Source organism: Mycobacterium sp. TKK-01-0059, from assembly GCF_000709305.1.
In the GTDB taxonomy this organism is placed as follows: Bacteria; Actinomycetota; Actinomycetes; order Mycobacteriales; family Mycobacteriaceae; genus Mycobacterium; species Mycobacterium intracellulare.
Genome location: NZ_KL446993.1, coordinates 3,369,321 through 3,484,663 on the forward strand (window position 1 = coordinate 3,369,321; position 115,343 = coordinate 3,484,663).

A 115,343-nucleotide genomic window follows, 5' to 3' on the forward strand; every position below is an offset into this window, starting at 1 on the left:
TCTGCATCGTCGCCGGCGGTCACCTGCGCCGCTCCTCCTCATCGCTTCGCTCTGCATCGTCGCCGGCGGTCACCTGCGCCGCTCCTCCTCATCGCGCTGCTCTGTTTATCGTCGCCAGCGGTCACCTGCGCCACTCCTTCTCAATGTCCGTGCCGCTCAGGCGGATACCGGCTCGCTGAACAGCGTCTCCAGCGACCCGTCCGACACGCTGGGGATCAGGCGCAGGGCGAGTTCGTCGGTGCCCAGCGGCAACCGGATCAGCGGCTGGGTGTGCCGGTCGAGCACGCTGACGTCGGACTCGTCGCAGAAACCCAGGGCCCCGAGTAACTGGTGCGACGTGCGCATCACCTGGCGCGCGGTGTCGGCGGCTTTGAGCCGAAGCACCAGGGCGTCGGCCGAATGGATCGGCGCCGGCAGCGATTCGGGTCGGCAGATCGTGTACTTCGCGAGTTCGTGCAGCCCGCGCACCGCGACAGCGGCGTCCGCGACGGCAAACCTGACGGCCTGAAAGTCCGCGAGCGGCTTACCGAACTGGATCCGGGCGCGCACGTGCTCGGTGACGATCTGCAGCGACTGCTGCACCGCTCCCAGAATCCGCCATGATCCGAGCACGAGATGAAGGTTAACGTCGGCGGCTCCGACGCTTCCCTCGGGTGCGCCCAAGGTCGCCGGAACCAGGAACGGCCCCAGCTTGGCGCCGGTGCGCGCGGCCGGCCGCGGCCGGTACCGGTTGCCGTCCAGGTCCGCGGCGATCCAGTCGCCGGCCAAATCGCCGTGGTCGATGCGCGGGGCTTTCGGATTCACCAGGGCCAGCCGCGCGCCATCGATCGACAACAGCTCCTCCACCAGTGGATAGGGCAGCACCGTGGCGCCGGCGGCCTGGCACAGCACCGCGGCGGCCAGCAGATCGTCCGGGGACGAGCGCACGTCCAGGTCGAACGCGCCCACCTCGTTCAACGCGGCGCGGGCCGCGTCCCGGACGGAGTCGTCGGCCTCGGCGCGCAGCGCGGCCGGCGGTCCGCCCAATCGGGTGAGCCGCTTGACGGCGACGGCGGCGAAATCGCTGATGTCTTGTGGCAGATCGGTTTTCACCGGCTTCCTCCCAACACGTCTCGTGCCACCAGCATCTTCTGCACTTCGATGGTGCCCGATGCGACGGTGGCCGCCTGTGCGTAACGCCAATGGTCTTCGATCGCCCCGTGCAGCGGCGCGGAACTGCCGCTGTCCAGCGCCGTGGGGCCCAGCACGTCGAACAGCAGCTCGGCCACCTGCTGATCGAGGGTCGTCGTGACGATGCGCGCGGCGCTGGCGGCCGCGCCCGCCGCCGGATCGTCCTGCAGTGACACGGCGCGATAGGCCAGCAGCCGGGCGACCCGCAGGTCGACCAGTGCCCGCACCCACCGCGTCCGAATCGTCTCGGGCAGCTCGTCCCACTCGTCGCCGAGCTGGCTGCGCATGCGTTCGAGCAGCGACTCACACCGCGCGTAGCGGGCGATGCCCACCCGCTCGAAGGCCAGCGCCTCGCGCATCACCCGCCATCCGTCGCCGACCTCGCCGAGCACGTCGCCGCGAAACGCCTGCACGTCGTCCAGGAACATCTCGTTGAGGTGGTGCGGCCCCAGCATCGACGGGATCGGCCGGACGGTGAAACCGGGGCGGTCCATCGGGATCAGAAACAGAGTGAGCCGCTTGTGTTTTGGGGCGTCGGGGTCGGTGCACGCCGCCAGCACGCACCACGACGCCATCAGCGCGTACGAGGTCCACACCTTCTGCCCGGTGATGCGCCATCCATCACCGTCGGCGACGGCGCGGGTACGCAACGACACCAGGTCGGTTCCGGCCTCGGGCTCCGAAAAGCCTTGGCACCAGATGACATCCCCGGCGGCGATGGCCGCCAGGTGCTTGGCCTTCTGTTCCTCAGTCCCGTACCGCATCAGCGCCGGTCCAACCCAGTTGATCCCCATGTACTGCGGACCGCGCGGCTCGTGTTGCGCCCACATCTCCTCGCGCAGCACCGTCTGCTGCCAGACCGAACCCCCACCGCCGCCATGCTCTTTCGGCCACGCCAGCGCGAGCAGCCCCTCGGTGGCCAGCAGTTTGCAGAACGTCTCGGTGGTGGCGAGGTCCTGCGGGTTTTCGGTGCAGGCGCCGAGGAAGTCGGCGGGGATGTGGTTGGCGACCAGCTCGCGCAGGTGGCTTCGCAGTTGTCCGGCGTCGTCGCCGAGGTCGTAGTCCATCGTGGTCATCCCTTCGGCAGTCCGAGCAGCCGCTCGGCGATGATGTTGCGCTGCACCTCCGACGTTCCGCCGTAGATGGTCGCGGCCAGCGCGTCCTGACGTTCGAACAGCAGGTCCGGATCGGCGGCCGACTCCGGGCCCGCAGCGGCGGCGCCGAGTTCCCAAACACGCTGCAACGTAAGCGATCCGAGCAACTTCATGGTGTCGGCTTCCGGGCTGGGCCGCCCCGCCAGCTCGTTGCCCAGCGCGCGATATCCGGTGGCCCGCAGGGCTTCGGCGTCGGCGATCAGGGAGCCGAGCTCGGTGTAGACGTCGTCGCCCGAGACCCCGGCGCCGGCGGTGCGCACCGCCTCGAGCCCGCGTTTGATCTCGACCCAGTTCATGATCCAGATCATCTGGCGTTCATGCTGCAGCGACGACAGGGCGACATTCCAGCCGCCGTTGAGCGGACCCAGCAGGTTGTCGGCCGGCACTTCGACGTCGTCGAGGAAGACCTCGCAGAACGTCTCGTCGGAGATCGACGCCATGCGGATCGGCTCGATCCTGACCCCGGGCGCGTGCAGATCCAGGATCAGGCAGGAAATGCCGCGGTGTTTCGGCGCATCGGGATCCGTGCGGGCATACAGGGTGCACCATCGCGACTTGTGGGCCTGGGTGGTCCAGATCTTGTGGCCGTTGACCCGGAACACGTCGCCGTCGCGTTCGGCGCGCGTGCGCAGCCCGGCGAAGTCGGACCCGGCTTCGGGTTCGGACATGCCCAGCGCCCACCATTCGTCACCGCGTAACAGCGGGACGAGCAGGCGCTCGACCTGGGCGGCGGTGCCGAATTGACGAATGCCGGGCGCGGCGACGTTGGGACCGGCGATGTTGGGCAGTTTGGGCGCCGAGCGCAGCGCGGCCTCGAGCCGGACCTCCATGGCGTCGCGCAGACCGAGGGACCGGCCCCCATGTTCGCGAGGCCAGGTCGGCTGGATCCACCCGGCCTCGAAGGCGGCCCGCTGGTAATCGCGCCGCAGGCCCAGGTCCCACCGGTACTGCCGATACTTCGCGTAGTAGTCGTCGGGCAGGAACTCCGCCAACCACGCGCCGAATTCGTCCACCACCGGGCTCACGCGGCGCCCCCGCAGAATCGGCGGCCCACCTCGTGGTAGAGCGCGCGACTGTCGCCCAGCAGCGCGGCGCCCTGCCAGGCGCGCCTGACGTAGAGGTGGACGTCGTGCTCCCAGGTCTGGCCGAGCGCGCCGTGCACCTGGACCGCGGTGCGTGCACAGCCGGCGGCCGCGTCACCGGCCGCCGCTTTGGCGAGCGCGGCGGAGGTCCACGCGTCGCCGGGCGCCGCAGCCGGATCGGCGAGCCGGGCCGCGGCCGCGTACGTGAGACTGCGGGCGCGTTCCAGGCCGACGTAGTTGTCGGCCAACGCGTGTTTGATCCCCTGGTATGCGCCGATCGGTTGGCCGAACTGGCGCCGCGACTTCGCGTGCTCAACCGAGCGGCGCAACCCGGCGCTCGCGACGCCGATCAGGTCCGCGGCGCAGGCCACCCACGGCGCCGTCAATGCGGACTCGACGTCGACGCTCGCGACGGCCACGGGCTCGGTGTCGATGTCGGCCGTCGCCAACGGCTGGGCGGGGTCGGTGGATTCAGCCGCGGGCACCACGGTGACACCGTCGCCGCAACGCGCGACCGCCGCGACGGTGTCACCGGCATCGTCGCGGGCAAGGGTGACGACCAGCTCGGCGCGCGACAGGTGGGGGACCGCGACCGCACGGCCGCGCAGCCGGCCGTCGCTCAGGGTCATCGGCGCCCCGGGCAGGCGCGACCCGGGCGCGTGGACGGCCAACGTCGCCACGGTTCCACCCGCGATGTCGGCCAGGACCGAGTCGAGTCCGGCGTCACGCAGCACGCCCGCGGCCAGACCGACGCTGCTCAGCAAGGGGATCGGGGCGAGGGCGGCACCGCATTCCTCGAGAACCACGGCGAGCTCGACCGGCCCGTAGTCGCCCGCCTCTTCCTCGGAGGGGGCGGCGAGCTCGGTCCACCCGAGATCCACGACCGTCTTCCACAGGGCGCGCCAGCGCTCCGGATCCGTGAGCGCTTGGCGGGCGGCCTCAGGCGGGCACTCCGTACGTAATATGTCGCGTACGGCGTCGCGGAGCGACAACTGCTCCGAGTTCAGCCCTACATCCATAAGACCTCTAACATAGTAAAGATAATAAACTAGCCCTGCCGTCAATGACACGGGGTCGGACGCATAGGTGGCGCATGGCCGAGTGGTACCTGTTCCTGCCGCAGGTCCGGTTGTCGGCGGGCGACATCACCGAGCGTGCGCGCCGGGCCGAGGCCAGCGGTTTCGACGGCATCGCTTTCATCGATCACCTCGAGGCGCCCGGCCTGCCCGACGAAAGCATCTGGGAGGCAATGGGGATCGCCACCTGGGTGGCCGCCAAGACCGAGCGGCTGCGGATCGGCCATCTGGTGCTCTGCGACGCCTTCCGGCATCCCGCGGTGCTCGCCAAACAGGCCGTCACCCTCTCGGAGGCGTCCGGCGGCCGATTTGAGCTGGGCCTGGGGGCGGGGTCATGGCCCTCGGAGTTCGCCAGATTCGATGTCGGCCAGCAGGATCCGAGAGCACGGGTCGATCAGCTCGACCGCCACCTGAGACTGCTCAGGCAGTACTGGGGCGACGCGACGGGGGAGGACGCGGTGGCGCCGCAGGCCCCGCGTCGGTCCTACCCGATACCGCTGGTCCTGGGTGGCAGCGGACCCCGGATGATGGAACTCGTTCGCAGATACGCGGATTGGTGGAATCTGCCGGCCCATCAGCTCGACAAGCTGCCGACGCTGGCCGCGGCCGCCGGGACGGCCCGGTTGTCCATCCAGCAGATGGTGGGCTTCGTCCGGTCCGGCGCCGATCCCGACACCGTGCGCGAGATGAGTACCCGGCGATTCGGCAACCTGGGATCCGGACTGGTCTGCGGGGATGCCCGCGAGCTGGTCGGGCACTTCAGCGGACTGGCCGGCCAGGGGGTCGAGCGGTTCTACGTCTGGTTCGCCGACTTCGCCGCACCGGACTCGTTGCACGAGTTCGGCGAATCGGTGATCAAGCCGTTCCCGGCGCCGTAGGCGTCAACCCCGTTGCGCGCGGCGGCGGGCCTCGGTGGGCACGACCGGCGGCCGCGCGTAAGGGCCGCGCTCCACCGCGGACAGGCGGATCTCCGGCAAATCGACCGATGGGTCGACGGTATCCAGCCAGACGACCGCCTCGGCGACGTCGGAGACCGCGATCGCGTACATCTCGAACGGAACGTCCTGCAGCATCTCGGTGGCCACCGGGCCGGGCGTGACGATATGCACGCTGATGCCGTCGCGATCGACTTCGAGCGCCAGGGCCCGCGCGAACGCGTTCATGCCGGCCTTTGAGGCGGAATACGCGGTGCGGGCCGGCATCGGCTCGTGTGCCGCCGACGACGAGATGAACACCAGCCGCGAGCCCGCCTTCATCCTGGGCAGCACCGCGGACGTCACCACGAAGCACGAATCCAGGTTGGCCGACATGATGGCCTGCCACTGCTCGAAGGTCTGCTTGCGCGCGTAGGTTCCGCCGAGCGCCCCCGCCGCGTGGACGACGAGGTCGATTTCCCCCAATGCGCTTATCGCGGCGGGGAATCCGATCGGATCGGAGGCGTCGGCCACCACATGGCGCACACCGATCTCCTCGGCGGCGGCGCGCAACGGATCTTCCCGGCGCGCCGAGAGCACCACCTCGTAGCCGCGCTCAACCAGCTTGCGGGCGCACCCTTTTCCGATCCCGCCGCTACCGCCGGTGACCAATGCGGTTCGCATGACCGTTGCAGGCCGCCCTTCAGGAGTGCCGGATGTCCCGCGACCGCGACAAGGCCTGCGGGGAGAGCGCATAGATGCGTTGATCGTGCTGACCGGACAGCACGTAGGTCTGGGTGTCGGCGAGGTGGCGTCCGGCGATACGACGGGCCCGGTCGACGTTGCCCTCCGCGATCGTCTCGGTCAGCTTGACGTGGGTGGTGAGCACCGCGCGGCGCTGAGCCAGCGACGGATAGGTGCCCCGCGACGCGCTCTCGTCGGCCCATTGCCGTTCGTGACTGGTCCACAGCGTCTCCAGGCTGCCCACGACCGCGATGATCGTGTGGTTGCCGCAGCCGCGGACGATGAGATCATGGAATTCACGGCCGATTTCGGTGAACCGGCGGCCGTCTTCGAGGTGTTCGGCCATCGACTCGTTGATCCGCGTGAGTTCGGGCACCAGCGTCTCGGCCCGGTCCGGGCGGCGGGCGGCCAGCGCCGCGCAGGCGGGCTCGAGTTCCTGCAACGCCATGCCGAGATCGGCCACCTCAACGGACTCGCTCTGCAGCAACAGGCCGAGCATGTAGGCGGCGCTGGTCTTCGCCGGGGCGTGCACGACGGCACCGCCGCGGTTGCCCCGCCGCACCGACACCAGCCCCTCGGTCTCCAGGATCCGCAACGCCTCGCGCAGCGACACCAGACTCACGTTGAACTGCTCGACGAGCACCTCTTGGCGCGGCAGCAGATCGCCATCGGCGAGGTCGCCGTCGATGATCTGACGACGCAACTCATCGGCTACGATTTCGGCGATCCGCGGCGCCGACAACCGGCGCCGGGCGTCGGGGCCAATTCCCAAGGCGGTCATCCGATCCTCGAAACAAAGCAACTCGCTGGCTTAGCTATTTTAGCAGTAATGATATAAATAGCTTCTCTGATCGCGCGTCGATCGGGAGGGCGGGTGCAATTGAGCGAGCGGTCCGACAGCCGGCCGACACCGCTTCACGATTTGCGTGTCGTCGAGATCAGTGACCGGATAGCGGGCAGCTACTGCGGAAAGCTGCTGCTCGACGCCGGCGCGCAGGTCTGCAAAATCGAACCGCCGCAAGGGGATTGGCTGCGGCGGTACACCGCCAGCTGTTCGCCGGTCGCCGAAGACGGCACCGCTCCTTTTTTCAGCTACCTCAACGCGGGCAAACGCAGCATGACGTTCGCGCCCGGCGCCGAGGATTCGGCGCGCTTTCGCGCCACGCTGGCCGCCGCCGACGTCGTCGTCGTCACTGCGGGCCCGGCGCGGGCCGCGGCGATGGGCATCGACCCGCGGCAACTGCTGGAACACTCGCCGCGGGCCGTCATCGTGACGATCTCCGATTTCGGCTGGAGCGGACCCTACGCGGACCGCGCCGCCAGCGAGTTCACCTTGCAAGCGTGGGCGGGCTCGCCCGGCTTTCGCGGCGATCCCGCCGGGCCCCCGATTTCCATCGGCGGCGATCTGGGCGAGTACATGGGCGGTGTGTTCGCGGCGTTCGGCGCGCTGGCCGTGCGCCGCCGCGTCGAGCGCGGCGGGCCCGGCGAGCACCTCGACCTGTCCATGCTGGAAGCGCTCACCGCGATGCAGAGCAGCGAATGGCTGCATTCGCAGCTGCTGCGCGTCCCGCCGATCCGCCGCACCACCGAAGTGCCGTCAATCGAGCCCGCCAAGGACGGCTACGTCGGGATCACCATGGTCACCGGGCAGCAGTGGCTCGACTTCGCCGCGATGGTCGAATGCCCGCAATTGGAGGAGATCGAACAGCTGCGGTTTCAGATCGGCCGGTGGCAATACCGCGACCTGATCCGCGAGCAGATCCATCCCTGGCTGGCCGAACGGACCGTCGCCGAAATCGTCGAGCTCGGACAGCTGTTCCGGCTGCCGATCGCCGCGCTGGGCAACGGCTCCACCATCCGGGATCTGGAATACGTGCGCCAGCGCGACGCCTTCATCCACAACCCCGCCGGTTTTCACCAGCCCCGCCCGCCGTGGTTGATGTCGGCCTGCGCGCCCGCACGCGTGGGTGCCACGCCCTCACTTGGCGAGGACGATGACGAGACACCCTGGCGCCGTGACGAATCCGAATCCGAACCGGCGCTGGACGGGTTACCGCTGGCCGGTGTTCGCATCATCGACCTGACCGCGTTCTGGGCCGGGCCCGCCGCGACCCACCTGCTGGCCGCTTTCGGCGCCGACGTCGTCAAGATCGAATCCATCCAGCGGCCCGACGGCATCCGCTACTCGGGCGGAATGCGCACCGACGTGGACGACTGGTGGGAGTACGGCTGGGTGTTCCACGCGATGAACACCAACAAGCGTTCGGTGACACTGGATTTGGGATCCGAGGAGGGTCGTCGCCTGTTCACCGAACTGGTCGCCGGCGCCGACGTCGTGATCGAGAATTTCTCGCCGCGGGTGATGGAGCACTTCGGCCTCACCGCCGAGGTGCTGCTTGGGGTCAACCCCAGACTGGTGTTCGCCCGGATGCCCGCGTTCGGCGTCGAGGGCCCGTGGCGGGATCGGGTCGGCTTCGCGCCCACCATGGAGCAGATCGCGGGCTTGGCCTGGGTGACTGGGCTGCCCGAGGCCCCGCCGGTGACCCCGCGCGGGGCCTGCGACCCGCTGGCCGGTGTGCACGCCGCGTTCGCCGTGCTCGCCGCGCTGAGCTTCGCCGAGCGCACCGGGACGGGCCAGCTGGTCGAGTTGCCGATGCTGGAAACGGTGCTCAACGCCACTGCGATCCAGGCGATCGAGTCCGAGGTCTTCGGTGTGACGCTGAGCCGTCGGGGCAATCGCGGTCACGGCACGGCGATCCAGAACATCTACCGCTGCGCCGGCGACAAGGACGATTGGATCGCCGTGACCATTCGCGACGACGCGCAGTGGCACGCGCTGGTCGACGTGATGGACCGTCCCGCGTGGTGCCGGGACGAGGCCCTGTCCACCGTCGCCGGTCGCCGGCAACGAGCCGACGAGATCGACGCCCGGCTGGCGGAGTGGTTCGCCCGCCAGACCCTTGAACCGACGGTGGAACGCCTGGCCGGCGCGGGAATTCCCGCCGCGCCGGTGGTATCGCCGTCGCTGGTCACCGACAATCCGCAGCTGCGCGAGCGCGGGTTTTTCGAGGCGCTGCACCATGGCAGCACCGGCCTCGGTCTCTACCCGTCCCCGCCGTTCGCCCTGCTCGACGGCCAGGACCACTGGCTGCTGCGGCCGCCGCCGAAGCTGGGCGAGCACAATGAAGAGATCCTGCGCGATCGGTGCGGGCTGACCGACGAAGAACTGACACGCCTCGCGGCCAGCGGGGTGATCGGGACCCGCCCCAAGGGTCTGTAAGAGAAGTGGAGGGCATCTGATGCGCGTGACGGTCGACGAAAACTTGTGCGAGGCCAACGGCTTTTGCGAATCGCTTGCGCCGGACGTGTTCGAGCTGGGGGACGCCGACGTGGTGCAGATCGCGGACGGCCCCGTGCCGGCCCGGCTGGAAATCGACGTGCGCGCCGCGGTGGACCAGTGCCCGAAGGCCGCGCTGCGGCTGGTCGAGGACTGACTCGCCCGACGACGGCGAGCGCCGGAACGGCGCGAGTGAGGAGTCGGGCAATCAGACTCGCCCGAGGACGGCGAGTGCCGGAACGGCGCGAGTGAGGAGTCGGGCAATCAGACTCGCCGGCGCTCGCGTAGCGATATCGCCATCTCGTCGTAGATCGACATGTTGGTGGTCAGGTTGGGATGGGCGGCCTTGGCCGGGCCGATTTCGATGTCATCGCAGCGCAGCAGCAGTTCGTCGAAGACCGCGCGCAGTTCCGCACGGGCCAGCATGGCGCCCAGGCAGTGGTGCGGTCCGCCGCCCCCGAACGCCACGTGCGGGTTGGTCTGGCGGCCGATGTCGAAGACGAACGGTGAATCGAAGACTTCCTCGTCGCGGTTGGCCGAGCGCAGCATCGACACCACCCGCTCGCCCTTGGCGATGCGCTGGCCGTCCATCTCGACGTCGACCTTCGCGGTGCGCGTCCAGTACGCCACCGGCGACGCCCAGCGCAGCACCTCCTCGACCGCGCCGGGCCGCAACGCTTCCTGCGCGCGATACCGCTCGATCTGCTGTGGATTGCGCACGAACGCCTGCAGCCCGATGGCCAACGCGTTCTTGGTGGTGTCGCTGCCGGCGAACGCCAGCACGAAGAAGAAGAACTCGAGCTCGTTCTCGGGCAAGCTGAATCGCTCGCCGTCCTCGCCGGTGATCACCGCGGTCGCGAGCGTGCTCCAGATGTCGTCGGTGGGATTGCGCCGCTTTTCGGCGGTGAGCTCCATCGCGTACCTGAACACCGAAGCGAAGAGATCGAGTTCCACCTGCCCGCTCGGGTGTGCTTCGGGCGCAAGTGCTTTGAGGATCTGGTCGAAGATGCCGAAGATTCGCGGCCGATCCTCGTCCGGGATGCCGATGATGTCGCCGATCACCGACATCGGCAACGCGTCGGCGACGTCCTCGATCCAGTCCCCGCCGCCCGCGGCCAGCAGGTCGTCGATCATCCGTGCGGCACGCGCGCGGATCCCCTCCTCGAGTTTGGCTATGGCGCGGGGATTGAACGCGTTGGAGATGAGTTTGCGGCGTCTGTTCAGCTCCGGCGGGTCCAACGTGATGATCGTCGGGAACGACGAGAACATGGCGACCGGCTGGATGAGCGGGCCGTCGGCCGCGGTGAACGACTCGGTGTCGCGGTGCAGGCGGACCGCGTGCCGGTGTTTGGTCGCCATCCAGAAATCGCGGTGCACGGTCTGGGCCACCCCCGGCGTCAGCTCGTGCCGAAACAATGGGCTGCTGCGTCGCAGCTCGGCGAACAGGTCGTCGGGAAAGCCGTTGCACCACAAAGACAGATCGGACAGGTCGACCGCTGCAGCCGTCATCGCCGGGCCCCGTTCTGCGGCGACGCACCGGAGCCGGTGAGCGCCGCGTTGACGTTCTATGCCTAAGATAGTAAAAATAGAGCTAGTCGTCGAACTGGAGTGCTCGTGACGCGTACAGTTTCGGACCCGGCCCCGGAGTCGGCCGAGGACCCCTCAGAACGAGAGTTCGGGCAGGCCGGCATCGCCTTGTCGACCTACCGTTTCCCGACGGGCTGGTTCATCGTCGCCTTCGGCTCCGATCTGGCTCCCGGTCAGGTCAAGCGCGCGCACTACTTCGGTGAGGAGCTGGTGCTCTTCCGCACCGAGTCGGGCCAGGTCCACGTCATGGACGCCTACTGCCAGCACCTCGGCGCCAACCTCGCCGTCGGCGGCACCGTGGACGGCGAGAACATCGTTTGTCCTTGGCACGGGTGGCAATGGCGCGGTGACGGCAGCAACGCGCTGATTCCCTACAGCAAGATCGGCTGCAAGAACAACGTCCGCATCCGGACCTATCCGAGCATGGAGTGGTACGGCTTCGTGCTGGCCTGGCACGAGCGGCACGGTCGGGCGCCGTACTGGAAGCCGCCGGTGTTGCCCGAACTGGAGACCAACGAGTACTACCCCCTGCACCCGCACACCCAGATGCTCAACCGGGTCAAGGTGCACCCGCAGATGATCATCGAGAACGCCGCCGACCCGTACCACGTTCAGTACGTGCACAAGGCCGCCAATCCCGCCACCACCGCGTCGTTCGAGGTGTCCGGCTACCATTTGCACGCCACGGTCAATGCCCATTTCGGCGGGGGCCGGGCGCAGACCTGGTTGACCCCGAACGGGCCGGTCGACGCCAAGATCATCTACGACAACTACTCGCTGGGGCTGGGTGTGGTGCGATTCCCCAGCGAGCTGGTGGCCACCGTTCAGGTCACCGGACAGACGCCGGTCGACGAGGACTACACGGACTACTTCTACACGCAGGCCTCCGTTCGTGAGCCGGGCGACACCGGTGACGTGCCGACCGGACGCGCCGCCCGGTTCCTCGCGCTGCAGCAAGAAGTCATCAAGCAGGACTTCTTCACCTGGGAGAACATGAAGTATCTCGAGAAGCCGAATCTGGCTCCCGAGGAGGCGCACGATTACGCGGCCCTTCGCCGCTGGGCGCACCGCTTCTACCCGGGAACGCAACCGTCGCCGTCCGATTTCGGCTACACCGCCGACGGCGAGCCGGACCCGGCGGCCGCGAAAGCCTGATGAAACCCTGATGCCCGGTCCCGCCGATTTCGGTGTCGACGGTTTCACCGTGCCGGCTGTGCTGGATCGGCGGGCCGAGCAGCATCCCGACCGGGTGATGATGTCGATCGCCGGTGTCGACGTGACCTTCGAGCAGATGCGGCGGCGCTCCCGCGCGGCGGCAAACATACTGTCCGGCTTGGGCGTCGGCCGCGGCGACTGCGTGGCGTTGTTCACCGCCACCTGCCCGGAATGGGTCTACTTCTGGTTGGGCGCGGCGCGCATCGGCGCGGTAAGCGCTGCCATCAACGCCGCGAACAAGGGCGAGTTTCTGCTGCACACCCTTCGCCTGTCATGCGCCAAGGTGATCCTCACCGATGCCGAGCGGCGGCCCCGCGTCGACGAGGTCGCGGGCGGACTGAATGCGGCGACCGACGTTGTGGTGCTGGATGTTTCGCTCACTGAGGCGTTGAGTAGCACGCCGGTTCACCCGGTGGGCGACAGCCCCGCGGGCGAGGCGGACGTGGGCGTGCTGTTCTACACCTCGGGCACGACCGGACCCTCCAAAGCGGTTGCCACGACGTGGCATTACCTGTTCTCGGTGGCGGCGACCGTAGCTTCGGCGTGGGAGTTCGGCGCGGGGGAGGTGCTGTGGACGGCGATGCCGCTCTTTCATCTGAGTGCGGCGCCCAGCGTGCTGGCACCGATGCTGGTCGGTGGAACCACCGTGTTGGCGAAAGCCTTTCACCCGGCGCAGGTGTGGGATGAGATACGCGCCCACGGCGCCGTCGGTTTCGCCGGCGCCGGCGCGATGGTCTCGATGCTGCAAAACCTGCCCGCCGATACGCGGGACGCGCAGCTGCCGCTGCGGTTCATCTCCGCTGCGCCCATCGACGCGGCCTCCTACCGTGACATCGAAAAGCGTTACGGCTGCCGCATCGTCACGATGTACGGATTGACCGAGGCGTTCCCGATCGCCCTCAAGGCCGTGGCCGACGAGGGGGTACCCGGAACCTCGGGCCGGCCCAATCCCGATTTCGACGTGCGCATCATCGACGAGCGCGGCGATCCGCTACCGGCCGGCGCCGTCGGAGAGATCGCGTGCCGGCCGAAGCGGGCCCACGTGATGAGCGAAGGCTATGTGGGCCAGGGGATGCGGGTGGACCCGCACCCGGAGTGGTTTCGCACCGGTGACCTGGGCCGGCTCGATGCCGATCAGAACCTGACCTATGTGGACCGCGTCAAAGACTCGTTGCGCAGGCGGGGCGAAAACGTCTCATCGGTCGAAGTGGAGACCGTCGTCACGCGTCACCCCGCCGTGGCCGAAGCAGCGGCCGTCGGAGTCCCCAGCGAGCTGGGCGAAGACGACATCCTGGTAGTCGTGACGCTGCGTCCCGGGGCCACACTGGACTGCGCCGAGTTGCTCGACTTCTGCTCGGCCCGGATGCCGTACTTCTGCGTGCCGCGATACGTCGAGGCGGTGGACGAACTGCCCAAGAACATCATCGGCCGCATCCGCAAAGACCTGTTGCGCAACCGGGGCGTGAGTCCGGGCGCATGGGATCGGGAAAAAGAGGGGTATATCGTTGCCCGGTAACGTTGCCCGTCACTGTGAGAGAGGCTGCGAAGCACAATGACCATGACCTATCAGGAACAGCAGCTGCTCCAAGCCGCCACCGGCCGCGCCGCCATCCTCAACCTGAACGCCCGGCACAATCGCGCCTATTCGGACGGCGACCGCGAGCGCTGGATCGCCACCTTCCGCCATTCCGGCGCCAGCTATACCCGTGACGGCGAGGCGTTCACCGACCTGCGCGCGGCCTTCGATGGCGGCGACGGGCAACGGTTGATCACGGTCGACCACGAGATCACCGTCGACGGGGTCAACGCCGACCAGCATTGCGTCGCCGTGCTTTTCGCCGCGATGTTCGAGGACACCGCGCTGCGGGCCACCGGGGTCTTCCACGACACACTGGTCTACGAGCGCGGCGGATGGTACTTCACATCCCGTACGTTGCAGTGGGATTCGGTCCCGAGCCGGCATCCGCTCGTCATGTGAGCGGCATCGATACGTGGACCAGGATTTCAGTCAGCGGCTGGCCTTCGGCACCTACGAGGATGCGTTGCGGATGGTCGGCACGAAAAGCGAACCCCGCACCGCGGCCACGGCGGTCAGCGCCGCCCGCATCCAATTGTTCGCCGCGATGGTCCGCGACGGGAACCGTTCCTATTGGGATTCCGAGTTCGCTCGTCGGCAATGGGGAGGCCTGCTCGCGCCACCCGCTTTGCTGATGGGCTGGTTGATCGCGCCGCCCTGGCAGCCCGGAGGGAGGAGGTCCGGTTCATTGATCGCCCTGCGGGTGCCGCTGCCGGGCACCACATTCATCAACGCGGCCAACGAGGTTGAGTTTCCCCAACCCATCGTGGAAGGCGACGTGCTGACCGTCGTCGACGAGCTGGTGTCGGTGTCGCCGGAAAAGCGGACCAGGCTGGGCGTCGGCCATTTCGTCGAGACGCTGGAGACCTATCGCCGCCAGGACGGCGCCGTGGTCGCCACCTCCCGCAACACCCTGTTCCGCTTCACCCCCGGGCCGCCCTCGTGACCGGCGACGGCCTGGACTTCGACCGGATCACCGTTCCGGTCGCGCTGCCCGAGGTGGTTGACCACATCAGCTACCAGCGCGTGGTGGAGAACGCCGGGGCGACGTGGGACTACTTCCCCGGCCATTTCGACCCGGATTACGCTCAAGCTCAAGGGAATCCGACGATCTACGTCAACACGATGCACCTCGCCGGCTTCGCCGACCGGGTCGCGACCGAGTGGGCGGGGCCGCGCAGTCGCGTGGTGCGGCGCTCCATGCGGCTGACCGGGTCGGTGTACGCCGGCGACACCATGACCGGCCGCGGGCGCGCGGTGGCCAAACGGCGGGACACCTCGGTGGACCCGCCGCGCTGCCTGGTCGACCTCGAAATCCAGGTGACCAATCAGCATGGCGCGCTGTGCTGCCCGGTCGAGCTGACGCTGCAGGTGCCCGAGGACCCGCATCACGGCGATGGATGACAACGCCGAACTGCACCTGGCGGTGTGCCGCCGGTTCGGTGAGGCGGTTGCGTTGAGTGTGAATCGTTGGCGCCGAGTGTGAATCGTGGGCTTTGAATGGGAACACCGGGAGGCGACACGCCGACAATCCCCACCACGGATTCACACTCGAAGCCCAGGATTCACAGTCAAGTGCCAACCGCGCCGGGGCCGCGATCCCTGATGGCAGACCTCATAGGGGTGGCAGCTGCCCTTTGCATATCAGCGTCTGCAGTTCGACATACTCGTGCAGACCCTCGGGGCCGAACTCGCGCCCGATGCCGGATTGCTTGAATCCGCCGAACGGTGCCCCGATGTCGAGGGTGTACATGTTGATGCCGTAGGTCCCCGTGCGGACGGCGGCCGCGACGTCGAGGCCGTGCCCGATGTCGGACGTCCACACCGAACCGGCCAGACCGTAGTCGGTCTCGTTGGCGATGCGGATCGCGTCGTCCTCGTCCCGGTAGCGCAGCACCGTGAGCACCGGCCCGAAAATCTCCTCCCGGGCGATGCGCATGTCGTTGGTGGCGTCGGCGAACAGCGTCGGCTGCACGTACCAGCCGCGCTCGGACGGGCTCTGTTCGCCACCCAGGACGACGCGGGCCCCTTCGCTGCGGCCGGACTGGATGTAGTCCTGGACGCGGCGCTGTTGGCGTTGGGCCACAAGCGGTCCGATGTCCGTTGCCTCGTCGGCCGGGTCACCGACGTGCAGCGCTGACATCATGCCGGCCAGGGCGTCGACGACCTCGTCGTGCTTGCGGTCGCTGACCAGGATGCGGGTCTGGGCGACGCAGGCCTGGCCGTTGTTCATCAGGCCCGCGCTCTTCAACCCGGCCACGGTCTTGTCGATATCGGCGTCGTCGAGGATGATCGCCGCCGACTTGCCGCCCAGCTCCAGGCTCACGCGTTTCAGTTGTTCCCCGCACAGGGCGGCGATCCGGCGCCCGACGGCGCTGGACCCGGTGAACGCGATCTTGTCCACGCCCGGGTGGCGCACCAGCGCCTCGCCGACGTCGGTGCCGCCGGGCAGCACCGAGACCACGCCCTCGGGCAGGTCAAGCTGCTCGATCATCTCGGCCAACCACAAAGCGTCCAAAGGCGTTTCGGGTGCGGGCTTGACGATCACCGTGCACCCCGCGATGAGCGCGGGGATCAGCTTGGGCATGATCAAAAACTGGGGCACGTTCCAGGGCACGATCGCGCCCACCACCCCAACCGGGGCCCGGCGCAGGTGCACTTCGCCGAGCACGCCCTGGCGGCGTTCGGTCCACGGAAAGTCGCGGGCGGCGGCCAGCGCGAGGTGGATCAGCGACGCGGCAGCCGCCCCCTGGCCCATCCGGCTGAAACTGCGCGGTGATCCCATCTCGTCGGTGATCAGGTCGGCCATGTCGTCGCTGTGGCGGGCGTAGATCGCGGCGAGCTGTTCGACTTTGGCCATCCGATCGGCGTGGCTCATCCGCGGCCACGGTCCGTGGTCGAAGGCGTGCCGAGCGGCGACAACCGCGGCGTCGACGTCCTCGGGCCCGGCCGCCTGGACGTGACCGACCGGCTCCTCGGAGTGCGGCGAGATCACGTCGAGCTGTTGGGGATTGGCGGGCTTGCGCCACTGCCCTCCGATGAACACTTCGTCGTAACAACGATGGTCGGAATTCTTCGTCATCGGGGCGCCTCCTCGAGGCAGCGGTGGGTGCAGTACGACCGTGACCGTAATTCGCTATTGACGCTAACATAGCGAAGAAAGAGCGAAGCGGGAAGCCGCGAGCGGATCATCAGCGACGATGTCGAGGCGGGCGCGATATGAAGAGCGACTGGCGCAGTTACCCATTCCAGTTGGTGCCCGGCGACGGCCAGCTCGAGTTTCCCGCCGCCGAAGGCGAACACCCCGACCAGGAGTCGGACACCTGGTTCATCGCGGGCCAGCTGGACGCCGCCGAGACCGACAGGTCCTTTGCCTTCCTGACGATTTTCAACAAGAACCGGCCCGGCGGGACGATCGTCGCCGATTTCTACACGATGGCGCTCTTCGACCTCGACACCGGCGATTACGGCACGTACACGGATTACGACATGCCGCCGGCCAACCTCGAACCGGGGGCGCCGCGCAAGCTCGAGCTGGCCACGGGTTATCTCGACATCAGCTACGCCGGCGGTGCGGGTACCGCGTCCTGGACCACGTGCCGCAACGGGGACGGGGGGTTACTGCCCTACACCTACCGCGTCAGCCTGGTGGGGGAGGACCATTCCGGTCGGCGGATGCGGCTGGACCTGGCCGTAACCCCCACGCGCGCACCGACTCCGGTGGGCGCCTCGACCTACAACGGCAAGATCGTCTGCTTCGGCCAAGAAGACACCTACTCCTACTTCCAGACCGGTATGGCGATGACCGGCACCCTGTGCTGGGGCGAGGAGATCCACCAGGTCTCCGGCAACAGTGGCCATGTCGATCGGCAATGGTTCCCGAAATACGCCGGCGGCGGGGGAACGGCGGGGGATCCGCGGGCCCGGTCGCACGAATGGCGCACCATCAACTTCGACAACGGCGTCGACTTGAGCGTGTGGCGGCAGTTCGACCGGACGAACCGCAATGTCCTGCAACCGTTCACCGGTGTCACCACGAGCTACCCCGATCCCGCCAGCTCGCCGCAATGCGCCGAAGACATCGAGGTCACGATCAGCAGCTACGTCCGGTGGCCGGAGACGGTGCGGCCCCTGGTGCGCCCGCTTGCCCCAGCCCGGTACCTGCCCGATCGTCACCGGATCACCTGTCGCACACTGGGACTCGACATCGTCGGTGAGCCGGTGGTGCCGGCGCCCGCCCATGGCCTGCCGATCGAATACATGGAGGGGCCCTACCGTTACCGCGGGACGCTGGGTGGGCAGCCGGTGACCGCGTTCGCCTTCAACGAACGATCGCTTGCCCTGTATCGGGATTGGGAGCTGGTGGAGGTGCTCACCACCACCGTCGCGAACATCGAACCGTCCGACCCCGACCTGCAGACAGCGGTGGAGCGGCTGGCGTCGTTGGTGGCCGCCGGGCGTCGGGGTGAGGCGGTCGGACTGCTGACCGAGGTGCGCCCCTCTCAAACCGGTGCGCTGGCAACGCTTCTGGACGATCTGGTCGCGGTGCTGTCGGCCGATGAGTCAGCGAGCTGAACTCGCCAGCGCCTGAGCCCACGTGATGTGTCGGTGCTGCAGCCCCGGCTCGTTGCGGCCGAACACCAGGTGGTCGCGGGCGCCCGACTCGAGGTTGGCCTGGAGCCCCTGCACCAACCGGTAGTCCTCGTCACGCACGGTGGCGTGCGCGTATTCGAAGACGGCCTGAGCGCCGGCGGCCACCGATTCGTCGGACAGGTCCTGCGGTGTGGCGTTCTGGTGCACGGTGATCGAGCGGCCCGGCTGATCACCGGGGTAGACGCGGAACAGTTCGCCGTTGGCGATCGTCACTGACAGCACGATGTTGGGGAACAGCGCGTAGATCACGACCATGTTGTGGAACGGATTCCACTGTTCCTCGGGCACCTCGTCGAGTTCCAGAATGGTGTTGAGCGGAAAGATCAGCCGGTGGTGCGGGCCGAAGGAGTCGAACACCGTGCAGTTGCTGCGGGCGATGGTGGCGAACGTCTGCTGGTGGACGGTGGCGAAATGGTAGTTCTCGGCGAAGGTGTCGATCGCCAGCTTCCAGTTGATCGGCGTGTCGAGCACCTTCTCGCCCAACGGCGACCAGCGCCCGATGCCCCAGGAATCGAGTTCGTCGGCCAGCGGTCCCAGGTGCGCGGCCACGTCCAGCGTCGTACCGGGATCCAGTGAGACCCAGAGGAATCCGGCGAACTCGGTGGCCGGGAGTTCGGCCAGGCCGTCGGACTTGACGGCAGTGCTGGGAAAACCCTCACGCCCCGGCAGACCCACTAACCGCCCGGTGTTGTCGTATGTCCACGCGTGGTAGGGACAGGTGAACCGCTTCGCGGTGCCGCATCCCGTGACCACCTGCGACTGCCGATGCAGGCACACGTTGTCGAACGCCTTCACCGAGCCATCGGCAGTCCGGGTCAACAGGATGGACCGACCCATCACCGTCTTGGTGCAATACGCCCCCGGGGCGGGAAGTTCGGACACGTAGCCGACCAACTGCGGGCTGGCCAGCAGCATGGCCCGGTCGAGGTCGTGGCGTTCGGGACTGGTGTAGTCCCGCGCCTCGACCCGGTGCTCGCTCGGGGCGAGGTCTGTTGTCTTGTCGCGCGCCAACTTCAAGGCGCGGCGGGTCAGGTCGATGAGCTGGTCGCGTTCCATCTGAACTCCGGTGGCAGTCAAGCGCTCGCGGTAACTCTACTAACTTTATAGTGATAATAAATTAAGGTCCACGCGCTGACCCTAGCCGATGTAGGGCAGCAACTGCGGGTGCTGCTGAGCGATCGCGCGCAGCCTCCGATCACCGTCGAGACCGCGCAGGTAGTCGCCGGTCGCCGGGTCCGCGGGAAAGAACGACTCGATGATCAGGCTTTCCACGGAGATGTCGAGCGGACTGCCGAAGGTGGCGATGATGCTGACGAATCGGAGCTCGGTGTTGTCCAGCGTGAGCATCTGAAACGGCACGTACAGCTCGCCGGTCCGCTCGCCGCGGTCGCCGCCCTTGGGCACCGGATAACTCGAGAGCTCCTCGTAAAGACGGCGGATGTCCGGGGCCGCGGTGGCCTGCGCGTGCCGGCGAACCCGGCCCAGGATGGCGGCGTGCACCTCGGCGCGGTTGAGCAACCGCTGCGCCAATCCCCGCGGGTGCAGGCACAACCTCATGACGTTGATCGGTGGGCGCAGCAGTTCCGCGTCGACCCCTTCGGCGAGCACGACGCACCCCACATTGCCCGCTATCAGGTTCCAGCAGGCATCGGTGACGATGGCCGGGTACGGGGCGTGGCCGGCCAGTACCGAGTCGACGGCCGCCTTCACCGGCCTCATGCGTTCGGCGTCCAGGGTGTGCTCGCCGAACATCGGTGCGTAGCCGCCGTCGAGCAGCAGTCGGTTGCGCGCGGCCAGCGGCAGGTCCAGGGACTCGCCGATGCGCAGCAACAACGCGCGGCTGGGATTGGCCCGGCCGGTCTCGACAAAACTGAGGTGGCGGGGCGAAACACCGAGCTGATGCGCCAGTTCCATCTGGCTCAATCGCCGACGGGTGCGCCACTCGCGCACCGCCACACCCGCTGCACTCCGAGGCATCGTGAAGAACCTAACGCCGTTGCGTGGAGCTAAACCACTACCTCGAAGGTAATCGACCTACCTACCTGCGCGGCGAAGACTGCATGCATGACCACCACATCGAAACCAGCCTCACCGCCGCAGCCCGCGGGCCTGCGCCGCGCGTTCGCCGCCGCCGCCGTCGGTCGGATCCTGCTGGGCGCCACGGCGTTTGCCTACCCGGCGTCCCAGACTCGCATGAACGGGGTGCCCGATCACATGCTGTCCACGGAGCTCAAGTATCTGATCCGCATTTTCGGGGCCCGGGCCCTGGCCCTGGGCATCGGTTATCTCGGCAGCGACGAACCCAACCGGCGGCGCTGGCAATACATCGGCCTGATGGTCGACACGCTGGACAACATCAACGCCCTGCTGGAGCTGAGACATCTCCAGCGCGGCGACCCCAGGGTCCGCTCGCTGCTGAGCCTCATGGCGGTGACCGGCCCCTACGCGATGTTGGGCGCGGCGGGCGCGCTGCAGCGCCGAGGCGGCACCGTGACGCACATGTGACCAGTGTGACCAATGTGTCATATGGGGTTTGTGTCGTACCCTGTGGCTTGTGTCATCGGTTTCGCGGCGCGACCTGTTCAAATACGCGGCCGCGGCGCCCGCCCTGCTGGGTCTGGGCGCCGCGGGTGCGTCGTTGGATGCCGCGCCGGCCTCGGCGTCGCTGGGCACCCTGCTGGACTACGCGGCCGGGGTCATTCCGGCCAGCGAGATCCGCGCCGCGGGGGCCGTGGGATCGATCCGGTACGTCTCGGACCGACGGCCCGGCGGGAAGTGGATGCTCGGCAAGCCGATCCAGGTCGCCGAAGCGCGCGACCTCCACAGCAACGGACTCAAGATCGTCTCCTGCTACCAGTACGGCAAGGGCAACACCGCGGACTGGCTGGGCGGCGCCAACGCCGGCCTGCAGCACGCGCAACGCGGAATGCAGCTCCACGCCGCGGCCGGCGGCCCCGCCACGGCGCCCATCTATGCCTCGATCGACGACGACCCGTCCTATGAGCAGTACAAGAGCCAGATCGCGCCGTACCTGCGGTCGTGGGAGTCGGTCATCGGCCATCAGCGCACAGGCGTGTACGCCAATTCGAAGACCATCGACTGGGCACTGCACGACGGTTTGGGCTCTTACTTCTGGCAGCACAACTGGGGCTCGCCCAAGGGGTACGCCCATCCCGCCGCCCACTTGCACCAGGTTGAGATCGACAAACGCAGCGTCGGCGGGGTGGGCGTGGACATCAACGAGATCCTCAAGCCCCAATTCGGGCAGTGGGCCTAGCGGCCGCACATCGTCGTCCGGTCCGACCGGGACGCGGACTCTTAGAAAGCCCAGCAAACACTCGTTCGCTCATTTTCGCGCCGGCTCGGTGTGCCCGCCCCGCGGTCGGCATCGGTGATGCCGCTCAGACGGCGCTCCGCGGCCCCAAAAATTTATATAACGATTCGATAACAAAACTGCTTTGATCTGCGCAGTTATAGCTACTCGACCGTAACCACCTGCATGCAGCAGGTTTGGGAATCGCGTCCGCGCCGCCGGTCAAACCCCGTGTTACCCAGGACACGGTTACCCATGCGTAGAACTCGCCAGTAACCGATCACCACGCCAAACGGGGGTGGAATCTTATGACACTCTTAGTACAGCCGATGAAGTCCGTCGCACCGCTCAGCGCCATCCGGGCGGTCGCCGACAACGCACCGGCCGCCGTTTCCCGGCTGTGATTCGACGCTGAACCACGCCGCATCGAGGAGCACCGGCGAGTGCCCACCCTCTGGTGGTGACCGCCCATACGAACCGAGACGTAAAGACGCATACCAGGGGAGACAGAGAAGGTGACAATCCACGAGCATGACCGGGTGTCCGCCGAGCGCGACGGGCAGGGCCCGCAGGGAGGCACGCACCCAGCCGGGGACACCCACGCTCTTGTCGACCGCCTGACGGCCGGTGAGCCCTACGCCGTGGCGTTCGGTGGCCAGGGCAGCGCCTGGCTGGAGACCCTCGAGGAACTGGTGTCGTCGGCCGGCATCGAATCGGATCTGGCGGGGCTGGTCGGTGAGGTCGAACTGCTCCTCGAGCCGGTGGCAAAAGAGCTGGTCGTGGTGCGTCCCATCGGCTTCGAGCCGCTGACGTGGGTCCGCGCGCTGGCCGCCGAGGACCCGATCCCGTCGAACAAGCACCTGACCTCGGCCGCGGTATCGATCCCGGGCGTGCTGCTCACCCAGATCGCGGCCGTGCGCGCGCTGGCGCGGCAGGGCATGGATCTGAGCGCGACGCCGCCGGTGGCCGTCGCCGGGCATTCCCAGGGCGTGCTCGCCGTCGAGGCGCTCAAGGGCGGGGGCGCTCGCGACGTCGAGCTGCTGGCGTTGGCCCAGCTGATCGGCGCGGCCGGGACGCTGGTGGCCCGTCGCCGCGGGATCTCCGTGCTGGGCGACCGGCCGCCGATGGTGTCGGTCACCAATGCGGACCCCGAGCGCATCAGCCGGCTGCTCGACGAGTTCGCGCAGGACGTGCGGACCGTCCTGCCGCCCGTGCTGTCCATCCGCAACGGCCGCCGTTCGGTCGTCATCACCGGCACCCCCGAACAGCTGTCCCGCTTCGAGCTCTATTGCCAGCAGATCTCGGAGAAGGAAGAGGCCGACCGGAAGAACAAGCTGCGCGGCGGCGACGTCTTCTCGCCGGTGTTCGATCCGGTGCAGGTCGAGGTGGGCTTCCACACCCCCCGCCTGGCCGACGGCATCGACATCGTCGGCGCCTGGGCCGAGCAGGTGGGCCTGGACGTCGCCCTGGCCCGGGAACTGACGGAATCCATCCTGGTGCGCCCGGTCGACTGGGTGCAGGAGATCACCCGCGTCAACGACGCCGGCGCCCGGTGGATCCTGGACCTGGGTCCCGGCGACATCCTGACCCGGCTGACCGCACCGGTGATCCGCGGCCTGGGTGTGGGCATCGTGCCCGCCGCCACCCGCGGCGGTCAGCGCAACCTCTTCACCGTCGGCGCCGTCCCCGAGGTGGCGCGGGCCTGGTCGAGCTACGCGCCGACGCTGGTTCGCCTGCCCGACGGCCGGGTCAAGCTCTCGACCAAGTTCACCCGCCTGACCGGCCGCTCGCCGATTCTGCTCGCGGGCATGACCCCGACCACGGTCGACGCCAAGATCGTGGCCGCCGCGGCCAACGCCGGCCACTGGGCCGAGCTCGCCGGAGGCGGGCAGGTCACCGAGGAGATCTTCGCCAACCGGATCGACGAGCTCTCCGAGCTGCTGGAGGACGGTCGCACCTACCAGTTCAACGCGCTGTTCCTCGACCCCTACCTGTGGAAGCTGCAGGTCGGCGGCAAGCGGTTGGTGCAGAAGGCGCGTCAGTCCGGCGCGGCCATCGACGGGCTGGTCATCAGCGCGGGCATCCCCGAGCTCGAGGAAGCCGTCGACCTGATCGAGGAGCTGGGCGACGTCGGCATCAGTCACGTCGTCTTCAAGCCCGGCACCGTCGAGCAGATCCGCTCGGTCATCCGCATCGCCACCGAGGTGTCTACCAAACCGGTGATCGCGCACATCGAGGGCGGGCGCGCCGGCGGCCACCACTCCTGGGAGGACCTCGACGACCTGCTGCTGGCGACCTACTCGGAGCTGCGGTCGCGCTCCAACATCACCGTCTGCGTCGGCGGCGGCATCGGCACGCCCCAGCGGGCGGCCGACTACCTGTCCGGGCGCTGGGCGCAGGCCTACGGTTTCCCGCTGATGCCGATCGACGGCATCCTGGTCGGCACCGCGGCGATGGCGGCCAAGGAGGCCACGACTTCGCCGTCGGTCAAGCGGATGCTGGTGGAAACCCAGGGCACCGACCAGTGGATCGGCGCCGGGAAAGCCTCCGGTGGCATGGCATCCAGCCGCAGCCAGCTCGGCGCGGACATTCACGAGATCGACAACAGCGCCTCGCGCTGCGGACGGTTGCTCGACGAGGTCGCCGGTGACGCCGACGCCGTGGCTCAGCGCCGCGACGAGATCATCGCGGCGATGGCCACCACCGCCAAGCCGTACTTCGGCGACGCCGGCGAGATGACCTACCTGCAGTGGCTGCAGCGCTACGTCGAGCTGGCCATCGGGGACGGCGACTCCACCGCCGACACCGCCGCGCCGGGCAGCCCGTGGCTGGCCGACACCTGGCGCGACCGTTTCCAGCAGATGTTGCAGCGCGCCGAAGCGCGTTTGCACCCAAAGGATTTCGGCCCCATCGAGACGCTCTTCAACGACGAGGCCCTGCTGGAGAACCCCGGGGCGGCGATCGATCTGCTGCTCGAGCGCTACCCCGACGCCGAGACGGTCCAACTGCACCCGGCCGACGTTCCGTTCTTCGTCACCCTGTGCAAGACGGTGGGCAAGCCGGTCAACTTCGTGCCGGTCATCGACAAGGATGTGCGGCGCTGGTGGCGCAGCGACTCGCTGTGGCAGGCCCACGATGCCCGCTACGACGCCGACCAGGTGTGCATCATTCCGGGCACCGCGGCCGTCGCGGGGATCACCCGAATGGACGAACCCGTCGGTGAACTGCTGGACCGCTTCGAGCAGGCGGCCGTCGACGAGGCGCTGGCCGCCGGGATCGAGCCGACGGCCGTCACGTCGCGCCGCACCGGCCGCGCGGATGTGACCGGGCCGCTGGCCGTCGTGCTGGACGCCCCGGACGTGCAGTGGGCCGGCCGCACGGCGATCAACCCGGTCCACCGGATCGCCGACCCCTCCGAGTGGCTGGTGCACGGAGACTCCGAAGGACCCGAAAGCCGCCGCGCCACGCACTCGTCGACCGGGGCGCGGCTGCAGGTCGAAGGCGACCGCGTCGTCCTCAGCGTCCCGGTGTCGGGGGTCTGGGTCGAGATCCCGTTCACCTTGCCCCCCAACACCCTTGACGGCGCGACGCCGGTGGTCTCCACCGACGATGCCGCCACGGCCATGCGGTCGGTGCTGGCGATCGCCGCCGGCGTCGACGGGCCGGAGTTCATGCCCCCGGTCACCGACGGAACGGCCACCGTCACGGTGGACTGGGACCCCGAGCGCGTCGCCGACCACACCGGTGTCACGGCCACCTTCGGGGAGCCGTTGGCGCCCAGCCTCACCACCGTGCCCGACGCCCTCGTTGGCCCGTGCTGGCCCGCGGTCTTCTCCGCAATCGGTTCGGCGGTCACCGACACCGGCATCCCGGTGGTGGAGGGGCTGCTGAGCCTGGTGCATCTCGACCACGCCGCGCACATGATCGGCGCGCTGCCGAAGAACCCGGCCCAATTGACGATCACCGCAACGGCTTTGGCGGCCGCCGACACCGATATGGGGCGTGTCGTTCCCGTCTCGGTCACCATCGCCGGCGCCGACGGTGAGGTGATCGCGACCCTCGACGAGCGCTTTGCGATCCTCGGACGCACCGGTGCGGCCGAACTGGCCGACCCGGTGCGCGCCGGTGGCGCGGTCTCCGAAAACGCCACCGACACTCCGCGTCGGCGCCGCCGCGACGTCACCACCACCGCGCCCGTCGACATGCGACCGTTCGCGGTGGTGTCCGGCGACCACAACCCCATCCACACCGACCGGGCCGCCGCCCTGCTGGCCGGCCTGGAATCGCCCATCGTGCACGGCATGTGGCTGTCGGCGGCCGCCCAGCACGCGGTGACCGCCACCGACGGCCAGGCCCGCCCGCCGGCGCGGCTGATCGGCTGGACCGCCCGCTTCCTGGGCATGGTGCGTCCCGGCGACGAGGTCGCCTTCCGCGTTGACCGTGTCGGGATCGACCAGGGCGCAGAGGTTTTGGAGGTCACCGCCAAGGTTGGATCCGACCTGGTGATGTCGGCGACGGCGCGCCTGGCCGCCCCGCACACCGTCTACGCGTTCCCCGGTCAGGGAATTCAGCACAAGGGCATGGGCATGGATGTGCGCGCCCGGTCCAAGGCCGCCCGCAAGGTGTGGGACAAGGCGGACAAGTTCACCCGCGACACACTCGGCTTCTCGGTGCTGCACGTGGTGCGCGACAACCCGACCAGCATCATCGCCAGCGGGGTGCCCTACAACCACCCCGAGGGGGTGCTGTACCTGACGCAGTTCACCCAGGTCGCGATGGCCACGGTGGCGGCGGCGCAGGTCGCCGAGATGCGCGAGCAGGGGGCCTTCGTCGAAGACGCGATCGCCTGCGGGCACTCCGTCGGCGAGTACACCGCGCTGGCCTGCGTGACCGGCATCTATGAGCTGGAAGCGTTGCTGGAGACGGTGTTTCACCGTGGATCGAAGATGCACGACATCGTGCCCCGCGACGAGCTGGGCCGGTCCAACTACCGGCTGGCGGCGATCCGGCCGTCGCAGATCGACCTCCCCGATGACGAGGTCCCGGGGTTCGTGGCGGGAATCGCCGAGAGCACAGGCGAGTTCCTCGAGATCGTCAACTTCAACCTGCGCGGCTCACAGTATGCGATCGCCGGCACGGTCCGCGGGCTCGAGGCGCTGGAGGCCGAGGTGGAGCGGCGTCGCGAGATCACCGGCGGCAAGCGCTCGTTCATCCTGGTGCCGGGCATCGACGTGCCGTTCCACTCGCGGGTGTTGCGGGTGGGCGTCGCGGAGTTCCGGCGCTCCCTCGACCGGGTCATGCCGCGCGACAAGGATCCCGACGTCATCATCGGGCGCTACATCCCCAACCTGGTGCCCCGCCCGTTCACCCTGGACCGCGACTTCATCCAGGAGATCCGTGACCTGGTGCCGGCCGAGCCGCTCGACCCCATCCTCGCCGACTACGACACCTGGCTCGCCGAGCGTCGCATCGAGATGGCGCGCACCGTCCTGATCGAGCTGCTGGCCTGGCAGTTCGCCAGCCCGGTGCGCTGGATCGAGACCCAGGACCTGCTGTTCACCGAGGAGGCCGCCGGCGGCCTGGGTGTGGAGCGGTTCGTCGAGATCGGCGTGAAGTCCGCGCCGACCGTCGCCGGGCTGGCCACCAACACGCTCAAGCTCCCCGAATATGCCCACAGCACAGTCGAAGTGCTCAACGCCGAGCGCGACGCCGCGGTGCTGTTCGCGACCGACACCGATCCCGAGCCGGAGCCCGAGGTCGACGAGGTCGCGGTCGAGGCACCGGAGGCATCCGGTTCGCCGGTGGAGGCCGCCCCGGCCGCCCCGGCACCGGCGGCCGCCGCATCGGGCCCGCGCCCCGACGACATCGGATTCGACGCCGCCGACGCGACGTTGGCGTTGATCGCGTTGTCGGCCAAGATGCGCATCGACCAGATCGAGGAGCTGGACTCCATCGAATCCATCACCGACGGTGCCTCATCGCGGCGCAACCAGCTGCTGGTGGACCTGGGTTCGGAGCTGAACCTCGGCGCCATCGACGGCGCCGCCGAAGCCGACCTGGCCGGGCTGCGCGCCCAGGTGACCAAGCTGGCGCGCACCTACAAGCCTTACGGCCCAGTGCTTTCCGACGCGATCAACGACCAGCTGCGCACGGTGCTGGGCCCGTCGGGCAAGCGGCCCGCCGCCATCGCCGAGCGGGTCAAGAAGACCTGGGAGCTGGGCGAGGGTTGGGCCAAGCACGTCACGGTCGAAGTGGCGCTGGGAACCCGCGAGGGCACCAGCGTCCGCGGCGGCGCCATGGGTCATCTGCACGAGGGGGCCCTGGCCGACGCCGCCGCCGTCGACAAGGCCATCGACGCCGCGGTCGCGTCCGTCGCCGCGCGCCACGGCATCTCGGTCGCGCTGCCATCGTCGGGCGGTGGCGGTGGCGGTGCGACCATCGACGCGGCCGCGCTGGGCGAATTCACCGCCCAGATCACCGGACGCGACGGCGTGCTGGCTTCGGCGGCCCGCCTGGTGCTGAACCAGCTGGGCCTCGACGACCCGGTCAGCGCGTCGCCGGCGGCCACCGATGCCGAGCTGATCGACCTGGTGACCGCCGAACTCGGCGCGGACTGGCCACGCCTGGTCGCGCCCGTGTTCGAGCCGAAGAAGGCGGTGCTGTTCGACGACCGGTGGGCCAGCGCCCGCGAGGACCTGGTCAAGCTGTGGCTGACCGACGAGGGCGACATCGACGCCCGGTGGGTGGAGCTGTCCGAAAGGTTCGAGGGCGCAGGCCATGTCGTGGCCACCCAGGCCACCTGGTGGCAGGGCAAGGCCCTGTCCGCGGGCCGGCAGATCCACGCGTCGCTGTTCGGCCGGATCGCGGCCGGCGCCGAGAATCCGGATCCCGGCCCCTACGCACACGAAGTCGCCGTGGTGACGGGGGCCTCCAAGGGCTCGATCGCGGCGTCGGTCGTCGCGCGACTGCTCGACGGCGGCGCCACGGTCATCGCCACAACGTCGAAGCTCGACGACGAGCGGCTGGCGTTCTACCGGGGCCTGTATCGCGACCACGCTCGTTACGGCGCGGCGCTGTGGGTGGTCGCGGCCAACATGGCCTCCTACTCCGATATCGACGCCCTGGTCGAGTGGGTCGGCACCGAGCAGTCCGAAAGCCTTGGGCCGCAGTCGATTCACATCAAGGACGCGCAGACCCCGACGCTGCTGTTCCCGTTCGCGGCGCCGCGCGTCGTCGGCGACCTGTCGGAGGCCGGCTCCCGCTCCGAGATGGAGATGAAGGTGCTGCTGTGGGCGGTGCAGCGGTTGATCGGCGGGCTATCGAAGATCGGCGCCGAGCGCGACATCGCGTCGCGGCTGCACGTCGTGCTGCCCGGCTCACCCAACCGCGGAATGTTCGGCGGTGACGGCGCCTACGGTGAGGCCAAGTCGGCGCTCGACGCGTTGGTGAGTCGTTGGCACGCCGAATCCTCGTGGGCGGCACGGGTCAGCCTGGCGCACGCGCTGATCGGCTGGACCCGCGGCACCGGGCTGATGGGCCACAACGACGCCATCGTCGACGCGGTCGAGGAGGCCGGCGTCACCACGTACTCGACGGACGAGATGGCGGCAATGCTGTTGGCCCTCTGCGACATCGAGTCGAAGGTGGCGGCCGCCGCAGAGCCGATCAAGGCCGACCTGACCGGTGGGCTCGGGGAGGCCAACCTCGACATGGCCGAGCTGGCCGCCAAGGCCCGCGAGCGATCCGCCTCGGGCGAGGACGACGACCCCGAGGCGCCCGAGGCCGAGGGCGGCATCGCCGCCTTGCCGTCCCCACCGCGCGGCTACAGCCCCGCGCCGCCCCCCGAATGGGCGGACCTCGACGTCGACCTCAACGACCTGGTGGTCATCGTCGGCGGCGCGGAACTCGGGCCGTACGGTTCGTCGCGGACCCGCTTCGAGATGGAGGTGGCCGGCGAGCTGTCGGCGGCCGGTGTGCTCGAGCTGGCCTGGACCACCGGACTGGTCAAGTGGGAGGACGATCCCCAACCCGGTTGGTACGACACCGAATCCGGCGACTTGGTCGACGAGTCGGAGCTGGTCGATCGCTACCACGACGCCGTGGTCGAGCGGTGCGGCATCCGCGAATTCGTCGACGACGGTGCGATCGATCCCGATCACGCCTCACCGCTTCTGGTCAGTGTGTTCCTCGACAAGGACTTCTCGTTCGTGGTGTCCAGCGAGGCCGACGCGCGTGCGTTCGTCGAGTTCGATCCCGAGCACACCGTGGCCCGGCCGGTGCCGGACTCCAGCGACTGGGAGGTGATCCGCAAGGCGGGCACCGAGATCCGCGTTCCGAGGAAGACCAAGCTGTCGCGGACGGTCGGCGCGCAAATCCCCACCGGGTTCGACCCGACGGTGTGGGGCATCACCCCGGACATGGCCAATTCCATTGACCGGGTGGCGCTGTGGAACATCGTGGCGACCGTGGACGCGTTCCTGTCCTCGGGCTTCACCCCGACCGAGCTGCTGCGCTGGGTGCACCCCAGCCTGGTGGCCTCCACGCAGGGCACCGGCATGGGCGGCATGACCTCGATGCAGACCATGTACCACGGCAACCTGCTGGGCCGGGCCAAGCCGAACGACATCCTGCAGGAGGTGCTGCCGAACGTCGTTGCGGCCCACGTCATGCAGTCCTACGTCGGTGGTTACGGCGCGATGGTGCACCCGGTCGCGGCCTGCGCGACGGTCGCCGTGTCGGTCGAGGAGGGCGTGGACAAGATCCGGCTCGGCAAGGCCGAATTCGTGGTCGCCGGTGGGTTCGACGACCTGACCCTGGAGGCCATCATCGGCTTCGGTGACATGGCGGCCACCGCCGACACCGAGATGATGCGGGCCAAGGGCATCAGCGATTCGAAGTTCTCGCGCGCCAACGACCGGCGCCGCCTCGGGTTCCTGGAAGCCCAGGGCGGTGGCACCATCCTGCTGGCCAACGGCGCGCTGGCGGCCAAGATGGGATTGCCGGTGCTGGCCGTGGTCGGCTACGCACAGAGCTTCGCCGACGGTGTGCACACCTCGATCCCGGCGCCCGGGCTCGGAGGCCTCGGCGCCGGCCGCGGTGGCAAGGACTCGCAGCTGGCCCGCTCGCTGGCCAAGCTGGGTGTGGGGGCGGACGACATCGCGGTCGTGTCCAAGCACGACACCTCGACGCTGGCCAACGACCCCAACGAGACCGAGCTGCACGAGCGGTTGGCCGACTCGATGGGCCGGTCGCCGGGCAACCCGCTGTTCGTGGTGAGCCAGAAGACCCTCACCGGTCACAGCAAGGGTGGCGCGGCGGCGTTCCAGCTGATGGGCCTGTGCCAGATGCTGCGTGACGGCGTCATCCCGCCCAACCGCAGCCTGGATTGCGTCGACGACGAGCTGGCCACCGCCGGTCACTTCGTCTGGGTGCGTGAGGCTTTGGACCTGCGCGGCAAGTTCCCGCTCAAGGCCGGTCTGGTGACCAGCCTCGGCTTCGGCCACGTGTCGGGTCTGATCGCGTTGGTGCACCCGCAGGCGTTCATCGCCGCGCTGGACCCGGCCGATCGGGACGGCTACCGCAAGCGGGCCGAGCAGCGCCTGCTGGCCGGTCAGCGCCGGCTTGCCTCCGCGATCGCCGGCGGGCGTCCGATGTATGAGAAGCCGGCCGACCGGCGGTTCAACCACGACGAGCCGGAGAAGCGTCAGGAGGCGGCGATGTTGCTCAACGCCGACGCCCGCCTCGGCGAAGACGATCTTTACGTCGGCTAGGGTCGGTGCGTGGCGATCGTCGGAGTAGGCATCGATCTCGTCTCCATCCCTGATTTCGCCGAGCAGGTCGACCAGCCGGGAACTGTTTTCGCCGAGACGTTCACCCCGGGTGAGCGCCGCGACGCCTCGGACAAGAGTTCGTCGGCGGCGCGTCACCTGGCGGCCCGCTGGGCGGCCAAGGAGGCGGTGATCAAGGCATGGTCGGGGTCTCGCTTCGCGCAGCGGCCCGTGCTGCCCGAGGACATCCACCGCGACATCGAGGTGGTCACCGATATGTGGGGGCGGCCGCGGGTGCGGTTGAGCGGCGACATCGCCAAACACCTGGCCGATGTGATCATTCACGTGTCGTTGACGCACGAGGGGGACACCGCTGCCGCGGTGGCGATCCTGGAGACGACGTAGGCTCCTCCCTCTGTCTTCGAGTGTGGGTCCTCTGGACGAATTCACGCCGGTCTTCGTACCTGGCCCCCACACTCGACGGCGCGCGCGTAGGAGGAAGACATGAGCGATCTGGTTGACCGCGTCCGCGAGGTGCTGCCGTCGGTGCGGCGCGACCTGGAAGACCTGGTGCGCATCGAATCGGTGTGGGCCGATCCCGGCCGGCGCTCCGAGGTGCACCGCAGCGCCCAGGCGGTGGCAGATCTGTTGTCGCAGGCCGGTTTCGGCGACGTGCAGATCGTCAGCGAGGGGGGAGCGCCCGCGGTCATCGCGCGCCATCCCGCGCCGCCCGGCGCGCCGACCGTGCTGCTGTATGCCCATCACGACGTGCAGCCCGAGGGCGACCGCGGCCAGTGGACGTCGCCGCCGTTCGAGCCCACCGAACGTGACGGACGGCTCTACGGCCGCGGCAGCGCCGACGACAAGGCCGGTATCGCAACGCATTTGGCGGCCTTTCGGGCACACGGCGGCCGGCCGCCCGTCGGCGTGACCGTGTTCGTCGAAGGCGAAGAGGAATCCGGCTCGCCCTCGCTCGCCCGATTGCTTGCCGCCCACCGCGACACGCTGGCCGCCGACGTGATCGTCATCGCCGACTCGGACAACTGGAGTGTCGACACCCCGGCGCTGACCGTGTCGCTGCGCGGATTGGTCGACTGCGTGGTGGAGGTCGCCACGCTCGACCACGGGCTGCACTCCGGCCTGTGGGGCGGGGTGGTGCCCGACGCGCTCACCGTGCTGGTGCGGTTGCTGGCCAGCCTGCACGACGACGACGGCAACGTGGCCGTGGCGGGCCTGCACGAAACCGACACCGCCGCGCTGCACTACCCCGACTACCCGGCCGAGCGGGTCCGCACCGACTCCGGCCTGCTCGACGGCGTGTCGGAGATCGGGTCGGGCTCGGTGCCGCAACGGCTGTGGGCCAAACCCGCGATCACGGTGATCGGCATCGATACCACCCCCATCGAGAAGGCGTCGAACACGCTGATCCCGCGGGCACGGGCCAAGATCAGCATGCGCGTGGCCCCCGGCGGCGACGCCGCCGCGCACCTGAACGCCCTCACCGCCCATTTGCAAAGCCACGCACCGTGGGGCGCCCACGTCAGCGTCACCCGCGGCGACCTCGGCGAGCCCTACGCCATCGAGGCCAGCGGCGACGTCTACGACGCGGCCCGCGTGGCGTTCCGGCGGGCGTGGGGGGCCGAGCCCATCGATATGGGCATGGGCGGCTCCATCCCGTTCATCGCGGAATTCGCCGCCGCCTTCCCGCAGGCAAAGATCCTCGTCACCGGCGTGGAAGACCCGGGTACCCAGGCGCACAGCATCAACGAGAGCCTGCACCTGGGGGTCCTGGAACGCGCCGCGATCAGCGAGGCGCTGCTGCTGGCCAACCTGGCCTAGCGGTTGGGCGTCAGCACCACGACGGGAATCGGGCGCGACGTCTGCTCCTGGTACCTGGCGTACTGGCCCTTGTTGACCTTGTTGACGATCTTCCACAGCCGGTCGTATTCGGTGTCGCCGGGCAGGACGGAACGCGCTGTGGCGCCGAAACGCCGCGGGCCGACGTTGATTTCCACCTCGGGGCGCGCCTTCACGTTGTGGTACCAGCCCGGCGAGCGCGCGGCGCCCCCGTTGGACGCGGTCACCAGGTAGTCCTCGCCGTCGCGGCCATAGGCCAGCGCGGCCGTGCGTGGCGCGCCCGTCTTCGCACCAACCGTGTGCAGCAACAGGCTGGGCATCCACATCATCCGGTGCCCGATCCAGCCGTGAGTTCCGCGATACACGTGATCGTGGAACCGGATGAATCCGGTGAGCGCTTTCTCGGCGAGGGAACTCATGGAAGCCAGTATCGCCGCGTGGACAGGATCTCTGCCAGATGAGCCGACAAGCCGCGCGAATGCTTAACGAGACCGACAGTCTCGTCGCATACTGCTTCTACAGGCAGCAGCCACTCGTCCGCAGGAGACGCCACCGTGAGTACGGAAGACACCCTCACCGGCATCACCCCCACCAAGGCCGGCAAGACCCACCGTTACCACTTCGATCGCCACACCCCGGAGTACCGCGAGCGGTTCACCGCAATCACCGAGGAGATGCACGCCAAGTGCCCGGTGGCGTGGACCGACACCTACGACGGGCATTGGGTGGCGGCGGGCAGCCGGGAGGTCTTCGAGCTCGCGCGATGCCCGCACGTGTCCAACGACCACGACGTCACCGGCGAAGGCACCGGCTACAAGGGCATCACCATTCCCACGATTCCGCAGGGCACCGGCGTGCGTGGCGGCATGCTCGAGATGGATGAACCCGAGCACTCCGCCTACCGCAGCATCCTCAACCCCTACCTGTCGCCGGCGGCCATCAAACGCTGGAAGCCATTCGTCGACGAGATCGTGCGGGCCAGCATCGACGAGAAGATCGAAACCGGGCGGATCGACTTCGTCGACGATCTCGCGAACGTCGTGCCGGCCGTCCTGACGCTGGCCCTGATGGGCGTTCCGCTGAAGAAGTGGCAACTCTATTGCGAGCCGGCCCACGCCAACGTCTACACGCCCGCCGATTCCCCGGACGCCCCAAGGGTTTTGGAGCAGACGATGGCGATGGGCGCGGACCTGTTCAACCACCTCCTCGAGATCCGCGAGAATCCGCGCCCCGGCATAGTGGACGCGCTGGCACGACTGCGGATCGACGGCGAACCCGCCCCCGACGCCGAACTGCTCGGAATGCTCGGCCTGATCATCGGCGGAGGTTTCGACACGACGACGGCGCTGACCGCGCACGCGCTCGAATGGCTCGGCGAAAATCCCGAGCAGCGCGAACTGCTGAGGCGGGAATCGGAGACGTTGCTCGCCTCGGCGACCGAGGAATTCCTGCGTTTCTTCACGCCCGCGCCGGGGGACGGCCGCACGATCGCCGCCGATCTCGAGATCGCGGGCACGCAGTTCAAGGAGGGCGATCGCCTGTGGCTGTCCTGGGCGATGGCCAACCGCGATCCCGCGGTGTTCCCCGATCCGAATCGATTGGACCTCGCGCGAAAGAACAACCGGCACTTCAGCTTCGGGCTAGGCATCCACCGCTGCATCGGCTCGAATGTCGCGCGGGTGGTGTTCAAGTCGATGCTCACGGCGGTCCTCGACCGGATGCCCGACTACCGCTGCGACCCCGAAGGCACCGTGCACTATCCGACCATCGGCGTGATCCAGGGCATGCAGCACCTTCCGGCGACCTTCACCCCCGGCAGGCGGCTTGGACCCGGCATCGACGAGACGCTGGAGAAGCTGCAGCGGGTGTGCGACGAACAGGGGATCGCGCGGCCGATCACCGAGTACACCGAGGCCGCCGTAATCAGCTAGACGGACAGGTCGCGGCGCAGCTTGGCGACGTGGCCGGTCGCTTTGACGTTGTACTGCGCGACGGCGATCTTGCCCTTCTCGTCGACCACGAACGTCGAGCGGATGACGCCCGTGACGGTCTTGCCGTACATCTGCTTTTCGCCGTAGGCGCCATAGGCCGTCAGCACTTTGCGATCGGGATCGGACAGCAGCGGGAACGTCAGCCCCTCCGCGTCACGGAATTTGGCGAGCTTCTCTGGCTTGTCGGGGGAGATGCCGATGACGTCGAGGCCGGCGCCGTTGAGCTCGGCCAGGCTGTCCCGAAAGTCGCACGCCTGCTTGGTGCACCCGGGAGTCGACGCGGCCGGATAGAAGTAGACGATGACCCGGCGCCCCTTGTAGTCGGCCAGCGACACCTTGTTGCCGTCGGCGTCGGGCAGGTTGAAGGAGGGCGCTTTGTCGCCGGGTGCAAGCCGCGTGGTCTCGGTCAAGGTGGGGCCCTTTCTGTTCACCGGAGCGTCGGGGTTACCGCCAGCTGATCTAGGGTAGTTCGGGCAGGTGCATGAGCCGGATAGTGGGCGACTTGGAGGACACAGTGGCGGACCGCGACCCCGAAGCCATCAAGCGAGACATCGACGTCGCCCGGGACCAGCTGGCGGCCACCGTCGACTCCCTCGCCGAGCGGGCGAACCCGCGTCGCCTCGCCGACGACCTCAAGGCCCGGGTGATCGGGTTCGTGCAGAAGCCCGTGGTGCTGGCGTCGCTGGCCGGGGTCGGGGCGTTGGTCGTGGTCGTGGCGGTTCGCCGCGTCAGGAACCGCTGACGCGGTCGCTCTGGACGTACACCGGAATGTCGTCGGCCCAGGGCTGATTCACCACCATGTCGGCGACCTCGCAGTAGCCGCGTTCGAATTCCCCGGTCGCCGCGTCGACCAGCCGGTACTCCTGCCGCTGCCGGTGGATGGGCTGGGCGTCGAGGATCACGACCCGCACCTCGCCGGGCTCGAACCGGCACCGCTGCTGCAGCGCCTCGATGAGGCACTCGTTGTGCATGTGCCCGTCGCCGAAGTTCCAGCCGAGAACCATTGCGCACAGGACTTCCCCCTCGCACAGGTTGTAGTCGTCCTCGTCGTAGTCGGCCATCGCTCGGTGCGCCAGGGTGAGCAGCGCGCGCCCGTGGGTGTTCATGCCGCGGAAGGCGAGCGCGAGGTGAAGCGGTACCAGGGTTTCCTCTTTGCTGCCATACAACCGCTCGAGCTGCAGGTGCTGCATCGGGCCGAGCGCGCGCGAGCCGACGCGGAACTTCTCGTCGGCCGACGGGCGCACGCACCACAGGGTGGTGTCCCAGTTGCCGGCGTAGTAGCGCATGCCGGGCAGGAAGGAGACCTTGCGCGGGTAGAGGTTTCCCGCTGCGACGGTCCCGGCCATCACGGCGAACAGGAGGGCGATCGGCCACGGGTTGCCGATGTTCGACAGGCCCAGGGGCGCGTGCGTGACGAACAGCCACAGCACGCCGAAGATCATGAACACGTTCCATTCCAGCGGCACGCCCATCGGGAAGGCCAGCAGGATGTTCAGGTGGAACACGATCATCACGAACGCCGCGAGCGCCGTCGGCCAGCCGCCGTGGGAGAACAACAGCACCAGCGGCACCAGCCCTTCGACCGCGGTCGAGAAGTGGGCGATGAAACCCGCCAGTGCGCTGGGCCGCAAATCGTCGGGATAGCGCTTGAACATCGACCGCTTGAGCGGTCCCGACGGGATGAACGGGTTGTTGGCCAGCATCGTCGAGATCACGAACGGGAAGTGCTTGTTGAGCTTGGATGTCGCCGCGCCGAGCCAGATCACCATGAAGACGACCTTGGCCCCGACGACGATGTCCGTCCCGGCGAACAGGAACGTCAGCGTCAGCGGCGCGTACACCTCGCCGCGCGCGGCCAGGAAGATCACCTTGTCGCGCAAGCTGATTAGGGCCAGGACCGCCAGGACGGCGACGGTCTGCCACCGCGGCAGCACGCCGATCGCGGTGTCCAGGGCGGGAATCGGGCCGGTGCCGTCGGACAGCAGCGCGAACACCAGCAGCGCCAGCAGGACACCGTAGAGCAACGCGTCGACGGGAGTTCTGTTGCTGCCCTTGGTCAGTGGCACCCGGTCGGGCCAGGGCGGCAACCGGATGGTGCCGGGGCGCAGCCAGTACAGGATGGAACCCATCGGTGGGAAGTAGCGCCCGGCGAGCGGACCGAAACAGCATCCGAGGCCGACGACTTCGAACAGCATCGTGTACAGCACGGCCTTCTGGAACACGATCGGCTCCGCCCACCAGGCGCTGACCTGAGTGAAGCCACCGATGCCCCGCGTGGACCACGCGAACAGCCAGCCGCCGAGGATGTACAGCGCGATCTTCACGCCGTACATCACGTGCATCACCAGCGGGGTGCCAAAGCCGTGCTGGGCGATGTGGCGGGCCATCGGCACGATGCGTTCGGCGCGTGGTCGTGCGCTCCAGTTGGCCACGTCGACGACGGGCAGATTGGGCCGGATGAACCCCATTGCAGCTCCTTCGACGCGGCAAGACCAATCGGTGCCAGCAAGAAATTACCTGTACGAAGGGCTTTCGCGGGGGGATACGACGGCAACTGGTGGCTGGGCCCGCGCCGGCTACTCCCAACCCGGGGGATCGTTCTCGGCCATGTACGCCTCCCACGCCGCGCGCCGCATCGCCCGCGTGTGCAGGTCCTGGCAGATCGCCCGCGCTCCCGCGGCGTCGGTCGCCCGGCCGAGATCGTGGTGCACGAAGCCCTCGTCGACCCGTTCGGCGCGGAAGCCTCCCGTGGAGACCGCGTGGACGCGGTACTCGCTGCGGTCATCGATGTTGGCGTGGAAGTGGCCCTCGTGGGGTTCGACCCACTTCAGCTCTGTTTTCACAGGTCCCCTCTGGACAAACACCGTCGCAGCGATGGTAGGTCCCCCGCGAGGGCCATGAAAAGGGAGATCCGAGACACTGGCGCCAGTGTGGAAGCAAAAGCCACCGAACGATGAACTATCGGTGAGCTGTGCGCCGTCAGGGTTTCGAACCCCGGACCCGCTGATTAAGAGTCAGCTGCTCTACCAACTGAGCTAACGGCGCTTGTGGTCAGTCAGACCGCGTAGGCGACAATAACAGGCGTCTTGCCGCGGAGTGAAATCCCGACCGTTTCCCAGGATAGCGTGCCCGCGCAGCCGGTTGGGCCTTGCCGGGCTGGGCCGTCGTCAACCGTTCGCCGCGCGATCTGCATGGAAGACGAAAGGTACTGTCGCGCAGTTTCATTCACAACACCGTGCCGCAGAAGGGCGCGCGGTCGGTGGCGAAGGCGGCGTCCAGTTCGGCCAGCGCGCCCGCGCGTACTTCGGTGATGCGGCCGGCCCGGGCCAGCTGGGAAGCCCGGTGCGCCCCCATGTAGATGGTGGCCAGGTCGGCCAGGCCGATCTCGATGTCCGCGGTCCCGTCGTGGGGCGTGCACTTCCCGGCGCCACCGCGTGTTTGCAGCTGGAACCGTCCGCCCGCGAGCTGAAGCGGGTCGGTGACGTCGAGCACGATGTCGGTATCGGCGGTGTAGGTGCGGGCGCCCAGCACCTCGGGGACGTCGTTGATGCGCACCCACAGGAAGTCGCTCACGCCCTTGATCTCCGCGGCGCGTTGATCGGTGAGTTTGAGCGGAAGCGGATCGTCGCCCGGCACGTCGATCTCTACGCGATAGAACATCTCCAGGACCAACAGCGTCTGCAGCAGCTCGGTGTGAGCCTCCTCGGTGATAGGGCAGAAGTCCTCGACAACCACCGTGCCCAGGGGCGGGCGAAACGCATGCTGTTGCGATCCGACGATCCGATACGTCAGGAAGCCGTCGGGATGGATCGTGTAATGCAGCGCCGACCCGTTGCCCCGCTGGGTTTCCCGGTCGTCCAGGTAGTCGGCCCACCACGCGTCGTCCCGGGTGATCGCGCCATTGGTTGCGGCACACCACCGTTCGTAGAGTTCTGGCAAGTGTCGTCTCGCCTCGGCGGCATTGACCTCGCGTGCCCGGCTGCCGCTCGGTGCGGCCCGCAACTTCGCGAAGCGGCGGTCGATCGAATAGGTGTGGCTGTAGCTGGCCACCCCGGCGCCGAAGCCGTCGTACATCGCGGTCTGCGTCGGGACCCCACATACGATCGGATAGCCGCGGTCCAACAGAATCCCGAGTCCCTTCGCGCTGAGCTGCGCCCACAGCCCCTTGCCCTGATGCGTTGACGCGACGGCGATCATCGTCAGCCACGCGGCTCGCAGGTTGGCGCCACCCGGCACGGTGAGCTGCGCGCGGTAGATGATCGACGTTCCCACCAGAAACGGATGCTCGGGATCGGAGACGTCCTCGGCGATGAGGATGTCGTCGAGGTTGACTCGGCGTTTCCACGCTTCGAGATCTTCGGGACCCACCGGATCGCCGAACGTGCGGGCCTGATTTTCAAACACCGCCTGCCAGTCGTCTTCGCTTGGATGCCGAATGTTGGTGCCGTCGTCCGTCGTGTTCATTGCACATCCAATCCGCTTGTAGCCCAGGCAATCCGGCACTGCGCACACCGAATCCACGTGCTGAGTGTGCTTTTACGTTCGATACCCGAGTACCAGATGGTCAAACCTCGTGGGCCGCCGCCGGGTGACTGCTCGATGCGAACAGTCGGCGCTGGGGCGGGTCAAAAGGCGCGGTTTCGGGTAGGCGATACGCCATGCTGCAGGTAATCACCCGGCTAGCCATTGCCGCCCCGCGCCGTATCGTCGGGATCGCCTTCCTGGTGCTGGTGGGGGCCGCAGTCTTCGGGCTTCCGGTGGTCAACAGCCTTTCCGGCGGAGGCTTCCAGGACCCGACCTCGGAGTCCGCGCGGGCAACCGAGGTTCTGCGCGACAGGTTCAACCAAACCGATCAGCAGATGCTGATCGTGGTGACGGCCCCGGACGGCGTCCGCAGCGAATCGGCGCGCCGGGTCGCCACCGGCATCGTCGACCAGCTGAAACGATCGCCATGGGTGCTCAACGTGTCGTCGGCGTGGACCATGCCGCCCGATCGCCCCCAGGCCGCGTCCCAGCTGATCAGCAAGGACAACAAATCCGGGATGATCGTCGCCGGGCTGAAAGGCGGCGAGAACGACGCGCAGAAGTACGCCAGCACGCTCACCAGCGACCTGGTGCACGACCGCGACGGCGTAACCGTGCGCGCCGGCGGCATGGCCGTGGCATACGCGCAGATCAACGGGCAGAACCAGCGGGATCTGCTGTTGATGGAGTCCATCGCGATCCCGCTGAGCTTCGCGGTCCTCGTCTGGGTGCTCGGCGGTGTGGTGGCGGCGACGCTGCCGATCGTCCTTGGCCTCTTGGCCATCGTCGGCACCATGTCGGTGCTGCGGTTGATCAGCTTCGCCACCGACGTGTCGACCTACGCCCTGGACCTGAGCATCGCCATGGGCCTGGCCCTGGCCATCGACTACAACCTGCTGATCATCACCCGCTACCGCGAGGAGCTGGCCCGGACCGAGGACCGCGACCGGGCGCTGTATCGCACCATGGCCACCGCCGGCCGGACCGTGCTGTTCTCGGCCACGACCGTCGGGCTGTCGATGGCGGTGATGGCGCTGTTCCCGATGTACTTCCTGAAATCGTCCGCCTACACCATCGTGGTCACCGCGATCATCGTGGCGATCGCCGCGGTGGTGGTCACCCCGGCGGCGATCGTGCTGCTGGGGCCCCGACTGCACGTGCTGGACGCCCGACGGGTGCTGCACCGCATCCTGCACGGACAGCGGTCGTTTCGCGACCACGCACACCAGCCACTCGAGGAGCAGTTCTGGTACCGATCGACCCGGTACGTGCTGCGCCACGCCATGCCGATCGGCCTGAGCGTCGTGGCCCTGCTGCTGTTGCTGGGCGCGCCGTTCTTGGGGGTGAAGTGGGGCTTCCCGGACGAGCGCGTGCTGCCCGAATCCGCGTCGGCGCGCCAGGTCGCCGACATGCTGGACAACGACTTCGCGAACGGGTTCGGCACCGAGGTGTCCGTCGTCGTGCCCGACGCCCGCGGCGTGACCCCCGCCGAGCTGCAGCGGTACGCCGCAGACCTGTCGCGCGTGCCCGACGTGTCGTCCGTCAGCGCACCGGCCGGGACGTTCGCCGAGGGCAATCGGGTGGGGCCGCCCGTCGCCCCCACCGGTGTCGCCAACGGCAGCGCGTTCTTGACCGTCTCCACCACCGCGCCGCTCTATTCGCAGGCCTCGAACACCCAGCTGGACCGGTTGCATCAGGTCGCCGGGCCGGGCGGGCGCGCGGTTCAGATGACCGGGCTCGCGCAGATCAACCGCGACAGCGTCGACGCGATCACCCAGCGTCTGCCGATCGTGTTCGCCCTGATCGCCCTCATCACGTTCGCGCTGCTGTTCCTGCTGACCGGCAGCGCGGTGCTGCCGGTGCAGGCGCTGGTGTGCAACGTGTTGTCGTTGACGGCGGCGTTCGGGGCGATGGTGTGGATCTTCCAGGACGGCCACCTGGGCGCCCTGGGCACCACCCCCAACGGGACGCTGAACGCCAACATCCCCGTGCTGCTGTTCTGCATCGCCTTCGGGCTGGCCATGGATTACGAGGTCTTTCTGGTCTCGCGCATCCACGAGTACTGGCTGGCCTCGCAGGCCATGCGCGAGACGCCGCCCACCGCGGCCGAGGCGCGCGCCGCCACCGACGAGAGTGCGGCCCTGGGCATTGCCGGCATCGGCCGCGTCGTCACGACCGCCGCGGTGGTGATGTCGATTTCGTTCGCCGCGCTGATCCCGGCGCACGTGTCGTTCATGCGCATGCTGGGTCTGGGCCTCACGCTCGGCGTGCTGGTCGACGCCACCCTGGTGCGCATGGTCCTGGTTCCGGCGTTCATCCACCTGCTGGGCCGCTGGACGTGGTGGGCGCCGCGGCCGTTGGTCTGGCTGCGCGAACGGTCCGCCATCGGGGAGGACGGCGAGATCGCGGTCGGACGCGGCCGCTGGGCCCGCGACGCGCCCGACGCGGGCCGCGCACTGATCAGACGGTGGCCCACCAAGGCCACGACGGGGCGCGGGTGACCCGACATGTGTTGTGAGGCAACGCCTTCGACCGGTACCGCGGCGCCGATCCGGGATGGGTCGGAGTAATCCCCATGGGCCGAACCGATATCGCCGCCCTGCTCGCGCTGAGTTCCGCGTTGTGCGTCGCGGTCGGCGACGTCCTGCAGCAACGTGCGGCGCACTGCATCACCGACAGGGCGGTCGGTTCGGTCGAGCTGTTCGCCAATCTGCTGCGCAGCCAACGATGGTGGTGGGGCACTGTGCTGTTGGCCGCCAGCATCGGGTTGCAGGCAGCGGCCCTGGCCGGCGGATCGGTTTTGCTGGTGCAGGCGCTGCTGATGTTTTCGGTGCTCTTCGCGCTGCCCATCAACGCCAGGTTGTCGCATCGCGCGGTGACCGCCGGCGAGTGGATGTGGGCCGCCTTGTTGACGGCCGGGGTCAGCGTGGTCGTCATCGTCGGCAATCCGCGGGCAGGGCATTCGGGCGCCGCGCTGGGAACCTGGGCCGCGGTGGCCGTCGTCCTGGGCCCGCTATTGGTCGGCTGTGTGCTGGCCGGACGGAGCCGCGGCGGGGCCGTGGCCGCGGTGCTGTTCGCGTTCGTGTCGGGGTCGCTGTGGGGCATCTTCGCGGTGCTTACCAAGGAGGTCGTCGCCCGGCTCGGGGACGGCCTCGGCGCGGTGATTCGGACTCCCGAGCTGTACGCCTGCATCCTGGTCGCGCTCGGCGGTGTGGCGTGGAGCCAGTCGGCGTTTCGGGCCGGGCCACTCACGGCGTCCATGCCCACTTTGCAGATGTCACAGCCGGTGGTGGCAGCGGTGCTGGGCGTGGTCGTCCTCGGCGAGACGCTGAACACGGGTCGCGCCGGGATGATCGCCCTGGTGGCGGCCGCGTCGGTGATGACGGCGGCCATCATCAAACTCGCCCGCGTCGAGGCCGTCGCGACCCGCGACCGGGCCGAAGCGCAGCTGCAGGAAGCCCGCGCAGATGTGGTGCCGCGAGGTCGCTGACCTCGCCCTGGTGACGAATTCATTGCGGCGCAGACACCGAACGGCCGCCCGCGCCGGTGTGGGCATGTCGAGTCGGCGAAACCCTTTAGAATGCCTGCAGCGAGGTCAGCGGTGACCAACTTCGAGAATTGAATGGAAGGTCACTGGATGACGCCTTTGCGTGGACGCAGATCGTGGCTGGCGGCCGCGATCGCCGCGGTTGCCGTGTTTGCCGTCGCCTGCGGTGGCAACCACGCGGCCGCGCCGGCGAAGGTGATCTTCGACAAGGGCACGCCCTTTGCCGACCTGCTGGTCCCCAAGCTCACGGCTTCGGTGACCGACGGCGCCGTCGGCGTGACGGTGGATGCGCCCGTGACGGTCAGCGTCGCCGACGGCGTGCTCGCGTCGGTCACCATGGTCAACGAAAACGGCAGGTCGATCAGCGGGAAGCTGAGCCCCGACGGGCTGCGCTGGTCCACCACCGAGCAGCTCGGCTACAACAGGCGCTACACGCTGAACGTCAAGGCGACCGGGCTGGGTGGCGCGGCCAGCAAGCAGATGACCTTCGCGACCAGCTCACCGGCCCACCTGACCATGCCGTACGTCAGTCCCGTCGACGGCGAGGTGGTGGGCATCGGCCAACCGGTGGCGATCCGCTTCGACGAGAACATCGCGGACCGGGCGGCGGCCCAGAAAGCTATCACCATCACCACGAACCCACCGGTGGAGGGTGCGTTCTACTGGCTCAACAATCGCGAAGTACGTTGGCGCCCAGAGCATTTCTGGAAGTCGGGAACGGCCATCGACGTGGCCGTCAACACCTACGGCGTGGATCTGGGCGACGGGATGTTCGGTGAGGACAACGTCAAGACGCACTTCACCATTGGCGACGAGGTGATTTCGACCGCCGACGACACCACGAAGACCGTGACCGTGCGGGTCAACGGTGAGGTCGTCAAGACCATGCCGACGTCGATGGGCAAGGACAGCACGCCAACGGCCAACGGCATCTACATCGTTGGCGCGCGGTTCAAACACATGATCATGGATTCGTCGACCTATGGGGTTCCGGTCAACTCGCCCAACGGATATCGCACCGAAGTCGACTGGGCCACCCAGATGTCCTACAGCGGAGTCTTTGTGCACTCCGCGCCGTGGTCGGTCGGCGCCCAGGGCCACACCAACACCAGCCACGGGTGCCTGAACGTCAGCCCCAGCAACGCCGAATGGTTCTACGACCACAGCAAGAGCGGTGACATCGTCGAGGTTGTGCACACGGTGGGCCCGACCTTGCCGGGCACCGAGGGGCTCGGCGACTGGAACGTCCCGTGGCCGGAGTGGAAAGCGGGCAACGCCAACACCTGACCGGCGCGGTCAGTCGATCTTGTGCCAGCTTCCGCAGCTTCTGGTCATGAACGCGGTATCTGTCGGCAGGATCCGAACTACCTGGGGGCCGTCGCCGACGTTGTTGTCGATGATGTCGTTGGTGTCGAAACTGCGCAGCCTCGCCCAATAACAGCCGTATTTGCCGCCATCGGTCCGATAGGTGCCCGCCGCGATGTCCTTGTTGACGATGTAGGTGCCGTTGGCCTCGATGGACGTCTTCGGGCCCGGTGGGGGCGGCGGGGCGACTGTCTTCGTCACCGTCTTGGTCTCAGCCGGCGGGGTCGATGTGACCGTCGTTGACGTGTGGCTCGAACCACCGCAGCCCGCGAGGAACAGCGCGACGGCCGCGATGGCCGCTCCCATCATGGGCGAGGCAAGACGTTGTCGATTCACTGCATTCCACTCACCGGTGCAACAGCGGTGCGCGGAGTCGCTAACACCGTAAAAGGTCAGGGAGCGGCGCTCCCTGACCAATGGGGTGAGTGACGGGACTCGAACCCGCGACATTCAGGATCACAACCTGACGCTCTACCAACTGAACTACACCCACCATGGCTGTGTGCCGACCCGCAGGCCTGCACGAGCAGCGACTGTAGATACTAGCGGCTCGTCGGCGCGCTGGCCGAATCGCTTGGTCCCGGTGCGTCTCGTCCACCGTCAAGGGAGGTGACCACCGCCTCGATTTCGCTGGTAGACGGGCCCGGTGGGGAGACGAACGCGGTGCGCCGATAGAACTGCAATTCGCGGATCGACTCATGGATGTCGGCCAGTGCGCGGTGGGCGAGCCCCTTGGTGGGCTGACCGAAGTAGATCCGCGGATACCAGCGGCGGCAGAGTTCTTTGATCGAGCTCACATCGATCATGCGGTAGTGCAGGTACGTGTCCAGCGCGGGCATGTCGCGCACGATGAACGCGCGGTCGGTGGCGATCGAGTTTCCGGCCAGCGGCGCCGTCTTGGGTTGCTTGACGTGTTGGCCGATGTAGTCCAGCACCATCGCCTCGGCGGTCGCCAGGTCGACGGCGGACGCCCGCACCTCGTCGATCAGCCCGGAGCGCGAATGCATTTCGGTCACCACGTCACCCATCGCCGAGAGGGCGGCGTCGTCGGCGTGGATCACCACGTCCACACCGTCGCCGAGGATGTTCAGATCGGCGTCGGTGACCAGGGCCGCGATCTCGATCAGCTTGTCCGAACCGAGATCGAGTCCGGTCATCTCGCAGTCGATCCACACCAATTCGTCACGCACAGCGCTCAGACTAGTGGCGATCGCAAGTGCGGCGGAGCCGGGCGCGGCGGGTCGCCACCATCAACACCCGTGGCGATCGCAAGCGCGGCGGAGCCGGGCGCGGCGGGTCGCCGTTGGGCCTCGCCCCCGGGTCCGCCCGAGAAGTAGGGTGAGCGTTGTCGAACTGCATGCCGAATCACTGGGGAAGAGGGGGCGCAGCACGATGAGCACCGATTCAGCCGCAACGCCGGCGAGCCGGATCGCGGACGGCTACGCCGTCGATGGCCAGGCACTGGAATTGGGCACCGTCGTGGTCGACGGCGCCGCCGATCCGACGGCGCAGATCCGCATTCCGCTGGCGACCGTGAACAGGCACGGGCTGGTGGCCGGCGCCACCGGAACCGGCAAGACCAAGACGCTGCAGCTGATCGCCGAACAGCTCAGCGCCGCGGGTGTACCCGTGCTGATGGCCGATGTGAAGGGCGACCTGTCCGGGTTGTCCGCACCGGGGAAGGGCGACGACAAAACCGCCGCACGTGCCCGCGACACGGGAGACGACTGGACTCCGACGGGCTTCCCGGTTGAGTTCCTGTCGCTGGGCACCGATGGGCTCGGCGTTCCGGTTCGGGCCACCGTCGACAGCTTCGGCCCGGTTCTGCTGTCAAAGGTGTTGGGGCTCAACGCCACTCAAGAGTCCACCCTGGGCCTGATCTTCCACTGGGCCAAGGAAAAGAATTACCAGCTGGTCACCCTGGCCAACCTGCGTGATGCCATCACTCACCTGACCAGCGACGAGGGCAAGGCCGACCTGAAATCCCTTGGCGGGGTGTCGTCCACGACGGCCGGCGTCATCCTGCGCGCGCTGGTGAACCTCGAGGGCGAGGGCGGCGACACGTTCTTCGGCGAGCCGAAGCTTGACCCGAACGATCTGCTGCGCGTCGAGGGCGGCCGCGGCATCATCTCGCTGCTGGAGTTCGGCGGACAGTCGTTGCGCCCGGTCATCTTCTCCACCTTCCTGATGTGGTTGCTGGCCGACCTGTTCACCGTCCTGGACGAGGTCGGCGACATCGACAAGCCCAAGCTGGTCTTCTTCTTCGACGAGGCGCACCTGTTGTTCGCCGACGCGTCCAAGGCCTTCCTCGAGCAGGTCGAGCAGACCGTCAAGTTGATCCGCTCGAAGGGCGTCGGGGTGTTTTTCTGCACCCAGTTGCCCACCGACCTGCCCAACGACGTGCTGTCCCAGTTGGGCGCGCGGATTCAGCACGCGCTGCGGGCGTTCACGCCCGACGACCAGAAGGCACTGTCCAAGACCGTGCGCACCTACCCGAAAACCGATGTCTACGACCTGGAGTCGGCGTTGACGTCGCTCGGGATCGGCGAGGCCGTCGTGACCGTGCTCTCCGAGAAGGGCTCGCCCACCCCGGTCGCGTGGACCCGCATGCGGGTGCCCCGCTCGCTGATGGCGTCGATCGGCAACGAGGCCATCGGGGCCGCGGCCAAAGACAGTCCGCTGCAGGCAAAGTACGGACACACGGCTGAGCCCCCGGCGCGACCCCAGCCGGCCCCCCAGGATCCGCAGGCGCCCCAAGCCCAGTCCGACTACCCGCCCGTCCCCGCGAACGAACCCGTCCCGCCGATGCCGGAGCCGGCGGAACCCAAGGGGGAAAAGGGGCCGTCGATGTGGGAGGAAGTGCTGCAGAACCCGACGGTGAAAAGCGGCATCAACACGGCGATACGCGAAGCGGTGAGAAGCATTTTCGGTGGCACCGGCGGTCGCCGCCGCCGAAAGTAGTGGGGTGCCTCCGTCGCCGTCGATCGCGGGCGTAACGCCACGGCGAAGAATCGCGCGGCAGATTCATACGGTCAATGCAATTTCCACGTTTGAGGAGGTTGCAGGTGTCAGTTGCTTATCCGCGTTCGATGCGGCGAGAGTTCTTTGATCGGGTGTGTGCAGGGGAATCATTGCGTGAAGCCGGCCGTCAGGTCGGTGTGTCGATCCAGACCGGATGGAGCTGGTGGCATGACGCTGGATCAATGCAATTACGAAGTGGTACGGGCTCTGATACCGGCCTTGCCGAACCAGGTGATCTGACCCGGCCGGGCGCGCGGGGACACCGGCTCAGTTTCGATGAACGCCTGGTGATTATGCGGGGTCTGGACAAGGGCCTCACCCAGGTCGAGATCGCCGACGAGCTCGACCGCGACGCCAGCGTCATCTCCCGTGAGCTCAAACGCAATCGCAATCCCGACGGGGATTACCACGCTGGTCTTGCCCATGCCCGCGCCGCCAAGAAAGCCAAGCGTCCCAAAGCATTCAAACTCCAAGACCGCGCGCTATGCGAGGCCATAGAGGACTGGATGGATCAGGGATGGAGTCCCAAACTGATCGCCGATGTCTTGGCGCGCGATCACCCCGATGACAGGCTGGCACGGGTGAGCCACGAAACCATCTACCAGTGCCTCTACGTCCAAACTCGTGGTCAACTGCGCGCCGACCTGAGTAAGCGTTTGTCGACGAAACGCGCGGCCCGCAAATCCCGGGACCACACCGAACGGCGGGGGAAATTCCACGATGTGTTCACCATCAGCGACCGGCCCGCCGAGGCCGCCGACCGCGCGGTGCCCGGCCACTGGGAAGGTGATCTGATCGTCGGCCCCAACAGCGCCATCGGCACCCTGGTCGAGCGGTCCACCCGCTTTACGATGCTGCTGCATTTGCCCGGCGATCACACCGCCGAGACGGTGGCCGGCGCGATGATCGAAGCGATGCGCCAGTTACCCGAACACCTTCGTCGATCAATCACCTGGGACCGTGGCAGCGAAATGGCCCGCTGGCGCGACATTCACCTGCAACTCAACACCCCGGTCTATTTCTGCAATCCGCACTCGCCCTGGCAACGCGGCACCAACGAAAACACCAACCGCCTCCTGCGCTTCTGGTTCGAAAAGGGCAGCGACCTCAGCGGTTACACCCCAGCAGACCTCAAACGCATCCAAGACACCCTCAACCGACGACCGCGCCCAACCCTTGACCTCGACACCCCCGCCCAACGCCTGGCCGCCCTCCTCGACCAAGCCGCCTAACAAAAATGCATTAGCCACTTGACTTTGAGCGCGCAAAACCGCCGCTGCGTTACGACCGTGAGCGGAGGGGCCGGCCCGAACCGTGAGCGGAGGGCCAGCACGACCGTGAGAGGAGGGCTGCCCAACCCGCCCCGCGCCTAGCCGCCGCCGAGCTTTTTGTAGAACGCGCCCACGATGGGCGCCACGATGGCGCGCGGGGCGTACCCGCTCGCCACCGACATGGCCTTGGACGTCAGTCCGGGAACGACGCGCATTTTGTTGCGGCCCAACGCATCCAGCGACACCCGGGCCGTGTGCTCCGTAGAGATCCACAGGAAGTCCGGCACCAGCCGCTCCACGATCGACGCTTCGGTGTCGGCGGGCAGGTCGGTGCGCACCGGGCCGGGCGCCAGCAGCGTCACGTTGACGCCGGACCCGCGCAACTCGCCGCGCAGCGATTCGGTGAAGGTATTCACGAACGCCTTGGTGGCCGCGTAGGTGGCGTTGTAGGGGATCGGCGAATTGCCCGCGGCCGAACCGGAAATCAGGATGCCGCCAGCCCTGCGCTCGACCATGCCGGGCAGCACCGCCAACGTAAGGTCATGCACCCCTAAGACATTCAGCTGCAATTGGGCCTTCTCGCCGGCCGGATCGAGCGTCGCCACCGGACCGAACGTCGCGGTGCCCGCATTGGCGCACAGGATCGAGATGGGGCGGGCGGCCAGCTCGTCGCACAGTTTCGCGCGGTCGCCCGGGTCGGCCAGGTCGGCGGGTCGCACGTCGACGGTGACGTGATACTGGTCGCTCAGGCGGGCGGCGAGATCCTTCAGCAGATCCTCGCGTCGCGCGGTGACGATCAGATTGTGTCCGCGGGCGGCGAGTTCGGTGGCCAGCGCTTCACCGATGTTCTGCGAAGCTCCGGTGACAACGGCGCGCGCCTCGGGGCTTGGAGCGGGTACCGGCATGCGCCAATCGTAGACAGCCGGCGAAACGCGATCCGCAGCCGATCGGTGGCGCCGCTAGAGTGCCGGGCATGAGTCAGCCGGAGTTGCGTTCCGCCGCCCCCGTGCGATCTCGCGTTGTGGCGTGGGCGCTGTGGGACTGCGGCTCGACCGGCCTGAACGCGATCGTGGCCACGTTCGTCTTCGCCGTGTATCTGACCAGCAGCGTCGGGGTGGGCATCGGGGGCAGCACCACCCCGGCGAGCTGGCTGGGCCGGGCCGCGGCCATCGCCGGGCTGACCGTCGCGATATTGGCGCCCGCGGTCGGTGTGTGGGTGGAGTCACCGCATCGCAGGCGGGTGGCCCTGAGCGTGCTGACGGCCGCGGCGGTGACGCTGACCGCCTCGATGTTCTTCATCCGCGACCGGCCCGGCTACCTGTGGGCGGGCCTGGTGCTGCTGGGGGCGACGGCGGCCTGCGGCGACTTGGCCAGCGTCCCGTACAACGCCATGCTGCGCCAGCTTTCGACACCGCAGACCGCCGGCCGGATATCCGGATTCGGCTGGGCGGCGGGCTACGGCGGCAGCGTCCTGCTGTTGCTGGTGATCTACACCGGATTCATCTCCGGATCGGGCTCGGGACCGGGCGCGACGCGTGGACTGCTGCGAATTCCCTTGCAGGACGGGCTTTATGTCCGCGAGGCGATGCTGGTGGCGGCGGCCTGGCTGGCGGTGTTCGCGCTGCCGTTGCTGTTCGTGGCGCAACGGCTGAGCGGGCCGGCCGAGCTGTATCAGCCCACGAGCATGCTGGGCGGTTACCGCAAGCTGTGGACCGAGGTTTCCGCGGAATGGCGCCGCGACCGCAACCTGGTGTACTTCCTGGTCGCCAGCGCGCTGTTCCGGGATGGGCTGGCGGCGATCTTTGCCTTCGGCGCGGTGCTCGGCGTGAACGTGTACGGCATCTCCCAGGCGGACGTGCTGATCTTCGGGGTGGCGGCGTGCGTCGTCGCCGCGGTGGGCGCCGTGCTGGGCGGGTTCGTCGACCACCGGGTCGGATCGAAGCCCGTCATCGTGGCCTCGCTGGCCGCGATCATCACCCTGGGACTGACCCTGATGGCGTCGTCCGGCCCGGCGGCCTTCTGGGTGTGCGGGCTGCTGCTGTGCATGTTCATCGGGCCGACGCAGTCGTCGTCGCGCGCCCTGCTGCTGCAGATGGCCAAACACGGCCGGGAAGGCGTCGCGTTCGGCCTCTACACCATGACCGGGCGGGCGGTAGCGTTCCTGGCGCCATGGCTGTTCTCGGTGTTCGTCGACGTGTTCGGCGCCGTGCGCGCCGGCCTGGGCGGGATTTCGCTGGTCTTGATCGCCGGGTTGGTGGCGATGCTGGTGGTCCGCGTCCCGCAGCGCGGGGTCCCGGTCACCGAAGCCGTGGCCGAGCCGTCGTAGGGCGCCTCAGCCCGATGGGCCGACCCGCTGCGCCCGGCGCATGCGCCGCGCTTGCGATCGGCACTAGCCCCGCGCGTCGCAGATCGTCAGCCCCCCGCCGACGCGCTTGCTCACCTGAACCCCGTTAACGGTGACGGTGCAGGTGACGCTGTGCCCGATGTTGACGATCGTGACGTTGGCCGGGTGCGCCGCCGACTTCGCCAGGCTGACCTGCTTGCTCCACGGCAGCTCGACGTTGAATTCGGTCTGGATGAGGTCGCCGGTGTCGATGTACATGATGCTGATCGCGCGGCCTTCGCCCGTGACGGTGTAGACGACGTCTTGCATTGCCGCCGGACCCGTCGTCGAGGTGGGCAGCTCGGGGCCGCTCGTCGGGGGTATCGGCGCCGGGATGAGGGTCGGCGACTTACGCGCCGACGGGGTCGGGCTCTCCGGCGTCGTTTCTGGCATCGCCGGCAACGGCGGAACGGCGGTCTGGGTCTTGATCGCGTCGTTGGCGAGCGCCAGCGCAATCACCAAGGCGACGACCAGCAGCACCGCCGCGCCGGCGGCGATCCACAGCCAGCGCGGCGATTTCGGCCCCTCGGGAGGTGGGGGAGCCATGCCCCGCGAGTGCGGGTCGTCCGACGGCGGCAGCTCTTGCTGCCAATACGCCGGTAACCGCTTTGTCGTGTTCGTCTCGTTGGCGGTGGCCGCCCAGGGCGGCATCGTCCCGCCATAGGTGGGCGCGTACGGCGTCTGATCGGCGTACGCGGGGTCGGCGGGCGGCGCGTACCCGCGCTGTTGCGGCCCCGGTAGCGATGGACTAAACCGCTCGGTGGGACGTGAATCGTTCATGTCCACCTCATGGCTTGCAGGGTACCTGTGCGGGGCGCTGAAGCGCTTACTCACCTTGTGGCGGGGAGCTCAGGGGCACTGGTTTCCGGCCTCGAGCGCGGCGATCGTCATCGCCCGCATGACGGCGCGCGATCGTGCGGCGCCCGCGCCCTTGCTGCGCGACGTATCGGGGGATTTCATGCTGTGCGGCGTCGAATTCAGCAGGCCGAACACGGCGTGCGCGGTCAGCCGGGCGTCGGCCTCGGCCAGCTCGGGGCTCAGTTCGCGCAGGACCCCCACCCAGACCTCGACGTATTGACGCTGCGCCTTGCGCACCTGCTTCTCGGCCGCCCCGGGCAGGTACGCCAGGTCGCGATCCTGGATGCGGATCAGGTCGGGTTCGGTCAGGGCGAAGTCGAGGTGGAAGTCGATCAGGCCGTCCAGCGCGGCGGAAGCATCGGAGTTTCGGGCCCGCACCTGCCGGGCGCCGGCGAGCAGCCGGGTGCTGATGCCCACCAGCAATTCGACCAGAAGCGATTCCTTATTGGGGAAATGCCGGTAGATGGCGGGACCGCTGACGCCGGCCGCGGCGCCGATGTCCTCCAGTCGGACCGCGAGAAATCCACGCTCGGCGAACAGCCGCTCGGCGGCGGACAGCAGTTGTAGGCGGCGGTCGGATTTCAACTGGCTCCGACGATTTGGGGCCTCAGCGCCAGCGGCCTGGCCTTCGGAGGCAGACGTTGTCATGACGGACCTCCGTGTGGTGAATCGTCACCAACGTAGCACGAGTTATTCGCAATTAACTCGCGTTATTCGCCGGGCACGGTGCCCCCTGGACCGGCAACGCCGGCAATGGTATTCTCAGGCACCGAGTTAATGACCATTAACTCAAAAGCTGGCCCGCCCGACGGCAAGGAGGCTGCTGCGGCGATGGACAAGGTGATGACCTCGCCCGCGAAGGCTCCCGAGGCGTCGTTCGCCGATGAGCACCGCCGGCTAGTCGGCGAGCTGAACACCAGGCTGGCCGCGGCCGCGCTCGGCGGAAACGAGCGCGCACGGGAACGTCACGTCAGCCGCGGGAAGCTGTTGCCGCGCGAACGGGTGGACCGCCTACTCGACCCCGGCAGCCCGTTCTTGGAGCTCTCACCGCTGGCCGCCGACGGCATGTACGACGACGAATCTCCCGGCGCCGGCATCATCACCGGGATCGGCCGGGTGTCGGAGCGCGAGTGCGTGATCGTCGCCAACGACGCGACGGTCAAGGGCGGCACCTACTACCCGATGACGGTCAAGAAGCACCTGCGCGCGCAGGAGGTGGCGCTGCAGAACCGGCTGCCGTGCATCTACCTGGTGGACTCCGGCGGGGCCTTCCTGCCGCGCCAGGACGAGGTCTTTCCGGACCGCGAGCACTTCGGCCGCATCTTTTTCAACCAGGCGACCATGAGCGCCAAGGGAATTCCGCAAGTCGCCGCGGTGCTGGGTTCGTGCACCGCGGGCGGCGCCTACGTGCCGGCGATGAGCGATGAGGCCGTCATCGTGCGCGAGCAGGGCACGATCTTTTTGGGCGGCCCGCCGCTGGTCAAGGCGGCGACCGGCGAGATCGTGTCGGCTGAGGAGCTCGGCGGCGGCGACCTGCACTCCCGGGTGTCCGGTGTCACCGACCACCTCGCCGACGACGACGAACATGCGTTGCGGATCGTCCGCTCGATCGCGGCCACCTTCGGCCCGCGCGAGCCCAGCCCGTGGCAGGTGCGATCCCCGGTCCCGCCGCCGTGCGCGCAGACGGAGCTCTACGACGTGGTGCCGCCGGACCCGCGGGTGCCCTACGACGTGCATGAGGTCATCGTGCGCCTGGTCGACGGCGGCGAATTCAGCGAATTCAAGGCCAACTACGGCAAGACCCTGGTGACCGCGTTCGCCCACATCCACGGCCACCCGGTGGGGATCGTGGCCAACAACGGGGTGCTCTTCAGCGAATCCGCTTTGAAGGGAGCGCATTTCATCGAATTGTGCGACAAGCGCAAGATCCCGCTGCTGTTCCTGCAGAACATCGCCGGGTTCATGGTCGGCCGGGACTATGAGGCCGGCGGCATCGCCAAGCATGGCGCCAAGATGGTCACCGCCGTCGCCTGCGCCCGGGTGCCCAAACTGACCGTGGTGATCGGCGGATCCTATGGGGCCGGCAACTATTCGATGTGCGGACGGGCGTACTCGCCGCGGTTCTTGTGGATGTGGCCCAACGCCCGGATCTCGGTGATGGGCGGCGAGCAGGCCGCCTCGGTGCTGGCCACCGTGCGCGGTGAGCAGCTCAGCGCGGCGGGCAAACCGTGGTCGGCCGACGAGGAAGAGGCGTTCAAGGCGCCCATCCGCGGGCAGTACGAGGACCAGGGCAACCCATACTATTCGACGGCCCGGCTGTGGGATGACGGGATCATCGACCCGGCCGACACGAGAACATTTGTCGGGCTTGCCCTTTCGGTGTGCGCCCAAGCACCGTTGGAACCCGTCTCCTACGGCGTCTTCCGGATGTGAGTGCAGTGTTCGAGACAGTATTAGTGGCCAACCGCGGCGAGATCGCCGTGCGGGTGATCCGGACGCTGCGCCGCCTGGGCATCCGTTCGGTGGCCGTCTACAGCGATCCCGACGCCGGCGCGCGGCACGTCCTCGAGGCCGACGAGGCCGTCCGATTGGGACCGGCCGCGGCGCGCGAGAGCTACCTGAGCATCGACAAGGTCGTCGACGCGGCCGTGCGCACCGGCTCTCAGGCGATCCACCCGGGGTACGGATTCCTCTCCGAGAACGCCGATTTCGCCGCGGCCTGCGAGCGGTCCGGTGTCGTGTTTCTCGGGCCTCCCGCGCAGGCGATTCAGGTGATGGGCGACAAGATCACCGCGAAGAACGCGGTTGCCGCCTTCGACGTTCCGGTGGTTCCCGGCGTGGCCAAACCGGGGCTGAGCGACGACGCGCTGGTCGCGGCCGCCGACGAGGTCGGATACCCCGTCTTGATCAAGCCCTCGGCGGGCGGCGGCGGCAAGGGCATGCGCCTGGTCGAGGAGCCGGCGAAGCTGCGCGAGGCGCTGGTCAGCGCCCGGCGCGAGGCCGCCTCCGCGTTCGGCGACGACACGCTGTTTCTGGAACGGTTTGTGTTGCGCCCCAGGCACATCGAGGTGCAGGTGCTCGCCGACACGCACGGCAACGTCGTGCACCTCGGCGAGCGGGAGTGCAGCCTGCAGCGACGCCATCAGAAGGTCATCGAGGAGGCACCCTCGCCGCTGCTCGACGAGGCCACCCGGGCGCGCATCGGGGCGGCCGCCTGCAACACCGCGCGCAGCGTCGACTACGTCGGCGCGGGCACGGTCGAGTTCATCGTCTCCGCCGAGCGTCCCGACGAGTTCTTCTTCATGGAGATGAACACCCGCCTGCAGGTGGAGCATCCGGTCACCGAGGCCGTCACCGGGCTGGACCTGGTGGAGTGGCAACTGCGCGTCGCCGCCGGCGAGAAGCTGACGTTCGCCCAGGACGACATCGAACTGCACGGGCACGCGATCGAGGCGCGGGTGTACGCCGAGGATCCGGCGCGCGGATTCCTGCCCACCGGAGGCCGGGTGCTGCGGGTCTTCGAACCCTCCGGCGACGGCGTGCGGGTCGACTCGTCGCTGCTGCCCGGCACGCTGGTCGGCAGCGACTACGACCCGATGCTGAGCAAGGTGATCGCCCACGGGGCCGACCGGGACGAGGCGCTGGCGACACTCGACCGGGCGCTGAGCCAAACCGCGATCCTGGGCGTGCAAACCAACATCGAATTTCTGCGGTTCCTGCTCGCCGACGAGCGGGTACGCGCCGGCGACCTGGACACCGCCCTGCTGGACGAGCGGTTGGCGGACTTCGCGCCGCTGCCGGCCCCCGACGACGTGCTCGCGGCGGCCGGCCTCTATCGGCAATCGGCCCTGGCGTCCCGGGCGCGCCACTTCGCCGGCAATCCCTGGGCGGCGCCCACGGGATGGCGCGTGGGCGGCAGCGCGGCGCCGGTTCGCACCGACATGCGCACCCCGCTGCGCAGCGAGACCGTGTCCGTGTGGGGGCTTCCCGAGTCCGCCACGGTGCAGGTCGGCGACGGGGAAACCTATTCGGCCGCTGTGCAAGTCGAGCCGGCACGGATGAGCGCGGTGATCGACGGCCTGCGCCGCGACTACCGGTGGGCCGAAGCCGACCGGCACCTGTGGATCGCCGACGAGCGGGGCACCTGGCACCTGCGCGAGGCCGAGGAGAACAAGATCCATCGCGCCGTGGGCGCGCAGCGGGCCGAGATCCTCAGTCCGATGCCGGGCAGCGTGATCGCCGTCCAAACCCCCTCCGGCACCGAGGTTTCCGAAGGCGACGTGGTGGTCGTCATCGAGGCGATGAAGATGGAACACTCGCTGGCCGCACCCGTTTCCGGGCAGGTGGAGGTGCTGGTCTCCGTGGGTGATCAGGTGACCGTGGATCAGGTGCTGGCCCGGCTGATCCCGGAAGAAGAAAGCAAGGACGAGACATGACCACATCCATAACCGCGGGGACCCTCCCCAAGGAATACGAGGACCTTCGCGACACGGTCGCCGAGTTCGCGCGCACCGTGGTGGCCCCGGTGTCGGCCAAACACGATGAGGAGCACAGCTTTCCGTACGAGGTCGTCGCGAAGATGGGGGAGATGGGCCTGTTTGGCCTGCCGTTCCCCGAGGAGTACGGCGGCATGGGCGGCGACTACTTCGCGCTGTCGCTGGCGCTCGAGGAACTCGGCAAGGTCGACCAGTCGGTGGCGATCACGCTCGAGGCCGGTGTGGGTTTGGGCTCGATGCCCATCTACCGGTTCGGTACCGAGGAGCAGAAGACCAGGTGGTTGCCGGACCTGACTGCCGGCCGGGCGCTGGCCGGCTTCGGGCTCACCGAGCCCGGCGCGGGCTCCGACGCGGGTGCGACGCGCACCACCGCGCGGCTCGAGGGCGGTGAGTGGGTGATCAACGGCAGCAAGCAGTTCATCACCAACTCGGGCACTGACATCACCTCGCTGGTCACCGTCACCGCCGTCACCGGCAGCGTCGGGGGAGACAAGAAAGAGATCTCGACGATCATCGTGCCCAGCGGCACACCGGGTTTCACCGTCGAACCGGTCTACAGCAAGGTGGGCTGGAACGCGTCGGACACTCATCCGCTGAGCTTCGCCGACGCCCGGGTCCCGGAGGAGAACCTGCTGGGCGAGCGTGGCCGGGGGTATGCGAATTTCCTGTCGATCCTGGACGAGGGCCGCATCGCGATCGCCGCGCTGGCGACGGGGGCGGCGCAGGGCTGCGTCGACGAGAGCGTCAAGTATTCCAAGGAACGCCAGTCGTTCGGCCAGCCGATCGGCTCGTACCAGGCGATCAGCTTCAAGATCGCGCGAATGGAAGCGCGTGCCCATGTCGCCCGCACGGCGTATTACGATGCCGCTGCAAAGATGTTGGCGGGCAAGCCCTTCAAGAAGGAGGCGGCCATCGCGAAGATGATCGCGTCGGAAGCGGCGATGGACAACGCCCGCGACGCCACGCAGATCCACGGAGGGTATGGCTTCATGAACGAGTATCCGGTGGCGCGTCACTACCGCGACAGCAAGATCCTCGAAATCGGTGAGGGCACCACCGAGGTGCAACTGATGCTCATCGCGCGATCGCTCGGACTGTCATGACGGACGGCAAGTCGATTGTCCAGCGCGGCTTGTGGTTTGAAGAGTTCGAGATCGGCACCACCTACCTGCACCGCCCCGGCCGTACGGTCACCGAAGCCGACAACGTCTTGTTCACCACGCTGACCATGAACACCCAGTCGCTGCACCTCGACGCCGCCTGGGCGGCCGAGCAGCCGGGCTTTCGGGGCGAGCGCCTGGTGAACTCCATGTTCACCCTCTCCACCGTGGTCGGACTGTCGGTGTCGCAACTGACGCTCGGCACCATCGTGGCCAATCTCGGCTTCTCCGAGGTGTCCTTCCCCAAACCCGTCTTCCACGGCGACACCCTGTACGCCGAAACCGTGTGCACGGCCAAGCGGGAATCGAAGAGCCGGCCCGGCGAGGGCATCGTCACCCTCGAGCACACCGGACGCAACCAGCACGGCGACGTCGTCGCGCGCGCCGCGCGCACCACGCTGGTCCAGAAGCGCCCGTCCAACCAGGAGGCCAAGTGAACCTGCACGCCGCCGGCCCCGGATGGCTGTTCTGCCCGGCCGACCGGCCCGAACGTTTCGCGAAGGCCGCCGCCGCGGCCGACGTGGTGATCCTCGACCTCGAGGACGGGGTGGCCGAGGCGGACAAGCCCGCCGCCCGCAAGGCGTTGCAGGAGACGCCGCTGGACCCCGAGCGCACCGTCGTGCGCATCAACGCCGCCGACACCGACGAATACCCCCGCGACCTCGAGGCCCTGTCCGCGACCGCCTACACCACGGTGATGCTGTCCAAGACGGAATCGGCGGCGCAGGTGGAAGCGTTGGCGCCCCGCGACGTCATCGCGCTGCTGGAGACGCCGCGCGGCGCGGTCTTCGCCACCGAAATCGCGGCGGTCCGGGGCACGGTTGCGCTGATGTGGGGCGCCGAGGACCTGGTCGCCACGCTCGGTGGTAGCTCCAGCCGCCGGGCCGACGGCACGTACCGGGACGTCGCCCACCATGTGCGGTCGACGGCGCTGCTCAACGCGTCCGCCTTCGGCCGGGTGGCGCTCGACGCGGTCCACCTCGACATCCGCGACCTCGACGGCTTGCGGGCCGAGGCCGAGGACGCCGTCGCGCTGGGGTTCGGCGGGACCGTGTGTATCCACCCGAGCCAGATCCCGGTGGTGCGCGAGGCGTATCGCCCCAGCGAGGACCGGCTGGACTGGGCGCGACGGGTGCTGGCGGCCGCGCGCAACGAGCGCGGGGTCTTCGCCTTCGAAGGACAGATGGTCGACTCACCGGTGCTCAAGCACGCGCAGATGACGTTGCGCAGGGCGGGTGAGACCGTCCCGGGCTGACCGTTTCATGGCTTTCCAGCGACACGTCGTTTGGGGAGCGCGACACGCTCCGCAGTCTTCGCAATCAACGCGGTGTCTTCTCATTTGAGGGCATAATGGGAAATACGCCAGTGTCGCGGCGAGCGAAGCCTTTCGTGTAGCTGGCGATCGACTTCCGCTCGCGGTAGGTCTCGGCTGACCGTTTGCTGTGACCCGCTGTGGCTCGCGGGGCCACGCGGCACCCAGCGAGGGAGGCGGTGTGGCGCAGATGTCTTCGATGGCCATGGCGGTCGACCTCGAACCGGTCCAACTCGTGGCCGCCGATGGCTCGCCGACATCCGAACGCCGTTACGGCCGCGACCTTCCCGCGGAGACGCTGAGCTGGCTCTACGAGCTGATGGTGATCACCCGGGAACTCGACGCCGAATTCGTGAACCTCAAGCGCCAAGGCGAACTGGCGCTCTTTGCGTCGTGCCGCGGTCAGGAGGCCGCCCAGATCGGCGCGGCGGCGTGCCTGCGCAAAACCGACTGGTTGTTCCCCCAATACCGCGAGCTGGGCGCCTTTTTGGTGCGCGGCATCCCGCCGGGGCACGTCGGGGCCGTGTGGCGCGGTACCTGGCACGGCGGCCTGGAATTCACCAAAAAGTGCTGCGCCCCGCTCTCGATCCCGATAGGCACCCAGACCCTGCACGCCGTCGGCGCCGCGATGGCAGCGCAACGGCTGGGCGAAGATTCGGTGACGCTGGCCTTTCTCGGTGACGGCGCCACCAGCACGGGAGACGTGCACGAGGCGCTGAACTTCGCGGCCGTGTTCACCACGCCCTGTGTGTTCTTCGTGCAGAACAACCAGTGGGCGATCTCGACGCCGATCCACAAACAGACCGCCGCACCGTCGCTGGCGCACAAGGCGATTGGCTACGGCATGCCCGGAGTCCGGGTAGACGGCAATGACGTCTTGGCCTGCTACGCCGTGACGGCCGAGGCCGCCGCCCGTGCCCGCGCCGGCGGCGGCCCGACATTGATCGAGGCGATCACCTACCGGATGGGCCCGCACACCACCTCCGATGACCCGAGTCGATACCGGACGCAGGACGAGGTCGATCACTGGGCGGCGCTGGACCCGATCGCGCGGTACCGCTCCTACCTGCGGGCCCAGGGCCTGTGGTCGGAACGCTTGGAGGAACGGGTCATTGGCCGCGCACAGCGGATGCGCACCGAATTGCGCGACGGGGTGGTCGATGCGCCCGATTTCGACATCGACGAGGTGTTCACCTCGGTGTACGCCGAAATCACGCCGGGACTGCAGGCGCAGCGACAGCAGCTGCGGGCCGAACTCGACCGAAGCGATTGAGAGGCGTCAATGACTCAGCTCGCTGATCGTCCCGCCGGCCACGACGAAACACTCACGGCGGCAGTGGAAAACGTTGCCCTCGGTGCGCAGTCGCTGACCATGGTCCAGGCGCTCAACCGCGCCCTGCACGACGCGATGGCCGGCGACGACCGGGTGTTGGTGTTCGGCGAGGACGTCTCCGTCGCCGGTGGGGTGTTCCGGGCAACCGAGGGACTGGCCGAGGCGTTCGGCGAGAGCCGCTGCTTCGACACGCCGCTGGCGGAGTCCGCCATCATCGGGATCGCGGTGGGGCTGGCGCTGCGCGGATTCGTGCCCGTGCCCGAGATTCAGTTCGACGGGTTTTCCTATGCGGCCTTCGACCAGGTGGTCAGCCACCTGGCCAAGTACCGCACCCGCACCCGCGGCGAGATCAACATGCCGGTGACCGTCCGCATCCCGTCGTTCGGGGGAATCGGTGCCGCAGAGCATCATTCGGATTCCACCGAGTCGTACTGGGCGCACACCGCCGGATTGAAGGTGGTGGTGCCCTCCAGCCCCGCCGATGCGTATTGGCTGCTGCGCCACGCGATCGCCTGCCCGGATCCGGTCATGTACCTGGAACCGAAGCGGCGCTACCAGGGCCGCGGCGTGGTCGACGCCTCCCGGCCCGAACCACCGATCGGGCGAGCGATGGTGCGCCGTCCGGGCACCGATGTCACCGTCGTGACCTACGGCAGCCTGGTCGGCACCGCCGTGGGCGCGGCGGAAGAGGCTCAGCGCCAACGCGGTTGGAGCCTGGAGGTCATCGACCTGCGCTCATTGGTGCCCCTGGACTTCGACACCGTCGCCGCGTCGATCCACCGGACCGGGCGCTGCGTGGTGATGCACGAGGGACCCCGCAGCCTGGGGTTCGGCGCGGAGCTGGCCGCCCGCATCCAGGAGGAGATGTTCTACGAGCTGGAGGCGCCGGTGTTGCGCGCGTGCGGGTTTGACACCCCCTACCCGCCTGCGCGGTTGGAGAAGTGGTGGCTGCCCGGCCCCGACCGGCTGCTGGACTGCGTCGAGCGCGCGTTGGAACAGCCGTGAGCGCCCCGTCCGCGCAGGAGCGGGTCAAGCCGTTTCGGGTCCCCGACCTCGGCGAGGGGCTGGAAGAGGTGACGGTGACGCATTGGAACGTCGCGGTGGGTGACGACGTCGAGCTCAACCAGGTGTTGTGCACGGTGGAGACCGCCAAGGCCGAGGTCGAGATCCCCAGCCCGCACGCCGGACGGGTCGTCGAAACCAACGGTGCCGAAGGCGATGTGCTCAAGGTGGGGGAGGTGCTGGTGCAGATCGACACGACACCGCGCAGCGACGACCCACCGGCGGCTGAAACGGCGCCGCCCACACTGGTCGGCTATGGCGCCGATGCCGGCGTCGACAGCAGCCGGCGGAGCGGCCGCCCGCTGGCCGCCCCTCCGGTGCGCAAACTGGCCAAAGATTTGATGGTCGACCTGGCCTCGTTACCGCACCGCCCCGGTGCCGTCATCACCCGCGAGGATGTGCTGTCGGCGGCCGGCGGGACCGGGAACGGCGCCGATGTCCGATCGGTTCGTGGCGTGCAGGCCCGGATGGCGGAGAAAATGGCCCTGTCGCACAAGGAGATTCCGGCGGCGAAGGTCACCGTCGAGGTGGACTGCACCGAGTTGATGCGGCTGTCCGATCGACTCGGCGCGACGGACCAGCAGATCACACCCTTCGTGCTGACGTTGCGGCTGCTGGTCATGGCGTTGCGGCACAACGAGATCCTGAATTCGGCCTGGGTGGAGTCCCCGCAGGGTCCGCAGCTGCGCGTCGAACACCGAGTGCACCTGGGCATCGCCACGGCCACCGAACGCGGTCTGCTCGTCCCGGTCCTCGCCGACGCCCACGCCAAGACCACCCGAGAATTGGCCGCTCGCGCAGCAGAATTGATCGCCGGCGCGCGTGCGGGCACCCTGACGCCGGGTGAGTTGCGGGGCTCGACGTTCACCGTCTCGAACTTTGGGGCGTTGGGTGTGGACGATGGCGTACCAATGATCAACCACCCCGAAGCGGCCATCCTCGGGATGGGAGCGATCAAGCCGCGACCGGTGGCCCTCGGCGCCGAGATCGTGGTGCGCCCGACGATGTCGCTGACCTGTGTGTTCGACCATCGCATCGCCGATGGCGCACAGGCGGCCCAATTCGTCTGTGAGTTACGGGATCTGATTGAGTCACCGGAAATCGCGCTGCTCGATTTGTGACCCTCTACCTCGGCCGGCTACTTGCGTTGCGCGGCGGCCAATCGCTGTGCGAATTCGGGTGACTGGATCGAGTGCGCCTGCGGCCCAAGCTCGGCGCGCATGGCTTGCTGGTGTTGCTCGTGGTCCAGCGAACCCGGACTGATGGTGGCGCGCATGGTCGCCTTGGTCGCCAGCACGACCTCGCGCGGCGCGGTCGCCGGCCCGGCGGCGAGCTCCAGCGCCGCGGCCACCGGATCGTCGGCGACACTGAGCGCCAGGCCATGGCGCACCGCGGCCTCGGCGTCGAAGCGCATGCCGAACAGCAGGGCCGCGCGGGCGGCCTGCGGTCCGACCGCGCGCTGCAACATCCACGTCGCACCGCCGCCCGGGTGGAGCCCCAGCTTCTGGAACCGCGCATCGAACAGCGCCGCGGGTCCGGCGATGCGCACGTCGGCGGCCAGGGCCAGATTCAGACCGGCGCCGACGGCCGCCCCGTTGACGGCGGCGATGGTGGGCAGCCGGCAACTACCGATGGCCATGAAGCCGTCGTACAGCTGCTGCAGGCCGGTCTCGGCCGCCCCGCCGCCGGCGGCGCCCAGGGCGCTGAGGTCGGCTCCCGCGCAGAACGCCTTGCCGGCCCCCGTGACCACCACCGCGTGCACGTCGTTATCGGCTTCGACCCGCTCGACGGCGTCGCGCAGCAAACCCGACATCTCGGCCGTCACCGCGTTGCGGCGGTCGGGATCGTTGACCGTGATGAGCGCGACGCGGTTGTCGATATCGAGCAACACCAGATCGGACTGGGCCATGTCGGGCACCTCCGGCTTGGGGTTTGCGGGACCGCCTGCCCGCCGGTTCGTTCGGCGGCGGAGTGACGGGCGAGGTAAGGGTACTGCGCCGCCGGTTGCCCGGCTCGGCCGGTGTGAGCGCGATTACCGACGGACGCGGGAGAAAGGGCGCTACAAAGAACATCGGCGATCGGTCTTTGGACGTCTCGGTGGTTGAACGCCATTCACCGCCGAGCCGAGTTCGCCGGGCCCCGGAGCGGTGCGACGCGCCAATCTTTGCCGGTGCGACAGGGAAGTCGGAATCTACAACTAATGCTGTGTTTATGAAAACGTTATCTGCAACTTCTGGGACTCTTCGTCCAATTTCCGGAATGACCTGCGCAAACGCATGACCTGCCCGGCCATTGGGCCCTGGGACCCAGGCGGACATGCGGAAGATTAGGACTCCGGTTTCGCCAATTTCTTGGCCAGCTCGTCGAGTTCGGCTTGACGCTCACGCACCGCACACGCCCGCTGATCGAAGCCCGCCCCCTGGATGACGGTCCTCGGCATGGCATTGCTACGCAACTTAATATTGGCGTAATGGATTGCCGCGTCGATCATTTCGATGTAGCGCTCCGCGTCATTCTCCGAGCAGGAGCCCTCGATCCGCTGGACTTCGTCCCAGCACGGATATGAGGAATACCGGGCGTCGAGTTGCTGCTGTGATACCTGAGATCCGAAGTAACATCGCCAATCTCGGCTCAGCCAGCCCCTGGTCTTCACTTCGACTTTGATGCGACTTCCTACGCCGGCTATGAACCTCGGCTCTCCGACACGGACTACCGGCTGCCAGTCATTTGACGCCATATATCGCCAACCCCTCGAAGAGAAGACGCCCTAACTAATGATCTCCCCGAGGGCGTCAACTGCTCGTCACGACACGCTGTTCCCAGAATACTGAATCTGCAAACTTTGGATAGTCACTTTGACCAAGCCCGGGCGTCCGCTGGTATGCGGCCGGGCCGAATAGCCATTACCGCCGGTTCTAACGGTGCGTTCTGTGGCCGTTGATTTTCCCCCTAAATTGCGCCGTGACCTGCATCACCGCGCCAATCGAGCGGGTGTCCGACCGGGTGCGGCGACGCGTGACGCGACCGGCCCCGCCCAATCCCGCGCTGATTCGAAAGCGAGAAGCGGGGTGGCAGTACGTCGCGGCCCGCTGACCTCACAACGACAAGTGGCGCAACAGGTTTTGGTCACTCCCGGCTCCTGCGGGAGTTTCTGCCGTTTCTGCCAAACACGCCGCGGGGAATGCCGCCCGGGCGCACGCTTTCCCATTATGACCAGGGGGAAAAGTTCTGTTCGCGCTGGTCCTCGCATTCGCCGTCTCAACGACGTCGGTGAGCTGTTTACCCATTGACATACCCACCTGCCCGGCGGGCGGCGGTCCGGTCGGCTGCTGATCACCTGCGCTATAAGGCGGGGGCCACCCCGTCGTCACGTGCTGCCCGACGTAGCGGGATTCCCTGCGCCGCCCGCGGATTTGCCTGCCCGCGCCCCCGGCAGGATTCGAACCTGCGACCTAGGGATTAGAAGGCCCTTGCTCTATCCACCTGAGCTACGGAGGCAATGTGCAGGTCAGTCTATCCAACCGCACCCCCCGGCCCGATTCCCCGCCGCCACGCGCACGAAAAGCCTTCCCGCGCCGCGTTTATCGGTTATCGTGATGAACCTCGACACACGTACAACATCGGCCGGCAATCCGCCGTTAACCGCAGCGAGGCGTGTGCCTGACGTCGAGGGGTGACGTTGTCATGAGCGTGGCCAGTGACCTGACTTCGCGCTGTTCGTGGGCCGGCGCCCAGGCATCACGCCTGGCGGCCGACGCCAAAGTCGCCTATCGGGCCGGCAGCCTGCTGCTGCGAGGCGGCCCACTCGCGCTGGGCTTTTTCACCGGCTGGCTCTTCACCGAGTTCCCGCCCCACGTCGTCACCGGTCACGCACTGTCGCGGGTCGCGCATCCGTCGATCGGACGGGTCGGCAAGACGTTGGCCGCCCAGCGGGCGGATCAAACCCTCACCACCGCGCTCGAGGAGGCCTTCGGCCCCGGCTTCCGTGAACAGGTATGCCACCCGACCACCGTCGGGACCGTATGTACCCCCCGCGGTGGCCTGTTGGGCAGGCCCGGGCCCCACCGCCGGTATGCGGCACAGACTTCCGACATCTCCTACGGCCCCCGCGGCCGCGACAACCTGCTCGACATCTGGCGGCGCGACGACCTGGCCCCCGGGTGCCGGGCGCCCGTGCTCATCCAGGTGCCGGGCGGAGCATGGGCGCTGAACGGCAGGCGCCCGCAGGCCTACACGCTGATGAGCCGCATGGTTCAACTGGGCTGGATCTGCGTGTCGATCGACTACAGCAAGAGCCCGCGCAGCGCCTTCCCCGCGCATCTCATCGACGTCAAGCGGGCGATCGCGTGGGTCCGGGAGAACATCGCCGACTACGGCGGCGACCCCGACTTCATCGCGATCACCGGCGGGTCCGCGGGCGGGCACCTGGCCTCCCTGGCGGCGCTCACCCCGAACGACCCCGATTTTCAGCCCGGTTTCGAAGACGCCGACACCACCGTCCAAGCGGTCGCCCCCTACTACGGCGTCTACGACTTCACCGACTTCGACAACATGCACGAACTGATGCTGCCGTTCCTGGAGCAGTTCGTCGTGAAGGCCCGCTACGCCGACGAGCCGGAGCGGTTCACCGCGGCGTCGCCGATTTCCTATGTGCACCCCGACGCGCCGCCGTTCTTCGTGCTGCACGGCGAGAAAGACGAACTGGTTCCCAGTGGCCAGGCCCGCGCCTTCTGCGCGGCGCTGCGCGGGGCCGGTGCCGCCACGGTGGCGCACGCCGAACTCGCCAACGCGCATCACGCTTTCGACATCACCCCGACGGTTCGGTCGCGGCTGGCCGCCGACGCCGTCGCCGACTTCCTGGGTGTCGTCTACGGGCGGCGCGTCAGCTCGGTCCTGGATTCGCTGCCGCTGTCGGCCACTTCCGCCAGCTGACGGCCGGCTGAGCGCGCGCTGCAGTCCTCGCATCTCCTTTCACCAGGGGGGTAACCCGACTAGCGTTGTGGTGACCATCAGGGTTCGCGGACCAAGGCGGGAGCGTGATCGACGGTGACAAGGTTGGTTCGTCGAGTTGATGACCATGACTGAGTCCGTCGAGGCAATCAAACTGTCCGACGAGCTTGGGCCGGTCGACTACCTCATGCACCGGGGCGAAGCGAATCCCCGTACCCGCTCGGGGATCATGGCGCTGGAGCTGTTGGACACCACACCGGACTGGCAGCAGTTCCGGGCCCGGTTCGAAAACGCCTCCCGGCGGGTGCTGCGGCTGCGGCAGAAGGTCGTCGTCCCGACGTTGCCGACGGCGGCGCCGCGCTGGGTGGTCGATCCCGATTTCAACCTGGATTTCCATGTGCGCCGGGTGCGCGTGTCCGAACCCGGCACCCTGCGTGACGTCTTCGACCTCGCCGAGGTCAACCTGCAATCACCGATGGACATCTCCCGGCCGCTGTGGACGGCCACCCTGGTCGAGGGCTTGGCGGACGGGAAGGCGGCGACCCTGTTGCATGTCAGCCACGCCGTCACCGACGGCGTCGGCGGGGTCCAGATGTTCGCCGAGATCTATGACCTCGAGCGCGACCCGCCCGCGAAGCCGACACTGCCGCTGCCCATCCCGCAGGACCTGACGTCGAATGACCTGATGCGCCAAGGCATTAACCACCTCCCGCTCGCGGTGGTCGGCGGCGTCCTGGGCGCGCTGTCGGGGGCGGTGTCGGCGGCCGGGCGAGCGGTGCTGGAACCGGCGGCCACCGTCTCGGGAATCGTCGGATACGCCATGTCGGGCATGCGGGTCCTCAACCGGGCCGCCGAGCCGTCGCCGCTGCTGCGTCGGCGCAGCCTGACCACCCGCACCGAGGCGATCGACATCCCGCTCTCCGACCTGCACAAGGCCGCCAAAGCCGGCGGCGGATCGATCAACGACGCCTACCTCGCCGGGCTGTGTGGAGCCTTGCGCCGCTACCACCAGGCGTTCGGCGTGCCGATCAGCACGCTGCCGATGGCGGTGCCGGTCAACCTTCGGGCCGAAGCGGACAACGCCGGCGGCAACCGGTTCACCGGTGTCAACCTGGCCGCCCCGATCGGCACCGTCGACCCGGTCTCCCGCATGAAGAAGATCCGCGCGCAGATGACCCAGCGCCGCGACGAGCCCGCGATGAACATCATCGGTTCTTTTGCGCCGGTGCTCAGCGTCTTGCCCACCGCCGTGCTGGAAGGCCTCACCGGCTCGGTGATCGGTTCGGACGTGCAGGCCAGCAATCTGCCCGTCTTTCCGGGTGACACCTACCTCGCCGGCGCAAAAGTCTTGCGGCAGTACGGTATCGGCCCGCTGCCGGGCGTGGCGATGATGGTGGTGTTGATCTCGCGTGGCGGGTGGTGCACCATCACCGTGCGCTACGACAGGGCCTCGGTACGCAACGACGCGCTGTTCGCCCAGTGCCTGCTCGACGGTTTCGACGAAATTCTGGCACTGGCCGGTGATCCGCCCCCGCGCGCGGTCCCCGCCTCGTTCACCGAGTCGGCCGTGTCGTCTCGATCGGCGTCGGGCTCATGAGCGCATCCAAAGGGGGGGCCGACGACACCCCGGAAACCGGGGCGGACATGCGACTGCCCGGCTCGGTGGCCGAGATCATGGCCAGCCCCGCCGGCGCGAAAATCGGCGCGTTCTTCGACCTGGACGGCACCTTGGTCGCCGGGTTCACCGCGGTCATCCTGACCCAGGAGCGGCTGCTGCGCCGCGACATGGGCGTGGGAGAACTGCTCGGCATGGTCCAGGCCGGCCTGAGCCACACCCTGGGGCGCATCGAGTTCGAGGACCTCATCGGCAAGGCCGCCGCGGCGCTGGCGGGCCGGTTGATCGACGACTTGGACGAGATCGGCGAGCGGCTGTTCGTCCAGCGCATCGAGTCGCGGATCTACCCCGAGATGCGCGAGCTGGTGCGCGCCCACATGGCCCGCGGGCACACCGTGGTGCTCAGCTCGTCGGCGCTGACCATCCAGGTCAATCCGGTCGCGCGGTTCCTCGGCATCCCCAACACGCTCACCAACAAATTCGAGACCACCGAAGACGGCATACTCACCGGCGGTGTCCAGAAGCCGATCCTGTGGGGTCCGGGCAAAGCCGCTGCGGTGCAACGCTTTGCGGCCGAGCACGACATCGATCTCAAGGACAGTTACTTCTACGCCGACGGTGACGAGGACGTCGCGCTGATGTATCTGGTCGGCAATCCGCGGCCGACGAATCCCGAAGGCAAGATGGCGGCGGTGGCCAAGCGCCGCGGCTGGCCGATCCTGCGGTTCAGCAGCCGCGGTCCGGTGGGCCTGCGGCGCCAGGTGCGCACGCTGGCCGGGCTCGGCTCGATCGTCCCCGTCGGGGCCGGCGCGGTGGCGATGGGTGTGCTGACCGGAAGCCGGCGGCGCGGCGCCAATTTCTTCACCTCCGTGTTCTCCCAAACGGTGCTCGCGACCACCGGAGTGCATCTCAATGTCGTCGGGAAAGAGAACCTGACCGCGCAGCGTCCGGCCGTCTTTATCTACAACCACCGCAACCAGGTTGACCCCGTCATCGCCGGCGCGCTGGTGAACGATAACTGGGTCGCCGTGGCCAAGAAGGAGTTGCAGAAGAACCCGATCATGGCCCTGCTCGGTAAGGCATTGGACGGGGTGTTCATCGACCGGGACGACTCGGCCTCCGCGCTCGAGACGATGCGCACGGTCGAGGAGAGGGCCAAGAACGGGCTTTCCATTTTGATGGCCCCGGAGGGCACCCGCCTGGACACCACCGAGGTCGGTCCGTTCAAGAAGGGGCCGTTCCGCCTCGCGATGGCCGCGGGCATTCCGATCGTCCCGATCGTGATCCGCAATGCCGAGCTCGTTGCCGCCAGGAACTCGGCCATCATCAACCCCGGCACGGTCGACGTCGCGGTCTTTCCTCCGATCTCGGTGCAGGACTGGACAGTTGACACGCTCCCCGAGCGCATCGAGGAGGTGCGTCAGCTGTATCTGGACACGCTCGCCAACTGGCCGGTCGGCGAACTGCCCGAGGTCGACCTGTACGCCGAAAAGAAGGCGGCCGCCCAAGCCCGCAGCCGGACCACCAAGACCACCGCCACCAAGACCACCGCCAAGAAGACCACCGCGAAAAAGGGCGCAGCGAAAAAGGCCCCGGCCAAATCGGCGAGCAAGTCCCGCGCGAAAAAGGCTGCGCCCACGGCGAATCCGAACGCATCCGAGGTTGCTCTCAAGGACGGTGAGGTGCAACAGCCCGCCGCGGACGGAACCGTCGGCGCCGAATCACCGGAATCGCCGCCCCGAGGGCGTCCGTGACCGAACCGGCGGCAGATACCAGCGCCATCCTCGCCGAAACCGACTCGCTGGTATTGGCCTCGATGGCCTCGCCGATCGAAATGGAACTGGTCACGACGTGGCTGGATCAGCAGCGTTCCGACCATCCGGGCGCGAACTTCGACCTGGTCACGCTGCCCGCGCTCAACGCGCCGCCCGAAGCGATGACGTTCTTGGCCGAGCAGCTTGAGTCGGGGGAGGACCGTTCGATCGTGCCGGTGCGGGTGTTCTGGCTGCCCCCGCCGGATCGCGGGCGGCTCGCGAGGCTGACGGGGCTGCTGCCCGGCCGGGACCCCTACCACCCCAACCAACGCATGCAGGCCCAGATCCTGCGCGGCGCTCCCCAGCGGGCGCGGGTGGTGGCCGGCGAATCGGCCACGGTCTCCGAACTCCGCCGGCAGTGGCGTGACACCACCGTCGGCGACGACAAGAGCGACTTCGCCCAATTCGTGATCCGCCGCGCGATCTTGGCGATGGAACGCGTCGAGTACCGGATCCTCGGGCCGCAGTACAAGTCGCCACGGCTGGTGAAGCCGGAGATCTTGGCGTCCAACCGGTTTCGCGCCGGCCTGGCGAAGATTCCGGGCGCGACCGTCGACGAGGCCGGGAAGATGCTCGACGAACTCGCCACCGGGTGGAGCAGGGCGTCGGTCGACCTGGTCTCGGTGCTCGGCAGGATGATCAGCCGCGGGTTCGATCCCGAGATCGACTACGACGAGTATCAGGTCGCCGCGATGCGCACCGGCCTGGAAGCCCACCCGGCGGTGCTGTTGTTTTCCCATCGGTCCTACATCGACGGCGCCGTGGTGCCGGTGGCCATGCAGGAGAACCGGTTACCGCCGGTGCATGTCTTCGCCGGGATCAACCTGTCGTTCGGGGCGATGGGGCCACTGCTGCGGCGTTCCGGTGTCATCTTCATCCGCCGCAACATCGGCAACGACCAGCTGTACAAGTACGTGCTGCGCGAATACGTCGGCTACATCGTCGAAAAGCGGTTCAACCTGAGCTGGTCCATCGAGGGCACCCGCTCGCGCACCGGAAAGATGTTGCCGCCCAAGCTCGGTCTGCTGGCCTACGTTGCCGACGCGTACCTGGATGGCCGCAGCGAGGACATTCTGCTGCAACCGGTTTCGATCAGCTTCGACCAGCTGCACGAGACCGCCGAATACGCCGCCTACGCCCGAGGTGGGGAGAAGACCCCGGAGGGCGTCGGCTGGCTGTACAACTTCATCAGGGCGCAGGGCGAACGCAACTACGGCAAGATTTACGTCCGGTTCCCCGAAGCGGTGTCGATGCGCCAGTACCTCGGCGCCCCGCACGGCCCGCTCACACAGGACCCGGACGCCAAGCGGCTTGCCCTGCAGAAGATGTCGTTCGAAGTCGCGTGGCGGATCCTGCAGGCGACACCGGTGACGGCGACCGGTCTGGTGTGCGCCCTGCTGTTGACCACGCGCGGCGCGGCGCTGACGCTGGGCCAGCTGCACCACACGCTGCAGGACTCGCTGGACTATCTGGAACGCAAACAGAATCCGATGTCCACCAGCGCATTGCGCCTGCGCTCGCACGACGGTGTCCGGGCGGCGGTCGACGCCCTGTCCAACGGGCACCCCATCACCCGGGTCGACGGCGGCCGGGAGCCGGTGTGGCACATCGCGCCCGAACACCAGCACGCCGCCGCGTTCTACCGCAACTCGGTGATCCACGCGTTCCTGGAGACCTCGATCGTGGAGCTCGCGCTGGCCCACGCCAGGCATGCCGAGGGCGACCGCATGGCGGCGTTCTGGGCCCAGGCGACGCGGCTGCGCGATCTGCTGAAGTTCGACTTCTATTTCGCGGACTCGGCGACCTTCCGGGACCACATCGCCGAAGAGATGGCGTGGCACGACAACTGGCAAGCCCACGTCGCCGCCGGCGGCGACGAGATCGACGCCCTGCTGTTCGCCAAGCGTCCGCTGATGGCCGACGCGATGCTGCGGGTGTTCTTCGAGGCCTACGAGATCGTCGCCGACGTGCTGCGCGACGCCCCGGCCGGCATCGGCCACCAGGAACTGACCGACTTGGCGCTCGGCGTCGGTCGACAATATGTGGCCCAGACCCGGGTCCGCAGCAGCGAATCGGTGTCGACGCTGTTGTTCGCCACCGCGCGCCAGGTCGTCGAGGATCAGGACCTGATCGGCCCCGCCCCGGACCTGGCCGAACGGCGAGCCGCCTTCCTGCGCGAATTGCGCGACATTCTCCGGGACTCCAACTACGTCGGACGCATTGCCCGGGATCAGTTCGTGGCCCGCGAGCTCAAGGCGCGTCAGGACCGGCTGGGCAGCCGACCCGGGTAGCCGGCACCCGCGCCCATACCCTGGGTGTATGACCGTCGCCCCGCCGGCCGGCACGGCCCCGACCGCTGCCCCGTCCCAGCGCCGCGCGTTGGTGTGGCCGGTGCTGGCCGGCGTCGCGGCCCTGGCGGGCTGCACGGCCGCCGGGATCGGGACGCTCTCGCTGGCAAGCGCGCTGACCGCGACGGGCCTGCCCGATCCGGGCCCGGTGACCACGCTGGGGTTGCCGTTCGTTCGTGCGGCGGGGGAGATCGCCGCGGTCCTGGCGGTCGGGTCGTTCCTGTTCGCCGCCTTCCTGGTGCCGCCGCAACGCAGCGGCGTCCTCGACGCCGACGGCTACCGCGCGCTGCGGTTGGGGACGGTGGCGTCGGGGGTGTGGGCGGTGTGTGCGGCCCTACTGGTCCCACTGACCATCTCCGACGTGTCCGGTCGCGCGGTCGTCGACATCGGCCCGGCGCGCATCTGGTCGTTGGCGGGTCTGATCGCCACCGCCTCGGCCTGGCGCTGGACCGCGATCCTGGCCGCCGTGATCACGGTGGCGAGCCTGTCGGTGCTGCGCTGGTCGTGGACGCCGGTGTTGCTCGCCGCGTCGGTGCTGACGCTCATCCCGCTCGGCCTGACCGGTCATTCGTCGGCCGGCGGCTCGCACGACCTGGCCACCAACGGCCTGCTGATCCACCTGGTCGCCGCCAGCCTGTGGGCCGGCGGCCTGCTCGCCTTGCTCGCCCACGCCCTGCGTGGCGGCGCCCACACCGGCCTGGCGGCGCGGCGCTTCTCGTCGATCGCGCTGTGGTGTTGGGTGGCGATGGCGTTGAGCGGTTTGGTCAACGCCCTGGTGCGGGTCCAGCCCGGCGATTTGCTCAGCACCGGTTATGGGCGCCTGGTGGTCGCCAAGTTCGTCGCGCTGTGCCTGTTGGGTGGCGTCGGCTGGCGCCAGCGGCGCGTGAGTGTGGCTGCGCTGCAGGCGGATCCGAGCCCGTCGCGGGCACGCGCCGCGCTGGCCAGGCTGGCGCTGCTCGAGGCCGCGCTGTTCGGCCTCACGTTCGGCATCGCCGTCGGGCTGAGCCGCACCGCGCCGCCGCCCCCGCCGGCCCGGCTGCCGTCGGTCCCCGAAGCCGAGATCGGTTATGACTTCGACGGGCCCCCGACCGTGGCACGCATTCTCTTCGACTGGCGCTTCGATCTGATCTTCGGCACCGCGGCCATCGTCCTCGCCGCGCTGTATGTGGCAGGCCTGGTGCGGCTGCGCCGGCGCGGCGACAGGTGGCCGCCGGGCCGGACCGTGTCCTGGCTGCTCGGCTGCCTGGCGTTGCTGTTCGTGACGTCCTCGGGAATCGGGCGCTACATGCCGGCGATGTTCAGCATGCACATGGTGGTCCACATGTGCCTGTCGATGCTGGTGCCGATCCTGTTGGCGTTGGGCGCTCCGGTCACCCTGGCGTTGCGGGCGCTGCCCGCGGCGGGGCGCTCATCCGGCCACCAAGATCCGCCGGGCATGCGGGAGTGGCTGCTGGCCGGGCTGCACAGTCGCTTCTCGCGATTCCTCACCAACCCCGTGGTGGCCACGGTGCTGTTCGTCGCCGGGTTCTACGGGCTGTACCTGTCCAACCTCTTCGACATCACCGCGAGCAGTCACGCCGGGCACCTGGCGATGAACCTGCACTTCCTGTTGAGCGGCTACCTGTTCTATTGGGTGGTGATCGGGGTGGACCCGACGCCGCGACCGATCCCGCCGCTGGCCAAGGTGGCCGTGGTGTTCGCGTCGCTACCGCTGCACGCATTCTTCGGGGTGGTGTTGATGGGCACCAAGAAGGTGCTCGGCGCCGACTACTACCGCTCGCTGGGTCTGAGCTGGCACACCGACCTGCTGGGTGACCAGCGGCTGGGCGGCGGCATCGCCTGGTCGGCGGGGGAATTTCCGCTGGTGATCGTGATGCTGGCGCTGCTGGTGCAGTGGGCGCGCAGCGACCGTCGCACCGCCAAACGATTGGACCGGGCCGCCGACCGCGACGATGACGCCGAGCTGGCGGCCTACAACGCGATGCTGAGCCGGCTGGCGCAGCGCGAGGGGTCGGGACCGGCGCGCGAGGAATCCGCCACCGACTAGGTGTAGTGAAACCGGGCCTGGAGGATCTGCAGGTCATCGCCGACGACCCGATAGACGAGCCGGTGTTCCTGGGTAATTCGCCGAGACCAGGCGCCGACGAGCCCGTATTTCAGGGGCTCAGGCTTGCCGATGCCCGCCTGCGGCGACCGGCAAGCCTCCGCGATGAGCTTGTTGATCCGCTTGAGCACGGCCCGGTCGGCCGTCTGCCAGTGCAGGTAGTCGTTCCACGCCTTCCAATCATCGGCGGACATCAGCATCGATCCACAGTCACGGTTTCGTCCACAGGGCGGGTGGGCCGGCGCCCGTTGTCCCGTCGAGCCGTCGGTGCCGCCGCGCCTACTGGCAGCCATAGCCACAAACGCAATCGAAAGGGATCAACCCATGTTTGAAACACCGCTCACCGTCGTCGGCCACATCGTCAACAACCCGGAGCGACGGCAGGTCGGCACCCAGGAGGTCATGAAATTCCGCGTCGCCAGCAATTCGCGCCGGCGCACGGCCGAGGGCGGCTGGGAGCCCGGCAACTCGCTGTTCATCAACGTCAATTGCTGGGGCAAGTTGGTCACCGGGGTGGGGGCCGCGCTGGGCAAGGGCGCACCCGTGATCGTGGTGGGCCACGTCTACACCAGCGAGTACGAAGACCGCGACGGCAACCGTCGCTCGTCACTGGAGATGCGGGCGACCTCCGTCGGGCCGGACGTGTCGCGCGCGATCGTCCGGATCGAGAAACCCGGATACACCGGTCCGACCACCGCGGATGCCACCGCAGCGAGCGGACCCGCGGACGCCGACGGCGACACCACCGAGGCCGACGACGGCACGGGCGGTGACGGACTGCCTCTCTCGGCTTAGCCGTCGCCCGGCGGTGCCTAGGATGGTCCGCGGGGATCCCCCCGATACCCGCAAGACCAGAAAGGCACAACCGCGGCATGGCTGAGTTCATCTACACGATGAAGAAGGTCCGCAAGGCGCACGGCGACAAGGTGATCCTGGACGACGTCACGTTGAGCTTCTATCCAGGCGCCAAGATCGGCGTCGTTGGGCCCAACGGCGCCGGCAAGTCGAGCGTCTTGCGGATCATGGCGGGCCTGGACAAGCCGAACAACGGTGACGCCTTCCTGGCCAACGACGCGACCGTCGGCATCCTGCTGCAGGAGCCGCCGCTGAACGAGGAGAAGACCGTTCGCGGCAACGTCGAAGAGGGCCTGGGCGAGATCAAGGTCAAGCTCGACCGCTTCAACGAGGTCGCCGAGCTGATGGCCACCGACTACTCCGACGAGCTGATGGAGGAGATGGGCCGGCTGCAGGAAGAACTCGACCACGCCGACGCGTGGGACCTCGACTCGCAGCTGGAGCAGGCCATGGACGCGCTGCGCTGCCCGCCGCCCGACGAGCCGGTGACCAACCTGTCCGGCGGTGAGCGCCGCCGCGTCGCGCTGTGCAAGCTGCTCCTGTCCAAGCCCGACCTGCTGCTCCTCGACGAGCCCACCAACCACCTCGACGCCGAGAGCGTGCAGTGGCTCGAACAGCACCTCGCCTCGTATGCGGGCGCGATCCTGGCGGTCACCCACGACCGGTACTTCCTGGACAACGTCGCCGAATGGATCCTGGAACTCGACCGCGGCCGGGCCTACCCGTACGAGGGCAACTACTCCACGTACCTGGAGAAGAAGGCCGAACGGCTCGCGGTGCAGGGGCGCAAGGACGCCAAGCTGCAGAAGCGGTTGACCGAGGAGCTGGCGTGGGTGCGCTCCGGGGCCAAGGCGCGCCAGGCCAAGAGCAAGGCACGGCTGCAGCGCTACGAGGAGATGGCCGCCGAGGCCGAGAAGACGCGCAAGCTCGACTTCGAGGAGATCCAGATCCCGGTCGGTCCGCGGCTGGGCAACGTGGTGGTCGAGGTCGAGCACCTTGACAAGGGCTTCGGCGGACGCACCCTCATCAAGGACCTGTCGTTCACCCTGCCGCGCAACGGCATCGTCGGGGTCATCGGCCCCAACGGCGTCGGAAAGACCACGCTGTTCAAGACCATCGTCGGTCTCGAGGAGCCGGACAGCGGCACGGTCAAGGTCGGCGAGACCGTCAAGCTGAGCTACGTCGACCAGACCCGCGCGGGCATCGACCCGAAGAAGAACGTCTGGGAGGTCGTCTCCGACGGGCTGGACCACATCGTCGTCGGCCAGACCGAGGTGCCGTCGCGGGCCTACGTGTCGGCGTTCGGGTTCAAGGGACCAGACCAGCAGAAGCCGGCCGGCGTGCTCTCGGGCGGCGAGCGCAACCGGCTCAACCTCGCGCTGACGCTCAAGCAGGGCGGAAACCTCATCCTGCTCGACGAGCCCACCAACGACCTCGACGTCGAAACCCTGGGCTCGCTGGAGAACGCCCTCGAGCAGTTCCCCGGCTGCGCGGTGGTGATTTCGCACGACCGGTGGTTCCTGGACCGCACCTGCACCCACATCCTCGCGTGGGAGGGTGACGACGACAACGAGGCCAAGTGGTTCTGGTTCGAGGGCAACTTCGGGGCATACGAGGAAAACAAGATCGAACGGCTCGGCGCCGAGGCGGCGCGGCCGCACAGAGTGACCCACCGCAAGCTGACGCGCGACTAGTGTCGGCTCTGCCCCCCGCCGCGCGGGAACGGGGCGTTTGAGCGCAGTGACAACCGTCGCCAGTTGGGAGCAGTCGGCATGACGATCGATCCCGGAGCCAAACAGGACCTCGAGCCATGGACGACCTTCACCCAGCAGCAGGACATTCCCCAGTGGATCTCGAAAGCCTATGTGGAGAGCTATCGCGGTCCCCATAGCGACCAGTCCGGCGGCGCGGAGACCAGGCCCATTGACCTGACGGTCCCGGCGGCGATCGTCACCCCGGCCATGCTGAGCGCGCACTACCGGCTCGGCCAGCACCGCCCCGACGGCGAGAGCCGCGTCGCCGTCTACCCCGCGGAGGACCCCGCCGGGTTCGGGCCGGCGCTGCAGGTCGTCACCGACCACGGCGGCATGCTGATGGATTCGGTCACCGTGCTGCTGCACCGGCTCGGCGTTCCCTATACGGCGATCATGACGCCGGTGTTCGACGTGCACCGCAACCCCGCCGGCGATCTGCTCAGCGTCGAAGCGAAGCCCGAGGGGGCATCGCAATACGCCGGCGAGGCATGGATCCACGTGCAGCTCCTGCCGTCCGTCGACAGCAAGGGGCTCACCGAGGTCGAGCGGCTGCTGCCCCGGGTTCTCGCCGACGTGCAACAGGTCGCCAGCGACGCATCGGACCTGATCGCCGCGCTCAACGACCTCGCCGCCCAGGTCGAAGCCAACGCGCAAGACCGCTTTTCGGCGCCGGACCGCGACGACGTCGCGGCCCTGCTGCGCTGGCTGGGCAACGGGAATTTCCTGCTGCTCGGCTATCAACGCTGCCACGTGCACGACGGCCGCGTCTCGGGTGACGGGACGCCCGGGCTCGGCGTGCTGCGCACCCGCACCGGCTCGCGCCCCCGGCTGACCGACGACGACCGGCTGCTGGTCCTGGCGCAATCCGTGGTGGGCAGCTACCTGCGCTACGGCGCCTACCCGTACGCCATCGCCGTTCGCGAATACGCCGACGGCGGCGTGCTCGAGCACCGCTTCGTCGGGCTGTTCACGGTTGCCGCCATGAACGCCGACGTCCTGGAGATCCCCACGATCTCGCGCCGGGTCCGCGAGGCGCTGGCGATGGCCGACAGCGACCCGATCCACCCCGGCCAGCTGCTGCTCGACGTCATCCAAACCGTTCCGCGCTCGGAACTGTTCACGCTGAGCGCCGAACGGTTGTTGGCGATGGCCAAAGCGGTGGTGGATCTGGGTCCGCAGCGAAATGCGTTGTTGTTCCTGCGCGCCGACCGCCTCCAGTACTTCGTTTCCTGCCTGGTGTATCTGCCCCGCGACCGCTACACCACGGCGGTGCGGCTGCAGATCGAAGACATCCTGGTACACGAATTCGGCGGCACGCGGCTGGAATTCACCGCGCGGGTCAGCGAATCACCGTGGGCGCTCATGCATTTCATGGTTCGCCTGCCTTCCGACGACCCCGACGCCACACCGGTCGACGTCTCCGAGGACAACCGGATCCGCATCCAGGGCATGCTGAGCGAAGCGGCGCGCACCTGGACCGACCGGCTGATCGCCGCCGCCGCCGAAGGCTCCGTCGGGCACGCCGACGCGGAGTACTACGCGGACGCCTTTCCCGAGGTCTACAAGCAGGCCGTCACCCCGGCCGACGCCATCGATCACATCGCGATCATCAAAGAGCTGCACGACAATTCGGTCAAGCTGGTGTTCCTCGAAGGCGAGGACGGATCCGCCCAGCTGACCTGGTTCCTGGGCGGGCGCACCGCCTCGCTGAGCCAGTTGCTGCCGATGCTGCAGAGCATGGGCGTGGTGGTGCTCGAGGAGCGGCCGTTCACGGTCACCCGCTCCGACGGGCTGCCGGTGTGGATCTATCAGTTCAAGATATCGCCGCACCCGACCATCGAGTCGGCCTCGACGCAAGCCGAGCGCGACGAGATGGCCGAGCGATTCGCCGACGCCGTCACCGCGATCTGGCAGGGACGCCTCGAGATCGACCGCTTCAACGAGCTGGTGATGCGCGCGGGGCTGCGCTGGCAACAGGTCGTGCTCTTGCGCGCCTACGCAAAGTACCTGCGGCAGGCCAACTTTCCCTACAGCCAGTCCTACATCGAATCGGTGCTCAACGAACACCCGTCGACCGCGCGGTCCCTGGTCGCGCTGTTCGAGGCGCTGTTCGACCCGAACCCAAGTTCCTCGACCGGCCGTGACGCGCAGGCGGCCGCCGCCGCGGTCGCCGCCGACATCGACGCCCTGGTGGGTCTGGACACCGACCGCATCCTGCGCGCCTTCGCGTCGCTGGTGCAGGCGACCCTGCGCACCAATTACTTTGTGACACGCGAGGGTTCGGCCCGGGCCCGCAACGTGCTCGCGATCAAACTGGACGCCCAGCTGGTCGACGAGCTGCCGTTGCCGCGCCCCAAGTACGAGATCTTCGTCTATTCGCCGCGGGTCGAAGGCGTGCACCTGCGGTTCGGCCCGGTGGCCCGCGGCGGCCTGCGCTGGTCGGACCGTCGCGACGACTTCCGCACCGAAATCCTCGGTCTGGTCAAGGCGCAAGCGGTCAAGAACGCGGTCATCGTGCCGGTCGGGGCCAAGGGCGGATTCGTCGTCAAGCGGCCACCGTTGCCCACCGGGGACGCCGCGGCCGACCGGGACGCCACCCGCGCCGAGGGCGTCGCCTGCTATCAACTGTTCATCTCCGGCCTGCTCGACGTCACCGACAACGTCGACCACGCGACCGGAAAGGTCAACCCGCCAACGGAAGTCATCCGTCGCGACGGTGACGACGCCTACCTGGTGGTGGCGGCGGACAAGGGCACCGCCACGTTCTCCGACATCGCCAACGACGTCGCCAAGTCCTACGGCTTCTGGCTGGGCGACGCGTTCGCGTCCGGCGGCTCGGTCGGCTACGACCACAAGGCCATGGGCATCACCGCCAAGGGCGCGTGGGAGGCCGTCAAGCGACACTTCCGGGAGATGGACGTCGACACCCAGACCGAGGACTTCACCGTGGTCGGCATCGGCGACATGAGCGGCGACGTCTTCGGCAACGGCATGCTGCTGAGCAAGCACATCCGCCTACTCGCCGCCTTCGACCACCGGCACATCTTCCTCGACCCCGACCCCGACGCCGCGGCCTCGTGGGAGGAACGCCGGCGGATGTTCGAGCTGCCGCGCTCCAGCTGGGACGACTACGACACGTCGCTGATCAGCGAGGGCGGCGGGGTGTACAGCCGGGAGCACAAGTCCATTCCGGTCAGCCCCCAGGTCCGCGACGTGTTGGGCTTGGACGGCTCAGGCGATGACGTCACCGAGATGACCCCGCCCAACCTGATCAAGGCCATCCTGCAGGCGCCGGTGGACCTGTTGTTCAACGGCGGGATCGGCACCTACATCAAGGCCGAGTCCGAATCCGACTCCGACGTCGGTGACCGCGCCAACGATCCGGTGCGGGTCAACGGTTCTCAGGTTCGCGCCAAGGTGATCGGCGAGGGCGGCAACCTCGGGGTGACCGCCTTGGGCCGCGTCGAGTTCGACCTGGCCGGCGGCCGGATCAACACCGACGCGATGGACAACTCGGCCGGAGTGGACTGCTCCGACCACGAGGTCAACATCAAGATTCTGATCGACTCCCTGGTCACCGCCGGCAAGGTCAAGCCGGAGGAACGCAAGCCGCTGCTGGAGTCGATGACCGACGAGGTCGCCCAACTGGTGCTCACCGACAACGAGGACCAGAACGACCTGATCGGCACCAGCCGCGCGAACGCGGCCAGCCTGCTTCCGGTGCACGCCAGGCTGATCCAGTACCTGGTCGACGAGCGTGGCATCAACCGGGAACTCGAAGCACTGCCGTCGGAAAAGGAGATTCAGCGGCGGTCCGAGGCCGGCATCGGGCTCACCTCACCGGAGATGTGCACCCTGATGGCGCACGTGAAGCTGGGGCTCAAAGAGGAGATGCTCGAAACCGAACTGACCGAACAGGACGTCTTCGCGTCCCGGTTGCCCCTGTACTTTCCGAAACCGTTGCGGGAACGGTTCACCGGCGAGATCCGCACCCACCAGCTGCGCCGCGAGATCGTCACCACCATGCTGATCAACGACCTGGTGGACGCCGCCGGCATCAGCTACGCCTTCCGGATCACCGAAGACGTCGGGGTCGGGTCGGTAGACGCGGTGCGCACCTACGTCGCCACCGACGCCATCTTCGGCGTGAGCGAGATCTGGCGCCGCATCCGCGCGGAGAATCTGCCGGTCGCCCTGTCGGATCGGCTCACCCTGGACACCCGACGCCTGATCGACCGCGCCGGACGCTGGCTGCTCAACTACCGCCCACAGCCATTGGCGGTCGGCGCCGAGATCAACCGGTTCGCCGCCAAAGTGAAGGCGCTGACGCCGCGGATGTCGGAATGGCTGCGCGGTGACGACAAGGCCATCGTGGAATCCGAAGCCGCGGAATTCGCCTCCCAGGGCGCGCCCAAAGACCTGGCCTACACGGTGGCCGCCGGGCTCTACCACTTCAGCCTGCTCGACATCATCGACATCGGCGACATCAACGACATCGACGCCGCCGAGGTCGCCGACACCTATTTCGCCCTGATGGACCGGCTCGGCACCGACGGCCTGCTGACGGCAGTCTCCGAGCTGCCCCGCAGGGACCGCTGGCACTCGTTGGCGCGCTTGGCAATCCGTGACGACATCTACGCCTCGCTGCGGTCGCTGTGCTTCGATGTGCTCGCCGTGGGGGAGCCCGACGAAAGCGGTGAAGAGAAGATCGCCGAGTGGGAGCACCTGTCCGCGTCCAGGGTCGAGCGGGCCCGACGGACGCTCCTCGAGATCCAGGAAAGCGGGGACAAGGATCTCGCGACGTTGTCCGTCGCCGCGCGACAAATCCGTCGCATGACCCGCACGAGCGGAAGAGGTTCATCGAGTTGAGCATCGGCTTCGTCGCGCCCGTGCTGGTGCGCTGGTCGGACATCGACATGTACCAGCACATCAACCACGCCACCATGGTCACCATCCTCGAAGAGGCGCGGGTGCAGTTCCTGCGCGAGGCGTTCGAGGTCGACATCTTGACGATCGGGTTGCTCATCGCCGAGGTCAAGGTCACCTACAAGGGTCAGCTTCGGCTGGCCGATTCTCCACTGCAGGTGACGATGTGGACCAAGCGGTTGCGGGCGGTCGACTTCACGCTGGGCTACGAAGTGCGTTCGGTCAACGCGGATCCGGACTCGAAGCCCGCCGTCATCGCCGAGTCGCAACTGGCCGCCGTCCACATCGAGGAGGAGCGGCTGGTGCGGCTCTCGCCGCAGCATCGGGAGTATCTGCAGCGGTGGATCAGGTAGCCGACCGCGGCCTGTGGCTGGGCGCGCAGTTTCGGGCCGAGCACCGCCGGGATCTGGCCGCGTTCCTCGAGCGCGCGCTGCGACTCGACGATGCGGCGATCATCCGCTTGCGGACCCGATCCGACGGGCTTCTGACCGCCTGGGTCGCAACGGGTTTCGACGTGCTGGCCAGCAGAGTGGTGCCGGGCGAGGTCCGGCCCTCGGACCTGTCCGTGGGTGCGGACGCGCTGGCGCGCGGCCTGGCCGCGATGGACGACTCGGGCTACGTCGATCCCGGATTCGCGATGGACTCGGCGTGGCGGGGCGGCCTGCCCCCGGAATCCGGCTTCACCCACATCGAGGACATCCCGGCCAAGGTGGTGCTCGGTCTGGCCCAAAGCGGCGCGCGACTTGCCAAGGAGCACAGCAGTTCTCACGGCCCGCCGGTGTCGCTGCTCGACCAGGAGGTCATCCAGGTGAGTGCCGCCGACGTCCACGTGGGGCTGCCGATGCGCTGCGTGTTCGCGCTGACCGCGATGGGTTTCCTGCCGCAGTCGCCCGATGCCGTCGACGCCCAGGAGTTGATCCGGGTCCGCATCACGCCGACGTGGCTGCGCCTGGACGCCCGGTTCGGTTCGGTGTATCGCCGCCGCGGCGACCCGGCGTTGCTGCTGGGCTGACGCCCCGGTTTGGCGAACGAAATCAGGCTGAGTTTAACGCGGCGTCGGCGGTCCAGCGGCCGCGGACATCAGGGGCCGTAACTCAGCCACAGCGGCAGCACGGCATCCAGGTAGTCCATGAATTTCTTGAGCCCTACCCGGAATTGCCCATACCCGTAGGGGTCTTGCGCATACTGCGGAAACGCGATCCCCACCCCGAACAGGCCGGGGGCAAGGATTCCGTTGGTGCGGTTGTAGTCCAGTTGCCCAAACTGCGGTGTCTCGGGCAATCGCCGGCGTTCGAAGCCGACGGTGTAGACCACCCGGTCACACCGGGCCAGCTGCCCGGAGAACTCCGGCGCCGATACCAGGCATCGCTCCAATCGGTCCGGCAGCACCCCGTCGATGTTTTCCCGCGCCCACACCGCAGCCTGGCCCTTCAGCCCGGTGTCATCGAACAGGATCCAATCCGCAAAGTACACAGCGTATTTCAGTGGGCTTCGGTAAAAGTTGATCACCCGCTCGACGGGATGGCGCAGCAGATTCGGCAGCACGATCATGGACGAGTGCGACGAGCCGAACACGCCGACCGTCGCACCCCGCAGCGGCTCACGCGCGAGCTTCTCGGGATCGAGGGCGACCTCCACCGGAATCTCGTCGAGCTCGGGGTAATGAAGCTTCTTGGCGACCGCCCCGACGGCCAGGATCACGTTGGTGGCCACGATGTCGTCCTGTTCGGTCTCGATGCGCCATCGCCGGTTTTCCAGGTACAGCGCGGTCGCGGTCGTCGTGAAGGTGGCGACCTGCTCACGAAGCTGCCCCGTGATCCACACCAGCGGCTCGGCGACCAGGCCCAGCGCGCACGTCTCCTGGGGGTCGATTTCGCGCAGCGGCAGGGGCGGCGCTTCGTCGAACCGAAATGACTTGGAGCCGTTGAAGTATTCGAGGAACAGACCCACGTGCGTGTTGCTCGACACCGACCGCCACTTTTGCCCGATGTCGCCGCCGGCGAAGGCGGGATCGATCCACGCGATCCTTTCGGCCGCGACGCCGTGATCCAGCAGCCTCCCCACCGCGGCGACGCCCGCCGGCCCGGCCCCGATCACTGCCCACGCGTAGGAAGTCATGCACCACATATAGAGCAGTGCGCGGCGAAACGCCCACCGGGACTCGGGCCGTGAGGCCCGAACCGGCTACGCCAGCCAGGCCGCGGAGTCCGGGGGGAGTTTCCCGTCCAGCAACGGCGCGCTGGCCAGGACGAGTTCCCCCGGCGGCAGGGGCACCGGCTGTGCGCCACAGTTGAGGGCGCACACCAGGCCGCCGGGACGCCGGAAGATCACCGCGTCGCCGGAGGCGTCCAGCCAGTCGACACCGTCGCCGTCGAACTCGACGCGACGCTTGCGCAATTCGAGTGCGCGCCGGAAAAACGACAGCGTCGAGTCGGGATCGGCGCTCTGCTTGTCGACGGTCAGCGCCGCCCACTCCTTCGGCATCGGCAACCAGGTCTCGGCGCAGGACGAGAAACCGAACGGGGGCTCGTCGCCCGACCAAGGGATAGGCACCCGGCATTTGTCGCGGCCGCGCTCGGTGTGTCCCGAGCGTTCCCACGTCGGGTCCTGCAACACCTCGTCGGGCAGCTCGACGTCGGGCAGCCCCAGTTCCTCGCCGTTGTAGATGAACACCGCGCCCGGCAGGGCGAGCATCACCATCGCCATCGCGCGGGCCCGGCGCAGGCCGAGGTCGCCGCCGCCGTAGCGGGTGACCTCCCGGCCGACGTCGTGGTTGGACAGCGTCCAGGTCGGGACGGCGTCCTGCAGGGCGGTGGCGGCGAGCGAGTTCTGGATCGCGTCACGGATCTCGGCGCCGTCGAATTCGATCCTCGCCAGCCGGAAGTTGAATCCGAGGTGCAGCTCATCGGGCCGCAGGTACTCCGCCCAGCGGGCGTTGTCGGTCACCCACACCTCGCCGACGGTCACCGCCCCCGGGTAGTCGTCGATCACCCTGCGGATGTCGCGGTGAATGTCGTGCACGCTCGGGTGGTTGAAGCGCGGGTCGTCGTCGGTGTGGTGCAACACCTTGGACTCGACGTCGGGCGCATCCGGCAGGCCGGCCGGCTTGGCCATGCCGTGCGCCACGTCGATGCGGAAGCCGTCCACGCCGCGTTCCAGCCAGAAGCGCAGCGTCTTCTCGAAATCGTCGAAGACGTCCGGGTGCTCCCAATTCAGGTCCGGCTGCTCGGTGTCAAACAGGTGCAGGTACCACTGGCCGGGTTGACCGTCGGGTTCGACCACCCGGGTCCAGGCGGGGCCCCCGAAGACGGAGGTCCAGTTGTTGGGCGGCAGCTCCCCGTCGGCGCCGCGGCCGTCGCGGAAGAAATACCGCTCCCGCGCGTCGGTGCCCGGCCCGGCGGCCAGCGCCGCGGCGAACCACGGATGGGCCGAACTGGTGTGGTTGGGCACCACGTCCATGGTGATCTTCATGCCCCGCCGGTGCGCCGCGGCGATCAGCCGTTCGATGGCCGCCATCCCGCCGAACAACGGGTCGATGTCGCGCGGATCGGCGACGTCATACCCGTGGTCGGCCATCGGGGAGACCGTGACCGGGTTGAGCCAGATCGCGTCCACGCCGAGCTGCTCGAGGTGATCCAGGCGGGCCGTCACCCCGTCCAGGTCGCCGACGCCGTCGCCGTCGCTGTCGGCGAACGACCGCGGATACACCTGATAGAACACCGCGCTCGACCACCACGCTGCCGGGCTCATGCTGCTCCGTTCGCTTCGCTGGGCATCAGAACTGGGCATCAAAACGACGAGTTCACCAGCGAGTCGGCGGCCATCTCCAGATAGCTGAGCAACTCGCGGCGGTGCTCGTCGTCGAGTGTCGCCGAATCGATGGAGGCCACCGCCGTGTGCATGCAGCGCAGCCACGCGTCGCGCGCCAGGGGAGTGATCCGGAACGGGACGTGACGCATCCGCAGCCGGGGGTGTCCGCGCCGGTCCGAGTACGTGCGCGGGCCGCCCCAATACTGCTCGAGGAACATCCGCAAGCGCTCCTCGGCGCCCTCGAGGTCATCCAGCGGGTACAGCTCGCTCAAAATCTCGTCCTCGGGCACCTGAGCGTAAAACCGCGACACGATCGCGTGGAAGGTCTCGGCACCGCCGACGGCGTCGTAGAAGGACTGTCCTACCTCATCCATCGCCGTCCATTGTGGGGCATCGTCGCGACGGCAAGCCGCGGCGGCCCGACGCCGCTCCTGCTGTTCACCGGCTGGACACGGCGTTTCACCTGCAATAGGGGTGCGATTGGCGGCGAATCATGGTGGACTGTTCGCGGAGGATCTATGGCGCAGGGCAAGAGACGCCGCAGCCACCGCAGTAGTCAAGTGGCCACGGCAGGGTCAACCGGGCCCACAACCGTGTCATCGCTGCACAGTGTCGAGATCCATCCGCCGGCCCGCCCGGAGAGCGCTTCCATCTGGAGTCGCCGGCGGGTGTTGCTGCTGAATTCCACCTACGAGCCGCTCACCGCGCTGCCGATGCGGCGCGCGATCGTCATGGTGATCTGCGGCAAGGCCGACGTGGTGCATCACGACCCGGCCGGGCCCGTCATCCACTCGGCGACCCGCTCGATCGTCGTGCCCTCGGTGATCCAGCTGCGCTCGTATGTCCGCGTTCCCTACCGGGCGCGCGTTCCGATGACCCGGGCCGCCCTGATGCACCGCGACCGGTTCTGCTGCGCCTACTGCGGGGCGAAGGCGGACACCGTCGACCACGTGGTGCCCCGCAGCCGCGGCGGCGACCATTCCTGGGAGAACTGCGTCGCCTGCTGCTCGACCTGCAACCATCGCAAGGGCGACAAGCTGCTCAGCGAGCTCGGCTGGGCGCTGCGCCGGCCGCCGATGCCGCCGACGGGCCAGCACTGGCGGCTGTTGTCGACGGTCAAGGAGCTGGACCCGGCCTGGGCCCGATACCTCGGCGAAGGCGCGGCCTGAGCCACAATCTGGTGTCCGGTCGCGCCGGTGGATCGCTTGGTGGGATACGGTTTGCGTCGTGAGTCCTATGCATCTCCACCTGATCATCGTCGGTATACCCGTGTTGCTGGTGGTCGCGCTGTCGGTGCTGATCTGGTCCCGCAAGGGGCCGCACCCGGCGTCCTACAAGCTGGGCGAGAAGTGGACGCATCCGCCGATCCTGTGGGCCGCCATCGGCGAAGAGGTCGGCCACAGCCATGGGGGGCACGGCACGTCGGAATTCTCAGTCGGAGGTGGCGCCAGTGGCACGTGGTGAGGTAGCGACGAGGGAACCCGCCGAGCTGCCCTACGGCTCGGTGATCACCGCCAGCGGACGGATCTCCGGAGTCACCGAGCCCGGCGAACTCTCGGTGCAGTTCCCGTTCTCGACCAAAGATCTCGTCGCGGTGGACGACGCGCTGAAATTCGGGTCGCGGTCCTCCAAGACGCGTTTCGCGATCTACCTGGGCGACCTGGGCAACGACACCGCCGCGCGGGCCCGCGAGATCCTGGCCGACGTGCCGACGCCGGACAATGCGGTGCTGCTGGCCGTCTCGCCCGACCAGAAGGTCATCGAGGTGGTCTACGGTTCCGCGGTCCGCGGCCGCGGCGCCGAATCGGCCGCGCCGCTGGGTGTGGCCGCCGCTTCCTCGGCATTCGAGCGCGGCGATCTGGTGGACGGGCTGGTCAGCGCGATCCGCGTGCTGAGCGCCGGCATTTCGCCGGCTTAGCTACTCGGCGTCGAAACGGCGCGCCCGCAACGATCGCTTCACCCCGGCCTGGCCCTCGAGCACCAGGCGGCGCAGCGCCGCCGGCACCTCGGGGTCGGACAGGAACTCGTCGGCCGCGGCGATGCCGTCCTCGCTGATGTCCCAGTGCGGGTACAGGCCGATCACCACCGTCTGCGCCACTTCGCTGGACCGGCGCGCCCACACCCCCGAGATCGCCTCGAAATACCGCGCGGTGAACGGCTTGAGCAGCTCATGCTGCGCCGGCGGGGCGACGCCCGCGATGATCGCGCGGGCGGTGATGTTGGCCAGGGTGTCGTCCTCGACCACCCTCGTCCACGCCTCCTCCTTGACCTGCAGTTGGGGCCGCGCCGTCGCGGCCTGGGCGCCGTGCCGCTTGCCGGCGGCGGTCGGGTCCCGCTGAACCTCGGCGTCGATGAACGGCGTAGCGGGCCCGTCGGCGTCGATGTCGCCGGCGGTGGCCAGCGCGGTGACGATCCGCCACCGCAGGTCGGTGTCGACCTCGAGGCCCGGCAATCCCAGGTCTTCGGGGGAGCGGTCGAGCAGGTCGGCCAGCGTCACCACATGGCGCGTCGACAGGACCGACGAGCACAGTGTGTTGACGAAGGCGAGCTGGTGATCCGATCCGGGCTGCGCGGCGCGCGCCAATTCCAGCAGCCGGTCGGCGAACTGCGGCCAGCCCTCCTCCCGCGCCCAGCCGGGCTCGGCGTAGGACGTCAGCGCCGTCTGCGCCTGAAGCAGCAGCCGCTGCGCCACCCCGACCTCGGTTTCGGCGTGCACGCCGCCCGCCACCAGGGCCACGAAATCGCGGGCCCGCAGCTCGGCCTCGCGCGTCATCTCCCAGGCCGCCGACCAGACCAGCGAGCGGGGCAGCGGCTCGGCGATGTCGGCGATGCGACCCAGGGCGGTGCGCAGGGACTCGGCGTCCAGCCGCAACGAGCAGTACGTCAGGTCATCGTCATTGACCAGGACCAATTGGCCCCGCGAAACCCCAACCAACGCAGGGACTTCCGTCACCGGGCCCTCGACGTCGAGCTCCTCGCGGCGCACCCGCACCAGCTTTCCCGACCCGTCATCGTCGTAGACGCCGATGGCCAGCCGGTGCACCCGGGTCTCGCCGGCGCCCGGGGCGGCTCCGCTCTGGGTCACCGCGAACCGCGTGAACCTGCCGTCACCGTCGACGTCGAAATCGGGCCGCAGCGTGTTGAGCCCGGTCGTCTTCAGCCACTGCTGACCCCAGTCGGACAGGTCGCGTCCCGACGCCTTCTCCAGCGCGGCGACCAGATCGTCGAACGTGGCGTTGCCGAACGCGTGGGTGCGGAAGTAGTCGCGCAGCCCGGCCAGGAAGTGCTCGAGCCCGACGTAGGCGACGAGCTGCTTGAGCACCGATGCGCCCTTGGCGTAGGTGATGCCGTCGAAGTTCACCTCGACCGCGGCCAGGTCCGGGATATCGGCGGCGATCGGATGGGTCGAGGGCAACTGGTCCTGACGGTAGGCCCACGACTTTTCGACCGTCGCGAACGTGGTCCATGCCTCGGTGAATTCGGTTGCCTCGCTTTGGCATAGCACCGACGCGAACGTCGCGAAGGACTCGTTCAGCCACAGGTCGTCCCACCACGCCATGGTGACCAGATCCCCGAACCACATGTGGGCCATCTCATGCAGCACGGTCTCGGCGCGACGTTCGTAGGACGCCCTGGTGACCTTGCTGCGGAAGACGTAGTCCTCCAAGAAGGTCACCGCGCCGGCGTTTTCCATTGCGCCGGCGTTGAATTCGGGGACGAACAGCTGATCGTATTTCCCGAAGGCGTAGGGTAAGCCGAAGTTCTTGTGGTAGAAGCCGAATCCCTGCTTGGTCTGGGTGAAGAGCCGCTCGGCGTCCATGTAGGGCGCCAGCGACGCCCGGCAGTAGATGCCCAGCGGGATTTCGCCGTGTTCGTCGGCGTAGGCGTCCTTCCACTCGGCGTACGGGCCGGCGATCAGGGCGACCAGGTAGGTGCTCATCCGCGGGGTGGTGGCGAAGGTGTGCAGGCCGTCGGTCACCGACACCGTCGCGCCGTTGGAGATCACCTTCCAGTGCCGGGGCGCGGTCACCCGCACGTCGAAGGTCGCCTTGAGGTCGGGCTGGTCGAAGCAGGCGAACATGCGCTTGGCGTCGGCGGTTTCGAATTGGGAGTACAGGTAGGTCTCGTTGTCGACCGGGTCGACGAACCGGTGCAGACCCTCACCGGTGTTGGAGTAGCGGCAGTCCGCGTCGACCACGACGACGTTGCGGTCGGCCAGGCCACGCAACTCGATGCCGGTCGATTCGTCGTATCCGGAGACGTCGAGGTCGCGGCCGTTGAGCGTGGCGCCGCGCACCGTGTCGGCGGCGATGTCGATGACCGTGTCGGCGCCGGCGAGGGCGTCGAACACCACCGTGGTCACCGAGCGGAAGGTCCGTTCGCCGGGGCCGCCGTGGGAGTCGGTGAGGTCGAGATCGATCTGGTAGCTGGCGACGGTGATCAGCGAAGCGCGCTCGACGGCTTGTTCGCGGGTGAGGTTGGGGAGTGCCACGTGTCCAACTTACGGGTCGGGCGAACCGGGAACAGGAGCGAGAGGCCTACGGTTGTGCAGATCAGACTTTCAACCGACGAGAGGACCGGACATGCCCGACAACGCGCCCGCGAAGAACAAGGCCGATTTCTGGTTCGATCCGCTGTGCCCGTGGGCGTGGATCACCTCGCGCTGGATCCTCGAGGTGGAAAAGGTTCGCGACATCGAGGTGAACTTCCACGTGATGAGCCTGGCGGTGCTCAACGAAAACCGCGAGGGCCTGCCCGACGAATACCGCGAACGCTTGGCGAAGGCCTTCGGTCCGGTGCGGGTGGCGATCGCGGCCGAACAGGCCCACGGCGCCGAGGTGCTGGCGCCGCTGTACACCGCGATGGGAACCCGGATTCACAACGAGGACAACAAAGAACTGGACGACGTGATCAAACAGTCGCTGGCCGAGGTGGGCCTGCCGGCCGAGCTGGCCGACGCCGCCGACAGCGACGCCTACGACGAGGCGTTGCGCAAGAGCCACCACGCCGGAATGGACGCGGTCGGCGATGACGTCGGCACGCCCACCATCCACGTCAACGATGTGGCGTTCTTCGGTCCGGTGCTCTCCAAGATTCCGCGCGGTGAGGAAGCGGGCAAGCTGTGGGACGCCTCGGTGGCGTTCGCGTCCTACCCGCACTTCTTCGAGCTCAAGCGCAGCCGCAACGAGAAGCCCGACTTTGCCTAGGTGGGCTGGCCCGACGCCGACCGCCCGGCCAGGCGGGCGTTCTACTGCGACCGCCCCGCTGGCCGGGCGCCGGTAGGCCGCCGCCCCGCTTGCCGTCGCCGCCGCCAGGGCGGCGGGTGGCTGTGTAAGGATTGCGGGCATGCGCGTCTACCTCGGCTCTGACCACGCCGGATTCGAGCTCAAGCAGCAGATCATCGAGCACCTCGCGAAGTCCGGCCACGAGCCGATCGATTGCGGCGCCTTCACCTACGACGCCGACGACGACTACCCGGCCTTTTGCATCGCGACCGCGACGCGCACGGTGGCCGACCCGGACAGCCTGGGCATCGTGCTGGGCGGGTCGGGCAACGGCGAGCAGATCGCGGCCAACAAGGTGCCCGGCGCCCGGTGCGCGCTGGCCTGGAGCGTCGAAACCGCAAGCCTGGCCCGCGAACACAACAACGCGCAACTGATCGGCATCGGCGGTCGCATGCACACGGCGGCCGAGGCGCTCGCCATCGTCGACGCCTTCGTTACCACGCCATGGTCGAAAGCCGAACGCCACCAACGGCGTATCGACATCCTCGCCGAATACGAACGCACCCACCAAGCCCCGCCGGTACCCGGCGCGGCGGGCTGACGCTGGAAAGGTCCGCGCGTGCCCGAAGGGCATACCCTGCACCGGCTGGCCCGGCTGCACCAACGCCGCTACGCCGGCGCGCCCGTATCGGTGTCCAGCCCGCAGGGCCGCTTCGCCGACGCGGCCGCGGCGGTCGACGGCCGGGTGTTGCAACGCACCAGCGCGTGGGGCAAACACCTGTTTCACCACTACGCCGGCGGCCCGATCGTGCACGTGCATCTCGGCCTGTACGGCGCCTTCACCGAATGGGAGCGTCCCGACGACGGGTCGTTTCCCGAGGCGGTCGGGCAGGTGCGGATGCGCATGATCGGCGCCGACTACGGCACGGACCTGCGCGGCCCGACGGTGTGCGAGGTGATCGACGAAGGGCAGGTCAGCGACGTGTTGGCCCGGCTGGGTCCCGATCCGCTGCGCGGCGACGCCGATCCGTCGTGGGCGCGGAAGCGAATTGCCAAGTCGCGCAGGCCCATTGGGGCACTGTTGATGGATCAGACCGTCATGGCCGGCGTGGGCAACGTGTACCGCAGCGAGTTGCTGTACCGCCACGGCATCGACCCCTTCCGCCCCGGCCGCGACGTCGGCGAGGACGAATTCGATGCGGCCTGGACCGATCTGGTGGCACTGATGAAGGTCGGTTTGCGCCGGGGCAAGATCATCGTGGTGCGGCCCGAACACGACCACGGCGCGCCCTCGTATCGCCCCGACCGCCCCCGCACCTACGTCTACCGGCGCTCCGGCGAACCGTGCCGCGTGTGCAAAGCCCCGATCCGCACGACCGTGCTGGAGGGCCGCAACGTGTTCTGGTGTCCGACCTGCCAAAAATAATGGCGAAACATCGCCGCCTCCGGTTTGAATTCAATCGGGGTGGGCATGTGTTGTCCCCATGAAGACTCTCGCTCGATCAGCAGCAACGATTTCCGCCATCGCGGGTCTGGGCTTGGCGGGGCTGGGCGTCGCGACCGACGCGCAGGCGCATCCCGCTCCGTTCCCGCAGTGGTGCCCCGGCGATTTCTGGGACCCCGGCTGGGGCGACAACTGGGACACCGGGAATTGCCACGACAATTGGCGCGGACCCGGGCCCAATCCGTACCTCAACCCCGGCGGACCCGGCGGTCCCGGTGGGCTGGGCGGTCCCGGTGGACCCGGCGGACCGGGTGGGCCCGGCGGTCCCGGTGGACCCGGCGGGGGTGGTCCCGGCGGTGGTGGACACGGCGGCGGTGGCGGCGGTGGCGGCGGCCATTAACGGCGCCGCTAGATGACACCCAGCACGGAGTAGACCGCGTTCGACAGGACCAGGCTGCGGGGGTCGGCGTTGGCCTTGGTGGGGTCGAAGTGATTCGCCACATAGGCGTAGCCGATGCGGTGCTCGAGATCGACGAACCCGAACGAGCCGCCCAGCCCGCCGTGGCCGAAGATCCTCGGGTTGGGTCCGTTGACGCAGCGTTGGTTGAGCATGTACCCGAGACCCCAGCCGTGGTCGGCGACCCGCGGCCCCAGCACCAGGTCGGTTTCCAGCCCGCCCTGACAGACCCGCACCAGGTCCATGTGCTCGCGGCTGAGCACCTTCTCCTGGGCGAGCGCGTTGTAGAAGGTCGCCAACCCCAGCGCCGACACCTGACCGTTGGTGCCGGGGAACTCGAGTTCGCGCCACAGGCCCAGATCGTGTGAGCCGAGCTCGTCGTCGGGGGCGAATCCCATCGAGATGGACAGGCCCGCCTTGGGGTGCTCGGCCAGGCTGGTCGGCCAGCCCGGCGCCTTCGCGTCGGCCAGCAGGTCCCGGGCGTGCGGCTTGTTGATCCGCTCGGCGCAGCGGTGCTGTTCGGCCAGCGGCAACCCGATGTGGACGTCGGCGCCGAACGGTTCGGCGATCTCGGTCCGCAGGTACTGACCGATCGTGCGGCCCGTGACCCGGCGGAACACCTCGCCCATGATGAAGCCGAAGGTGGTCATGTGGTAGCCCTGCGCCGTGCCCGGCTCCCACCAGGGCTCGGCGGCGGCCAGCTGTTCGCAGACGTAGTCCCAATCCGCGACCTGTTCCCAGCGCATCCGGGTGCGCGGCCCGATCACGCCGGAGCGGTGGCTCATCACCATCGCCAGCGTGATGTCCTGTTTGCCCGCCTGAGCGAACTCGGGCCAGTAGTGGGCCACCGGCGCCTGCAGGTCCAGCTCGTCGCGGTCGGCCAGTTGGTGCACGCAGGTGGCCGACAGGCCCTTCGTGCCGGACAACACGGTGGTCAGGGTGTTCTGCTGCCAGGGCCGGGTGCGGGCCGCGTCGGCCCAGCCGCCCCACAGGTTGACGACGAGAGACCCGTCCACCCACACCGCGACGGCCGCACCGACCTCGTCGCGCAGGGTGAAATTGCGCTCGAACGCGTCGCGAACCCCGACGAAGTCCGACGCGCATGAGCCATGGATCGACGGGTCCGTCGTCAGGTCGCTCATGGCGCCTCTCTATCGAGCAGATAGTTAGCCCCGAGCGGGCGACGGGAATCGAACCCGCGTAGCTAGTTTGGAAGACTAGGGCTCTACCATTGAGCTACGCCCGCATGTATTTAGTCGAGCGTGACTGTAGCTGGCGACGAAGATCAAATCTAATCGACGCGGCTTTGTGATCACTCCGTGAGGTCCGCGAGGTCGCCGCCCAAGCCTGTGACGGACCTGGCTTTGCGGGGCCTTAGGATCATCGAGGTCAGCGCGGGGTGTAGCGCAGCTTGGTAGCGCATCCGCTTTGGGAGCGGAAGGCCGCAGGTTCAAATCCTGTCACCCCGACCAGCACGACCGGCCGCACGCTGCGCGGCCCACCGACGACCAGGAACGAGCACCGAGGAGCACACCCGTGAAGAGCACCGTCGAGCAGTTGAGCCCCACCCGGGTGCGCATCAATGTGGAGGTCCCGTTCTCCGAACTCGAGCCGGACTTCCAGCGGGCCTACAAGGAGTTGGCCAGGCAGGTGCGCTTGCCCGGCTTCCGGCCCGGCAAGGCGCCGGCGAAGTTGCTGGAGGCCCGCTTCGGCCGCGAGGCGATGCTCGACCAGGTCGTCACCGACGCGCTGCCCGCGCGGTACGGACAGGCGGTCGCCGAGTCGGAGGTGCACCCGCTGGGCCAGCCCGAGATCGAGGTCACCAAGAAGGAGTACGGCGAGGAGCTGGCGTTCACCGCCGAGGTCGACATCCGGCCCAAGCTCACCCTGCCCGACCCGGGTTCGCTGACCATCTCGGTGGACCCGATCGAGGTCAGTGACGACGACGTCGACGCCGAACTGCAGTCCCTGCGGGCTCGATTCGGCACCCTGACCGGGGTGGACCGGCCGGTCGCCGACGGCGACTTCGTCTCCATCGACCTGTCGGCCACCATCGACGGCGAAGAGGTGCCGGGCGCCACCGCGCAGGGGCTGTCCCACGAGGTCGGCTCCGGCCGGCTCATCGCGGGCCTCGACGAGGCGCTGGTCGGGTTGTCCGTCGACGAATCCAAGGAGTTCACCGCGCAGTTGGCCACCGGCGAGCACTTGGGCAAGGACGCGCAGGTGACCGTCACGGTCAAGTCGGTCAAACAGCGCGAGCTGCCCGAGCCCGACGACGAGTTCGCCCAATTGGCCAGCGAATTCGACACCATCGAGGAGCTGCGGTCCAACCTGCGCGAGCAGGTCGGCCGGACCAAGCGGGCGCAGCAGGCCGAAGCCATCCGCGACGCCGCGATCGACACGCTGCTCGAGCAGGTCGACATCCCGCTGCCCGAAGCGATCGTGAAGGCGCAGGTCGACAGCGCGCTGCACAACGCCCTGCACAGCCTCGACCACGACGAATCCAAGCTCGACGAGGTGCTCGCCCAGCAAGGGAAGTCGCGCGAGGAGTTCGAGACCGAGACACGCACCGCCGCCGAGACCGACGTCAAACGGCAGCTGCTCCTCGACGCGCTCGCCGACGAGCTCGAGGTCCAGGTCGGCCAGGACGACCTGACCGAGCGGCTGGTGGCCACGTCGCGCCAGTACGGCATCGAGCCCCAGCAGCTCGTGGCCTACCTGCAGGAGAACAACCAGCTGCCGGCCATGTTCGCCGATGTGCGCCGGGCGCTGGCCATCGCCGAGGTGATCCGCGCGGCGTCGGTCACCGACACCGCCGGAAACACCGTCGACACCGACGAGTTCTTCGGCAAGCGCGCGGGGGCGGACGAGGCCGCCGATGACGTCTCCGGTGACGCCGAAGAATCCACGAAGGCCGACGGCGAGGAGTGACCGCGCGATGACGCTGTGAGCGAACGCGCCCGTTTCAGGGGCGCGTGGCCGCGAAACGGCGGGCCCGGTTGGTTAGTGTCGGTGAAGACAGATCTGACAGAAAGCAGGTACCCCGGTCGTGACTGACATGCGTTCAAACTCGCAGGGTCTCAACCTCACGGACTCCGTCTATGAGCGCTTGCTGTCCGAGCGCATCATCTTCCTGGGTTCGGAGGTGAGCGACGAAATCGCCAATCGGCTGTGCGCGCAGATTCTGCTGCTCGCCGCCGAGGACTCCACCAAAGACATCTCGCTCTACATCAACTCGCCCGGCGGCTCGATCAGTGCCGGCATGGCGATCTACGACACCATGGTGCTGGCGCCGTGCGACATCGCCACCTACGCGATGGGCATGGCCGCCTCGATGGGCGAGTTCCTGTTGGCCGCGGGCACCAAGGGCAAGCGGTACGCGCTGCCGCACGCCCGCATCCTGATGCACCAGCCGCTGGGCGGGGTGACCGGGAGCGCGGCGGACATCGCCATTCAGGCCGAGCAGTTCCACGTCATCAAGAAGGAAATGTTCCGGCTGAACGCCGAATTCACCGGCCAGTCGATCGAACGCATCGAGGCGGATTCCGACCGCGACCGCTGGTTCACCGCGCAGGAAGCCCTGGAATACGGCTTCGTCGACCACATCATCACCCGCGCCGCCCACATCACCAATGGAGAAGCCCAGTGAACGCCGAAACCCAGCCCCAGGCGCGCTACATCCTGCCGTCGTTCATCGAGCACTCCAGCTTCGGTGTCAAGGAGTCGAATCCCTACAACAAGCTGTTCGAGGAACGCATCATCTTTCTCGGCGTCCAGGTGGACGACGCGTCGGCGAACGACATCATGGCGCAGTTGCTGGTGCTCGAGTCGCTGGACCCCGACCGCGACATCACCATGTACATCAACTCGCCCGGCGGCGGATTCACCTCGTTGATGGCGATTTACGACACCATGCAGTACGTGCGCGCCGACATCCAGACGGTGTGCCTGGGGCAGGCCGCCTCGGCGGCCGCGGTGCTGCTGGCCGCCGGGACCCCGGGCAAGCGGATGGCGCTGCCCAACGCCCGGGTGCTGATTCACCAGCCTTCGCTGCAGGGCGTCATCCAGGGACAGTTCTCCGACCTGGAAATCCAGGCCGCCGAGATCGAGCGGATGCGCACCTTGATGGAGACCACGCTGGCCCGCCACACCGGCAAGGACGCCGCGACGGTCCGCAAGGACACCGACCGGGACAAGATCCTGACGGCCGAAGAGGCCAAGGACTACGGGATCATCGACACCGTGCTGGAGTACCGGAAGCTTTCCGCCCAGAGCGCCTAGCCAATTTCGCCGAGCGTGCACTCACGGCGAGTTTTTGGCTGATTTCTGATTGCACGCTCGGCGCAAGGGGGCCAGCTCGGCGATGTCCGCCGGGCCGACCCGGCAGCAGCCGCCGACAATGCGGGCGCCCGCCGAAACCCACTGCGCCGCAAGCCCCGTCGCGAACGTGCGCGGGCCGACCCACGCGCGACCGTCCCAGCGTTCGCCGCTGTTCGGATAGACGATGACGGGCTTGCCGATCTCCGATGCGCTCGCGATCGCGGGCAACACGTCGTCGGGCGCGCAGCAGTTGACGCCGACGGCCACGATCTCGTCGACGCCCGCGGCCACCGCGAAGGCCTCGGTCAGCGGTTGCCCGGCGCGGGTCCGGGCCCCGTCGATCGTGTAGCTCAGCCACGCCGGCATCCCGACCGAGCGCACCACGTCGACCAACGCTTCCGCCTCGTCGACGTCGGGAATGGTCTCGCAGGCGAGGACGTCGGCCCCGGCGTCCGCCAGGGTCTCCAGCCGGGGCCGATGCCAGCGCGCCAAGGCCCCGACCGACAGGCCGTAGCGTCCGCGGTATTCCGAGCCGTCGGCCAGCGCCGCGCCGTACGGTCCGACCGAGGCCGCGACGAGCAGGCCCCCGAATTCGCCAGGGCCGGCCTCGTCCCGCGCGGCCTTCGCGAGCTCGACGCTGCGGCGCAACAGCCCGTCGGTTTCCCGACGATCCAGTCCGCGCGCCGCGAAACCCTCGAACGACGCCTGGTAGCTGGCCGTCGTCGCGATCGTGGCCCCGGCGCGAAAGTAGGCGGCGTGTACGGCGACGATCTCGCGTGGGGCGTCCGCGAGCAGCCTGGCCGACCACAACCGATCGGACAGGTCATGGCCGCGCGCTTCCAGCTCGGTGGCCAAGCCGCCATCGAGCAGCACGGTTCCGCTGGGCCACCGCAAGCCCACGGCCAAACCCACGTGGCCACTGTAGGGTGATTTCTTGGGGGTTCGCCTACGCCTCGTGTGAGCGTCTCGGGGTCGGGTCGGCACCTCCGTCGGAGGCGGGATCGGGCGGCCGCCGGACTCGGTCGCATTACGACCGCGACACGCCAAAGACACGCAAAGCGCGTCTTTCGCGAGCGACGGGCACCGTCTGGCTATATCTTTCCTCCATACGGAAGCGGCATGAACTCTCGCAAATACCATGGGCGCGATTCGGCGTTTATGGTCGCGGCGGGCCCGATCAAGCGGGTAGCGTCGGTGAATACATGCGGGACAGGGAAGTCCAACGGCGAAGAGGAAGTAGGCACTGACGCACCATGGCACGCATCGGAGACGGCGGGGACCTGCTGAAGTGCTCGTTCTGCGGGAAGAGCCAGAAGCAGGTCAAGAAACTCATTGCTGGCCCCGGTGTGTACATCTGCGATGAGTGCATCGATCTCTGCAACGAGATCATCGAAGAGGAGCTTGCCGACGCCGACGACGTGAAGCTCGATGAGCTCCCCAAACCGATCGAGATCCGGGAGTTCCTCGAGGGCTACGTCATCGGGCAGGACACCGCCAAGCGGACGCTGGCGGTCGCGGTCTACAACCACTACAAGCGGATCCAGGCCGGGGAAAAGGGCCGTGACTCGCGGCACGAGCCGGTCGAGTTGACCAAGTCCAACATCTTGATGCTCGGTCCCACCGGCTGCGGCAAGACCTACCTGGCCCAGACGCTCGCCAAGATGCTCAACGTCCCGTTCGCCATCGCCGATGCGACCGCCCTGACCGAGGCCGGCTACGTCGGTGAGGACGTCGAGAACATTCTGCTCAAGCTCATCCAGGCCGCCGACTACGACGTGAAGCGCGCCGAGACGGGCATCATCTACATCGACGAGGTCGACAAGATCGCCCGCAAGAGCGAGAACCCGTCGATCACCCGCGACGTCTCCGGGGAGGGCGTGCAGCAGGCCCTGCTGAAGATTTTGGAGGGCACCCAGGCGTCGGTTCCCCCGCAGGGCGGCCGCAAGCACCCGCACCAAGAGTTCATCCAGATCGACACCACCAACGTGCTGTTCATCGTCGCGGGGGCGTTCGCCGGCCTGGAGAAGATCATCTACGAGCGCGTCGGCAAGCGCGGCCTGGGCTTCGGCGCCGAGGTCCGCTCGAAGGCCGAGATCGACACCACCGACCACTTCGCCGAGGTCATGCCCGAGGACTTGATCAAGTTCGGCCTGATCCCGGAGTTCATCGGCCGGCTGCCGGTGGTCGCCTCGGTCACCAACCTGGACCGCGAATCGCTGGTCAAGATCCTGTCCGAGCCGAAGAACGCGTTGGTCAAGCAGTACCTGCGGCTCTTCGAGATGGACGGCGTGGAGCTCGAGTTCACCGACGACGCCCTGGAGGCGATCGCGGATCAGGCGATCCACCGCGGTACCGGCGCGCGCGGCCTGCGCGCCATCATGGAAGAGGTCCTGCTGCCGGTGATGTACGACATCCCGAGCCGCGACGACGTCGCCAAGGTCGTGGTGACCAAGGAGACCGTGCAGGACAACGTGTTGCCGACGATCGTGCCGCGCAAGCCGTCGCGCACCGAGCGCCGCGACAAGAGCGCCTAACTAGCTCCTGGAGCTCCCCAGCACGCCCCGCGATAGCAGCGACGTGGTCCCGCGGCGCCTTGCGCACGGCCTGGACCTGCTGAACTTCCTGCTCGCCGACGTTCGTGACGGGCTCGGCCCGTACCTGTCGATCTATCTGCTGCTGACCCACCACTGGGATCAGGGCTCGATCGGATTCGTCATGGCGGTCGGGGGCATCGGCGCGATCGCGCGCGCTGGCCCCGGCCGGCGCCCTGGTGGACCGGAGCACCGCCAAACGGGCGCTGGTCATCGGCGGCGCGCTGACGATCACCGCGGCGTCGCTGGCGATGCCGTTGTTCCCCGGGTTGTATTCGATCTCGGTGCTGCAGGCGCTCACCGGTATCGCCGGATCCGTCTTCGCCCCGGCGCTGGCCGCGATCACCCTGGGGCTCGTCGGCTCGCGTCGCTTCGCCCGCCGGATCGGGCGCAACGAGTCGTTCAACCACGGCGGGAACGCCACGGCGGCGGCGATCACCGGCGGCCTGGCCTACTTCTTCGGGCCGGTTGTGGTGTTCTGGGTGCTTGCGGTCATGGCGGCCGCCAGCGTGGTTGCGACGCTGTGGATTCCGGGCGACGCGATCGACCACGACATCGCCCGGGGCATGGACCATGCGCCGGGGGAACCGCACCCGAGCCCGTCCCGGCTGGCGGCCCTGCTGAGCAATCGCCGGCTGATGATCTTCGCCGCCACGGTCATCGCCTTCCACTTCGCCAACGCGGCCATGCTGCCGCTGGTCGGCCAGCGGCTGGCGCTGCACAACAAGGACGTCGGGACCGCGCTGATGGCGGGCTGCATCGTGGCCGCGCAGGTCGTCATGGTGCCGGTGGCCTACGTCGCCGGAGCCAAGGCCGATTCCTGGGGCCGCAAGCCGATCTTTTCGGCCGGGTTCGCCGTCCTGGCCGCCCGTGGCTTTCTCTACACGCTCTCGGACAACCCCTATTGGCTGGTGAGCGTGCAGCTGCTGGACGGCGTCGGGGCCGGCGTGTTCGGCGCGCTGTTTCCCCTTGTCGTGCAGGACGTGACGCACGGGACCGGCCGCTTCAACGTCAGCCTGGGGGCGGTGACGGCCGCGACGGGCGTCGGCGCCGCGGTGTCGAACCTCGTCGCGGGCTCGATGGTGGTCGCCGCCGGCTACAACGTCGCTTTCGCGTTCTTGGGTGCTCTGGCGGGCGCCGGGTTCGTGTTGTATCTGGTTGCGATGCCGGAAACGGCGGCGGCCAAAGCGGCGGCGGAGGCGCGGCATCCGGAAGCGGACACGGTATGAACGACGGTTGGGTAACGCGCAAGACGTGACCAACACCACAGTTTACTGGGCTACTCGTCAGTAGACGGCGCTGACGTCGCCTTTTGGCCGCGAACGCGGCCGAGATGATGCGGCGGAGTCGGCCATGGCGATCGAAAATCAGTGCCATAATTGGTACCGCCAGTGACATAAACCGTGATGGCCGGAGACTCCCTTCGCCGACGCGTAACCTGAAGCTGCGCGAACTGTCTGTCCGGTGAACAAATGGAGGGCAAAGACGTGGATCCGAACGGCAGCGGAGCCGGATCAGACTCACAGAACGGGGCTTCCCCGAACGGATCTGCCCGTCAGCGCCTCGAACAGGTCGTCATTCGCTTCGCCGGTGACTCCGGAGACGGCATGCAGCTCACCGGCGACCGGTTCACTTCCGAGGCAGCGCTTTTCGGCAACGACCTGGCGACCCAGCCGAACTATCCCGCCGAGATCCGCGCGCCCGCAGGCACTCTGCCCGGCGTCTCGTCCTTCCAGATTCAGATCGCCGACTACGACATCTTGACCGCCGGCGACCGGCCGGACGTGCTCGTCGCGATGAATCCGGCTGCGCTCAAGGCCAATATCGGCGACCTGCCCCGCGGCGGCATGGTGATCGCGAACTCCGACGAGTTCACCAAGCGCAACCTGACCAAGGTGGGTTACGTCACCAACCCGCTCGAGACCGACGAGTTGTCCGACTACGTCGTGCATTCCGTCGCGATGACGACGCTGACGCTCGGCGCGGTCGAGGCCATCGGCGCGACGAAGAAGGATGGCCAGCGCGCCAAGAACATGTTCGCGCTGGGCCTGCTGTCGTGGATGTACGGGCGGCCGATCGAAACCAGCGAGAAGTTCATCCGGGAGAAATTCGCCCGCAAGCCTGAGGTCGCCGAGACCAACGTGCTGGCGCTGAAGGCCGGCTGGAACTACGGCGAGACGACCGAGGCGTTCGGCACCACCTACGAGGTGTCCCGGGCGACCCTGCCGTCGGGCGAATACCGCCAGATCTCGGGAAACACCGCACTGGCGTACGGCATCGTCGCGGCCGGCCAGCTCGCGGACATCCCGGTCCTGCTCGGCAGCTACCCGATCACGCCGGCCTCCGACATCCTGCACGAGCTGTCCAAGCACAAGAACTTCAACGTGCTGACCTTCCAGGCCGAGGACGAAATCGGCGGCATCTGCGCGGCGATCGGCGCCTCCTACGGCGGCGCGCTGGGCGTGACCACCACGTCGGGGCCTGGCATTTCGCTCAAGTCCGAGGCGCTCGGGCTGGCCGTGATGACCGAATTGCCGTTGCTCGTCGTCGACGTGCAGCGCGGCGGGCCCTCGACCGGGCTGCCCACCAAGACCGAACAGGCCGACCTGCTGCAGGCGCTGTACGGCCGCAACGGCGAGTCGCCGGTGGCGATCCTCGCGCCCCGCTCGCCGTCGGACTGCTTTGAAACCGCGCTCGAGGCCGCGCGCATCGCGGTCTCGTACCACACCCCGGTGATCGTGTTGTCCGACGGCGCGATCGCCAACGGCTCGGAGCCGTGGCGCATTCCGGACGTCAGCACGCTGCCGCGCATTACGCACGCCTTCGCCAAGCCCGACGAACCGTTCCAGCCCTACGCCCGTGACCCGGAGACGCTGGCCCGGCAGTTCGCCGTGCCCGGCACCCCGGGGCTCGAGCACCGCATCGGCGGTCTGGAAGCGGCGAACGGCTCGGGCAACATCTCCTACGAGCCGGTCAACCACGACCTCATGGTCCGGTTGCGGCAGGCCAAGATCGACGGCATCTCCGTTCCCGATCTCGAGGTCGACGATCCGACCGGCGACGCCGAGCTGCTGCTGATCGGATGGGGCAGCTCTTACGGCCCGATCGGCGAGGCCTGCCGGCGCGCCCGGCGCAAGGGCATCAAGGTGGCGCACGCGCACCTGCGCTACCTCAACCCCTTCCCGGCCAACCTGGGCGAGGTGCTGCGGCGCTACCCGCAGGTGGTGGCGCCCGAGATGAACCTGGGCCAACTGGCGTTGGTGCTGCGCGGCAAGTACCTGGTCGACGTGCAGTCGGTCAGCAAGGTGCAGGGTGTCGCGTTCCTGGCCGACGAGATCGGCCGCGTCATCCGCGCCGCGCTGGGCGGGACGTTGGCCGAAGTCGAGAACGACAAGACGATGGTCGCCAGAATGGCGGCGGCAACGGTTGGGGCAGGCGCATGATTCGCGCCGGCGCCGACGCAGAGCGAAGCGATGAGGAGGAGCGGCGCTCGTGACTGACCTGATCGGCAATCTGGCGGGCAAAGACCTCGGTGTTACCCCGAAGTTGACCAAGAACGACGGGGTCCCCACCTTGTCCGCCGAGGACCAGCCCCAGAAGTCCAAGGACTTCACCAGCGACCAGGAGGTGCGTTGGTGCCCGGGCTGCGGGGACTACGTCATCCTCAACACCATCCGCAACTTCCTGCCGGACCTCGGGTTGCGCCGCGAGAACATCGTGTTCATCAGCGGCATCGGCTGCTCGAGCCGCTTCCCCTACTACCTCGAGACCTACGGATTCCACTCGATCCACGGCCGTGCGCCCGCCATTGCCACCGGCCTGGCGCTGGCCCGCGAGGACCTGTCGGTGTGGGTGGTCACGGGCGACGGCGACGCCCTGTCGATCGGCGGTAACCACCTGATCCACGCGCTGCGCCGCAACGTCAACATCACCATCCTGCTGTTCAACAACCGGATCTACGGGCTGACCAAGGGGCAGTACTCGCCCACCTCGGAGGTCGGCAAGGTCACGAAGTCGACCCCGATGGGGTCGCTGGACCACCCGTTCAACCCGGTGTCGCTGGCCCTGGGCGCCGAGGCGACCTTCGTCGGCCGCGCGCTGGACTCCGACCGCAACGGTCTGACCGAGGTGCTGCGCGCCGCCGCCGGGCACCGGGGCGCCGCCGTCGTCGAAATCCTGCAGGACTGCCCGATCTTCAACGACGGCTCCTTCGACGCGCTGCGCAAGGAAGGCGCCGAGGAGCGGGTCATCAACGTCCGTCACGGCGAGCCGATTGTGTTCGGCGCCAACGGCGAATACTGCGTGGTGCAGTCCGGGTTCGGCCTGGAGGTGGCCAAGACCGCCGACGTCTCCGTCGACGAGATCGTGGTGCACGACGCGCACAGCGACAACTCGGCCTACGCGTTCGCCCTGTCGCGGCTGTCGGATCAGAACCTCGAGCACACGGTGCTGGGCATCTTCCGCAACATCAACCGGCCCACCTACGACGACGCGGCCCGCTCACAGATTCAGGCGGCCCAGTCGGCGAAGCCGTTCGACTCCGCGGCGCTGCAGTCGCTGCTGCGGGGCCGCGACACCTGGACCGTCGACTGACGTGGCCGAGCGGGTGGCGGACACCACAGTGTCCCTGGCTGGAATAGTGCTGGCCGGTGGCGAATCGCGGCGAATGGGCCGCGACAAGGCGACCCTGCCGGGTCCCGGCGGGGCCGCCACGCTGCTCGAGCACGTGGTCGGGGTGGTCTCCCAGCGCTGCGAGCCGATCTTCGTGATGGCCGCGCCGGGGCAACCGCTGCCCGAGGTGCCGGCGCGCGTGCTTCGCGACGAGGTGCGCGGCCAGGGGCCACTGCCGGCGACCGGGGGCGGCCTGCGGGCCGCGGCGGAAACCGGCGCACGCTTCGCCTTCGTCTGCGCCGTCGACATGCCGCTGCTGTCAGCGAGTTTGATCGACGACCTGATCGGGCTGGCCACCGAGACCAATGCCGAAATCGTGCTGCCGTGGGACGGCCGCAGCCACTACCTCGCCGCGGTGTATCGCACCGATCTGGCCGAGCGGATCGACGGCCTGGTCGCCGCCGGTGCCCGCTCGATGCGTGCCTTGATCGACGCCTCCGACGCCCAGCAGATCGTGCTGCCGGAATCGCGTTTCCTGGCCAACGTCAACTCGGAGAGTGACCTGCGCGCTCTGGCGCAGTTGCAGGCCTGACGCCGTCCGCTGCGCCGGTCTGTGAACCGTCGTGATCCGTTGGGGCAGTGTTGATTTGAGGCTTCCTCGCGGAAATGCCCGCGCCCGTCCTGGCCCCGTCCGGGTGCACTGGCCGCAGGGAATCCCGGTCTGCGGCAAAGTCGCCCTCCATTCCTGAAAAGTTTTGTCGCTGAGCACGTTTAGCGAAAGTCATTGCCAGAAAGCGTAATCCACGAGGTCTCATCAACCGATTCGGCTGGGTGGGACTGTGACGGACGAATATCACTGCAAGACACCGCAATTCGTCATCTCTCGACTTTTTCTTGCCTTTCCCGCGTGGCGACGTGAGAAGCGGTGCCGGCATGCGGTACGCTGCGCCCCCTTCCGACCGGGACGGCAGATGCGTTGTCACTGCGGCGAATCGGCAATATCGACCCGAATAATCGTGCGCCAGCTCACAAAATACGCGTGATTAGGCTCACCATTTGTTAGCGGATCCGGCCGACGTGCCCGCGCCGAAAATTCGACCGTGACCTGCGTGAATAGGCCTGCTATCACCGCGTGATCGCGTCGTTACCGAAACGAGATCTGCGATTTCCGAAGATGACGAACGCGCCGGTGTTCTCTACGGTCCCTGTTAGCCCGCAACGGGTTACGGAAAAGTAATCAACAAAACTGAATCCACAGACCCGCGTGTGAGCGGCGCCACGGACGGCGAGAGCCCAACCGTGGTCGGTGGGTGACAACCCGCCGGGCATACCTGGCCCGCCGCTGTCGTGCCTGACCCAGACGGCACGTTCCAAAGCAGGCATTCAAGCCAACACCTTCAGCCCACCTGCGTGGGCTTGCTTTGGCGCGCGCGCAGCGAAAGGAAAGATATTGCAGAACGTCCGTAAGACGCTCATGCTTGCCGCGGTCACGGGCACGCTCGTGACCATCCCGTCGGCCACCGCCCACGCAGACGAAGCGGTGAGCTTCGACCCGAACATTCCTGCTGCCGCCCCGGACGCCCCCGCGCCGGACGCCCCCGCGCCGGACGCCCCGGCGCCGGACGCGCCTCCGGCCCCGGAAGCCCTGCCCCCGGCCCCGGACGCGCCTCCGCCCCCGGCCCCGGACGCCCCTCCGGCTCCGGATGCCCCGCCGGCGCCCGTGGGCTTCGACCCGAACGTTCCGCCGCCTCCTGGCCCGGACGTCCCGCCGCCCCCGCCCGTCAGGGCGTACAGCGTCAACTGGGACGCCATCGCGCAGTGCGAGTCGGGCGGTAACTGGAGCATCAGCACCGGCAACGGCTACGCGGGTGGCCTGCAGTTCACGCCCAGCACCTGGCGCGCGAACGGCGGTAGCGGCTCCCCGTCCGGCGCGAGCCGCGAGGAGCAGATCCGCGTCGCGGAGAACGTGCTGCATTCGCAGGGCATCGGCGCCTGGCCGGTGTGCGGACGCCGCGGCTGACCGACGGCTTCTGGCAGACATATAAGCCGTACATATAAGGAGTGCCGGGCCCCGTGCCCGGCACTCCTTATCTCCAGCAGTCGCCACCCCCGTAGTCGGGTAGCGTCGGGCCCGTGACCGCAACGCCGCGCGAATTCGACATTGTGCTGTACGGGGCGACCGGCTTCGTCGGGAAGCTCACCGCCGAATACCTGGCCCGCTCGGCACCGGACAAACGGATCGCCCTGGCCGGCCGGTCGCCCGACCGGCTGCGCGCCGTCCGCGACACGCTGAGCGAAACCGCGCGGTCGTGGCCCGTCCTGAACGCGGACGCCGCATCGCCCTCGACGCTGAACGAGATGGCGGCGCGGACCCAGGTCGTCATCACCACGGTCGGGCCCTACACGCGCTACGGGCTGCCGCTGGCGGCCGGCTGCGCCGCGGCGGGCACCGACTACGCCGACCTGACCGGGGAGGCGATGTTCGTCCGCGACAGCATCGACCAATTCCACAAGCAGGCCGCGGATACCGGCGCCCGCATCGTGCACGCGTGCGGATTCGATTCCGTGCCTTCGGACCTCAGTGTGTATGCGCTGTACCGCGCGGCGCGCGACGACGGCGCCGGCGAACTCGCCGACACCGACCTGGTGGTCCGTTCCTTCTCGGGCGGGGTGTCCGGCGGCACCGTCGCGTCGATGCTGGAGGTGCTCGACACCGCGTCCCGCGATCCCGAGGCCCGCCGCCAACTCGCCGACCCGTACACGCTCAGCAGCGACCGCGGCGCCGAACCCGACATCGGCCCGCAGCCCGATCTGCCCTGGCGTCGCGGTCGTCGGATCGCGCCGGAACTGAGCGGGCTGTGGACCGCGGGCTTCGTCATGGCGCCCTACAACACCCGGATCGTGCGGCGCAGCAACGCATTGCTGGACTGGGCCTACGGCCGCCAGCTGCGCTACAGCGAAAGCATGAGCCTGGGCTCGTCGCCGATCGCGCCGGTGGCCTCCGCCGTGGTCGGCGGGGTGGGCGCCGCGACCTTCGGGTTGGGCAGCCGCTATTTCCGGCTCCTGCCGCGCCGGCTGGTGGAGCGCATCGTGCCCAAGCCCGGCACCGGCCCGAGCGAGGCCGCCCGCGAGCGCGGCTACTACCGCATCGAGACCTACACCACCACCAGCACCGGGGCCCGCTACGTGGCGCGCATGGAACAGCGCGGCGACCCGGGCTACAAGGCGACGTCGGTGCTGCTGGGGGAGTGCGGCATGGCGCTGGCATTCGACCGTGACAAGCTCCCGGACCTGCACGGCGTCCTCACGCCCGCGGCCGCGATGGGCGACGCGCTGCTGGACCGGTTCCCCGCCGCGGGTGTGTCCTTGCAGGTTGAAAGGCTCGCGGGGTGACCCGGCTCACGGTTCGGGCACTTACACGAGGGTAAACGGCGCTCCCTAGAATTGACGGGTGACCGCCAGCCCCAGCCCCGCCACCGACCTGCCCAAGTCGTGGGATCCCGCTGCGGCCGAGGGCGCGATCTACCAGAAGTGGGTCGACGGCGGATACTTCGCGGCGGACCCGGCCAGCGCCAAGCCCGGCTACTCGATCGTGTTGCCGCCCCCGAACGTGACCGGCAGCCTGCACATGGGTCACGCGCTCGAACACACCATGATGGACGCCCTGACCCGCCGCAAGCGGATGCAGGGATATGAGGTGTTGTGGCAGCCGGGCATGGACCACGCCGGCATCGCCACCCAGAGCGTGGTGGAAAAGCAGCTCGCGGTCGACGGCAAGACCAAGGAGGACTTCGGCCGGGAGCTGTTCGTCGAGAAGGTCTGGGACTGGAAGCGCGAGTCCGGCGGCGCCATCGGCGGCCAGATGCGCCGGCTCGGCGACGGGGTCGACTGGAGCCGCGACCGGTTCACCATGGACGAGGGCCTGTCGCGGGCGGTCCGCACCATCTTCAAGCGGCTGTACGACGCCGGGCTGATCTATCGGGCCGAGCGGCTGGTCAACTGGTCGCCGGTGCTTCAGACCGCGATTTCCGACATCGAGGTCGACTACCTCGACGTCGAGGGCGAGCTGGTGTCGTTTCGCTACGGCTCGCTCGACGACTCGCAGCCGCACATCGTGGTCGCGACCACCCGGGTCGAGACGATGCTCGGCGACACCGCGATCGCCGTGCACCCGGACGACGCGCGATACCGCCACCTGGTCGGCACCACGCTGGCGCATCCCTTCGTCGACCGCGAGCTGGTCGTCGTCGCCGACGAGCACGTGGACCCCGAATTCGGTACCGGCGCAGTCAAAGTCACGCCCGCACACGACCCGAACGACTTCGAGATCGGGCTGCGGCACGGGTTGCCGATGATCTCGATCTTGGACACCAAGGGCCGAATCGTCGATACCGGAACGCAATTCGACGGGATGGACCGCTTCGAGGCCCGCGTCGCGGTCCGCGAGGCGCTGGCCGCCGAGGGCCGCGTCGTCGAGGAGAAGCGCCCATACCTGCACAGCGTCGGGCACTCCGAGCGTAGCGGTGAACCGATCGAGCCGCGGCTGTCGCTGCAATGGTTCGTCCGCGTCGAGTCGCTGGCCAAGGCGGCCGGCGACGCGGTGCGCAACGGCGACACCGTGATTCACCCCGCAAGCCTGGAGCCGCGTTGGTTCGCCTGGGTCGACGACATGCGCGATTGGACGATCTCGCGGCAGCTGTGGTGGGGCCACCGCATCCCGATCTGGTACGGGCCGAACGGGGAACAGGTGTGCGTGGGTCCCGACGAGACGCCGCCGGAAGGCTGGGAACAGGACCCCGACGTGCTGGACACCTGGTTCTCCTCGGCGCTGTGGCCGTTTTCCACTTTGGGCTGGCCGGACAAGACCCCCGAGCTCGAAAAGTTCTACCCGACAAGCGTTCTGGTCACCGGCTACGACATCTTGTTCTTCTGGGTGGCACGGATGATGATGTTCGGCACGTTCGTCGGCGACGACGACGCCATCACCCTGGACGGTCGCCGCGGCCCGCAGGTGCCGTTCACCGATGTCTTCCTGCACGGGCTGATCCGCGACGAATCCGGGCGCAAGATGAGCAAGTCCAAGGGCAACGTCATCGACCCGCTGGACTGGGTGGAACTCTTCGGCGCCGACGCCCTGCGGTTCACGCTGGCCCGCGGCGCCAGCCCGGGCGGTGACCTGGCGATCGGCGAGGACCACGTCCGGGCGTCGCGCAATTTCTGCACCAAGCTGTTCAACGCCACCCGCTACGCGCTGCTCAACGGCGCGCAGCTGGCGCCCCTGCCCCCGCCGGCCGAACTCACCGACGCCGACCGATGGATCCTCGGGCGACTGGAAGAGGTTCGCGCGGAAGTCGATTCGGCGTTCGACAACTACGAGTTCAGCCGCGCCTGCGAAGCGCTCTACCACTTCGCCTGGGACGAATTCTGCGACTGGTACGTGGAATTGGCCAAGACGCAACTGGCCGAGGGGGTCGCGCACACGACGGCGGTGCTGGCGGCGACGCTGGACACCCTGCTGCGGCTGCTGCACCCGGTGATCCCGTTCATCACCGAGGCCCTTTGGCAGGCGCTGACCCACAACGAGACCCTGGTGATCGCCGACTGGCCGCAGCCGTCCGGGATAGCCCTGGATCAGGTTGCCGCGCAACGGGTTACCGATATGCAGAAGCTGGTGACCGAGGTGCGCCGGTTCCGCAGCGATCAGGGGCTGGCGGACCGCCAGAAGGTGCCGGCCCGGATGACGGGCGTCGAGGGAGCCGATCTGGGCACCCAGGTGAGCGCGGTGACGTCGCTGGCGTGGCTGACGGCCGCCGGGCCGGAGTTCCGCCCGTCGGCGTCGGTGGAAGTCAGGCTGAGCGGCGGCACCGTCGTCGTCGAACTGGACACCTCGGGCACCATCGACGTCGCCGCCGAGCGTCGCCGGCTGGAAAAGGATCTGGCCGCGGCCCACAAGGAGCTGGCGTCGACCACCGCCAAATTGGCCAACGAGGACTTCCTGGGCAAGGCCCCCCAAAACGTCGTCGACAAGATCCGGGACCGTCAACGCCTGGCCCAGGAGGAAACCGAGCGGATCAACGCGCGGCTAGCCGGGCTGCAATGACCGAGCCGCCCGAGTGGGCTGAGGACCCCGAAGTTCCCGGCGCGGTTCCCACCCCGGACCCCACCCCGGACGAGATCGCCGCCCTGTTGCAGGTCGAGCACCTGCTGGACCAGCGCTGGCCCGAAACCAAGATCGAGCCGAGCCTGACCCGGATCAGCGCGCTGATGGACCTGTTGGGTTCACCGCAATTGGCCTACCCGTCGATCCACGTCGCGGGCACCAACGGCAAGACCTCGGTGGCCCGCATGATCGACGCGCTGATTACCGCCCTGCACCGGCGCACCGGGCGCACCACCAGCCCCCATGTGCAATCGGCGGTGGAACGCATCTCGATCGATGCCAAGCCGATCAGCCCCGCGCAGTACGTGGCGACCTACCGCGAGATCGAGCCGTTCGTGCAGATGGTCGACGCGCAATCGCAGGCCGCCGGCGGGCCCGCGATGAGCAAGTTCGAGGTGCTGACCGCGATGGCGTTCGCCGCGTTCGCCGACGCCCCCGTCGACGTCGCCGTGGTCGAGGTGGGGATGGGTGGGCGCTGGGACGCCACCAACGTGATCAACGCCCCGGTGGCGGCCATCACCCCGATCGCCCTCGACCACGTCGACTACCTGGGCGACGACCTCGCCGGCATCGCGGGGGAGAAGGCCGGCATCATCACCCGGGCGCCCGAGGGCGCACCCGACACCGTGGCGGTCATCGCGCGTCAGGCGCCCGAGGCGATGGACGTGTTGTTGGCCCAAACCGTTCAAGCCGACGCCGCGGTGGCCCGCGAGGATTCGGAGTTCGCCGTGCTGGGCCGTCAGGTCGCGATCGGCGGGCAGGTGCTGCAGTTGCAGGGGCTGGGCGGGGTGTATTCCGACATCTACCTGCCGCTGCACGGAGAACACCAGGCGCACAATGCGGCCCTGGCGCTGGCCGCCGTCGAGGCCTTCTTCGGCGCCGGCGCGCAGCGTCAGCTCGACGTCGAGGCGGTTCGCGCGGGTTTCGCGGCCGTCGTCAGCCCCGGCCGGCTGGAGCGGATGCGCAGCGCGCCCACGGTGTTCATCGACGCCGCGCACAATCCCGCCGGTGCGGCCGCGCTGGCGCAGACGCTGGCGGGCGAATTCGACTTCCGTTATCTGGTCGGGGTGCTCAGCGTGCTGGCCGACAAGGACGTCGACGGCATCCTCGCCGCGCTGCAACCGGTGTTCGACGCGGTCGTGGTCACCCACAACGGGTCCCCGCGGGCGGTCGATGTCGAATCGCTGGCCCTGGCGGCGCGCGAGAAGTTCGGGCCCGACCGGGTGAGCACCGCCGAGAACCTGCGCGACGCCATCGACATCGCGACCGCGCTGGTCGACTCCGAGGTGGAGGGGGCCGCGCTCGACGGCCACGCCGAGGACTTCTCCGGGACCGGGATCGTCATCACCGGCTCGGTCGTCACCGCGGGCGCGGCGCGCACCCTGTTCGGGCGTGATCCGCAGTGACCGACCAGAACCGGCCCGACCCCTGGCGCAGCTTCGGCGCGGTGATGGCCCTCACGCTGTTTCTGGAAGCGATCGTGGTGCTGCTCGCGATCCCGGTGGTGGGCGCGGTCGGCGGAGGCCTCACGACGGCGTCGCTGGCCTACCTGATCGGCCTGGCCGTACTGCTGATCCTGATGGGCGGGGTGCAGCGCAAACCCTGGGCCATCTGGGCCAACCTCGGAGTGCAGGTGATCCTGCTCGCCGGCTTCGCCGTGTATCCCGGCGTGGGGTTCATCGGCGTGTTGTTCACCGGGTTGTGGGGCTTGATCGCCTACTTCCGGGCCGAGGTCCGGCGCAGGCAGGGGTAGCCCGGCGGTACGCTGTCCGCCGTGACCGAACGGACATTGGTACTGATCAAGCCGGACGGCGTCCAGCGACAGCTGGTGGGGGAGATCATCGGCCGGATCGAGCGAAAAGGCCTCACCCTCGCCGCGCTGGAACTCCGGCACGTCGGCCAAGACCTCGCCGCCCAGCACTACGCGGAACACGAGGGCAAGCCTTTCTTCGAGTCGTTGCTGGCATTCATCACCTCGGGGCCGGTGGTCGCGGCCATCGTGGAGGGACCGCGCGCGATCGCGGCGTTTCGGCAGCTCGCGGGCGGTACCGACCCGGTCGAGAAGGCGATCCCCGGCACGATCCGGGGCGATTTCGGGCTCGAGACGCAGTTCAATCTGGTGCACGGCTCGGATTCGATCGAGTCGGCCAAGCGAGAAATCGGGCTCTGGTTTCCCGACGCCTAGAGCTGCGACGATCGGCCCCGCGACGCGTTGCGGACCGGGGTTCGTCCGACCGGGCTGCATCAGGTGTGGGTTGGGCGCCGACGTGATGTGGGATACTGATGTCGGGTGAACGTCGCCGGACCGGCGTCAGACACCCGAATGAAGACTTAGACAAGCGCGACCATAGCCCCGTCGCCTTGGTTCGCTGCATGTCAGGCCGTCATTCAGCACGGCGCCGAGTGGGTTCTAACCTGAGCCGCTCGGGGCGAGACCATCACAAGCCCGGGAGAAGTGACCCGGGCCCATAGCGAAGCCCTCGCGTGGCCGCGTCGCAACGACGCGCCCGGGGGCTTGAGGAGAATACGTGGTAGACGGTGCACCAACTGCAGACCCATCAGAAGAATCGGCCCGGTCCGGGGAGCTGCCCGACCGGTTGAGGGTCCATTCGTTGGCCCGGACGCTGGGAACCACCAGTAAACGGGTCCTGGACGCGCTCAGCGAGCTGGACGGGCGCATTCGCAGCGCACATTCCACCGTGGACCGCGCCGACGCGGTGCGGGTGCGTGACCTGCTGGCCGCCCAGCCCCAGGAAGCCCCGGACGCCGCCACCGAACCCGTCGTGGATGGCGGCGAGGGTGCCGGCGAACCCGAATCCCGGCTGATGCTGGAAACCCCCGACAACGCCGCCGAGCGGCCGCATTACATGCCGCTCTTCGTCGCGCCGCAGCCACTGGACAGCGACGACGACACCGACACCGACACCGACGAGGGCGCCGACTCCGACGATTCCGACGGCGACGACGACGAGCAGGCCGACCGCCCGTCGAATCGGCGGCGCCGTCGCGGCCGCCGGGGCCGCGGCCGCGGGCGCGGCGAGCAGGGCGGACCCGAGGGCCAGAGCGACGGCGACGACGACGAGCCGCAGGGCCGGGTCAAGAAGGGCGCCCAGTCCGACTCGGGCGATTCCGACGACGCCGACGACGAGGACTCAGACGACGGCGACGACTCCGAGGGCGGTGACGACGGTTCGGCGGATGGGGGCAGCCGTCGCCGCCGCCGGCGTCGGCGCCGCAAATCCGGATCGGGCGACGACAACGACGAAGGGCCTTCACCCGACGACCCGCCCAACACGGTCGTGCACGAGCGGCCGCCCCGCAATGGCAAGAACGGCGGCGACGGCGGCAGCGCGAGCAACGAGATCAAGGGCATCGACGGCTCGACTCGGCTGGAGGCCAAGCGCCAACGACGCCGCGACGGCCGCGACGCCGGGCGGCGCCGCCCCCCGGTGCTGACCGAGGCCGAATTCCTGGCCCGCCGCGAGGCCGTCGAACGCGTCATGGTCGTCCGGGACCGGGTCCGCAGCGAGCCGCCGCACCAGGGTTCGCGGTATACCCAGATCGCGGTCCTCGAGGACGGCATCGTCGTTGAGCACTTCGTGACCTCGGCCGCGTCGGCGTCCCTGGTCGGCAACATCTACCTCGGCATCGTGCAGAACGTGCTGCCCTCGATGGAGGCGGCCTTCGTCGACATCGGCCGCGGCCGCAACGGCGTGCTCTACGCCGGCGAGGTCAACTGGGAAGCCGCCGGACTCGGCGGGTCCGACCGCAAGATCGAACAGGCGCTCAAGCCCGGCGACTATGTCGTCGTCCAGGTCAGCAAGGACCCGGTCGGGCACAAGGGGGCGCGGCTCACCACGCAGGTGTCGCTCGCGGGTCGCTACCTGGTCTATGTGCCGGGGGCGTCGTCGACCGGGATCAGCCGCAAGTTGCCCGACACCGAACGCCAGCGCCTCAAGGAGATCCTGCGCGAGGTGGTGCCGTCCGACGCGGGGGTGATCATCCGGACCGCGTCCGAGGGCGTCAAGGAAGACGACATCCGCAACGACGTCACCCGCCTGCAGGAGCGCTGGAAGCAAATCGAGGCCAAGGCCATCGAGATCAAGGAGAAGGCCGCCGGGGCCGCCGTGGCGCTGTACGAAGAGCCCGACGTGCTGGTCAAGGTCATCCGCGACCTGTTCAACGAAGACTTCGCGGGCCTGGTCGTCTCCGGGGACGAGGCCTGGAGCACCATCAACGAATACGTGAATTCCGTTGCGCCCGACCTTGTTTCGAAGCTGAGCAAATACGAGCCGCCCGCCGGGCCGGACGGGTCGAGCGGGCCGGACGTGTTCGCCGTGCACCGCATCGACGAGCAGCTGGCCAAGGCGATGGACCGCAAGGTCTGGCTGCCCTCGGGCGGCACCCTGGTGATCGACCGGACCGAGGCGATGACGGTGGTCGACGTCAACACCGGCAAGTTCACCGGCTCCGGGGGGAACCTCGAGCAGACGGTCACCAAGAACAACCTCGAGGCGGCCGAGGAGATCGTGCGCCAACTGCGGCTGCGCGACATCGGCGGCATCGTCGTCATCGACTTCATCGACATGGT

Annotated in this window: 90 protein-coding genes, 5 tRNA genes and 1 pseudogene (1 of these 96 only partly in view); 63 read left to right on the forward strand and 33 right to left on the reverse strand. The window is 68.2% G+C overall.

Going from position 1 to position 115,343, the window contains the following annotated elements:
* Nucleotides 1–156 precede the first annotated feature (156 nt).
* From K883_RS16185 to K883_RS16200, 4 genes are read right to left on the reverse strand one after another with little or no spacing between them, the layout of a single operon-like run.
* Nucleotides 157–1,092 (reverse strand): acyl-CoA dehydrogenase family protein, encoded by a 936-nt coding sequence (locus K883_RS16185; protein WP_020822062.1) that lies wholly within the window; start codon nt 1,090–1,092, stop codon nt 157–159.
* Nucleotides 1,089–2,246 carry an acyl-CoA dehydrogenase family protein gene (locus K883_RS16190; protein ID WP_020822063.1) on the reverse strand — a complete coding sequence of 386 codons (1,158 nt, stop codon included), beginning with the start codon at nt 2,244–2,246 and terminating at the stop codon, nt 1,089–1,091. The genes K883_RS16185 and K883_RS16190 overlap by 4 nt, the downstream gene beginning before the upstream one ends.
* Nucleotides 2,243–3,340: an acyl-CoA dehydrogenase family protein gene (locus K883_RS16195; RefSeq protein WP_172417565.1), complete on the reverse strand. Its 1,098-nt coding sequence runs from the start codon at nt 3,338–3,340 to the stop codon at nt 2,243–2,245. The genes K883_RS16190 and K883_RS16195 overlap by 4 nt, the downstream gene beginning before the upstream one ends.
* Before the next feature lie 5 nt (nt 3,341–3,345).
* Nucleotides 3,346–4,425, reverse strand: a complete 1,080-nt coding sequence (locus tag K883_RS16200) for an acyl-CoA dehydrogenase family protein (protein ID WP_020822065.1) — start codon at nt 4,423–4,425, stop codon at nt 3,346–3,348.
* A gap of 74 nt (nt 4,426–4,499) precedes the next feature.
* Here K883_RS16200 and K883_RS16205 point away from each other — a divergent pair, with 74 nt between their 5' ends.
* Nucleotides 4,500–5,360, forward strand: a complete 861-nt coding sequence (locus K883_RS16205) for an LLM class flavin-dependent oxidoreductase (RefSeq protein ID WP_020822066.1) — start codon at nt 4,500–4,502, stop codon at nt 5,358–5,360.
* A 3-nt stretch (nt 5,361–5,363) separates the two neighbouring features.
* On the opposite strand, the gene K883_RS16210 is transcribed toward K883_RS16205, so the two are convergent.
* Both K883_RS16210 and K883_RS16215 read right to left on the reverse strand, forming a co-directional pair.
* A complete protein-coding gene (locus K883_RS16210; RefSeq protein ID WP_020822067.1) occupies nt 5,364–6,080 on the reverse strand; it encodes an SDR family oxidoreductase in 717 nt (238 codons plus the stop codon).
* Between the two features lie 19 nt (nt 6,081–6,099).
* Nucleotides 6,100–6,921, reverse strand: coding sequence for a FadR/GntR family transcriptional regulator (locus K883_RS16215; protein ID WP_020822068.1), 822 nt, complete (start codon nt 6,919–6,921; stop codon nt 6,100–6,102).
* 93 nt (nt 6,922–7,014) lie between these two features.
* Here K883_RS16215 and K883_RS16220 point away from each other — a divergent pair, with 93 nt between their 5' ends.
* Both K883_RS16220 and K883_RS16225 read left to right on the forward strand, forming a co-directional pair.
* Entirely contained in the window at nt 7,015–9,420 is a 2,406-nt protein-coding gene (locus K883_RS16220) for a CaiB/BaiF CoA-transferase family protein (protein WP_020822069.1), read from the forward strand.
* A gap of 19 nt (nt 9,421–9,439) precedes the next feature.
* A complete protein-coding gene (locus tag K883_RS16225; RefSeq protein ID WP_009957531.1) occupies nt 9,440–9,634 on the forward strand; it encodes a ferredoxin in 195 nt (64 codons plus the stop codon).
* Between the two features lie 107 nt (nt 9,635–9,741).
* Here K883_RS16225 and K883_RS16230 read toward each other — a convergent pair whose 3' ends face one another.
* Nucleotides 9,742–10,986 (reverse strand): cytochrome P450, encoded by a 1,245-nt coding sequence (locus K883_RS16230; protein ID WP_020822070.1) that lies wholly within the window; start codon nt 10,984–10,986, stop codon nt 9,742–9,744.
* Nucleotides 10,987–11,091: 105 nt separating this feature from the next.
* Between K883_RS16230 and K883_RS16235 the strand changes: the two genes are divergently transcribed.
* From K883_RS16235 to K883_RS16255, 5 genes are read left to right on the forward strand one after another with little or no spacing between them, the layout of a single operon-like run.
* A complete protein-coding gene (locus K883_RS16235; RefSeq protein WP_179945073.1) occupies nt 11,092–12,219 on the forward strand; it encodes an aromatic ring-hydroxylating oxygenase subunit alpha in 1,128 nt (375 codons plus the stop codon).
* Nucleotides 12,220–12,229: 10 nt separating this feature from the next.
* Nucleotides 12,230–13,795 carry an AMP-binding protein gene (locus K883_RS16240; protein ID WP_036454980.1) on the forward strand — a complete coding sequence of 522 codons (1,566 nt, stop codon included), beginning with the start codon at nt 12,230–12,232 and terminating at the stop codon, nt 13,793–13,795.
* A gap of 36 nt (nt 13,796–13,831) precedes the next feature.
* The gene (locus K883_RS16245; protein WP_020822073.1) at nt 13,832–14,257 is read left to right on the forward strand and encodes a nuclear transport factor 2 family protein; all 426 of its coding nucleotides are present in this window, start codon (nt 13,832–13,834) and stop codon (nt 14,255–14,257) included.
* Between the two features lie 13 nt (nt 14,258–14,270).
* The gene (locus K883_RS16250) at nt 14,271–14,801 is read left to right on the forward strand and encodes an FAS1-like dehydratase domain-containing protein (protein WP_014379641.1); all 531 of its coding nucleotides are present in this window, start codon (nt 14,271–14,273) and stop codon (nt 14,799–14,801) included.
* Nucleotides 14,798–15,259, forward strand: coding sequence for a MaoC/PaaZ C-terminal domain-containing protein (locus tag K883_RS16255; RefSeq protein WP_020822074.1), 462 nt, complete (start codon nt 14,798–14,800; stop codon nt 15,257–15,259). Before K883_RS16250 ends, K883_RS16255 begins: the two co-directional genes overlap by 4 nt.
* Before the next feature lie 211 nt (nt 15,260–15,470).
* Here the strand turns inward: K883_RS16255 and K883_RS16260 are convergent, their stop codons facing one another.
* Nucleotides 15,471–16,937 carry an aldehyde dehydrogenase gene (locus K883_RS16260; protein WP_036454982.1) on the reverse strand — a complete coding sequence of 489 codons (1,467 nt, stop codon included), beginning with the start codon at nt 16,935–16,937 and terminating at the stop codon, nt 15,471–15,473.
* 137 nt (nt 16,938–17,074) lie between these two features.
* Here K883_RS16260 and K883_RS16265 point away from each other — a divergent pair, with 137 nt between their 5' ends.
* Complete coding sequence (locus K883_RS16265) at nt 17,075–18,430, forward strand: hypothetical protein (RefSeq protein ID WP_020822076.1); 1,356 nt, start codon at nt 17,075–17,077, stop codon at nt 18,428–18,430.
* Here the strand turns inward: K883_RS16265 and K883_RS16270 are convergent.
* Both K883_RS16270 and K883_RS16275 read right to left on the reverse strand, forming a co-directional pair.
* Nucleotides 18,419–19,564 carry an aromatic ring-hydroxylating oxygenase subunit alpha gene (locus K883_RS16270; RefSeq protein WP_036454983.1) on the reverse strand — a complete coding sequence of 382 codons (1,146 nt, stop codon included), beginning with the start codon at nt 19,562–19,564 and terminating at the stop codon, nt 18,419–18,421. The genes K883_RS16265 and K883_RS16270 overlap by 12 nt on opposite strands.
* Before the next feature lie 81 nt (nt 19,565–19,645).
* Entirely contained in the window at nt 19,646–20,485 is an 840-nt protein-coding gene (locus tag K883_RS16275; RefSeq protein WP_157884940.1) for a helix-turn-helix domain-containing protein, read from the reverse strand.
* 87 nt (nt 20,486–20,572) lie between these two features.
* Between K883_RS16275 and K883_RS16280 the strand changes: the two genes are divergently transcribed.
* The 5 genes from K883_RS16280 (at nt 20,573) to K883_RS16300 (ending at nt 33,427) form a co-directional block, all read left to right on the forward strand.
* A complete protein-coding gene (locus K883_RS16280) occupies nt 20,573–21,013 on the forward strand; it encodes a hypothetical protein (protein ID WP_020822079.1) in 441 nt (146 codons plus the stop codon).
* A 49-nt stretch (nt 21,014–21,062) separates the two neighbouring features.
* Entirely contained in the window at nt 21,063–21,785 is a 723-nt protein-coding gene (locus tag K883_RS16285; protein ID WP_009957520.1) for a DUF1906 domain-containing protein, read from the forward strand.
* Between the two features lie 551 nt (nt 21,786–22,336).
* Nucleotides 22,337–31,591: a type I polyketide synthase gene (locus K883_RS16290; RefSeq protein ID WP_036454986.1), complete on the forward strand. Its 9,255-nt coding sequence runs from the start codon at nt 22,337–22,339 to the stop codon at nt 31,589–31,591.
* A 9-nt stretch (nt 31,592–31,600) separates the two neighbouring features.
* Complete coding sequence (locus K883_RS16295) at nt 31,601–31,993, forward strand: holo-ACP synthase AcpS (RefSeq protein ID WP_008255070.1); 393 nt, start codon at nt 31,601–31,603, stop codon at nt 31,991–31,993.
* Between the two features lie 99 nt (nt 31,994–32,092).
* The gene (locus tag K883_RS16300) at nt 32,093–33,427 is read left to right on the forward strand and encodes a dipeptidase (RefSeq protein ID WP_008255072.1); all 1,335 of its coding nucleotides are present in this window, start codon (nt 32,093–32,095) and stop codon (nt 33,425–33,427) included.
* Here K883_RS16300 and K883_RS16305 read toward each other — a convergent pair.
* Entirely contained in the window at nt 33,424–33,864 is a 441-nt protein-coding gene (locus K883_RS16305) for a nitroreductase family deazaflavin-dependent oxidoreductase (RefSeq protein ID WP_008255075.1), read from the reverse strand. The genes K883_RS16300 and K883_RS16305 overlap by 4 nt on opposite strands.
* 135 nt (nt 33,865–33,999) lie before the next feature.
* Between K883_RS16305 and K883_RS16310 the strand changes: the two genes are divergently transcribed.
* Nucleotides 34,000–35,376 (forward strand): cytochrome P450, encoded by a 1,377-nt coding sequence (locus K883_RS16310; protein ID WP_008255076.1) that lies wholly within the window; start codon nt 34,000–34,002, stop codon nt 35,374–35,376.
* Here the strand turns inward: K883_RS16310 and bcp are convergent.
* Nucleotides 35,373–35,846: a thioredoxin-dependent thiol peroxidase gene (gene bcp / locus K883_RS16315; RefSeq protein ID WP_008255078.1), complete on the reverse strand. Its 474-nt coding sequence runs from the start codon at nt 35,844–35,846 to the stop codon at nt 35,373–35,375. The genes K883_RS16310 and bcp overlap by 4 nt on opposite strands.
* Before the next feature lie 104 nt (nt 35,847–35,950).
* Here bcp and K883_RS16320 point away from each other — a divergent pair, with 104 nt between their 5' ends.
* On the forward strand, nt 35,951–36,178 hold the full coding sequence (locus tag K883_RS16320; protein ID WP_008255080.1) for a DUF3618 domain-containing protein: 228 nt from the start codon (nt 35,951–35,953) through the stop codon (nt 36,176–36,178).
* On the opposite strand, the gene K883_RS16325 is transcribed toward K883_RS16320, so the two are convergent.
* From K883_RS16325 to K883_RS16340, 4 genes are all read right to left on the reverse strand, one after another.
* Entirely contained in the window at nt 36,165–37,904 is a 1,740-nt protein-coding gene (locus K883_RS16325; RefSeq protein WP_008255082.1) for a DUF3556 domain-containing protein, read from the reverse strand. The genes K883_RS16320 and K883_RS16325 overlap by 14 nt on opposite strands.
* A gap of 108 nt (nt 37,905–38,012) precedes the next feature.
* Nucleotides 38,013–38,279: a hypothetical protein gene (locus K883_RS16330; RefSeq protein WP_008255084.1), complete on the reverse strand. Its 267-nt coding sequence runs from the start codon at nt 38,277–38,279 to the stop codon at nt 38,013–38,015.
* Nucleotides 38,280–38,408: 129 nt separating this feature from the next.
* Nucleotides 38,409–38,481 (reverse strand) — tRNA-Lys (locus K883_RS16335).
* Between the two features lie 180 nt (nt 38,482–38,661).
* Nucleotides 38,662–39,900 (reverse strand): GNAT family N-acetyltransferase, encoded by a 1,239-nt coding sequence (locus K883_RS16340; RefSeq protein ID WP_008255085.1) that lies wholly within the window; start codon nt 39,898–39,900, stop codon nt 38,662–38,664.
* 194 nt (nt 39,901–40,094) lie between these two features.
* Here K883_RS16340 and K883_RS16345 point away from each other — a divergent pair, with 194 nt between their 5' ends.
* From K883_RS16345 to K883_RS16355, 3 genes are all read left to right on the forward strand, one after another.
* Nucleotides 40,095–42,461: an MMPL family transporter gene (locus K883_RS16345; RefSeq protein ID WP_008255087.1), complete on the forward strand. Its 2,367-nt coding sequence runs from the start codon at nt 40,095–40,097 to the stop codon at nt 42,459–42,461.
* 74 nt (nt 42,462–42,535) lie between these two features.
* Nucleotides 42,536–43,450 carry a DMT family transporter gene (locus tag K883_RS16350; protein WP_008255089.1) on the forward strand — a complete coding sequence of 305 codons (915 nt, stop codon included), beginning with the start codon at nt 42,536–42,538 and terminating at the stop codon, nt 43,448–43,450.
* 132 nt (nt 43,451–43,582) lie between these two features.
* Nucleotides 43,583–44,794: a L,D-transpeptidase gene (locus K883_RS16355; RefSeq protein WP_014711121.1), complete on the forward strand. Its 1,212-nt coding sequence runs from the start codon at nt 43,583–43,585 to the stop codon at nt 44,792–44,794.
* Between the two features lie 9 nt (nt 44,795–44,803).
* Here the strand turns inward: K883_RS16355 and K883_RS16360 are convergent, their stop codons facing one another.
* From K883_RS16360 to orn, 3 genes are all read right to left on the reverse strand, one after another.
* Nucleotides 44,804–45,181, reverse strand: coding sequence for a hypothetical protein (locus K883_RS16360; protein ID WP_008255094.1), 378 nt, complete (start codon nt 45,179–45,181; stop codon nt 44,804–44,806).
* A 108-nt stretch (nt 45,182–45,289) separates the two neighbouring features.
* A tRNA-His gene (locus K883_RS16365) sits at nt 45,290–45,365 on the reverse strand.
* A 49-nt stretch (nt 45,366–45,414) separates the two neighbouring features.
* Entirely contained in the window at nt 45,415–46,062 is a 648-nt protein-coding gene (orn, locus tag K883_RS16370; RefSeq protein ID WP_008255097.1) for an oligoribonuclease, read from the reverse strand.
* Between the two features lie 202 nt (nt 46,063–46,264).
* Here orn and K883_RS16375 point away from each other — a divergent pair, with 202 nt between their 5' ends.
* Complete coding sequence (locus K883_RS16375; protein WP_008255099.1) at nt 46,265–47,833, forward strand: helicase HerA-like domain-containing protein; 1,569 nt, start codon at nt 46,265–46,267, stop codon at nt 47,831–47,833.
* Between the two features lie 98 nt (nt 47,834–47,931).
* Entirely contained in the window at nt 47,932–49,125 is a 1,194-nt protein-coding gene (locus K883_RS16380; protein ID WP_369751691.1) for an IS30 family transposase, read from the forward strand.
* Between the two features lie 137 nt (nt 49,126–49,262).
* Here the strand turns inward: K883_RS16380 and cmrA are convergent, their stop codons facing one another.
* Entirely contained in the window at nt 49,263–50,069 is an 807-nt protein-coding gene (gene cmrA, locus K883_RS16385) for a mycolate reductase (protein ID WP_008255108.1), read from the reverse strand.
* Nucleotides 50,070–50,137: 68 nt separating this feature from the next.
* Here cmrA and K883_RS16390 point away from each other — a divergent pair, with 68 nt between their 5' ends.
* Nucleotides 50,138–51,490 (forward strand): MFS transporter, encoded by a 1,353-nt coding sequence (locus tag K883_RS16390; protein WP_036428674.1) that lies wholly within the window; start codon nt 50,138–50,140, stop codon nt 51,488–51,490.
* Nucleotides 51,491–51,553: 63 nt separating this feature from the next.
* On the opposite strand, the gene K883_RS16395 is transcribed toward K883_RS16390, so the two are convergent.
* Together K883_RS16395 and K883_RS16400 are read right to left on the reverse strand one after the other, a co-directional pair.
* Nucleotides 51,554–52,333: an MmpS family transport accessory protein gene (locus tag K883_RS16395; RefSeq protein WP_020822085.1), complete on the reverse strand. Its 780-nt coding sequence runs from the start codon at nt 52,331–52,333 to the stop codon at nt 51,554–51,556.
* Nucleotides 52,334–52,396: 63 nt separating this feature from the next.
* Complete coding sequence (locus K883_RS16400) at nt 52,397–53,053, reverse strand: SACE_7040 family transcriptional regulator (protein ID WP_008255115.1); 657 nt, start codon at nt 53,051–53,053, stop codon at nt 52,397–52,399.
* Between the two features lie 195 nt (nt 53,054–53,248).
* On the opposite strand from K883_RS16400, the gene K883_RS16405 reads away from it, so the two are divergent.
* The 8 genes from K883_RS16405 (at nt 53,249) to K883_RS16440 (ending at nt 62,889) form a co-directional block, all read left to right on the forward strand.
* Nucleotides 53,249–54,838, forward strand: a complete 1,590-nt coding sequence (locus K883_RS16405) for a carboxyl transferase domain-containing protein (RefSeq protein WP_008255118.1) — start codon at nt 53,249–53,251, stop codon at nt 54,836–54,838.
* A 5-nt stretch (nt 54,839–54,843) separates the two neighbouring features.
* The gene (locus tag K883_RS16410) at nt 54,844–56,841 is read left to right on the forward strand and encodes an acetyl-CoA carboxylase biotin carboxylase subunit (RefSeq protein ID WP_008255119.1); all 1,998 of its coding nucleotides are present in this window, start codon (nt 54,844–54,846) and stop codon (nt 56,839–56,841) included.
* Entirely contained in the window at nt 56,838–58,004 is a 1,167-nt protein-coding gene (locus K883_RS16415) for an acyl-CoA dehydrogenase family protein (protein WP_008255120.1), read from the forward strand. Before K883_RS16410 ends, K883_RS16415 begins: the two co-directional genes overlap by 4 nt.
* Nucleotides 58,001–58,498, forward strand: coding sequence for a MaoC family dehydratase (locus K883_RS16420; protein ID WP_008255121.1), 498 nt, complete (start codon nt 58,001–58,003; stop codon nt 58,496–58,498). Before K883_RS16415 ends, K883_RS16420 begins: the two co-directional genes overlap by 4 nt.
* Nucleotides 58,495–59,316: an HpcH/HpaI aldolase/citrate lyase family protein gene (locus K883_RS16425; RefSeq protein WP_008255122.1), complete on the forward strand. Its 822-nt coding sequence runs from the start codon at nt 58,495–58,497 to the stop codon at nt 59,314–59,316. The genes K883_RS16420 and K883_RS16425 overlap by 4 nt, the downstream gene beginning before the upstream one ends.
* A gap of 247 nt (nt 59,317–59,563) precedes the next feature.
* Nucleotides 59,564–60,646 (forward strand): pyruvate dehydrogenase (acetyl-transferring) E1 component subunit alpha, encoded by a 1,083-nt coding sequence (pdhA, locus tag K883_RS16430; protein WP_014711122.1) that lies wholly within the window; start codon nt 59,564–59,566, stop codon nt 60,644–60,646.
* 9 nt (nt 60,647–60,655) lie between these two features.
* The gene (gene bkdB, locus K883_RS16435) at nt 60,656–61,711 is read left to right on the forward strand and encodes a 3-methyl-2-oxobutanoate dehydrogenase subunit beta (RefSeq protein ID WP_014711123.1); all 1,056 of its coding nucleotides are present in this window, start codon (nt 60,656–60,658) and stop codon (nt 61,709–61,711) included.
* Nucleotides 61,708–62,889 (forward strand): dihydrolipoamide acetyltransferase family protein, encoded by a 1,182-nt coding sequence (locus K883_RS16440; RefSeq protein WP_008255128.1) that lies wholly within the window; start codon nt 61,708–61,710, stop codon nt 62,887–62,889. The genes bkdB and K883_RS16440 overlap by 4 nt, the downstream gene beginning before the upstream one ends.
* A 17-nt stretch (nt 62,890–62,906) precedes the next feature.
* Here K883_RS16440 and K883_RS16445 read toward each other — a convergent pair whose 3' ends face one another.
* The 3 genes from K883_RS16445 to K883_RS16455 all read right to left on the reverse strand — a co-directional run bounded on the left by K883_RS16445 (nt 62,907) and on the right by K883_RS16455 (nt 65,266).
* A complete protein-coding gene (locus K883_RS16445) occupies nt 62,907–63,677 on the reverse strand; it encodes an enoyl-CoA hydratase (RefSeq protein WP_008255130.1) in 771 nt (256 codons plus the stop codon).
* A gap of 417 nt (nt 63,678–64,094) precedes the next feature.
* Complete coding sequence (locus tag K883_RS16450) at nt 64,095–64,505, reverse strand: hypothetical protein (RefSeq protein WP_036428676.1); 411 nt, start codon at nt 64,503–64,505, stop codon at nt 64,095–64,097.
* A 687-nt stretch (nt 64,506–65,192) separates the two neighbouring features.
* A tRNA-Arg gene (locus K883_RS16455) sits at nt 65,193–65,266 on the reverse strand.
* Nucleotides 65,267–65,452: 186 nt separating this feature from the next.
* Here K883_RS16455 and K883_RS16460 point away from each other — a divergent pair.
* The 5 genes from K883_RS16460 to K883_RS16480 all read left to right on the forward strand — a co-directional run bounded on the left by K883_RS16460 (nt 65,453) and on the right by K883_RS16480 (nt 74,542).
* On the forward strand, nt 65,453–66,700 hold the full coding sequence (locus tag K883_RS16460; protein WP_008255134.1) for an esterase LipQ: 1,248 nt from the start codon (nt 65,453–65,455) through the stop codon (nt 66,698–66,700).
* Between the two features lie 145 nt (nt 66,701–66,845).
* Complete coding sequence (locus K883_RS16465) at nt 66,846–68,315, forward strand: WS/DGAT/MGAT family O-acyltransferase (RefSeq protein WP_008255135.1); 1,470 nt, start codon at nt 66,846–66,848, stop codon at nt 68,313–68,315.
* A complete protein-coding gene (locus tag K883_RS16470) occupies nt 68,312–70,087 on the forward strand; it encodes an HAD-IB family hydrolase/lysophospholipid acyltransferase family protein (RefSeq protein WP_008255136.1) in 1,776 nt (591 codons plus the stop codon). Before K883_RS16465 ends, K883_RS16470 begins: the two co-directional genes overlap by 4 nt.
* Nucleotides 70,084–72,438 (forward strand): glycerol-3-phosphate 1-O-acyltransferase, encoded by a 2,355-nt coding sequence (locus K883_RS16475; protein WP_008255138.1) that lies wholly within the window; start codon nt 70,084–70,086, stop codon nt 72,436–72,438. The genes K883_RS16470 and K883_RS16475 overlap by 4 nt, the downstream gene beginning before the upstream one ends.
* A 28-nt stretch (nt 72,439–72,466) precedes the next feature.
* Complete coding sequence (locus K883_RS16480; protein WP_008255139.1) at nt 72,467–74,542, forward strand: bifunctional copper resistance protein CopD/cytochrome c oxidase assembly protein; 2,076 nt, start codon at nt 72,467–72,469, stop codon at nt 74,540–74,542.
* Here K883_RS16480 and K883_RS16485 read toward each other — a convergent pair.
* Nucleotides 74,539–74,799, reverse strand: a complete 261-nt coding sequence (locus K883_RS16485) for a Txe/YoeB family addiction module toxin (protein WP_008255141.1) — start codon at nt 74,797–74,799, stop codon at nt 74,539–74,541. The genes K883_RS16480 and K883_RS16485 overlap by 4 nt on opposite strands.
* Nucleotides 74,800–74,923: 124 nt before the next feature.
* On the opposite strand from K883_RS16485, the gene K883_RS16490 reads away from it, so the two are divergent.
* The 5 genes from K883_RS16490 to K883_RS16510 all read left to right on the forward strand — a co-directional run bounded on the left by K883_RS16490 (nt 74,924) and on the right by K883_RS16510 (nt 83,146).
* Nucleotides 74,924–75,394, forward strand: a complete 471-nt coding sequence (locus tag K883_RS16490; protein WP_008255143.1) for a single-stranded DNA-binding protein — start codon at nt 74,924–74,926, stop codon at nt 75,392–75,394.
* Nucleotides 75,395–75,471: 77 nt separating this feature from the next.
* Nucleotides 75,472–77,148 carry an energy-dependent translational throttle protein EttA gene (ettA, locus tag K883_RS16495; protein WP_008255146.1) on the forward strand — a complete coding sequence of 559 codons (1,677 nt, stop codon included), beginning with the start codon at nt 75,472–75,474 and terminating at the stop codon, nt 77,146–77,148.
* Nucleotides 77,149–77,226: 78 nt separating this feature from the next.
* Nucleotides 77,227–82,077 carry an NAD-glutamate dehydrogenase gene (locus K883_RS16500; protein WP_036454988.1) on the forward strand — a complete coding sequence of 1,617 codons (4,851 nt, stop codon included), beginning with the start codon at nt 77,227–77,229 and terminating at the stop codon, nt 82,075–82,077.
* A complete protein-coding gene (locus K883_RS16505; protein ID WP_008255151.1) occupies nt 82,074–82,487 on the forward strand; it encodes an acyl-CoA thioesterase in 414 nt (137 codons plus the stop codon). Before K883_RS16500 ends, K883_RS16505 begins: the two co-directional genes overlap by 4 nt.
* On the forward strand, nt 82,475–83,146 hold the full coding sequence (locus tag K883_RS16510; RefSeq protein ID WP_008255153.1) for a hypothetical protein: 672 nt from the start codon (nt 82,475–82,477) through the stop codon (nt 83,144–83,146). Before K883_RS16505 ends, K883_RS16510 begins: the two co-directional genes overlap by 13 nt.
* A gap of 68 nt (nt 83,147–83,214) precedes the next feature.
* On the opposite strand, the gene K883_RS16515 is transcribed toward K883_RS16510, so the two are convergent.
* The 3 genes from K883_RS16515 to K883_RS16525 form a co-directional block, all read right to left on the reverse strand.
* Entirely contained in the window at nt 83,215–84,231 is a 1,017-nt protein-coding gene (locus K883_RS16515) for a hypothetical protein (protein WP_008255155.1), read from the reverse strand.
* 87 nt (nt 84,232–84,318) lie between these two features.
* Entirely contained in the window at nt 84,319–85,884 is a 1,566-nt protein-coding gene (locus K883_RS16520; RefSeq protein ID WP_008255157.1) for a glycoside hydrolase family 13 protein, read from the reverse strand.
* Between the two features lie 38 nt (nt 85,885–85,922).
* Nucleotides 85,923–86,318, reverse strand: a complete 396-nt coding sequence (locus K883_RS16525) for a globin (RefSeq protein ID WP_008255158.1) — start codon at nt 86,316–86,318, stop codon at nt 85,923–85,925.
* A gap of 144 nt (nt 86,319–86,462) precedes the next feature.
* Between K883_RS16525 and K883_RS16530 the strand changes: the two genes are divergently transcribed.
* The 3 genes from K883_RS16530 (at nt 86,463) to K883_RS16540 (ending at nt 87,862) form a co-directional block, all read left to right on the forward strand.
* Nucleotides 86,463–87,113: an HNH endonuclease gene (locus tag K883_RS16530; RefSeq protein ID WP_036428682.1), complete on the forward strand. Its 651-nt coding sequence runs from the start codon at nt 86,463–86,465 to the stop codon at nt 87,111–87,113.
* A 67-nt stretch (nt 87,114–87,180) separates the two neighbouring features.
* Nucleotides 87,181–87,408 carry an aa3-type cytochrome oxidase subunit CtaJ gene (locus K883_RS16535; RefSeq protein WP_008255162.1) on the forward strand — a complete coding sequence of 76 codons (228 nt, stop codon included), beginning with the start codon at nt 87,181–87,183 and terminating at the stop codon, nt 87,406–87,408.
* Nucleotides 87,395–87,862, forward strand: a complete 468-nt coding sequence (locus K883_RS16540; RefSeq protein WP_008255165.1) for a DUF5130 domain-containing protein — start codon at nt 87,395–87,397, stop codon at nt 87,860–87,862. The genes K883_RS16535 and K883_RS16540 overlap by 14 nt, the downstream gene beginning before the upstream one ends.
* On the opposite strand, the gene pepN is transcribed toward K883_RS16540, so the two are convergent.
* The gene (pepN, locus tag K883_RS16545; protein WP_036454989.1) at nt 87,863–90,436 is read right to left on the reverse strand and encodes an aminopeptidase N; all 2,574 of its coding nucleotides are present in this window, start codon (nt 90,434–90,436) and stop codon (nt 87,863–87,865) included. It lies immediately after the preceding gene.
* A 91-nt stretch (nt 90,437–90,527) separates the two neighbouring features.
* Between pepN and K883_RS16550 the strand changes: the two genes are divergently transcribed.
* The 4 genes from K883_RS16550 to K883_RS26875 all read left to right on the forward strand — a co-directional run bounded on the left by K883_RS16550 (nt 90,528) and on the right by K883_RS26875 (nt 93,013).
* The gene (locus K883_RS16550) at nt 90,528–91,151 is read left to right on the forward strand and encodes a mycothiol-dependent nitroreductase Rv2466c family protein (RefSeq protein ID WP_036454991.1); all 624 of its coding nucleotides are present in this window, start codon (nt 90,528–90,530) and stop codon (nt 91,149–91,151) included.
* Between the two features lie 139 nt (nt 91,152–91,290).
* Nucleotides 91,291–91,770 carry a ribose-5-phosphate isomerase gene (locus tag K883_RS16555; protein ID WP_008255170.1) on the forward strand — a complete coding sequence of 160 codons (480 nt, stop codon included), beginning with the start codon at nt 91,291–91,293 and terminating at the stop codon, nt 91,768–91,770.
* A gap of 18 nt (nt 91,771–91,788) precedes the next feature.
* Nucleotides 91,789–92,595 (forward strand): Fpg/Nei family DNA glycosylase, encoded by an 807-nt coding sequence (locus K883_RS16560; protein WP_036454993.1) that lies wholly within the window; start codon nt 91,789–91,791, stop codon nt 92,593–92,595.
* 58 nt (nt 92,596–92,653) lie between these two features.
* Nucleotides 92,654–93,013 (forward strand): hypothetical protein, encoded by a 360-nt coding sequence (locus K883_RS26875; protein WP_074020979.1) that lies wholly within the window; start codon nt 92,654–92,656, stop codon nt 93,011–93,013.
* Between the two features lie 8 nt (nt 93,014–93,021).
* Here K883_RS26875 and K883_RS16565 read toward each other — a convergent pair whose 3' ends face one another.
* Together K883_RS16565 and K883_RS16570 are read right to left on the reverse strand one after the other, a co-directional pair.
* Nucleotides 93,022–94,212: a serine hydrolase domain-containing protein gene (locus K883_RS16565; RefSeq protein WP_036454994.1), complete on the reverse strand. Its 1,191-nt coding sequence runs from the start codon at nt 94,210–94,212 to the stop codon at nt 93,022–93,024.
* Nucleotides 94,213–94,245: 33 nt separating this feature from the next.
* Nucleotides 94,246–94,316, reverse strand: a tRNA-Gly gene (locus K883_RS16570).
* Nucleotides 94,317–94,465: 149 nt separating this feature from the next.
* Between K883_RS16570 and K883_RS16575 the strand changes: the two genes are divergently transcribed.
* The 4 genes from K883_RS16575 to clpP2 all read left to right on the forward strand — a co-directional run bounded on the left by K883_RS16575 (nt 94,466) and on the right by clpP2 (nt 97,351).
* Nucleotides 94,466–94,542 (forward strand) — tRNA-Pro (locus K883_RS16575).
* A gap of 64 nt (nt 94,543–94,606) precedes the next feature.
* The gene (tig, locus tag K883_RS16580; protein ID WP_036454996.1) at nt 94,607–96,001 is read left to right on the forward strand and encodes a trigger factor; all 1,395 of its coding nucleotides are present in this window, start codon (nt 94,607–94,609) and stop codon (nt 95,999–96,001) included.
* 127 nt (nt 96,002–96,128) lie between these two features.
* A complete protein-coding gene (gene clpP1, locus K883_RS16585; RefSeq protein ID WP_008255177.1) occupies nt 96,129–96,719 on the forward strand; it encodes an ATP-dependent CLP protease proteolytic subunit ClpP1 in 591 nt (196 codons plus the stop codon).
* On the forward strand, nt 96,716–97,351 hold the full coding sequence (clpP2, locus tag K883_RS16590; protein ID WP_036454998.1) for an ATP-dependent CLP protease proteolytic subunit ClpP2: 636 nt from the start codon (nt 96,716–96,718) through the stop codon (nt 97,349–97,351). Before clpP1 ends, clpP2 begins: the two co-directional genes overlap by 4 nt.
* A 21-nt stretch (nt 97,352–97,372) precedes the next feature.
* On the opposite strand, the gene mmuM is transcribed toward clpP2, so the two are convergent.
* Nucleotides 97,373–98,284: a homocysteine S-methyltransferase gene (gene mmuM / locus K883_RS16595; RefSeq protein WP_162288431.1), complete on the reverse strand. Its 912-nt coding sequence runs from the start codon at nt 98,282–98,284 to the stop codon at nt 97,373–97,375.
* Between the two features lie 359 nt (nt 98,285–98,643).
* Between mmuM and clpX the strand changes: the two genes are divergently transcribed.
* The 12 genes and pseudogenes from clpX to K883_RS16655 all read left to right on the forward strand — a co-directional run.
* Complete coding sequence (gene clpX / locus K883_RS16600) at nt 98,644–99,924, forward strand: ATP-dependent Clp protease ATP-binding subunit ClpX (protein ID WP_008255183.1); 1,281 nt, start codon at nt 98,644–98,646, stop codon at nt 99,922–99,924.
* Nucleotides 99,925–99,967: 43 nt separating this feature from the next.
* A pseudogene (locus K883_RS16605) lies at nt 99,968–101,210 on the forward strand (MFS transporter).
* A 258-nt stretch (nt 101,211–101,468) separates the two neighbouring features.
* Nucleotides 101,469–103,424: a 2-oxoacid:acceptor oxidoreductase subunit alpha gene (locus K883_RS16610; protein WP_085976484.1), complete on the forward strand. Its 1,956-nt coding sequence runs from the start codon at nt 101,469–101,471 to the stop codon at nt 103,422–103,424.
* A 49-nt stretch (nt 103,425–103,473) separates the two neighbouring features.
* On the forward strand, nt 103,474–104,574 hold the full coding sequence (locus K883_RS16615; protein ID WP_008255186.1) for a 2-oxoacid:ferredoxin oxidoreductase subunit beta: 1,101 nt from the start codon (nt 103,474–103,476) through the stop codon (nt 104,572–104,574).
* A gap of 1 nt (nt 104,575) precedes the next feature.
* Nucleotides 104,576–105,184 (forward strand): molybdenum cofactor guanylyltransferase, encoded by a 609-nt coding sequence (mobA, locus tag K883_RS16620; RefSeq protein ID WP_036428687.1) that lies wholly within the window; start codon nt 104,576–104,578, stop codon nt 105,182–105,184.
* Between the two features lie 858 nt (nt 105,185–106,042).
* Nucleotides 106,043–106,612, forward strand: coding sequence for a transglycosylase family protein (locus K883_RS27925; RefSeq protein ID WP_081490074.1), 570 nt, complete (start codon nt 106,043–106,045; stop codon nt 106,610–106,612).
* Between the two features lie 113 nt (nt 106,613–106,725).
* Nucleotides 106,726–107,985 carry a saccharopine dehydrogenase family protein gene (locus K883_RS16630; protein WP_036455000.1) on the forward strand — a complete coding sequence of 420 codons (1,260 nt, stop codon included), beginning with the start codon at nt 106,726–106,728 and terminating at the stop codon, nt 107,983–107,985.
* Nucleotides 107,986–108,043: 58 nt separating this feature from the next.
* Entirely contained in the window at nt 108,044–110,692 is a 2,649-nt protein-coding gene (locus K883_RS16635; RefSeq protein WP_036455002.1) for a valine--tRNA ligase, read from the forward strand.
* Nucleotides 110,689–112,158, forward strand: coding sequence for a bifunctional tetrahydrofolate synthase/dihydrofolate synthase (locus tag K883_RS16640; protein ID WP_036455003.1), 1,470 nt, complete (start codon nt 110,689–110,691; stop codon nt 112,156–112,158). The genes K883_RS16635 and K883_RS16640 overlap by 4 nt, the downstream gene beginning before the upstream one ends.
* A gap of 44 nt (nt 112,159–112,202) precedes the next feature.
* Nucleotides 112,203–112,505: a DUF4233 domain-containing protein gene (locus tag K883_RS16645; RefSeq protein ID WP_263645441.1), complete on the forward strand. Its 303-nt coding sequence runs from the start codon at nt 112,203–112,205 to the stop codon at nt 112,503–112,505.
* Nucleotides 112,506–112,526: 21 nt separating this feature from the next.
* Entirely contained in the window at nt 112,527–112,937 is a 411-nt protein-coding gene (ndk, locus tag K883_RS16650; RefSeq protein ID WP_008255201.1) for a nucleoside-diphosphate kinase, read from the forward strand.
* 343 nt (nt 112,938–113,280) lie between these two features.
* Nucleotides 113,281–115,343: the 5' portion of a ribonuclease E gene (locus K883_RS16655; protein WP_036428689.1), read on the forward strand. 757 nt of this gene lie beyond the right edge of the window; 2,063 of the gene's 2,820 nt are visible here — the first part of the coding sequence; its start codon is at nt 113,281–113,283; the stop codon falls past the right edge of the window.

What these genes read in the sequence shown, in the direction of transcription:
- K883_RS16190 (WP_020822063.1), bottom strand. Translation starts at nt 2,246, where the DNA reads ATGACCACGATGGACTACGACCTCGGCGACGACGCCGGACAACTGCGA.
- K883_RS16200 (WP_020822065.1), bottom strand. Translation starts at nt 4,425, where the DNA reads ATGGATGTAGGGCTGAACTCGGAGCAGTTGTCGCTCCGCGACGCCGTA.
- K883_RS16205 (WP_020822066.1), top strand. Translation starts at nt 4,500, where the DNA reads ATGGCCGAGTGGTACCTGTTCCTGCCGCAGGTCCGGTTGTCGGCGGGC.
- K883_RS16210 (WP_020822067.1), bottom strand. Translation starts at nt 6,080, where the DNA reads ATGCGAACCGCATTGGTCACCGGCGGTAGCGGCGGGATCGGAAAAGGG.
- K883_RS16215 (WP_020822068.1), bottom strand. Translation starts at nt 6,921, where the DNA reads ATGACCGCCTTGGGAATTGGCCCCGACGCCCGGCGCCGGTTGTCGGCG.
- K883_RS16225 (WP_009957531.1), top strand. Translation starts at nt 9,440, where the DNA reads ATGCGCGTGACGGTCGACGAAAACTTGTGCGAGGCCAACGGCTTTTGC.
- K883_RS16230 (WP_020822070.1), bottom strand. Translation starts at nt 10,986, where the DNA reads ATGACGGCTGCAGCGGTCGACCTGTCCGATCTGTCTTTGTGGTGCAAC.
- K883_RS16240 (WP_036454980.1), top strand. Translation starts at nt 12,230, where the DNA reads ATGCCCGGTCCCGCCGATTTCGGTGTCGACGGTTTCACCGTGCCGGCT.
- K883_RS16245 (WP_020822073.1), top strand. Translation starts at nt 13,832, where the DNA reads ATGACCATGACCTATCAGGAACAGCAGCTGCTCCAAGCCGCCACCGGC.
- K883_RS16260 (WP_036454982.1), bottom strand. Translation starts at nt 16,937, where the DNA reads ATGACGAAGAATTCCGACCATCGTTGTTACGACGAAGTGTTCATCGGA.
- K883_RS16265 (WP_020822076.1), top strand. Translation starts at nt 17,075, where the DNA reads ATGAAGAGCGACTGGCGCAGTTACCCATTCCAGTTGGTGCCCGGCGAC.
- K883_RS16270 (WP_036454983.1), bottom strand. Translation starts at nt 19,564, where the DNA reads ATGGAACGCGACCAGCTCATCGACCTGACCCGCCGCGCCTTGAAGTTG.
- K883_RS16275 (WP_157884940.1), bottom strand. Translation starts at nt 20,485, where the DNA reads ATGCCTCGGAGTGCAGCGGGTGTGGCGGTGCGCGAGTGGCGCACCCGT.
- K883_RS16280 (WP_020822079.1), top strand. Translation starts at nt 20,573, where the DNA reads ATGACCACCACATCGAAACCAGCCTCACCGCCGCAGCCCGCGGGCCTG.
- K883_RS16300 (WP_008255072.1), top strand. Translation starts at nt 32,093, where the DNA reads ATGAGCGATCTGGTTGACCGCGTCCGCGAGGTGCTGCCGTCGGTGCGG.
- K883_RS16305 (WP_008255075.1), bottom strand. Translation starts at nt 33,864, where the DNA reads ATGAGTTCCCTCGCCGAGAAAGCGCTCACCGGATTCATCCGGTTCCAC.
- K883_RS16325 (WP_008255082.1), bottom strand. Translation starts at nt 37,904, where the DNA reads ATGGGGTTCATCCGGCCCAATCTGCCCGTCGTCGACGTGGCCAACTGG.
- K883_RS16340 (WP_008255085.1), bottom strand. Translation starts at nt 39,900, where the DNA reads ATGAACACGACGGACGACGGCACCAACATTCGGCATCCAAGCGAAGAC.
- K883_RS16345 (WP_008255087.1), top strand. Translation starts at nt 40,095, where the DNA reads ATGCTGCAGGTAATCACCCGGCTAGCCATTGCCGCCCCGCGCCGTATC.
- K883_RS16350 (WP_008255089.1), top strand. Translation starts at nt 42,536, where the DNA reads ATGGGCCGAACCGATATCGCCGCCCTGCTCGCGCTGAGTTCCGCGTTG.
- K883_RS16355 (WP_014711121.1), top strand. Translation starts at nt 43,583, where the DNA reads ATGGAAGGTCACTGGATGACGCCTTTGCGTGGACGCAGATCGTGGCTG.
- K883_RS16360 (WP_008255094.1), bottom strand. Translation starts at nt 45,181, where the DNA reads ATGATGGGAGCGGCCATCGCGGCCGTCGCGCTGTTCCTCGCGGGCTGC.
- K883_RS16375 (WP_008255099.1), top strand. Translation starts at nt 46,265, where the DNA reads ATGAGCACCGATTCAGCCGCAACGCCGGCGAGCCGGATCGCGGACGGC.
- cmrA (WP_008255108.1), bottom strand. Translation starts at nt 50,069, where the DNA reads ATGCCGGTACCCGCTCCAAGCCCCGAGGCGCGCGCCGTTGTCACCGGA.
- K883_RS16390 (WP_036428674.1), top strand. Translation starts at nt 50,138, where the DNA reads ATGAGTCAGCCGGAGTTGCGTTCCGCCGCCCCCGTGCGATCTCGCGTT.
- K883_RS16400 (WP_008255115.1), bottom strand. Translation starts at nt 53,053, where the DNA reads ATGACAACGTCTGCCTCCGAAGGCCAGGCCGCTGGCGCTGAGGCCCCA.
- K883_RS16405 (WP_008255118.1), top strand. Translation starts at nt 53,249, where the DNA reads ATGACCTCGCCCGCGAAGGCTCCCGAGGCGTCGTTCGCCGATGAGCAC.
- K883_RS16415 (WP_008255120.1), top strand. Translation starts at nt 56,838, where the DNA reads ATGACCACATCCATAACCGCGGGGACCCTCCCCAAGGAATACGAGGAC.
- K883_RS16420 (WP_008255121.1), top strand. Translation starts at nt 58,001, where the DNA reads ATGACGGACGGCAAGTCGATTGTCCAGCGCGGCTTGTGGTTTGAAGAG.
- pdhA (WP_014711122.1), top strand. Translation starts at nt 59,564, where the DNA reads ATGTCTTCGATGGCCATGGCGGTCGACCTCGAACCGGTCCAACTCGTG.
- bkdB (WP_014711123.1), top strand. Translation starts at nt 60,656, where the DNA reads ATGACTCAGCTCGCTGATCGTCCCGCCGGCCACGACGAAACACTCACG.
- K883_RS16445 (WP_008255130.1), bottom strand. Translation starts at nt 63,677, where the DNA reads ATGGCCCAGTCCGATCTGGTGTTGCTCGATATCGACAACCGCGTCGCG.
- K883_RS16450 (WP_036428676.1), bottom strand. Translation starts at nt 64,505, where the DNA reads ATGGCGTCAAATGACTGGCAGCCGGTAGTCCGTGTCGGAGAGCCGAGG.
- K883_RS16460 (WP_008255134.1), top strand. Translation starts at nt 65,453, where the DNA reads ATGAGCGTGGCCAGTGACCTGACTTCGCGCTGTTCGTGGGCCGGCGCC.
- K883_RS16465 (WP_008255135.1), top strand. Translation starts at nt 66,846, where the DNA reads ATGACTGAGTCCGTCGAGGCAATCAAACTGTCCGACGAGCTTGGGCCG.
- K883_RS16470 (WP_008255136.1), top strand. Translation starts at nt 68,312, where the DNA reads ATGAGCGCATCCAAAGGGGGGGCCGACGACACCCCGGAAACCGGGGCG.
- K883_RS16480 (WP_008255139.1), top strand. Translation starts at nt 72,467, where the DNA reads ATGACCGTCGCCCCGCCGGCCGGCACGGCCCCGACCGCTGCCCCGTCC.
- K883_RS16485 (WP_008255141.1), bottom strand. Translation starts at nt 74,799, where the DNA reads ATGCTGATGTCCGCCGATGATTGGAAGGCGTGGAACGACTACCTGCAC.
- K883_RS16490 (WP_008255143.1), top strand. Translation starts at nt 74,924, where the DNA reads ATGTTTGAAACACCGCTCACCGTCGTCGGCCACATCGTCAACAACCCG.
- ettA (WP_008255146.1), top strand. Translation starts at nt 75,472, where the DNA reads ATGGCTGAGTTCATCTACACGATGAAGAAGGTCCGCAAGGCGCACGGC.
- K883_RS16500 (WP_036454988.1), top strand. Translation starts at nt 77,227, where the DNA reads ATGACGATCGATCCCGGAGCCAAACAGGACCTCGAGCCATGGACGACC.
- K883_RS16520 (WP_008255157.1), bottom strand. Translation starts at nt 85,884, where the DNA reads ATGAGCCCGGCAGCGTGGTGGTCGAGCGCGGTGTTCTATCAGGTGTAT.
- K883_RS16525 (WP_008255158.1), bottom strand. Translation starts at nt 86,318, where the DNA reads ATGGATGAGGTAGGACAGTCCTTCTACGACGCCGTCGGCGGTGCCGAG.
- K883_RS16530 (WP_036428682.1), top strand. Translation starts at nt 86,463, where the DNA reads ATGGCGCAGGGCAAGAGACGCCGCAGCCACCGCAGTAGTCAAGTGGCC.
- K883_RS16535 (WP_008255162.1), top strand. Translation starts at nt 87,181, where the DNA reads ATGCATCTCCACCTGATCATCGTCGGTATACCCGTGTTGCTGGTGGTC.
- K883_RS16550 (WP_036454991.1), top strand. Translation starts at nt 90,528, where the DNA reads ATGCCCGACAACGCGCCCGCGAAGAACAAGGCCGATTTCTGGTTCGAT.
- K883_RS16555 (WP_008255170.1), top strand. Translation starts at nt 91,291, where the DNA reads ATGCGCGTCTACCTCGGCTCTGACCACGCCGGATTCGAGCTCAAGCAG.
- K883_RS26875 (WP_074020979.1), top strand. Translation starts at nt 92,654, where the DNA reads ATGAAGACTCTCGCTCGATCAGCAGCAACGATTTCCGCCATCGCGGGT.
- K883_RS16565 (WP_036454994.1), bottom strand. Translation starts at nt 94,212, where the DNA reads ATGAGCGACCTGACGACGGACCCGTCGATCCATGGCTCATGCGCGTCG.
- clpP1 (WP_008255177.1), top strand. Translation starts at nt 96,129, where the DNA reads ATGCGTTCAAACTCGCAGGGTCTCAACCTCACGGACTCCGTCTATGAG.
- clpX (WP_008255183.1), top strand. Translation starts at nt 98,644, where the DNA reads ATGGCACGCATCGGAGACGGCGGGGACCTGCTGAAGTGCTCGTTCTGC.
- K883_RS16640 (WP_036455003.1), top strand. Translation starts at nt 110,689, where the DNA reads ATGACCGAGCCGCCCGAGTGGGCTGAGGACCCCGAAGTTCCCGGCGCG.
- K883_RS16645 (WP_263645441.1), top strand. Translation starts at nt 112,203, where the DNA reads ATGGCCCTCACGCTGTTTCTGGAAGCGATCGTGGTGCTGCTCGCGATC.